Annotated in this window: 94 protein-coding genes and 1 pseudogene (2 of these 95 running past the window's edge); 74 read left to right on the top strand and 21 right to left on the bottom strand. The window is 49.1% G+C overall.

The genetic code is table 11. The annotated features are described in order from the left end of the window. From NSQ73_RS25050 to NSQ73_RS24995, 12 genes are all read left to right on the top strand, one after another. A protein-coding gene (locus NSQ73_RS25050; protein WP_340947485.1) for a LysR family transcriptional regulator crosses the window boundary here: on the top strand, positions 1-455 show its 3' portion. It extends 442 nt beyond the left edge of the window; only the last 455 of its 897 coding nucleotides appear in the window; its start codon lies beyond the left edge, outside the window; it ends in the stop codon at positions 453-455. A 111-nt stretch (positions 456-566) separates the two neighbouring features. Further along, a complete protein-coding gene (locus NSQ73_RS25045; protein ID WP_336102094.1) occupies positions 567-1091 on the top strand; it encodes a GNAT family N-acetyltransferase in 525 nt (174 codons plus the stop codon). After that, positions 1088-1969, top strand: coding sequence for a transporter substrate-binding domain-containing protein (locus NSQ73_RS25040; RefSeq protein WP_340988594.1), 882 nt, complete (start codon positions 1088-1090; stop codon positions 1967-1969). The genes NSQ73_RS25045 and NSQ73_RS25040 overlap by 4 nt, the downstream gene beginning before the upstream one ends. A 35-nt stretch (positions 1970-2004) precedes the next feature. After that, positions 2005-2787, top strand: coding sequence for an amino acid ABC transporter permease (locus tag NSQ73_RS25035; protein WP_340988593.1), 783 nt, complete (start codon positions 2005-2007; stop codon positions 2785-2787). Further along, on the top strand, positions 2787-3497 hold the full coding sequence (locus tag NSQ73_RS25030; RefSeq protein ID WP_171716848.1) for an amino acid ABC transporter permease: 711 nt from the start codon (positions 2787-2789) through the stop codon (positions 3495-3497). The genes NSQ73_RS25035 and NSQ73_RS25030 overlap by 1 nt, the downstream gene beginning before the upstream one ends. Next, positions 3494-4246, top strand: coding sequence for an amino acid ABC transporter ATP-binding protein (locus NSQ73_RS25025; protein ID WP_336102096.1), 753 nt, complete (start codon positions 3494-3496; stop codon positions 4244-4246). Before NSQ73_RS25030 ends, NSQ73_RS25025 begins: the two co-directional genes overlap by 4 nt. Positions 4247-4257: 11 nt before the next feature. After that, complete coding sequence (locus NSQ73_RS25020) at positions 4258-5280, top strand: LLM class flavin-dependent oxidoreductase (RefSeq protein ID WP_340988592.1); 1023 nt, start codon at positions 4258-4260, stop codon at positions 5278-5280. Then, entirely contained in the window at positions 5277-6476 is a 1200-nt protein-coding gene (locus NSQ73_RS25015; protein WP_340988591.1) for an amidohydrolase, read from the top strand. The genes NSQ73_RS25020 and NSQ73_RS25015 overlap by 4 nt, the downstream gene beginning before the upstream one ends. Continuing rightward, the gene (solA, locus tag NSQ73_RS25010) at positions 6469-7647 is read left to right on the top strand and encodes an N-methyl-L-tryptophan oxidase (RefSeq protein WP_340989402.1); all 1179 of its coding nucleotides are present in this window, start codon (positions 6469-6471) and stop codon (positions 7645-7647) included. The genes NSQ73_RS25015 and solA overlap by 8 nt, the downstream gene beginning before the upstream one ends. Beyond that, positions 7648-8139 (top strand): DinB family protein, encoded by a 492-nt coding sequence (locus NSQ73_RS25005; RefSeq protein ID WP_340988590.1) that lies wholly within the window; start codon positions 7648-7650, stop codon positions 8137-8139. Between the two features lie 29 nt (positions 8140-8168). After that, on the top strand, positions 8169-9506 hold the full coding sequence (locus NSQ73_RS25000) for an LLM class flavin-dependent oxidoreductase (protein WP_340988589.1): 1338 nt from the start codon (positions 8169-8171) through the stop codon (positions 9504-9506). A 5-nt stretch (positions 9507-9511) separates the two neighbouring features. Continuing rightward, complete coding sequence (locus tag NSQ73_RS24995; protein WP_340989399.1) at positions 9512-10750, top strand: M20 metallopeptidase family protein; 1239 nt, start codon at positions 9512-9514, stop codon at positions 10748-10750. Positions 10751-10847: 97 nt separating this feature from the next. Here the strand turns inward: NSQ73_RS24995 and NSQ73_RS24990 are convergent, their stop codons facing one another. Beyond that, positions 10848-11852, bottom strand: coding sequence for a LacI family DNA-binding transcriptional regulator (locus tag NSQ73_RS24990; RefSeq protein WP_340988588.1), 1005 nt, complete (start codon positions 11850-11852; stop codon positions 10848-10850). A gap of 379 nt (positions 11853-12231) precedes the next feature. Between NSQ73_RS24990 and NSQ73_RS24985 the strand changes: the two genes are divergently transcribed. The 7 genes from NSQ73_RS24985 to NSQ73_RS24955 all read left to right on the top strand — a co-directional run bounded on the left by NSQ73_RS24985 (position 12232) and on the right by NSQ73_RS24955 (position 22567). Continuing rightward, positions 12232-13983, top strand: coding sequence for a cache domain-containing sensor histidine kinase (locus tag NSQ73_RS24985; RefSeq protein WP_340988587.1), 1752 nt, complete (start codon positions 12232-12234; stop codon positions 13981-13983). Between the two features lie 3 nt (positions 13984-13986). Beyond that, positions 13987-15615 (top strand): response regulator, encoded by a 1629-nt coding sequence (locus NSQ73_RS24980; RefSeq protein ID WP_340988586.1) that lies wholly within the window; start codon positions 13987-13989, stop codon positions 15613-15615. A 75-nt stretch (positions 15616-15690) separates the two neighbouring features. After that, a complete protein-coding gene (locus NSQ73_RS24975; RefSeq protein WP_042134547.1) occupies positions 15691-16620 on the top strand; it encodes an ABC transporter permease in 930 nt (309 codons plus the stop codon). Positions 16621-16632: 12 nt separating this feature from the next. Further along, a complete protein-coding gene (locus NSQ73_RS24970) occupies positions 16633-17511 on the top strand; it encodes a carbohydrate ABC transporter permease (RefSeq protein ID WP_076242447.1) in 879 nt (292 codons plus the stop codon). Positions 17512-17594: 83 nt separating this feature from the next. After that, a complete protein-coding gene (locus tag NSQ73_RS24965) occupies positions 17595-19169 on the top strand; it encodes an ABC transporter substrate-binding protein (RefSeq protein WP_340988585.1) in 1575 nt (524 codons plus the stop codon). 42 nt (positions 19170-19211) lie between these two features. Next, positions 19212-20933: a glycoside hydrolase family 66 protein gene (locus NSQ73_RS24960; protein WP_340988584.1), complete on the top strand. Its 1722-nt coding sequence runs from the start codon at positions 19212-19214 to the stop codon at positions 20931-20933. Positions 20934-20938: 5 nt separating this feature from the next. Then, positions 20939-22567, top strand: coding sequence for a glycoside hydrolase family 13 protein (locus tag NSQ73_RS24955; protein WP_340988583.1), 1629 nt, complete (start codon positions 20939-20941; stop codon positions 22565-22567). A gap of 82 nt (positions 22568-22649) precedes the next feature. Here NSQ73_RS24955 and NSQ73_RS24950 read toward each other — a convergent pair whose 3' ends face one another. Together NSQ73_RS24950 and NSQ73_RS24945 are read right to left on the bottom strand one after the other, a co-directional pair. Continuing rightward, the gene (locus NSQ73_RS24950) at positions 22650-23324 is read right to left on the bottom strand and encodes a PspA/IM30 family protein (protein ID WP_340988582.1); all 675 of its coding nucleotides are present in this window, start codon (positions 23322-23324) and stop codon (positions 22650-22652) included. Between the two features lie 48 nt (positions 23325-23372). Then, a complete protein-coding gene (locus NSQ73_RS24945) occupies positions 23373-23588 on the bottom strand; it encodes a PspC domain-containing protein (protein WP_042211185.1) in 216 nt (71 codons plus the stop codon). 303 nt (positions 23589-23891) lie between these two features. Here NSQ73_RS24945 and NSQ73_RS24940 point away from each other — a divergent pair, with 303 nt between their 5' ends. The 9 genes from NSQ73_RS24940 (at position 23892) to NSQ73_RS24900 (ending at position 35903) form a co-directional block, all read left to right on the top strand. Continuing rightward, positions 23892-24521 (top strand): YfbR-like 5'-deoxynucleotidase, encoded by a 630-nt coding sequence (locus NSQ73_RS24940; protein WP_340988581.1) that lies wholly within the window; start codon positions 23892-23894, stop codon positions 24519-24521. A 147-nt stretch (positions 24522-24668) separates the two neighbouring features. Then, positions 24669-25079, top strand: coding sequence for a flagellar basal body rod protein FlgB (gene flgB, locus NSQ73_RS24935; protein ID WP_340988580.1), 411 nt, complete (start codon positions 24669-24671; stop codon positions 25077-25079). 195 nt (positions 25080-25274) lie between these two features. Next, the gene (locus tag NSQ73_RS24930) at positions 25275-26051 is read left to right on the top strand and encodes a hypothetical protein (protein WP_340988579.1); all 777 of its coding nucleotides are present in this window, start codon (positions 25275-25277) and stop codon (positions 26049-26051) included. A 242-nt stretch (positions 26052-26293) separates the two neighbouring features. Further along, positions 26294-29161 (top strand): excinuclease ABC subunit UvrA, encoded by a 2868-nt coding sequence (gene uvrA / locus NSQ73_RS24925; protein WP_340988578.1) that lies wholly within the window; start codon positions 26294-26296, stop codon positions 29159-29161. After that, entirely contained in the window at positions 29158-29502 is a 345-nt protein-coding gene (locus NSQ73_RS24920; RefSeq protein WP_340988577.1) for a hypothetical protein, read from the top strand. The genes uvrA and NSQ73_RS24920 overlap by 4 nt, the downstream gene beginning before the upstream one ends. 149 nt (positions 29503-29651) lie before the next feature. Beyond that, positions 29652-30257, top strand: a complete 606-nt coding sequence (locus NSQ73_RS24915; protein WP_042211190.1) for a pentapeptide repeat-containing protein — start codon at positions 29652-29654, stop codon at positions 30255-30257. 128 nt (positions 30258-30385) lie between these two features. Continuing rightward, positions 30386-31666, top strand: a complete 1281-nt coding sequence (locus NSQ73_RS24910) for a glycoside hydrolase family 27 protein (RefSeq protein WP_340988576.1) — start codon at positions 30386-30388, stop codon at positions 31664-31666. Between the two features lie 137 nt (positions 31667-31803). Further along, positions 31804-32613 (top strand): protein phosphatase 2C domain-containing protein, encoded by an 810-nt coding sequence (locus NSQ73_RS24905; protein WP_340988575.1) that lies wholly within the window; start codon positions 31804-31806, stop codon positions 32611-32613. A 44-nt stretch (positions 32614-32657) separates the two neighbouring features. Next, positions 32658-35903 carry a DEAD/DEAH box helicase gene (locus NSQ73_RS24900; protein ID WP_340988574.1) on the top strand — a complete coding sequence of 1082 codons (3246 nt, stop codon included), beginning with the start codon at positions 32658-32660 and terminating at the stop codon, positions 35901-35903. A 144-nt stretch (positions 35904-36047) separates the two neighbouring features. Here NSQ73_RS24900 and NSQ73_RS24895 read toward each other — a convergent pair whose 3' ends face one another. Beyond that, complete coding sequence (locus NSQ73_RS24895) at positions 36048-38387, bottom strand: helix-turn-helix domain-containing protein (protein ID WP_340988573.1); 2340 nt, start codon at positions 38385-38387, stop codon at positions 36048-36050. 246 nt (positions 38388-38633) lie between these two features. Here NSQ73_RS24895 and NSQ73_RS24890 point away from each other — a divergent pair, with 246 nt between their 5' ends. From NSQ73_RS24890 to NSQ73_RS24840, 11 genes are all read left to right on the top strand, one after another. Next, a complete protein-coding gene (locus NSQ73_RS24890) occupies positions 38634-39599 on the top strand; it encodes an ABC transporter permease (RefSeq protein ID WP_200905934.1) in 966 nt (321 codons plus the stop codon). Between the two features lie 21 nt (positions 39600-39620). Continuing rightward, positions 39621-40496, top strand: coding sequence for a carbohydrate ABC transporter permease (locus NSQ73_RS24885; RefSeq protein WP_340988572.1), 876 nt, complete (start codon positions 39621-39623; stop codon positions 40494-40496). A gap of 40 nt (positions 40497-40536) precedes the next feature. After that, positions 40537-42108 (top strand): extracellular solute-binding protein, encoded by a 1572-nt coding sequence (locus NSQ73_RS24880; protein WP_340988571.1) that lies wholly within the window; start codon positions 40537-40539, stop codon positions 42106-42108. A 20-nt stretch (positions 42109-42128) separates the two neighbouring features. Further along, entirely contained in the window at positions 42129-43301 is a 1173-nt protein-coding gene (locus tag NSQ73_RS24875) for a M24 family metallopeptidase (RefSeq protein WP_340988570.1), read from the top strand. Positions 43302-43327: 26 nt separating this feature from the next. Next, positions 43328-44413 (top strand): sugar phosphate isomerase/epimerase family protein, encoded by a 1086-nt coding sequence (locus NSQ73_RS24870; protein WP_340988569.1) that lies wholly within the window; start codon positions 43328-43330, stop codon positions 44411-44413. Continuing rightward, on the top strand, positions 44406-45371 hold the full coding sequence (locus tag NSQ73_RS24865) for a sugar phosphate isomerase/epimerase family protein (RefSeq protein WP_340988568.1): 966 nt from the start codon (positions 44406-44408) through the stop codon (positions 45369-45371). Before NSQ73_RS24870 ends, NSQ73_RS24865 begins: the two co-directional genes overlap by 8 nt. A gap of 329 nt (positions 45372-45700) precedes the next feature. Next, positions 45701-46402, top strand: coding sequence for an RNA polymerase sporulation sigma factor SigK (gene sigK, locus NSQ73_RS24860; RefSeq protein ID WP_038587424.1), 702 nt, complete (start codon positions 45701-45703; stop codon positions 46400-46402). Positions 46403-47281: 879 nt separating this feature from the next. Then, positions 47282-47917: a TetR/AcrR family transcriptional regulator gene (locus NSQ73_RS24855; RefSeq protein WP_340988567.1), complete on the top strand. Its 636-nt coding sequence runs from the start codon at positions 47282-47284 to the stop codon at positions 47915-47917. Positions 47918-48070: 153 nt separating this feature from the next. Continuing rightward, positions 48071-50260, top strand: a complete 2190-nt coding sequence (locus NSQ73_RS24850; RefSeq protein WP_340988566.1) for a YhgE/Pip domain-containing protein — start codon at positions 48071-48073, stop codon at positions 50258-50260. 58 nt (positions 50261-50318) lie between these two features. Continuing rightward, positions 50319-51101, top strand: a complete 783-nt coding sequence (locus NSQ73_RS24845; protein WP_340988565.1) for an SDR family NAD(P)-dependent oxidoreductase — start codon at positions 50319-50321, stop codon at positions 51099-51101. Between the two features lie 31 nt (positions 51102-51132). Beyond that, on the top strand, positions 51133-51957 hold the full coding sequence (locus NSQ73_RS24840; protein WP_340988564.1) for an N-acyl homoserine lactonase family protein: 825 nt from the start codon (positions 51133-51135) through the stop codon (positions 51955-51957). A 134-nt stretch (positions 51958-52091) separates the two neighbouring features. On the opposite strand, the gene NSQ73_RS24835 is transcribed toward NSQ73_RS24840, so the two are convergent. After that, complete coding sequence (locus tag NSQ73_RS24835) at positions 52092-52331, bottom strand: hypothetical protein (protein WP_340988563.1); 240 nt, start codon at positions 52329-52331, stop codon at positions 52092-52094. Here NSQ73_RS24835 and sigK (NSQ73_RS24830) point away from each other — a divergent pair. Continuing rightward, positions 52305-52850, top strand: a complete 546-nt coding sequence (gene sigK, locus NSQ73_RS24830; protein WP_340989398.1) for an RNA polymerase sporulation sigma factor SigK — start codon at positions 52305-52307, stop codon at positions 52848-52850. The two genes, NSQ73_RS24835 and sigK (NSQ73_RS24830), sit on opposite strands and share 27 nt — an antisense overlap. Positions 52851-53108: 258 nt before the next feature. On the opposite strand, the gene NSQ73_RS24825 is transcribed toward sigK (NSQ73_RS24830), so the two are convergent. After that, positions 53109-54230, bottom strand: a complete 1122-nt coding sequence (locus tag NSQ73_RS24825; protein ID WP_340988562.1) for an NADH-dependent flavin oxidoreductase — start codon at positions 54228-54230, stop codon at positions 53109-53111. Between the two features lie 180 nt (positions 54231-54410). Between NSQ73_RS24825 and NSQ73_RS24820 the strand changes: the two genes are divergently transcribed. Then, positions 54411-54833 carry a MerR family transcriptional regulator gene (locus NSQ73_RS24820; RefSeq protein WP_340988561.1) on the top strand — a complete coding sequence of 141 codons (423 nt, stop codon included), beginning with the start codon at positions 54411-54413 and terminating at the stop codon, positions 54831-54833. A 176-nt stretch (positions 54834-55009) separates the two neighbouring features. Here NSQ73_RS24820 and NSQ73_RS24815 read toward each other — a convergent pair whose 3' ends face one another. The 6 genes from NSQ73_RS24815 to NSQ73_RS24790 all read right to left on the bottom strand — a co-directional run bounded on the left by NSQ73_RS24815 (position 55010) and on the right by NSQ73_RS24790 (position 62024). Further along, entirely contained in the window at positions 55010-55975 is a 966-nt protein-coding gene (locus tag NSQ73_RS24815) for an NAD(P)H-dependent flavin oxidoreductase (RefSeq protein WP_340988560.1), read from the bottom strand. Positions 55976-56552: 577 nt separating this feature from the next. Next, positions 56553-57563: a glycoside hydrolase family 130 protein gene (locus NSQ73_RS24810; protein ID WP_340988559.1), complete on the bottom strand. Its 1011-nt coding sequence runs from the start codon at positions 57561-57563 to the stop codon at positions 56553-56555. Between the two features lie 34 nt (positions 57564-57597). Next, on the bottom strand, positions 57598-58551 hold the full coding sequence (locus NSQ73_RS24805; protein ID WP_340988558.1) for a DUF1861 family protein: 954 nt from the start codon (positions 58549-58551) through the stop codon (positions 57598-57600). 30 nt (positions 58552-58581) lie between these two features. Further along, positions 58582-60141: an extracellular solute-binding protein gene (locus tag NSQ73_RS24800; protein ID WP_340988557.1), complete on the bottom strand. Its 1560-nt coding sequence runs from the start codon at positions 60139-60141 to the stop codon at positions 58582-58584. A 58-nt stretch (positions 60142-60199) separates the two neighbouring features. Then, positions 60200-61072, bottom strand: coding sequence for a carbohydrate ABC transporter permease (locus NSQ73_RS24795; RefSeq protein WP_340988556.1), 873 nt, complete (start codon positions 61070-61072; stop codon positions 60200-60202). Between the two features lie 16 nt (positions 61073-61088). Then, the gene (locus NSQ73_RS24790) at positions 61089-62024 is read right to left on the bottom strand and encodes an ABC transporter permease (protein WP_340988555.1); all 936 of its coding nucleotides are present in this window, start codon (positions 62022-62024) and stop codon (positions 61089-61091) included. 223 nt (positions 62025-62247) lie between these two features. Between NSQ73_RS24790 and NSQ73_RS24785 the strand changes: the two genes are divergently transcribed. Further along, complete coding sequence (locus tag NSQ73_RS24785; RefSeq protein WP_340988554.1) at positions 62248-64572, top strand: helix-turn-helix domain-containing protein; 2325 nt, start codon at positions 62248-62250, stop codon at positions 64570-64572. Positions 64573-65128: 556 nt separating this feature from the next. Here NSQ73_RS24785 and NSQ73_RS24780 read toward each other — a convergent pair. Further along, the gene (locus NSQ73_RS24780) at positions 65129-68302 is read right to left on the bottom strand and encodes an amidase family protein (RefSeq protein WP_340988553.1); all 3174 of its coding nucleotides are present in this window, start codon (positions 68300-68302) and stop codon (positions 65129-65131) included. Between the two features lie 207 nt (positions 68303-68509). Between NSQ73_RS24780 and NSQ73_RS24775 the strand changes: the two are divergent. Continuing rightward, positions 68510-68776, top strand: a pseudogene (locus NSQ73_RS24775) (RNA polymerase subunit sigma-70); the annotation flags it as partial. A 135-nt stretch (positions 68777-68911) separates the two neighbouring features. Here NSQ73_RS24775 and NSQ73_RS24770 read toward each other — a convergent pair. Next, positions 68912-69460 carry a TetR family transcriptional regulator gene (locus tag NSQ73_RS24770; RefSeq protein ID WP_171716889.1) on the bottom strand — a complete coding sequence of 183 codons (549 nt, stop codon included), beginning with the start codon at positions 69458-69460 and terminating at the stop codon, positions 68912-68914. Positions 69461-69648: 188 nt separating this feature from the next. On the opposite strand from NSQ73_RS24770, the gene NSQ73_RS24765 reads away from it, so the two are divergent. The 20 genes from NSQ73_RS24765 (at position 69649) to NSQ73_RS24670 (ending at position 94367) form a co-directional block, all read left to right on the top strand. Continuing rightward, positions 69649-70650 carry an NADP-dependent oxidoreductase gene (locus tag NSQ73_RS24765; protein ID WP_336102367.1) on the top strand — a complete coding sequence of 334 codons (1002 nt, stop codon included), beginning with the start codon at positions 69649-69651 and terminating at the stop codon, positions 70648-70650. A gap of 13 nt (positions 70651-70663) precedes the next feature. Then, positions 70664-71674 (top strand): NADP-dependent oxidoreductase, encoded by a 1011-nt coding sequence (locus tag NSQ73_RS24760; RefSeq protein ID WP_340988552.1) that lies wholly within the window; start codon positions 70664-70666, stop codon positions 71672-71674. Continuing rightward, on the top strand, positions 71671-72447 hold the full coding sequence (locus tag NSQ73_RS24755; RefSeq protein WP_042134612.1) for an SDR family oxidoreductase: 777 nt from the start codon (positions 71671-71673) through the stop codon (positions 72445-72447). The genes NSQ73_RS24760 and NSQ73_RS24755 overlap by 4 nt, the downstream gene beginning before the upstream one ends. Before the next feature lie 108 nt (positions 72448-72555). Next, on the top strand, positions 72556-73134 hold the full coding sequence (locus NSQ73_RS24750) for a TetR/AcrR family transcriptional regulator (RefSeq protein ID WP_340988551.1): 579 nt from the start codon (positions 72556-72558) through the stop codon (positions 73132-73134). Between the two features lie 158 nt (positions 73135-73292). Next, a complete protein-coding gene (locus NSQ73_RS24745; protein ID WP_340988550.1) occupies positions 73293-73991 on the top strand; it encodes an SDR family oxidoreductase in 699 nt (232 codons plus the stop codon). 41 nt (positions 73992-74032) lie between these two features. Continuing rightward, positions 74033-75112 carry an alkene reductase gene (locus NSQ73_RS24740; RefSeq protein WP_340988549.1) on the top strand — a complete coding sequence of 360 codons (1080 nt, stop codon included), beginning with the start codon at positions 74033-74035 and terminating at the stop codon, positions 75110-75112. Positions 75113-75180: 68 nt separating this feature from the next. Next, positions 75181-75489, top strand: coding sequence for a TetR/AcrR family transcriptional regulator (locus NSQ73_RS24735; RefSeq protein WP_340988548.1), 309 nt, complete (start codon positions 75181-75183; stop codon positions 75487-75489). A gap of 192 nt (positions 75490-75681) precedes the next feature. After that, positions 75682-76425 (top strand): FCD domain-containing protein, encoded by a 744-nt coding sequence (locus NSQ73_RS24730; protein ID WP_340988547.1) that lies wholly within the window; start codon positions 75682-75684, stop codon positions 76423-76425. A gap of 26 nt (positions 76426-76451) precedes the next feature. Then, entirely contained in the window at positions 76452-78494 is a 2043-nt protein-coding gene (locus NSQ73_RS24725; protein ID WP_340988546.1) for a hydantoinase/oxoprolinase family protein, read from the top strand. Further along, positions 78494-80467, top strand: coding sequence for a hydantoinase B/oxoprolinase family protein (locus tag NSQ73_RS24720; protein WP_340988545.1), 1974 nt, complete (start codon positions 78494-78496; stop codon positions 80465-80467). The genes NSQ73_RS24725 and NSQ73_RS24720 overlap by 1 nt, the downstream gene beginning before the upstream one ends. A 73-nt stretch (positions 80468-80540) precedes the next feature. Beyond that, the gene (locus tag NSQ73_RS24715; protein WP_340988544.1) at positions 80541-81695 is read left to right on the top strand and encodes an ABC transporter substrate-binding protein; all 1155 of its coding nucleotides are present in this window, start codon (positions 80541-80543) and stop codon (positions 81693-81695) included. A 42-nt stretch (positions 81696-81737) separates the two neighbouring features. After that, entirely contained in the window at positions 81738-82865 is a 1128-nt protein-coding gene (locus NSQ73_RS24710; protein ID WP_340988543.1) for an ABC transporter ATP-binding protein, read from the top strand. Then, on the top strand, positions 82862-83779 hold the full coding sequence (locus NSQ73_RS24705) for an ABC transporter permease (RefSeq protein WP_340988542.1): 918 nt from the start codon (positions 82862-82864) through the stop codon (positions 83777-83779). The genes NSQ73_RS24710 and NSQ73_RS24705 overlap by 4 nt, the downstream gene beginning before the upstream one ends. Further along, a complete protein-coding gene (locus tag NSQ73_RS24700) occupies positions 83772-84605 on the top strand; it encodes an ABC transporter permease (RefSeq protein ID WP_076242472.1) in 834 nt (277 codons plus the stop codon). The genes NSQ73_RS24705 and NSQ73_RS24700 overlap by 8 nt, the downstream gene beginning before the upstream one ends. Positions 84606-84610: 5 nt before the next feature. Next, on the top strand, positions 84611-85825 hold the full coding sequence (locus NSQ73_RS24695; RefSeq protein ID WP_340988541.1) for a M24 family metallopeptidase: 1215 nt from the start codon (positions 84611-84613) through the stop codon (positions 85823-85825). A 71-nt stretch (positions 85826-85896) separates the two neighbouring features. After that, a complete protein-coding gene (locus NSQ73_RS24690; RefSeq protein ID WP_340988540.1) occupies positions 85897-87090 on the top strand; it encodes an MFS transporter in 1194 nt (397 codons plus the stop codon). A gap of 307 nt (positions 87091-87397) precedes the next feature. Further along, positions 87398-90481, top strand: a complete 3084-nt coding sequence (locus NSQ73_RS24685) for an ATP-binding protein (protein ID WP_340988539.1) — start codon at positions 87398-87400, stop codon at positions 90479-90481. A gap of 25 nt (positions 90482-90506) precedes the next feature. Then, positions 90507-90878, top strand: a complete 372-nt coding sequence (locus NSQ73_RS24680; protein WP_340988538.1) for a LytR/AlgR family response regulator transcription factor — start codon at positions 90507-90509, stop codon at positions 90876-90878. Between the two features lie 163 nt (positions 90879-91041). Beyond that, positions 91042-93696: a glycoside hydrolase family 28 protein gene (locus NSQ73_RS24675; protein WP_340988537.1), complete on the top strand. Its 2655-nt coding sequence runs from the start codon at positions 91042-91044 to the stop codon at positions 93694-93696. Between the two features lie 5 nt (positions 93697-93701). Continuing rightward, positions 93702-94367, top strand: a complete 666-nt coding sequence (locus tag NSQ73_RS24670; protein ID WP_340988536.1) for a YczE/YyaS/YitT family protein — start codon at positions 93702-93704, stop codon at positions 94365-94367. A 65-nt stretch (positions 94368-94432) separates the two neighbouring features. On the opposite strand, the gene NSQ73_RS24665 is transcribed toward NSQ73_RS24670, so the two are convergent. Together NSQ73_RS24665 and NSQ73_RS24660 are read right to left on the bottom strand one after the other, a co-directional pair. Then, complete coding sequence (locus NSQ73_RS24665; protein ID WP_340988535.1) at positions 94433-94636, bottom strand: hypothetical protein; 204 nt, start codon at positions 94634-94636, stop codon at positions 94433-94435. 129 nt (positions 94637-94765) lie between these two features. Continuing rightward, positions 94766-95173, bottom strand: coding sequence for a MerR family transcriptional regulator (locus NSQ73_RS24660; RefSeq protein WP_340988534.1), 408 nt, complete (start codon positions 95171-95173; stop codon positions 94766-94768). Positions 95174-95293: 120 nt separating this feature from the next. Here NSQ73_RS24660 and NSQ73_RS24655 point away from each other — a divergent pair, with 120 nt between their 5' ends. From NSQ73_RS24655 to NSQ73_RS24620, 8 genes are all read left to right on the top strand, one after another. Continuing rightward, positions 95294-96343: an NAD(P)-dependent alcohol dehydrogenase gene (locus NSQ73_RS24655; protein ID WP_340988533.1), complete on the top strand. Its 1050-nt coding sequence runs from the start codon at positions 95294-95296 to the stop codon at positions 96341-96343. A gap of 253 nt (positions 96344-96596) precedes the next feature. Then, positions 96597-100658, top strand: a complete 4062-nt coding sequence (locus tag NSQ73_RS24650; RefSeq protein WP_340988532.1) for an S-layer homology domain-containing protein — start codon at positions 96597-96599, stop codon at positions 100656-100658. 230 nt (positions 100659-100888) lie between these two features. Continuing rightward, entirely contained in the window at positions 100889-101434 is a 546-nt protein-coding gene (locus tag NSQ73_RS24645) for a PadR family transcriptional regulator (RefSeq protein ID WP_340988531.1), read from the top strand. Further along, on the top strand, positions 101418-101909 hold the full coding sequence (locus NSQ73_RS24640) for a hypothetical protein (protein WP_231575306.1): 492 nt from the start codon (positions 101418-101420) through the stop codon (positions 101907-101909). The genes NSQ73_RS24645 and NSQ73_RS24640 overlap by 17 nt, the downstream gene beginning before the upstream one ends. Before the next feature lie 211 nt (positions 101910-102120). Continuing rightward, positions 102121-104388: a helix-turn-helix domain-containing protein gene (locus NSQ73_RS24635; RefSeq protein WP_076242483.1), complete on the top strand. Its 2268-nt coding sequence runs from the start codon at positions 102121-102123 to the stop codon at positions 104386-104388. A 230-nt stretch (positions 104389-104618) separates the two neighbouring features. Then, on the top strand, positions 104619-105575 hold the full coding sequence (locus NSQ73_RS24630; protein WP_042134638.1) for an ABC transporter permease: 957 nt from the start codon (positions 104619-104621) through the stop codon (positions 105573-105575). A gap of 14 nt (positions 105576-105589) precedes the next feature. Continuing rightward, positions 105590-106489: a carbohydrate ABC transporter permease gene (locus tag NSQ73_RS24625; RefSeq protein ID WP_042134639.1), complete on the top strand. Its 900-nt coding sequence runs from the start codon at positions 105590-105592 to the stop codon at positions 106487-106489. Between the two features lie 59 nt (positions 106490-106548). Next, positions 106549-108180 (top strand): ABC transporter substrate-binding protein, encoded by a 1632-nt coding sequence (locus NSQ73_RS24620; protein WP_340947458.1) that lies wholly within the window; start codon positions 106549-106551, stop codon positions 108178-108180. 260 nt (positions 108181-108440) lie between these two features. Here NSQ73_RS24620 and NSQ73_RS24615 read toward each other — a convergent pair whose 3' ends face one another. Beyond that, on the bottom strand, positions 108441-108896 hold the full coding sequence (locus NSQ73_RS24615) for a GNAT family N-acetyltransferase (RefSeq protein ID WP_340988530.1): 456 nt from the start codon (positions 108894-108896) through the stop codon (positions 108441-108443). Position 108897: 1 nt separating this feature from the next. Then, the gene (locus tag NSQ73_RS24610) at positions 108898-109539 is read right to left on the bottom strand and encodes a YczE/YyaS/YitT family protein (protein WP_340988529.1); all 642 of its coding nucleotides are present in this window, start codon (positions 109537-109539) and stop codon (positions 108898-108900) included. 112 nt (positions 109540-109651) lie between these two features. Here NSQ73_RS24610 and NSQ73_RS24605 point away from each other — a divergent pair, with 112 nt between their 5' ends. Further along, the gene (locus tag NSQ73_RS24605) at positions 109652-110104 is read left to right on the top strand and encodes a MarR family winged helix-turn-helix transcriptional regulator (protein ID WP_042134644.1); all 453 of its coding nucleotides are present in this window, start codon (positions 109652-109654) and stop codon (positions 110102-110104) included. A gap of 68 nt (positions 110105-110172) precedes the next feature. Next, positions 110173-111579 (top strand): amino acid permease, encoded by a 1407-nt coding sequence (locus NSQ73_RS24600; RefSeq protein ID WP_340988528.1) that lies wholly within the window; start codon positions 110173-110175, stop codon positions 111577-111579. Here the strand turns inward: NSQ73_RS24600 and NSQ73_RS24595 are convergent. Continuing rightward, positions 111576-112208: a LysE family transporter gene (locus NSQ73_RS24595; protein WP_340989396.1), complete on the bottom strand. Its 633-nt coding sequence runs from the start codon at positions 112206-112208 to the stop codon at positions 111576-111578. The genes NSQ73_RS24600 and NSQ73_RS24595 overlap by 4 nt on opposite strands. 115 nt (positions 112209-112323) lie before the next feature. After that, a complete protein-coding gene (locus tag NSQ73_RS24590; RefSeq protein ID WP_340988527.1) occupies positions 112324-112845 on the bottom strand; it encodes a DUF3231 family protein in 522 nt (173 codons plus the stop codon). Between the two features lie 231 nt (positions 112846-113076). On the opposite strand from NSQ73_RS24590, the gene NSQ73_RS24585 reads away from it, so the two are divergent. Continuing rightward, the gene (locus NSQ73_RS24585) at positions 113077-114357 is read left to right on the top strand and encodes an MFS transporter (RefSeq protein WP_042134647.1); all 1281 of its coding nucleotides are present in this window, start codon (positions 113077-113079) and stop codon (positions 114355-114357) included. 11 nt (positions 114358-114368) lie between these two features. On the opposite strand, the gene NSQ73_RS24580 is transcribed toward NSQ73_RS24585, so the two are convergent. Further along, a protein-coding gene (locus NSQ73_RS24580) for an ATP-dependent DNA helicase (protein ID WP_340988526.1) crosses the window boundary here: on the bottom strand, positions 114369-115343 show its 3' portion. 894 nt of this gene lie beyond the right edge of the window; only the last 975 of its 1869 coding nucleotides appear in the window; its start codon lies beyond the right edge, outside the window; the stop codon is at positions 114369-114371.

The following is a 115343-nucleotide window of genomic DNA, read 5'->3' as shown; positions in this document are numbered from 1 at the left end:
TGGTCAATCCGGCCATTCAGTCGTTCCCCTTCTGTGAGGATCCAATCTCGCTGTATGTATATGCCGGTCATCCGCTGGCCCGCCAGGGCCGTGCCTCCATCCAGGAGATCCGGGAGGAGACTCTTGTATTCTTCGAGTGCGGCTCGCTGGACTGGATGCGCCTGCACCGGGTATTCGAGAGCATGGAGCAGCCGCCGGACATTGTGTATCAGGTGGATAATCTGGAGACAGCCAAGAAGCTCGTGCTGAGGCAAGCGGGGATTTGCTTCCTTCCGGCCCTCAGTGTACAGGAGGAAGTGGAGGCGGGAACACTGATCAGGGTGGATATCGCTGAGACGGAAGGGATTTCCCTGCGGACCAGCCTGATCTCGCTGAACGGGGAGAATGCGGAATTCATTGAGTCGCTGCTGGAACTGGCGGTGGGCCGCAGTAAGCCGGATCGACTTCTTGTATAACAGTATTAAAAAACTCTATTAGCGCATGGCTACATGCAGTGATAAAGTTAATTGCATATAATCACCACTAAACAGATAGGGATTATCTAAATTGAGGAACGGGGGCATGAAATGAGCGAGGTATACCGGCAGGCCGGAGAGAAGGACGCCCAACAGCTGCTGGATGTGACCTATCGTGCCTATCAGCTGATCCGCGAGCTTGGACTGCACTGGCCGGCGGCAAACGCCGATTTGGCTCTAATTCAGGATAACATCGCCACCAATGAGTGTTATGTGCTGGAGATCGACGGCAACGTGGAGGCGACGATCACCCTCTCGAAGAGCGGAGAGGTCAAGGCGGTAACCGATCTGCCTTTTGTGAAATGGTTCGCAGTGAATCCCGAGCGCAGCGGCAAAGGTTACGGCGGCAAGCTGCTCGACTGGGTGGAGGAGCATATTATTCACGGCAAGCTGGGTGCTTCCGCTGTGACCCTGGCTACGGCGCAGAAGCATCCCTGGCTGGTTCCCATGTATGAACGCCGGGGGTATGAACGGATTCTGGAGCTGGATGCGCAGAATGGCGACGGCATTATGTATTTGATGAGAAAGACACTTACCGCTCAACCATACTACAACCTAAAGGGGATAGAGAGATGAAGAAGACCATTTCGCTCACAACTGCATTGGCATTGACGCTGGTGATCGCCGGCTGCGGCAACAATAACAGTGCGAACAGCAGTAGCAGCGGGAATGTGGCGGAAGCAGCACCGCAGACCAGTGCGGAGGCAACGACTGCAGCCGCAGAACCGGCAGAGGTGACCAAGATCGTGGTGGGCACAGGCACCGCTTTTCCGAATGTCTGCTTCATTGACGAGAACGGCAAGCTGACCGGGTTCGATGTAGAGCTGCTGAAGGAAATTGACAGCCGTCTGCCGGAGTATGAGTTCGAATTCCAGACGATGGACTTCAGCAATCTGCTGCTTAGCCTTGAGACCAAGAAGATTGATCTGGTAGCCCATGTTATGGAGAAGAACCCGGAGCGGGAGCAGAAGTATTCTTTTAACAAAGAAGCTTATGCCCACTGGAGAAACCGCATTATTGTAGCCAAAGGCAATGATTCGATCCAGACGCTGGACGATCTGCAAGGTAAAAAGGTGCTGACAGGCGCAACCAGCGCACAAGCGCAAATCCTCGAGAATTACAACAAGGAGCACGGCGCGGATTCGATTAAAATTGTCTATCAGAACGGTGCAGCCAACGATACGGTGAGCCAGATCGACTCGGGCCGTGTGGATGCCACGCTCGCTGCGGATTTCGTACTGCCGATTATTGATCCGCAGAGCAAGCTGCAGGCGGTAGGTGCTGAGCTGTCCTCTGCTGACATTCTGTATGTATTCCGCAAGGATGATGCCCCGTCGCAGAAGCTGTCGGATGCCATTGACGGAGTGGTCGCAGAGCTGAAGGCAGACGGCACGCTGGGCAAAATAAGTACGCAGTGGCTGGGAGCTGACGTCACCACATCCACGGTTCAATGATGAGGCTGCCGTTATAGCGGAGAAGGAGGGGCAGGATGGGAGCACCGTTTGATCTTAGTTTTGTATTCTCTTTTCTGCCTAAGCTGCTGACTACGCTGAGCACAACACTGCTGATCGTAGCCTGCTCGCTGCTGGCAGGTGTGATTGTCGGATTTATCATTGCCCTTCCCCGCCTGTACAAGGTGCCGGTCCTGAAGACCTGCGCAGAGGTATACATCTCATTCTTCCGGGGGACGCCGATTCTGATCCAATTGTTCCTGTTCTATTACGGTCTGCCCGAGGTGCTGAAGCTGGTAAATCTCGATATGACGCGGACGCCGGTGCTGGTATTCGTAATTCTGACCTACGGCCTGCATACGGGAGCTTTCATGTCGGAGATGATCCGCGCTTCGGTAACGGCTGTCGATAAAGGCCAGGTGGAAGCGGCTTACGCCACGGGAATGACCTCTTATCAGGCTTTTACCCGGATCGTATTGCCCCAGGCGCTGGGGATTGCCATTCCGGTGTTCTCGAACCTGGTCATTGCGCTGCTGAAGGATACTTCGCTTGCGTTCACGCTGGGCGTGATGGAGATGACGGGTAAGGCGCAGACGCTGGGCAGCGTGACCCAACATTTTATTGAAACCTATATTGCACTTGCACTCATCTATCTCGTGATCAGCTTTACGATTGAGAAGCTGCTGCTGGTGGCGGAACACCGGTTACTCCGGCATGAAGACCAGGGCAGTCCGGTGAAGCGGAAATTCAGTCTGCAGAAAAAAGCGTCCTACCGTCATATCATTGCGGACATGGGACCGGGTAAAGGAGGCGGCGCGTAATGAAGCTGGACCCATCGTTTATCTGGACGGCGTTCCTGCAGATTCTGGGTGCCATTCCTACAACGCTGTATATCACGGTGGTCTCTGTATTGGCCGGTTTCGCGATTGGAATTGTGGTGGCACTGGTCCGGATTTATAAAGTACCTGTCCTGTATCCGCTGGCGGTGGGGTATGTCACCTTCATCCGCGGTACCCCGATGCTGACGCATCTGCTGCTGATCTATTTCGGGCTGCCGATGATTATCGACGGGCTTGGCGCATATTTCGGCTGGAGCTTCCGCTCGGTGTCGATTCCGATGATCGGATTCGCCTACATTTCTTTCTCCATTACAGCGGGAGCCTATATGTCCGAGGTAGTCCGTTCCGGTCTGCTGGCGGTGGACCGCGGTCAGATCGAAGCTGCCCATTCTATAGGGATGAGTACTCCCCAGGCGCTCCGGCGGATCGTATTCCCTCAGGCGCTGGCGGCGAGCCTGCCCAATCTGTCGAATTCCGTGATCGGAATGCTGCACGGGTCTACGCTTGCTTTTACCGTATCGGTCGTGGATATCAATGCCCAGGCCCAAATCGTAGCTTCGACAAACTGGAAATTCTTCGAGGCGTATCTGGCGGCGGCGCTGATCTTCTGGGGGCTGACCTTCCTCATTGAGCGGGCCACCGCCCTGATCGAGAAACGGATAAATCTGTATAACCGGGGTGGAGTCGCATGATTAAGCTGGAACGTATATCGAAGTCTTTCGGGCGCCATCAGGTGCTGAACAATATTGATCTGAAGGTGTCCAAAGGGGAAGTTGTCGTCATTCTCGGCCCCAGCGGTTCCGGCAAAACAACCCTGCTGCGCTGTGTGAATTATCTGGAGAAGCCAAGCGGCGGCGAAATCTCGATCGGTGAGTTCAAGCTGGACTGCCGGCATGCCCGCAAAAAGGATATTCACCAGCTGCGGCAAAAAACGGCTATGGTCTTCCAGCAGTACAATCTGTTCCGCCACAAAACGGCGCTGGAGAATGTGATGGAAGGACTGCTGATCGTCAAGAAGCTTCCGAAGGAGGAAGCACGGAAGAGAAGCGTCGCACTGCTGGAAAAGGTCGGCTTAGGAAGCAAGCTGGATGCCTATCCAAGCCAGCTGTCCGGCGGGCAGCAGCAGCGGGTCGGCATAGCCCGGGCGCTGGCGCTGGAGCCGGAAGTGATTCTGTTCGACGAGCCGACCTCGGCGCTGGACCCGGAGCTGGTAGGCGAAGTGCTTGCGGTGATCCGCAAGATTGCCAAGGAAGGGATAACTATGATTGTGGTGACGCATGAGATGGGTTTTGCCCGCGATGTGGCGAACCATGTGGTGTTCATGGACGGCGGCGTGATTGTCGAAGAAGGCACACCCACCGAGGTGTTCAACCATCCGCGTGAAGAAAGAACCAAGCAGTTCCTGAAGCGGATTACGCCGGAGCTGAACTATTCCATCTAGGAGGCATAACTATGGCGATTACAATCAGCGTATTGGACCAAAGCCCGATTTATCCGGGAGAGACGCCGGAGGAGGCCTTCCAGCATACAGTCCAGCTGGCGCAGCTGTCGGAGCGTCTCGGCTTCCGCCGGTTCTGGGTATCCGAGCATCATGATTCCGAGCAGGTGGCCGGATCTTCACCGGAGGTGCTGATCTCGCATCTGCTGGCCAAGACGGAGAGCATCCGCATCGGCTCCGGCGGAATTATGCTGCAGCACTACAGCCCTTATAAGGTGGCTGAGAACTTCAACGTGCTGGCTGCACTGGCACCGGGCCGTGTAGACCTGGGCGTCGGGCGCGCTCCCGGCGGGCTGCCGCGCAGTACGCAGGCGCTGCAGCAGGGGGGCGGTGAGACCCCTTCATTGACCGATAAAATCATAGAGCTGGAGAAATATGTACATAACCGGCTGGAGGAGGATCATCCGCTCACCGGGCTGAAGGCTGGCCCGCTGCCGGGAACTCCGCCGCAGCTGTATGTACTGGGTGCAAGTGTCGCCAGCGCCGAAATCGCTGCAGAATTGGGGCTGCCGTATGTGTTCTCTTTGTTCATCGGCGGCGATCAGGCCATTGCCCTGGAAGCGGTGCGGGCTTACCGTAGTGGCTTCAATACTAGCGGGGGGAAGGAGCCGCTGGTCATTATCGCGCTGGCTGTAATCGTGGCCGATACGGAAGAAGAGGCTAAGGAGCTGGCCGGATCAAACAAGCTGATCCGTATTCACCTAGCCAGCGGCAAGAAGCTGACGGTGGCCACCCGCGAGCAGGCGGAGGAGTTCACCCGCCAGAGCACGGAGCCCTACACCCTGGAAGAGCGGGAGCCTGAGGTTACCAAAGGAACGAAGGAATCGGTCCGCGGACAGCTGCTGGCGCTGGCTGAGGCGTCCGGGGTAGAGGAGTTCATCGTCACGACCAACGTGCAGCCCTTCGATAAGCGTCTGCGTTCTTTCGAGCTGCTGGCTGAAGCGCTCGCCGGGGTTCCGGCGGAGGCCTCATCATGACAAGCACGTCTGCAGAGTCTGCTGCCCAGACAGTACATGAACTAGCATGGAATGATAGATTGGCCCAGATCCGCCGTCATCTCCACCGGCATCCTGAACTCTCTAATGAAGAATATGAAACTACGAAATATATTACCTCCCTGCTCAAGCAGGCAGGCGTGAGAATAGTGGATTACGGGCTGAAGACCGGAGTGATTGCCGAGATCGGCGGCTTGCAGGGCGGTCCGGTGATTGCCCTGCGGGCCGACATTGATGCATTGCCGATTCAGGAAGAAACCGGGCTGCCTTATGCCTCACAGGTTCCGGGCAGAATGCATGCCTGCGGGCATGACTTTCATACGGCGGCGCTGCTGGGGGCGGTATATCAGTTGAAGGCGCAGGAAGAGAGCCTCAAGGGAACGGTCCGCTTCTTGTTCCAGCCTGCCGAGGAGAAAGCCAAAGGCGCGCAGCAGATTATCGCTGCCGGAGGGCTGGAGAATGTCCGCGCAGTGATCGGCATGCACAATAAGCCGGATCTGCCGGTAGGAACCTTCGGCATTAAGGAAGGTCCGCTGATGGCAGCCGCTGACGGTTTCATCGCGGAGGTCCGCGGGTTCGGAACCCATGCGGCAGTGCCGGAAGCCGGTATAGACCCCATAGTGGCGGCCTCACATATCGTCACGGCGCTGCAATCCATCGTCAGCCGGAATGTGAGCAGCCTGAACAGTGCCGTCATCAGCGTTACGCAGATTCATAGCGGAAACTCGTGGAATATCATTCCGGAAACAGCGGTGCTGGAAGGGACGATCCGCTCTTTCGATGAAGCGGTGCGCGGCAGGGTGCTGAAACGGTTCGAAGAGGTGGTAGCAGGCGTTGCAGCCGCACTGGGGGCGGAAGCCAGGGTGCGCTGGATCGGCGGACCGCCGCCGGTTATCAATGATGCGCTGCTGGCCCGGCTGGGAGAAGAAACGGCTGCGAACCTGGGCTACACCTCCGTGAAGCCGATGCCCTCACCGGCCGGGGAGGATTTCGCCTTCTACCAGCAGGCGGTTCCCGGTTTATTTGTCTTCACCGGCACGGCCGGAAGCCGGGAATGGCATCACCCGGCGTTCGATCTGGACGAAGCGGCTCTGCCTGTAGGTGCCGGATTCTTCAGCAGTCTGGCGGTACGGGTGCTGGAGCATTTCGCTGCTGAAGGGGGTGCGGATCATAGCTGAGCATCCCGTATATGATGTGATTATTGTCGGTGCAGGCTCGATGGGCATGAGCGCGGGTTATCATCTGGCCCGGCGCGGCGTGAGGACGCTGCTGATCGATGCCTTTGATCCGCCGCATACCGAAGGCAGCCATCACGGGGAGACCCGGCTGATCCGGCATGCCTATAGCGGAGATCCGGCCTATATTGACCTGGCACTCCGTGCCCAGGTGCTATGGGAAGAAGCCGAAGCGGAGAGCGGGACGGATCTGCTTGTCCCTTCAGGCGTGCTCAATCTGGCTGACAGAGGCGTGTATTCCTTCGCCGGCCGCCTGGAGGAAGCGCATAAGCGTAAGGTGCGGGCCGAGCAGCTGGATGCGGACGAAATCCGCCGCCGCTGGCCGGCGCTGAACGTTCCAGAATCCTTCGAGGCGATGTATGAGCCGGATGCGGGTTACCTCTATAGCGAGCGGTGCATAACAGCTTACCGGCAGCTGGCGCTGGCTCACGGTGCGGAGCTGTTGACGAATACAAACGTGCTGAATGTGACCGCCCGTGAAGGGAGTGTCACGGTTCACACGAAGAACGGTGAGTATCATGGAGGGGCTGTTATTCTCAGTGCCGGCGCCTGGTTTAGTTCATTGTCGCCCTTCGTCAGCCTGCCGATTAAGGCCGTCCGCAAGGTAGTAGGCTGGTTTGGGAGTACGCCGGATTTCGATGCCGGGAAGTTCCCCGGCTTCACGCTGGGTGCTGAGGAAGGCGGGTTCTACGGCTTCCCCAGCATCGGCGGGGCGGGACTGAAGATCGGCCGCCATGATACAGGCGAGGAATGGAGGCCTGGCGAACCGCTGGCACCGTTCGGCAGTCTGGAGAGCGATGAAGGCGACCTTCGCCGTGTGCTGGAGGCTTACATGCCCGGCGCAGCCGGGAAGCTGCTTAAAGGGTCCGTCTGTAAATATGAGCATACACCGGATGAGGATTTCATTATTGACCGCCATCCGGCCTACAGCAATGTGCTGCTGGCCGGAGGCTTCTCTGGACATGGCTTCAAATTCTCCAGCGTGGTCGGGGAGATCCTCACAGATTTGGCCGTGCAAGGACATACGAAGCTGAATATTGCGCCTTTTGCGCTGTCACGCTTCAATACCGGGCCTGACCAGCCGCCATCGAAACTTACATTGGAGGGAATCTAAATGAGCAGTGTGGAGCTAACAGAGTACTTGAATACGCACGGGCAATTGGTGCAGGCACTGGAAGGCTTATCCGATGAGCAGCTGAAGTGGAAGGCAGAACCGGCCAGCTGGAGCGTAACCGAGGTGCTGGCACATCTGGCTGATCACAGCATCGTGGTCTCCTTCCGCATTCGTGATATTCTGGCGGATACGAAGGTGCAGCTTCCGGCATTCAATCAGGATGCCTGGGTCAGCGGGCAGCACAGCAATCAGGGGAAGGCGACAGACAGCCTGGTGCTGTTCCGCAGCCTGCTGCATTACAATAGTCTCCTGCTGGGAAGACTGACTGACGGTGAATGGGAGAAAAGCGCAATTAATGTCAAGGGAGACACTGTCCGGATTGCCGATATCGTCCGCAGCTTCACCGCCCATGTGCAGACCCATCTGGCCCAGATCGAGCGGATCAAGCAGGGAGCGGAAGCCGGTCTCTCTGCACGGCAACCCATTTTGTAATAAATACACAACCTTGAGGAGGAATGAACATGACTACACCGAGACAATTGAAGCTGGGGGCACTGCTGCACGGGGTTGGAGGAAGCACCTCCATGTGGCGTCATCCCGATGCGAAGCCTGATGCCAGTGTGAACTTTGAGTTATACAAGGAATGGGTGCGCAAAGCAGAGGAAGGCAAGCTGGATCTGATCTTCATTGCAGATGGTCTGTTCATCAATGAGAAGTCTATCCCTCATTTCCTCAACCGTTTCGAGCCGCTGACAATTCTTAGTGCGCTGGCAGCGGTCAGCAGCCGCATTGGTCTAGTGGGTACTTTGTCCACCTCCTACAGCGAACCGTTTACTGTGGCCCGGCAATTTGGCTCGCTGGATGTCATCAGCGGCGGACGGGCCGGCTGGAATGTGGTAACCTCACCGCTTGAAGGCTCTGCCCTTAACTACAGCAAGAAGGAGCATCCCGATCATGGCAAGCGGTACCGCATTGCCGCCGAATATCTGGAGGTGGCGCGCGGGCTGTGGGATTCATGGGAGGATGATGCGTTTGTCCGCAATAAGGAGACGGGCGTCTTCTTCGATCCGGAGAAAGTGCATACGCTGGATCACCAGGGTGAATTCTTCTCTGTGAAGGGGCCGCTGAATATCGCCCGCTCGAAGCAGGGGCAGCCGGTTATTTTCCAGGCAGGGTCCTCAGAGGTCGGCAAGGATTATGCCTCGAGCGTAGCGGATGCCGTCTTCACGGGTCATGACACGCTGGAGTCTGCCCAGGAATTCTATAAGGATGTGAAAACCCGCGTAGCTTCGTTTGGGCGCAATCCCGAAGAAGTGCTGATCTTCCCTGGAATAGCACCGATTCTGGGAGCTACCCCTGAGGAGGCGGAACGCAAATACCAGGAGGTTGCCGGTCTGGTGACGATCGAGAATGCGCTGAACTATCTGGGCAGATTCTTCGAGCATCATGATTTCTCGCAGTATCCGCTGGATGAGCCCTTCCCGGATGTCGGTGATCTGGGCCGGAACAGCTTCCAGAGCGGTACGGACAAAATCAAAAAGGATGCTAAAGAACAGGGCTTAACTCTGCGGCAGGTAGCCTTGCAGTCTGCTACGCCTCGCAGCAGCTTCATTGGCACGCCGGAGCAGGTGGCTGATCAGATTCAGACCTGGTTCGAGGCCGGAGCAGCCGACGGCTTCATGCTGGCAGCCGCCGTGCCGAACGGACTGGAGGAATTTGTGGATCTGGTCGTTCCGATTCTGCAGGAACGCGGACTGTTCCGCACCGAATACGAAAGCGATACGCTGCGGGGTAATCTCGGACTGCCAGTTCCGGCGAACCGTTATTCTAAGGCTTCTGAACCGGCAGGGCAGGTGTGACGCAAATGCAGTCCGGTGCAGACCGTCTGAAACCGGATCTTGAAGCCATGATGAAGTATGCCGGCGGGCTGGAGGCGGAGCTGATCGCGATCCGCCGTGATCTGCACAGCCACCCGGAGCTGCTCTACGATGTGGCCCGCACTTCCGGCAAGGTTGCCGAACTCCTCGAATCATGGGGCATTGAGGTGCGGCGGAATGTGGGCCGGCATTTCGGGATGGGAGTCACCGGGACGCTGCGGGGAACGGCAGGGAGCGGGCCGGTAATTCTGCTGCGGGCGGATATGGACGCGCTGCCGATTAGTGAGCTGAATGAGCTGGACTATAAGTCCAGGAATCCCGGTGTAATGCATGCCTGCGGGCATGATGCCCATACGGCGATGCTGCTTGGTGCCGCACAGACACTGGCGGCATTCCGCCATCAGCTAAGCGGCACGGTGGTCTTTGTCTTTCAGCCGGCGGAGGAAGGCGCAAGCCGGAGTCCGCTGGACGGGCGCCTGCTCTCCGGCGGCAGGGATATGATCGAAGACGGCATTCTGGAAGGTGTGGACCAGTGTTATGCGCTGCATGTGATGCCGGAGCTTGCCGTTGGTACGCTGGGCATTCATCCCCGTTATGCCATGGCGGCCTCCAGCCATTTCACCGTGAAATTCCGGGGCACCGCCGGACATCACAGTGCGCCGCATGAAGCGGTCGATGCTATACAGATGGCGGCACGGTTTGTTACCGAGGTGAACGGGCTGATGGCGAATGGGATTAATCCGTCGGAAGCGGCGGTGCTGGCCTTCGGCACACTGCGTGCTGGAACAGCAATCAATGTCATTGCTGAGCACAGTGAGCTGACCGGCACCTTCAGAGCCTTCACGAAATCAACCGTCAGCCGGATTACGGAAGGACTGAAGCGCCACGCTGCAGCGATAGCCTCGGCTTATGGAGGCAGCAGCAGCCTGGAGCTGCGCGAAGGCATTGCCGTGGTGAACGACGGCTTGGCCGTTCAGCGGATGCTCGGCGCAGCGCGCAAGGTGCTGGGAGATGAGCAGGCGTATCTGCTGGAGCAGCCGAGCCTGGCCGGGGAAGATTTCGGCTGGTATCTCGATCAGGTGCCCGGGGCGTTTGCCTTTATCGGCTGCGGCAATGCGGAACGGGGGATAACCCATGCGCTACACCAGCCCCGGTTCAACATTGATGAGGCTGTGCTGGTACAGGGCGCCAGAGTATTGGTGAGGCTTGCTGCTGAGAGAGATTAAATCAGGCATAATACAGGAAAAAGGCTGCTCCTTTCGCCAATACGGCGTTAGGGGCAGCCTTTTTATTTTTCCGAAAGAACGGGTTACATGTCCTTGGTCAGGTAATTGCCCGAACGGATTGCCTTTCCACAATGGAGTGGGTACAGATTTGACTCTTCGCAGGCTCCCCCGTTTCAATCATACCGATCAGCTTCTCGGAAGCGATCATTCCAATGTCATATAGCGGCTGGCGCACGGTAGTCAATGGCGGATTGACCATCCGGGCTAACCGGAGATCGTCGTATCCCATGATGGAGATATCTTCAGGCACATTCATTCCATGCTTCGTAACGGTGGAAAGGGCACCAATCGCCATTTCGTCACTGGCCGCGAAGACAGCAGTAACCTCCGGTGTTCTCCGTAATATGGCTTCCATGGCTCTACAGCCGCTTTCGTATGAAAAGTCTCCATATACGAGGTAACGGCTATCAAAGGTGATACCTTGTGCTTCCAGCGCTTTGCGGTATCCTTCGACCCGTGGAGTTCCAGCGATGGGATCGCCCTTGGTTCCGCTGATCATGCCGATTCTGCGGTGGCCTTTGGTGATCAGATAATGGACAGCGTCATAGGCCGCCTGATAATCATCGACCTTCACATAAGGTACGTTGGCAAAATCCGTTTGGGAAGAGACCAGCACCACCGGAACTTTCATGCTCTCCAGCATGTCATAATAGTCTTTCTTGAGCACTTCACTGGAAAAAATAATCCCGTCAACCTGCTTCTCGCGCAGCAGCTGCAAATACTTCAGCGTACGTTTGCCGTCCTGATCGGTGTTACAGACCATCACACTGTAATTGCGGTCATGGACGAAGTCGTCGATTCCGTGGAGCAGATCGGAGGAGAAGGCGCTCGACACATCAGGAAATAACACGCCGATGGTTTGGGTACGCTTGTTAATCAGTCCGCGGGCGATAGCGTTCGGCTGATATTTAAGCTCTTTGATGGTCTGATCTACCTTTTGCTTCGTTTTATCTGAATATCCGCCTAAGTTATGCAGAACCCTTGAGACGGTGGCAATGGATACGTTCGCCTTTTGGGCAACATCTTTAATTGTGGGATTCATAGACTCTCCTACCTGTCGTTTAGCAGTAAACGCTTACTGAAAATATAAGTTCTTGCCTTTTCTTTGTCAACCGGAATTAAACATTATGTAAAATAAGCATTGACAAGGAAAAATAAACGAGATAACTTTTATAGTAAGCGTTTACGTAATGGGAAGTTAGGATTGTAGGTACAATAATACATAACTTACATTCAAGTGAACGTATAAATTCACACCAAAGATTTTTTTGGAGGAGGTGGGGAAGATCTTATAAAGGTATATTTTTTGCATATTTGAGTAAACGTTTACGTTAAAAAGAAAACAATTCTTGTGAAAAAATTCATAGGATAAGGATCACTGGGGTGAATCTTTCTTATATTAAGTTATAGAAAGGAGCATTATGAAAAACAGGAAAAACTCACTGGGTGTAAAACTGATTCAGCTGTCTGCTGCAATAACGATTCCGCTCCTTGCCGTTCTTTTTGCCGGGGGATATTATGCCAAGGGAGTTGTGCTCGACCAGGTATCCAGATCCTATCAGAATCTGGTCAACTCCAATCTTAAGATGATGGAGAGCAGTCTGGAGGACATAACAATTAATCTGGTCGATATTGTCGATCATGATGTGAATTTTCTTCAATTGAATCAGCCGGGGCTGACAGAATCCGAATATTATTTTGCCCGTATGGGGATTATGCAGAGAAATCAGGCCTACCAGGCCTATTACCATAGCGTGGACATGTTTTATCTGTACTCCGGCGTTAATGATACCTTGACACTATCCAATGTATTAGGAACGACAGAGGATGATATGGACCGGATAAGAGATTGGATTACGAGAAACGTTCAAAATGAACATCATCTGGAGCCGCTTCAGTACAAATGGACGATCGTTAAAATTGCCGGAGATTACTATTTAAACCGGACCGTCAGCAATAATCTGGGCAATACCGCCTGCATTGGCGCTCTGATCCGAATCGACTCTATGCGTTCACCGCTGGGCAATCTGAACCTGCAATCGGGCGGTGATGTGCTTATTGTGGATAATGCAGGGAATATCTTAACCCGTCCTTCGGCATCCATGGGCTACGACTTCAAGCTGCCGGGTGAGAAGATGAATCTGAATTCTTCCTTTTCTTTTACACATGATGGCCTGAAGTGGTTTGTGGTGTCCAGCCAGTCATCCGCCCTGGGAATCAATCTGTCTGTGGTCATCCCCGCTTCCGAGCTGCTCCAGGGACTCAATACCTTCCAGACGATTATTAATGTACTGCCCTTTATTATTTTGCTCATTTTACTGGTTTACTTATATTATTTCCGCCGTATGGTCATCCGCCCGATTCTGGATCTGCTGAGCGGCATCCACCGGATTCGAAATGGTGCCATGGAAACCAAGCTTCCCGATTCTAACCTCGTGGAGTTCCAGGCGCTGAATCAGGCATTTAATAACATGGTTGTGGAAATTCAAGATCTGAGAATTGATATCTATGAGGAACGGATTAATGCGCAAAAAGCTGAAATGAAGCATTTGCAAATGCAAATTAATCCGCACTTCTTCTTGAACACGCTCAATATTATTTTTCAGCTTGCCGATCTGAAACGTTTCGAATTGGTCAAAAAGACAGTACGGCATCTGGTGCAGTATTTCCGCTTTATGCTTCAGGTCAAGGATAACCGCATTACTTTGGAACAAGAGCTTGAACATCTCCGCAATTACCTTGAAATTCAAAAGTTGCGCTACCAGCAGTCGTTTGAGTTTCAGATCACCATAGCCGAAGAGCTTAGCTGTGCCTCCATACCCTCCTTGATGGTACAGCCCTTTGTAGAAAATGCCATGCTTCACGGCATAAGCCTGAAAGCCGGGATCTTTCATCTGGAGATTTCGGCTGGTCTCTCAGAAGAAGCAGCCGATACCATGATCATTGAAATCGCGGATAACGGAAAAGGCAGCAGTGCAGAGAAGCTGCGGGTGCTGAATTCGCCGGATTACAACCCGGCCACAGATGAAGGGCATATCGGGATCTGGAATGTGAAGCAAAGGCTGGCGATGATCTATCAGGGAAGAGCTGAAATTCACTTCAGCGACAATGAGCCATCCGGATTTCGTGTGCGGCTTAGCCTGCCTATTGAATATACAGAAGGAGAACGATGAGCCATGCGATTATTGATTGTAGATGATGAACAATTCGCTGTGGAGGGGCTGCTCTACTGCTGCGACTGGAAGGCGTATGGAATTGATGAGGTCTTGACGGCGAACAGGGCCGACAAGGCCAGGGAGCTGCTGAATGATCACAGAATAGAATTGCTGATTTGCGATATTGAAATGCCCGATGAAGACGGACTTTCCCTGGTTGGCTGGGTGAGGGAGCACTCTCCCTGGACGGAATCGATTTTTCTGACCTGCCATTCCGAATTCTCCTATGCCAAGAAAGCTGTTAACCTCGGGAGCTTTGATTACTTGCTGAAGCCTGTTGACACGGATGAGCTGTTGTCTGCCGTATCGGGAATGATGGCTGCTATCCGCGAGAAGGAAGAGTATGAGTCCTATAACCAAATGTATCATAAGTATCTGAATCTGTGGCAACAAGAAAAGCCGAAGCGTGTGGAACGTTTCTGGCAGGATTTGTTGTCCCGCAGCATCCTGTCGTTCGGGGATTTCTTTGATAGGGAGCTGGCGGGTGCGGGGGTAGGGTTGAATCCTGAGGATCAGGTGCTCCCGATTCTGATCAGTATTGAGGAGTGGTCCAAACCGCTCAGCCCGCGTGATCAGGAAATCATGGAATATGCTGTGAAGAAAGCGGCGGAGGAATGTTTCACAGAAGAGCATCCGGGGGAGGCCGTCACCGATAAAAGCGGAGTTTTGTTCATTCTGCTGTATGCCGGAGGTGTGGAGGGAGACCATGCAGCTAAGAAGGTTAGCATTCAGCAGCTCACGGCCATAGGTAAACGTTTTATCAAAGCTTGCCAGGAGTTGTTCTACAGCATCGTTACCTGCTATGTCGGTTCGTTCAAACCCCTGCAGGAGCTGCCGGGAATGTGTGAAAGTCTAAAGATCATGGAGCGTGACAATATCTCCCGGACCCAATCCGTGCTTTTATACTTACCGCAGGACCAGATATTATTATCACCTGATTCTAATTCGGAGGATATCCTGCTGGATGATCTGATCTCTTATATGCTGAACGGCAAACGTGAGTCCGCTGTGCAGTTCATTCATAATCTGACAGCGAAGCTGGAAGCCAATCCTTGCTTTCAGGGAAGACATCTGGACGCATTGCATCAGGATACCCTGCAGATTATATACCACTTCCTGCAGGTTAGAGGAATCAATGCGGGAAGCATAGTCCTGTTTACAGACTGGACAACCGCTAGGATACGGGGACTGCTTCAATACAGGCATTGGGCGGAAGGGATCGTATCGGCGGTCATGGAGGCGGAATTCGAGCGGCAGGAGAAGGGCGGTGTGATTGAGCGGTCCATCCGCTACATTCAGCAGCATGTGGAGGAAGAGATCTCCAGGGCCAGTGTCGCTGATTATGTGGGCTTGAACCCGGCTTACCTCTCCAGGCTGTTCAAGAAAGAGACCGGCCAGATCCTTATCGATTTCCTGATTTCAGTGAAGCTGGACCGCACCCGCGAGCTTCTGGACACCACGGATATGCCGGTCAGCGCAATCGCGCAGCAGGTAGGCTACAGCAATTTCTCTCATTTTACCAAAATGTTCCGCAAGCAGTTCAACGTCAATCCACAGGAATACCGCAAGGTCACAAAACGAATAGACTAAGGTTATAAAAACGGCAGAGCAGCTGCAGGCAACTCCTTATAATGAAGCCATAACCCAATAAGAAGGTGTGGAACTATGGCTTCGGAAAGCAACTCAAAATGGAAAAGCATATGGAAGTACAGGGCCTTGGTCGTGCTGGCTCTGCCTGGTGTGCTGCTGATGCTGATCAATAACTACCTGCCCATGTTCGGTATTTTCCTGGCCTTCAAGGACCTGAATTATACGGCAGGAATATGGGGCAGCAAATGGATCGGACTGGACAACTTTAAGTTTCTGTTTGCTTCGAACGACGCTTGGCTGATCATCAGGAATACCTTGCTGTACAACCTTAGCTTCCTGATCATCAATACGATACTCGCTGTGATGCTGGCACTTCTCCTTAACGAGGTCAAAAATAAGTTCGCCTCCAAGTTCTTTCAGAGCACAGTAATCCTGCCCAATTTCATTTCCATGGTCATTGTCGGCTATATCGTCTATGGATTTCTGAATCCGGAGCTGGGATTCATCAACAGATTCATTCTGGAGCCCTTCGGGATAGATCCTAGAAACTGGTATGCGGAAGCAGAGCATTGGCCTTATATCCTGACCCTTGTTAACACCTGGAAGGGTGTGGGTTACTCGGCCGTCGTCTATCTGGCAGCCATTGTCGGAATAGATTCTGAATATTATGAAGCAGCCGTCATTGACGGGGCCACACGCTTGAAGCAAATGACGAAAATTACAATTCCGCTGATTGCACCGATCATTATCATCATGACACTGCTGGCGATCGGCCGGATATTTAACGCTGACTTCGGTCTGTTCTATCAGGCAACCATGGCCTCCGGCATGATCAAAGAGACAACGGATGTTATCGATACCTATGTATACAGGGCGTTAATGGTTACCGGTGATACGGGACTCGCCTCCTCGGCAGGGCTGCTGCAATCGGTGGTTGGCTTTACACTTGTCATTACTGTCAACCTGGCCGTCCGTAAATTCAGCAAAGAAAATGCTTTGTTCTAAAAGGAGAACACCATGGAGAAAAAACGAACCAATCCCTTTATCCTTATCGTCCTGTCATTGTTCAGTCTTGCCTGCCTGATCCCGTTCTGGCTTGTATTTATGATCTCGGTTGCTGATGAAGACTGGGTGACTGCGAATGGATACAGCTTCTGGCCCGGCAAATTCAGTCTTGTCGCATATCAGTATCTGTTTGAAGATGCCGGGAAAATATTGCGGGCTTACGGTGTGTCTGCCTCGGTAACGCTCATTGGAGTTGTCATCAGTCTGTTTGTGACTTCGGCCATGGCTTATGCATTGTCACGGAAAGAGTTTCCGCTTAGAGGTGCCCTGAGCTTCTACATCCTGATCACGATGCTGTTCTCGGGCGGCTTGCTGCCCTGGTATCTTGTCTACACCCGGTTCCTGCATGTTCAGGATACGCTGATGGCGCTTATCATTCCGGGTCTGATCGGCGGCTTCAACGTTATCATCATGCGGACCTTCTTCACGAACAGCATACCGCCTTCCCTGATTGATTCCTCTCAGATCGACGGGGCAGGTGAATTCCGGACATACTTTAGCATTATTCTGCCGCTGTCCTTGCCTGTAATGGCCACAATCGGGTTATTCACCACCGTATCCTACTGGAACGACTGGTTTACAAGCCTGGTCTTCATCCAGAATGAGAAGCTGTTCTCGCTGCAATATCTTTTGACCAAAACCTTAATGAACGCTTCGTTCCTGCAGACGATTGCCAATAAGGCTTACAGCTCAACCGCACAGGTCACAACGCCGCTTGAATCCATCCGGATGGCGATGGCGATGATTGCAATCGGACCGCTGGTGCTGGTATTCCCTTTCCTGCAGAAGTATTTCGTCAAAGGACTTACCGTAGGCGCTGTGAAAGGCTGATCCCGGTATATGACCGGATTAGTATAAGCAAGTTCAGAATGATGAGGAAGAATACAGAAGGATTCCAGGGAGGTCTACTATTTATGAAGTGGTTGAAAAAGAGTTCTGTTGTATTGACATCGCTTGTGCTGACTTCAGTTGTAGTAACCGGCTGCGGCGGAAATAATGGTGCGAATTCACCGGCGGGCACAGCCCAGCCTGGAGGCGCGGCCAGCTCCGAATTGAAGCCTTACGAAGTGGTAATGGTATTCCCCGATGCGCCGCAGAATGATAGTCAGCGGGTACAGGATGCGATGAATGATTATCTGGCAAAGGCCTATCCGGAGATGAACATGACGGTCAAGCTGAATCCCATCGACTGGGGCGCCTGGAGTGATAAAACGAACCTGATGATGGCCTCCGGCGACAAAATGGACCTGCTGTTCACAGCGGATTGGCTCGGGTTCCAGCAACAGGTAACCAAGGGAGGCTTGCTGCCGCTGGATGAGCTGCTCGCTAAATACGGCCCGGACATCGAAGCTGTAGAGAAGGACTATCATGGGCCGGCTAAACGCGGCGGCAAGCTATACGGTATTCATACCCACCAGGAGCTGGGCGGTGCACAAGGGGTCTACTTGAACAAAGAGCTTGTGGACAAATATAACTTTGATCTGACTGCACTGAAGTCTGGTAAAGTCGAGGATCTGGAGCCTATGCTTCAAACCATCAAGGAGAACGAACCGGGGATTACGCCTTTAGTGGCACCGAGCTTTCCTCTCGAAGCTTACTATTCCTCCACGAATCTGGATTCTATTGTGAGTATTGCAGCGATTAACACCGTGGGAACAGCGGCAGATGATTATACAGTCATCAATTCCTACACGACTCCGCGGTATCTGGAGCTTGCCAAGCTTACCAACAAATGGTACAAGGCAGGATACATTAACAAGGATGCACTGACACCTGGTCTGGACGCCTGGAAGAAGATTCAAGCGGGGAAAGGCTTCGCCTTTGTCTCTGATATGGATATTATCGCGGATATGGAGATCGGCACAGCAGCCTTATCACCGAATGGTTCGATTAAAGCGGGCCGTGAGATGCTGCAGGTTCCGCTTAATATTGACCGTTTGCAGACAGGCAAGATGACAGCAACCATGTATGCGATTGCAAAAAGCTCCGGAGATCCGGAACGTGCCATGATGCTGCTTAACCTGTTCTATAAGGACAAGGAATTGCTGACCCTCTTCAACTTCGGGATTGAGGGAACACATTATGTGCTCAAAGACGGACAAATTGCGCTGCCGGAAGGCAAAACTACAGATAATGTCGGCTACTATCACGATATTATGTGGCAGCTCGGCAATCAAATGCTCAACTATACCCGTGTAGGCGAGGATCCGAATAAATACCAGAACTACGAGAAGTTCAACGAACAGGTTTCTTCTAATCCTTCGCGGATCTTTGGATTTGTCTTCGATCCGGAGCCGGTAAAAAATGAATTGATCTCGATCGACAACGCCAACAAAACCTTTGTTGACGGTCTGAAGTCCGGCCAGCTCGATCCGGAAGAGTCCCTTCCTAAAATGCTGGAAAAACAAAAAGCGGCGGGAGCAGACAAAGTACTCGCGGAAGTACAAAAGCAGCTGGATGCCTGGCTGGCTGAAAACGGCAAGAAATAAGCGGAATGGCTAAGCTCAATCTACATGGAATGGAGTATTCATATGGACAATGGCGTATTGACGCATATAGATATATATCCAGATCAAGCCCAGTACAAAACCGGTCAATCCGGCAGCATTATCATTGAAGTGGAGACCCGGGAGAAAGCGGCTCTGCAGCTGGTTGTCGGCTTCTACAAGCTGGAGCAGCAGGTTGCTGAAGAAAGACTTAGCATCCGTACGGAACCAGGCTTGAGACAAAAAGTGCCTGTTCCCTTGTTCACTGAAGCTACAGAGTGGGCGGGTTATGGGGTCAAGGCTGCAGTTCTCTGCAATGAAGCTGTAGTCTCAACCGCCTATACCTCATACGATATTGCCGATCATTGGGGCCGGGCGCCGCGGTATGGATTTCTGAGCGATTTCCGGAGTGAAGAATCCGGAGACACCCGTGACGTCGACAGCATGAACAAATTCCACTTGAATGTCATACAGTTCTATGACTGGATGTACCGGCATGATGATCTGGTTCCAAAAGAGGATGAATTTATTGATCCGATGGGCCGGACGATGTCCTATAAGGTGGTCCGTGAAAAGGTCACAGCCGTACACGATAAAGGGATGGCGGCCCTGGCCTATGGAGCGGTATATGCAAGTCTTAAGGACTTCTTGCAGGCGCGTCCGGAATGGGGACTGTATAACCGCCAGGGAGAACCGTTTCAATTAATAGATCTGTTCTATATTATGGATATTACACCGGATTCGCCTTGGACCGATCATATTGTTGAACAGTTCCGTCAGGCCGTACAGGCCGGATTCGACGGAATTCATATGGATCAATACGGTTTTCCGAAGAAAGCTGTGCGCCGGATCGGGGGGAAAGAAGAACAGGTCGATTTGGCGGAATGTTATCCGGCACTGATCAACCGGACCCATGCGGCCGTAAAGGAAATCAAGGCAGAGGCCGGGGTTATTTTCAATAATGTGGGCAATTACCCTATCCACAAGACGGCTTCGGCGGATCAGGAGGCGCTTTATATTGAAGTATGGCCGCCTGTAGTCCGGTTGCGTGAGCTTAAAGGACTGATCGATCATGCGCGCTCACTGGACCCGCACAAGCCGGTGATCCTCTCCGCCTATCTGCCCTCCTTCTACCCGGAAGCCGGGCATGACAAGGAGTGGGCTGAGAACGGGGCGCTGCTGACGATGGCCTCCATATTCGCCAGCGGGGGATATCACCTCTTGCTGGGTGAGGATCATGGAATGCTGACGATGCCCTACTATCCCGATTATGCAGTGATGCGGCCTGAATTTGCCATTGAGGTCAGACGTTACTATGATTTCATCGTGCGTTTTGGAGTGCTGATACATGATGCGCAATTAGAAGATGTGTCTTATACCTATACCGCCGGGGTTAACACCGAGATTACCTTCGAAGGCAATGTGCCTTTTGCACCGAACGGAGATATTGATTCTGTCTGGACGATCATTAAGCGCAAGCCGGGTTATCAGATCCTGCAGCTGATTAATCTTGCCGGGCTTGAAGATGATTATTGGGAGCATGGCAAGAAACAGCGGCCTGAAGCTCAAAGTGGTGTAGTGTGCACACTATTAATCGAACAGCCGATTGAATGCATTTACACGGCCAGCCCGGATGATCAGGCCCAGGAAGTGATTGTCCTGGATTACGAGGTGGTTCCGCACGGGCAAGGACTTGCGGCCAGATTCACTTTGCCGTCCCTGCGCATCTGGTCCATGGTTGTAGTTAAATTTAGCATACAGGAGTGAATGGGTTGAACAATACGAAATGGTGGCAGACAGCTGTAATTTATCAGATATATCCCCGAAGCTTTCAAGACAGCGACGGGGATGGAATCGGCGATCTCCGGGGGATTATGAACAGGCTGGACTATCTGGAGCAGCTTGGCATTACCGCAATCTGGCTTAGTCCCGTATACAAATCACCCAATGACGATAACGGCTATGATATCAGCGATTACCAGGATATTATGACCGAATTCGGAACCATGAATGACATGGATGAATTAATTGAGAAGGCCAGGCAGCGCAATATCCGGATTATTATGGACCTGGTCGTCAACCATACCTCGGATGAGCACCCATGGTTCAGTGAAGCCCGTAAAGGAAGGGATAACCCGTACCGTGACTATTATATCTGGCGTGACCCGGTCAACGGCGGCGTTCCCAATTCCCTGCGTTCAACCTTCAGCGGATCGGCCTGGGAGCTTGACGAAGTCAGCGGCCAGTACTTTCTGCACTTATTCAGCCGCAGGCAGCCGGATCTGAACTGGGAGAACAGCAAGGTCCGTCAAGAGGTATGGGACATGATGAATTTCTGGCTGGATAAGGGCGTCGGCGGATTCCGCATGGACGTGATTGATCTGGTCGGCAAAATTCCCGATCAGGAGATCACAGGAAATGGTCCGAAGCTTCATGAATATCTGCAGGAGATGAACCGGGAGACCTTCGGAGCGCATGATGTTCTGACGGTGGGAGAGACCTGGGGGGCGACTCCGGAAGTAGCCAAGCTCTATTCCAATCCGGACCGCAAGGAGCTGTCGATGGTGTTCCAGTTCGAGCACATCGGTCTGGATCAGCAGGACGGGGGAGAGAAGTGGGATCTGAAGCCTCTGGATGTAAGCGAATTGAAGCAGGTGCTGGCGAAATGGCAGACCGAGCTGGGGAACGAGGGCTGGAACAGTCTATTCTGGAACAATCATGATTTGCCGAGAATTGTATCGCGCTGGGGCAATGATAAACAGTACCGTGTGCAGAGCGCCAAAATGTTCGCCATTCTTCTGCATTTGATGAAGGGCACGCCTTACATTTATCAGGGCGAGGAGCTCGGAATGACTAATTATCCTATTCAGGATATCAGCGAAGCGCAGGATATTGAGGCTATCAATATGTATCATGAACGGATCGGTCAAGGCTATGCCAAGGAAGCTATCATTCATTCCATTAATGCGAAGGGAAGAGATAATGCCCGGACCCCGATGCAATGGGATGTTACCCGTAATGCAGGATTTACAGCCGGAGAGCCATGGCTGCCTGTACATCCGAATTATAAGGAAATTAATATGGAGGCGAATCTGAAGGACCCGGATTCTGTGTTCCATTGCTACCGTAAGCTGATTGAACTGCGGAAGAACAACCCGATTGTGGTATGGGGTGATTTCGAACTGGTGACCGGCGTGCCGGATCAAGTGTTCATGTACTTCCGCCGCTATGAAGGACAGACCTGGCTGGTGACGGCCAACTTCAGCGGGGAGCCAATCACGCTGGAATTGCCGGAGCTGGGTCAGGCCGGATTCATCATCGGCAACTATTCCAGAGATGATGTGGACTTTAAGCAATTGCAATTACAGCCTTACGAAGCCTTTGCTGTCATACTCGCATAGACACCAAACAAGGATGCCAGCCCTTATGAAAAGGGAGGCATCCTTGTTGTCGTTGTTGTCTTGCTGACCTCACACCGTCAGCTTATTTGCGGTTACGCAGGCGCTCAAGCTCAGCCTCAACCGCGCTATTCAGCGGAGATTCAGGAGCGGCGGCAGCTGCTGCTGCCAGTCCGGATTGCTCAGCAAGGGCTTCCTGCATAGCAATCTTATCCTCCATCCGTTCGAAGCCGCGGGATGCGCTGCCGGCGTTCAAGACCTGGCCGCGATATCCGGCCGGGGAACCAGAGGCGCTTGCTTGAGCCGCCTGCTTAATCTCTGCCGCTTTGCGGGCGCGTTCAGCCAGCTCGGCTCTTTTGGCCTTGAGACGTTTATGCTCTTCCTTCACATTCGCCAGTTGAACCTCAAGCGAGGCGAGTGTGGCCTGAGTCTCCTGCAGTCCGGCTGTGCATTCCTGTCCGCTCTCCGTATAGCGCAGTTTAGCCATTACCGCAGCGCGTGCTGCCGGCTCATTGCCTTCGCTCATCGCTTGAACGGCTTCCGCCTCACTGCGCTCCGCAAGCACCTGATATTCATAGATGCGGCGCTCCAGCACACTGGCAGCGGCTTTGAATTCACGCTGTTTGCTCTCGGCATCGGTGATTTTATCCTCCAGATCCCGCAGATATTGTCCGGTAAGCAGCATCGGATCTTCCAGTTTGTTCAATCCCTCGTGGATAGCTGCTTTGGTTAATGTTGTGATTCTTTGGAATATACTCATGGTTATGATCTCCTTTTTAGTTGGGGTTGGGTATTCTGGAACGAGTGATTAATAATCGAAACCGTCAGTGAAGCCGCCATAGGATTCTTTGGGCACGATGACACTGCCGATGACATAGAGGACCAGGACGGTACCGAAGCTAAATACGGCAGCGGCGGCTACGAGCAATCTGACAAGGGTAGTGTCAACGTTCAGCCAGCGTGCCAATCCTCCGCATAAGCCTGTAAGTTTGCTGTCAGTTACGGAACGGTATAATTTTTTCATATGAAAATCTTCCTCTCTTATATGGTGATCGCCGGTTCGCGGCGTGTTCACTGCGTTGTCTATGTATGTATTGTACGAATTAATCCTGCGCAGCAAAACAGCCTGCAGACTGTTCTTTGTTCCCGACCTTAGTCGGGGATGCTGACCGCAATAGGGCGGGGAGAGGCCGGGAAAATACAGATGAATCATGGAATACACGGACTTTTTACACAAAGAGGTCTTGTTGTTCATCCGGGGTTAATACTGGAGGATTAAACTGTACTCTAGCGGAGCCTATCATTAACATACGGGAGGACTGGCCTCATGGGAATTCACAAGTATTTTCGCTCACTGAATGAACTGGAACGCATTATCCGCTGTCCGGGCAAATTCAAATTCGAGGAGCACAGCGTAGCGGCCCATTCCTGGAAGGTCGTACAATACGCCAAAACACTGGCAGATATTGAAGAGAAACACGGTGCGGTGATCGACTGGAAGAAGCTGTACGAGATTACGAGCAGCCATGATTACGGAGAGATTTTTATCGGGGACATCAAAACTCCGGTGAAGCACTCCTCACTCCAGCTAAGGTCGCTGATTCAGCAGGTCGAGGAGGGCATGATAGACAACTTCATCAAGGAGCATATCCCGGAAGAGTTCAAAAGCATCTTCTACCATCAGCTGCGCGAGGGCAAGGACGAGTCGATTGAAGGCTTGATTCTGGAGGTTGCCGACAAGATGGATCAGGTGTATGAAGCTTTTGCCGAGCTGCAAAGAGGGAACACGGAGAAGGAATTTGTGGTGATGTACCGCAATGCGCTGATCAAGATCAAGAACATTGAGCTGAGATGTGTGGATTACTTCCTGGCAGAAATCCTGCCGGATATGGTGAATGAAGAAACACTGTCCTCCATTGATATTAAAAGAATTACGGAAGAGGCGCTGGCTCTGTAGATGAGCTGTGGCTCTTTTTTCTTATACATAAATGGTTATGTGCCCGGCTGGACGCTGCTTTATATTTGGGTCATGGTATTGTAAGATAAAAGGGTATTATTTAAAATTCAAACTATACAGCTTGATTGACGGAGAAGGAGGTTCACTTTGATTCAGAGCAGCTCTTCAAAAATTAACGAATCCTTATTAAATGTACTCAATGTAAGGCACAGAGCGATAGCCGAGAATATAGCCAATGCAGACACCCCCAACTACAAGAAGAAAACCGTTGAGTTCCAGGAGGAACTCAGACGCGCTATCCAGAATGACACTCAGGATGACCTGGAAATAAAGCAGACCCATCACAAACATCTGCAGACCAAGGATGCTGGTGCTCCCTTAATCCCTTACCGCATGATTACGAACAACCATACGGCGATGAATAATAACGGCAATAATGTGGACATGGATATGGAAATGGCGAAGCTTGCGGAAAATCAGCTAATGTACAATTACGTGGCCGATCGGGTAAGCGGTCATTATTCCAAGATAAGAACGCTCATACAAGACCTTAAATAATTGTTACTTCAAAAAAGAGTCAGCTGCGCGAGATGCGGTTGTACTCTTTTTTTGCATTTTATATGAAAAAGACAGCAATAACGCAATAACGCATGATTCCAGCAACAGCATAAGTGGTTACCCTCCGGTAGTAGTGAAAGTGTGTTCAGAACAATAATGAAGGAGACGAATGTTACGGCAGGGAGACCGGCCGGAATGCTATGGTTAAGGAAAAATAAGGATGGTGTTTCGTTCTTGCAGTATTTCAATCTGATACCATTTTCAATTACACTAACCTGGTTTAGCTTGCTGCTCCTGATCGTGTGGGCGGTGGACTTCCTGCAGGGCGGCTCCCCGGTTCAGCTTCCGGCGGGCAGCCTCAGAGAGCGTACCAAATCCATACTGGCGGATATTCTTATCTTTACCGGGATTAACGGCTTGCTTCTGTACGTTCTTCATCCGCTGAGGAATCCTCTGCTTATTTCACTGGCTGCCGCAGGACTGCTCGTTACGTATTGTCTGACATCCGGTATGCGCAAGCAGAGTTCGCCTTACCGGCCTTGGATTCTGCTGATACATGTGCTGCTTGGCTTAAGCTTCTATCTGCTGTTCGGCATGCAGCTGATGAGTAAGCTCATTGTTACCTACAACCTGAATATGACGGATCAGTTCGATATCCTCTATTTCGTCTACGGGCAGGACCGGGCAGTAGTGTATGCGCTGCTGCTGGTCATGGTTACACTCTATTTCGTAATCGGCAAACTGCTGATGCGGCCGCTGTACAGCTGGTATGCCGCGAATTATTACCAGGCCTCCAGAATGAACATTAAGCTGACCGGGGGAGAGGTTCTAACCGGAGTGTATATGCTGCGGGATACGGATAGAAGGTTCGTGGCAGCGAGTGACAGCCTCAATCCGGGCCCGGACGATAAGCTCTACAGAATCAACCGGGAGAAAATAGAGTACATGGAGAGAGACGGCAGTGAACGTTGACTCAATCTACTAACATAAAGTGGCCCCTGGACCGTAATGACGGCCGGGGGCCGCTTTGCTGTGATCCTATCTGCTCATAAGCGAGTGCTGGATTACAATGGAATTACAGAGCATGGAGAAAAAAGGGGGAAATAATTATTGATTTTATAACATTATATGGTAAAAATACTTGACAGGCATATGCTACAATTTATTTATAGGTGATTATTATCAAATGGCCTGGGAGCCGCAGATGAACTGAAATGGCCGGGTTTCCGGTCAATACTGGAGGACTACTATTGCATCAATATATAACGGTAAGCGGAGCAAGAGAAAATAACCTGAAGAATATCAGCCTTAACATTCCGCGTAATCAGTTAGTAGTGTTCACCGGAGTGAGCGGCTCGGGTAAATCAAGCCTGGCTTTTGATACGCTCTACGCCGAAGGACAGATGCGTTATGTGGAATCTTTATCATCCTACGCCCGGCAATTCCTGGGACTGATGGGCAAGCCGGATGTGGATGCCATTGACGGGCTGTCACCTGCCATCGCCATTGAACAGAAAACTACCTCGAGCAATCCGCGTTCCACCGTAGGAACGGTAACTGAGATTTATGACTATTTGCGGTTGTTATGGTCTAAGATCGGAACCCCGCATTGTCCGTCCTGCGGGCGGATCATACAGCGGCAATCCGTGGACCAGATTGTAGAACAGATTGCGGGGCTGCCGGAAGGAACCAAATATGAGGTGCTGGCGCCCATGGTCCGGCACAAAAAAGGCGGGCATCAGCATATATTCGAGCAGGCTAAGCTGGGCGGATATGTCCGTGTCCGGGTGAACGGTGCGGTCCATCATGTAACAGACCCCATTTCCCTGGACAAGAATAAAAAGCACTCCATCGAAATTGTTATCGACCGGCTGATCGTGAAAGACATTGATGTTCAGCGGCTGGCCGATTCTCTGGAGCATGCGTTTGCCCTGTCCGGGGATTTGGTGATCATTCACCAGAGTGCCAGCGGTGAAGAGGTGACGTATTCGCAGAGCTACGCCTGCCCGCATTGTGAAGTGTCTTTGCCGGAGCTATCCCCCCGCATGTTCTCTTTCAATAACCATGAAGGGGCTTGCCCGGCCTGTACAGGTCTGGGTTCACATCTGAAGGTGGATCCGGATAAAATCATGCCGGATACCAGCCGCTCCATCCAATCCGGCGGGATTATCGCGAACGGCTGGAGTAATGTGAAGACCCACTCTTTTTGCAAAATGTACTACGAGGCCTTGGGTGAAAAATATGGCTTCGACCTCGACACTCCGCTGCAGGAGCTGCCGCCAGAGGCTATGAACGCGCTGCTGTACGGGACTAACGGCGAGAAGCTTGAAGTGCACCATCCCGGTGATGCCCTCCGGAACTATGTCAAAGAAGCCTTCGAAGGAATCGTCAATAATCTGGAGCGGCGTTACCGGGAAACTCCATCCGAAGCGATGAAGAAGGAACTGGAGGAATACATGTCCGTTCTGCCTTGCCCCCATTGTCACGGTGACCGTCTCTCACCTGTTGTGCTTGGTGTGAAGATCGGCGGTAAAAGCATTGCAGAGTTCTGCCATTTGTCCGTGGAGGCTGCGGTAGACTTTATTGCCGGGCTTAGCCTGACTGCTGCGAATGCGGAGATTGCCGGTACCATCCTGCAGGAGATTGATGCCCGGTTCCAGTTCCTGAATAATGTCGGACTAAATTATCTGACGCTCTCGAGAGCTGCCGGAACGTTATCAGGCGGTGAAAGTCAGCGCATCCGTCTGGCCACACAGCTGGGTTCCGGTCTTATGGGTGTCCTCTATATTCTTGACGAGCCGTCGATCGGCCTGCATCAACGGGATAATGACCGCCTGCTGCTGGCTCTGAAGAAGATGCGCGACCTCGGCAATACGTTAATTGTAGTGGAGCATGATGAAGATACGATCCGCCAGGCGGACTGGATTGTCGATATAGGTCCAAATGCCGGAATACACGGCGGAGAGGTTGTGGCGCAGGGTTCCCTTGCAGATATACTGGCCGAATCCCGCTCGATCACCGGCCAGTACCTGTCCCGCAGTAAACAAATATCCGTCCCGGAAGAGCGGCGGAGCGGAAACGGCAAACATTTGACCATTACCCGAGCTGCCGCCAACAATCTGAAGGGGATTACGGTATCTATTCCCTTAGGCACGTTAACCTGTGTGACCGGGGTTTCCGGCTCAGGCAAATCCAGTCTGGTCAACGAAATCCTGTACAAGAAGCTGGCTTCTACACTTAATCGGGCTCATACGATTCCCGGGGAACATCAGAGTATCGACGGGATAGAGCATCTCGACAAAGTTATTAATATCGATCAGAAGCCGATCGGGCGTACTCCGCGTTCTAATCCTGCCACCTATACCGGGGTATTCGATAATATCCGCACACTGTTCTCACTGACGAATGAGGCCAAGGTTCGTGCCTACGGCCCGGGACGGTTCTCCTTCAATATCAAGGGCGGCCGGTGTGAAGCCTGTGCGGGGGACGGACTGATCAAGGTGGAGATGCATTTTCTGCCGGATGTGTATGTGCAGTGCAGCATCTGCAAGGGACGGAGATACAGCCGGGAGACGCTTGAGGTGCATTATAAAGGTAAAAGCATCGCGGATGTGCTGGACTTGAACGCTCAGGAAGCCGTCCAGTTCTTTGGCAATATTCCGAAGATCCGTAAAAAGCTTGAGGCTCTTTGCATCGTTGGCCTCGGTTATATCAAGCTGGGTCAATCCTCCACGACCTTGTCAGGCGGCGAGGCGCAGCGGGTGAAGCTGGCGGCAGAGCTGCTTAAGCCGGCTACCGGCTCCACGCTATATGTGATGGATGAGCCGACGACCGGACTGCATTTTGCCGATGTGCACCAGTTAATTGATGTCCTGCATTCCCTGACCGATGCCGGCAACACCGTAGTGGTCATTGAACATAATCTGGAGCTGATCAAGAATGCTGATTACATTATTGATCTCGGCCCGGAGGGCGGTGCGGATGGGGGAGAGATCGTCTGTACAGGAACTCCTGAAGAGGTTGCGGTGCATGAGAAGAGCTATACGGGCAAATATCTGAACAAAGAGATGGGGAGAAGATGAACTTAATCCAGATGCAGGTTGAGCATAGCAAATATGGAGCGGGAACTGTCGTAGGTCATGTGGAAGAGCGGATTATCATTGATTTCTCCGGAAATACGGGCGAGAAAAGCTTCTTGTACCCGGAGGCTTTTGAGCAGCATCTGCGCCTTCTTGATCCGGTGCTGCAGGCTCAGATCGGCAAGGAAGTGCAGCTGAAAGCAGTGCAGCGGGCAGCAGATCAGCTCCTGCGGGAACAGCAGCGGGAGGCAGAGCATGCAAGACTTGCTGAAGAGAAGCTTCAATTAAAGAATGACAAGAGCAAATCGCGGCGGAAGGCTGCTCAGGCGAAGAACAAGGGATAGGGCCAGACTAACCAGGAAGGCTAAAAGCGTACTATAATAGAGATGGAACATAAGCTTAATAAGTGTCGGCGGTCTTTTCCGGGGAGTTCTCTGGTGAGGGCCGCCAAGTTTTTTGTACACAATAAATACTATATACCGGAGGTTAACCCATGTATCAATATAAAGACCGCGAATTTACCCGTGTCCATTTTGACGGGCAGGATTTGCGTTATGGTGAGCTGATCAGCTGCACTTTTGAGAAATGCACCTTCATGAACACTTCTATGGAGGAGATCGATACCAGCTACTGCCGGTTCATTGAATGCGACTTCAAGGGTGTCAGCCTGAACTCCTCGATTCATAACGAGTCTGCGTTTGAGAATTGCAAGTTTAACGGCGCGAATCTCTTTGTCTCCAAATTTATCGCCTGCAAAATGACCGGCTCGGACTTCTCCGGCGCCCAGGTGGACGGCATTACCATTGACGGTGGAGACTGGTCGTACACGAATCTGCGGCATGCCAATCTGAGCAAGCAGGACCTGCGCGGAGTGCGCTTCTTCGAGGCCGACTTCACCGATACCGACCTGACGAAGGCTGATCTCAGAGACTGCAATCTGGAGCGGGTATCGCTGGGCCGGGCCAAGCTTGCAGGGGCCGACCTGCGGGGAGCGAATCTACAGGGTGTTGACCTGAAGGCACTGGATGTGAAAGGCGCGCGGATGGATCTGGAGCAGGCTGCTCTGTTTATGCGTTCCTACGGGGCGAAGGTGGATTGAACCTCGGACAGCAATTTTGTGCTATTTGTGAATCAATTTTACGGTGGAAACAGACAGGAATAGCCGATACAATGATTCTGTATCCACAATAAAATACAATTCATTCACAAATGGAGGTCACATAACTTATGAATCATTGGGAATTCGCCCCTACACCGCCAATGGGCTGGAACAGCTGGGATTGCTATGGTGCTTCGGTGACGGAGGCAGAGGTACGGGGGAATGCTGAATACATGGCCCGCAACCTGAAGGAGCATGGCTGGGAATATATAGTGGTTGATATTCAGTGGTATGAGCCCGGGGCCGTGTCGGACCAGTATCGTCCTTTTGTCCGGCTGGAGACAGACGCATATTCCCGGCTGATTCCTGCGGTGAACCGTTTCCCTTCGGCAGAAGGCGGTCTTGGGTTTAAACCGCTTGCTGATTATGTACATAGTCTTGGCCTGAAGTTCGGAATTCATATTATGCGCGGTATTCCCCGTCAGGCGGTTCACGACAATACACCCATCATGGGAACGGCGGTGACTGCACGCGATATCGCACATACCTGTTCCTTCTGCGGCTGGAATACGGATATGTATGGTGTGGATGCTTCCAAGGAAGGTGCCCAGGAATATTACAATTCTTTGTTCGAGCTGTACGCGTCATGGGATGTCGATTACATCAAGGTGGATGATATCGCAGATTCCTGGTTGCATGGCGGCCCCCATCTGGCCGAGATCGAGCTGATCCGCAAAGCCATTGACCATACTGGCCGCAGCATTGTGCTGAGCCTGTCGCCGGGACCTGCACCTGTGAAGCATGCTGACTTCTTGGAGAACCATGCGAATGTATGGAGAATGACGGATGATTTCTGGGACCGCTGGCCGCTCCTCCTGGATATGTTCGACCGCTGTTCCACTTGGGAAGGCCGGCCTAAACCCGGCTGCTGGCCGGATTGCGATATGCTGCCGCTTGGGCGTATCGGAATACGCGGTGTGCAGCATGACCGCTGGACGAACTTTACGAAGGACGAGCAAGTAACGATGATGACCTTATGGACCCTCTTCCGTTCCCCGCTCATGTTCGGGGGCGAGATGCGTGATAACGATGAATGGACACTGTCTCTTCTCACGAACAAGGATGTGCTGAACATGCACCGTCACAGTTATGGCGCCCGGCAGATCAGCCGTCGCGGCGATCAGGTTGTGTGGTTAGCCGAAGGTCCTGAAGGCGAGCGGTTCGTAGCTTTGTTCAACACAGGCGAGCTACTGGCGGACGTGTCTGTAGCTATTGCCGATCTGGGAGTGGGCAGCGGGGTTAAGGCCAAGGAGCTGTGGACCGGGAAGCAAACCGGCCTGCTCGAAGATACACTGACTGCAGCCATTCCGCCCCATGGAGCAGCGTTGTTCCGTGTTGCGGCAGATTAAGCGTATATAGCAAAAGGTTTCACATTACGAAGAGACGCAGCAGGGTGCTGGTCTCTTTTTTTGCGTGACCGGGTTAGATAGAGAAAGTGTATAATCATATAAACATAGAATCTGCTTGGAAGGGCGGGAAGGTCACGATGGAACAAGAGATATTTAAGTTCAGCTGGACGGGCAGTGACGAGATGCATCTCGACAATCCGGTAACAGTTACATATAAGAGTACGGTGATCGGCCGTTACGGCGGGAACACGGCAGCGGGCGCTGATAAGAATGAGGATGGTGCTTGCGTATTAAATGAACCAGGCGGCGGCTGGGAATTTGTCATGCTCCTGGATGCCCATAACACTGCAGAAAGCGCGGAACTACTGATCCGCACAATCGACAGTGGAGCTGGTGAAATCATAAGGCTGCTCTCGCTGCCGGTTCTTCAGGCGTTTCATGCGCTGGAGGAATTTCTATTGTCTATTTTTAAGTCGGAGGATTTCATAAGGAAGTGCAGGCAGGTTACAGGGGAGACCGCGTGTCTGATTAGCGTGCGTATGGAGAATTACATCTGGTGGTTCTCTGTAGGAGATAACTCGCTGTATCTGCTTCATCCGGATCTGGCCGCCCGCGGGCAATATGCTTTGAACCAGCGCAATTACTATGAATGGATCGGATTCGTGAACACCTTCGACCAGCCGGTTGCCTGCTATTCTTCCGGAATCCGTGAGCTGCGGCAGGGGCATAACGTAATCGTGATGACTACGGACGGTCTGTTGGAGGTAGGAGCAAGAGTACTTGAGGACCCGCGCAGGCTTTATGCTGCTTTTGCAGGTGAAGAGGAGCTGGAGAAGTGTGTACAAGATGTATTGACAGATGTGCATCAGCAGTTAGGCCGGGACAGCGCCACAGTTGTTGCCTGGAGTTATGATAATGGCAGGAATGGTGCGATGCCTAGTGATTAGCTATATATTATGAAGGTGAATTTTATATTGAGAAGGTGATTATTATGAAGATTACTATGAGAGCCATTAGAGACTTCTGCGGGACTGACTTTTATAACCGGGGGAAGTCTTATTATGAACAGGGGTGTGTCCGCAGCCTTACCTTTTACCCGGGCGATAGCAGCTATGAAGCACAGGTGAAGGGAAGGAAAGTATATGAGGTGAATATTGATATTTATGACCGTACCGATACCTTCAAAGCAGACTGTTCTTGTCCTGCCTATGAGAACTATAGCTGCTGTAAACATGTAGCGGCAACACTTATTGCTATACACATGCAGCAGATTAAGGAGCCTGCCGATGCACAAGCTGCTCCATCCAGACGCGTAAACAAGTCCAAATACAACCAGACGGAGCACCTTATTTCTTCTTTTCAGAAATCGGTTTTTAACCGTGAGAGTGAGCCTGTACTATTTGGTCTTGCAGAGCCGCTGCAGTTTGAGTTCACGCTTAACGTTAATGGTTACAGCAGCAGTCCGCGATTCTCCGTTGAAATGCGTGTGGGAATCAAACGCCTGTATGTAGTGTCCAAAATAAACGAGTTTCTAGAGCATTTCGAGCAGCGTAAGCCGTTATACTTCAAGAGTATATTTACCTTTGATGCTGAAAACCAGCACATTAATCCTGCGGATATGAAATTCCTTGAACTGCTGATTCTAATGAAAAACACTGAAAAAATTTATAGAAATGATCTCCCCAGCTATTATAATAACTCCTTAAAGGACGGGAAAACAATTGTCGTTACCCCGCTGGCCTGGGACAAGCTTAAACTGCTTTTTCCGGAGGTGAATGTCATTATGGGGGGACCGGTGAACCCGGGAATTCGGGCTGAGCTTGCAGAAGAGGCGCCTCCGCTTGAATTTACGATTGGACCAGGGAAGAGACAGGACTATGTTCTGTCAGCTTCAGCACTGGATCATCTGATGCTGTTTCCGGACTACTCCACTGTAATCATGAATGGGAAGATATATTCAATGAACAGTGATGTTATAAGCATGCTTTCACTATTAAAACAGCAATTTGCGGCATCGCAGAATATTGAGATCGCTCCCGGACAAATCGAATCGGTCGTTCAGCAGGTACTGCCAGCCTTAAGAAAGCTAGGGAAAGTAAGGGTGGAGCAGGCAGTAAGCGAGCGGATTGTGGAACCGGACATGCAGGCAAAGCTGTATCTGGATTATGTGGATGGCATATTGACGTTTCGGCTGGAATTCCATTATGAGGAGATTATTATCAACCCGCTGGAAGAGAAACCTGATGACGCAGTCCGCGAGCAGAAGATCCTGATCAGGAATGTTCAGCAGGAAAATAAGATCATCGCGGTTCTGGATAATTCTCCACTCAGGCGGGAGCGGGAGCACTGGGCTTCAGTAAATGAACCGGTTCTTTATGAGGCGCTATATGAGGTTATTCCAGTGCTGGAAGACTATGCAGAACTATTGGTTACCCCGGCTGTTCAGGGACTTGTGCTGGCGCGTAAATCTTATCCCAAAGTCAAAGCGAATTTAAATGAGGGCCTGGACTGGCTGGATATCTCGTTTGAGCTGGAGGGATTGGATGAACAGGAGACGGTTCGCGTCATGCAGGCTATCGTGGAGAAAAAGAAATATGTCCGACTTAGCAGCGGGGCCTTTCTGTCCCTTGCAGATGAAAGCTTCAGCGAATTCGGTAATGTGGCCGAGCGGCTGAATCTAAAGCGGAAAGAGCTGAAGCAATCCGTGATACGCTTGCCTTCCGTTCAGGCGCTGCAGCTTCCGGAGCGGGGGCAGGGGTTCAAGCATACGAAGTGGGGCAAGTCTCTCCGGGTATTCCTGGAGCAGCTGCGGGAACCGGACAGTCTGGAGTTCGAGCTGCCGGCTGAGCTTAAGCCTGTGCTCCGTGACTATCAGGCCAGAGGCTTCCAGTGGATGAAGACGTTGTCGAAGTTCAGATTCGGCGGAATTCTGGCGGATGATATGGGACTGGGTAAAACCATTCAGAGTATCGCTTATATCTGCTCCGAACTGGCTGAGCCGGAGACTGAGGTGCAGGTGAAAGCTCCGGTGCTGATTCTCTGTCCGGCATCCTTGACCTATAACTGGGGGAATGAATTTGCCAAGTTTGTTCCAGAGGTTAAAGTGCTGGTAGCGGCAGGGCAGAAGGAGGAGCGCAGCGGACTGCTGGAGAGTAAAGCCATGGAGGAAGCGGATGTAATTATTACTTCGTACCCGCTGCTCCGGAGAGATATTGACCTGTATTCCGGCACCAACTTTCATGCGCTAATCCTGGATGAAGCCCAGGCGATCAAGAATTCAGCTTCCCTAACAGCCCAGGCCGTTAAATCTATTATGGCTGGCCGGAAATTCGCCCTGACTGGAACACCGATTGAGAATTCGGTGGATGAGCTGGAAGCTATCTTCAGTACAGTATTCCCGTCGCTGTTTGCCGGACGCTCGACCTTTAAGGAGCTGCCTGCCGGACGTATCGCCAGTATCGTATCTCCCTTTATTTTGCGGCGGCTCAAAAAAGATGTGCTGGAGGAGCTGCCGGACCGCATCGATACCGTGCAGCGCACAGAACTGCTGGATGAGCAGAAGCAAGTGTATCTCGCATACTTATCCAGGCTCCGTGACGATACCGAACAGGATTTGCTAACTGAAGGCTACCAAAAGAGCCGGATGAAGATTCTGGCGGGAATCACCCGTCTGCGGCAGATCTGCTGCCACCCGTCATTGTTCATTGAAAATTATACGGGCGGCTCAGGCAAGCTTGCGCAATTGCTGGAAACCGTGCAGGAATGCCGCGATTCGGGCAAAAGAATGCTGGTGTTCTCGCAGTTCTCCAGCATGCTGGAGCTGATCCGGCAGAGCCTGGTGGATGCGGGTGTGGAGCCCTTTTATCTCGACGGCTCCACTCCGGCCAGGGAACGGGTAGAGCTGTGCAGGCGTTTCAATGAAGGCGAAGGCGAAGTATTCCTAATCTCGCTCAAAGCTGGCGGAACGGGCCTTAATTTGACCGGCGCGGACACCGTTATTTTATATGACCTGTGGTGGAATCCGGCAGTAGAAGAGCAGGCCATCGGAAGAGCGCACCGGATGGGGCAACGGAATGTGGTGCAGGTGATCAGGCTTATCACAGAAGGCTCCATCGAGGAGAAGATTCTAGAGCTGCAGCAGCGCAAAAAGGATCTCATCGAAGAAGTCATCGAAGCTGGAGAGAACAAGACCACCCGGCTGTCGGAAGAGGATATCCGTGAACTGCTTAGGATGTAGATGAGCCCGTATCTGATACAATGCCGCCTTGAATTAGCATGGTGTAGCCTTTGATGAATTTGCCTGTAGAATGGTTGAAAACTCGGTCAACAACTCTGCCTCCAGCGCAGAAGAAAACGCACGGTTCAATGTTGGAAAGAGCTGTTAATGGAGCTTGGCCTGCGTCGCCGCTTGCGTATACTGGCTGCGGTAATCGGTCGGGGAAATCCCTTCCAGCTTGCGGAACGCACGGATGAAAGAGTTCCGGTTGTTGAACCCGACCGAAGCCCAGATGTCCTGGATCGGCATGCTTGATTGGGCCAGCAGCTCCTTCGCCTTTCCAATCCGCAGCTCTTGCAAATACTGATGAAACGGACGCCCCAGTTCTTTTTTGAGCAACCGGGACATGTAATTGGAGGTCGTATGGAATTTGCCGGCCAGCAGCTCCAGATGAATATCCTCTTGATAATGCGTATCGATATATTCCTTGAAGACGAGGTACTCCTGCCGGTCGGCCTCCGGATTCAGGGTATCCATGATTGCAGTAAAGAAACGGGCGATGAACTCCGCTGCTCCATCCATTGACAGCGCCGCATCCGACAGGATCACCCGGATATAATCCCGGTAGACGACTTCGGACAAGGCGGCGTCCTTATGCTTCAGCACTTGGGAACCGATTACGAACAGCTGTAATAAATGCTCCTTCAGCCCGATATCGCTAATTCCTCCGTGTGCCTTATCATTAAGGACCGTTCCCAGCAGCACAAACAGCTCCTCTTTTTTGGCCGAGCACAGCAAATTGAATATTTTTCTGCTGTCTTCCGGGGTGAGCAGTGTTGCCGCCGTCTGTGCTGCCCCGCTCCCTGAATAATGAATTCGTTCCTTCTGGGATGGGGAGGTTCGCCACATGGCCTTCATCGCATCCAGATAGGACTGCTGCAGCCCCTCGAATCCTCTATGAATCTGCCCGACTCCGACAGATAAGGTACGAACCTCTTCAATGCTGCGGACACCGGCCTCCAGATATGCAAAATACGGCTCCAATTCCTTCTGGCGTTCGGCAAGCTGCGGAGCATTGGCCAACAAACCGAGTACATTGGTTTCTATTTCTACGATGATCCACTGTCTTGCCGCCGGCACATGGGATTTCATCATTTGAAGAATCCGGCTGCGCACCGCATTTTGTTCGGCTGCATTGTATTGCGAATGGAAGGACTCCGTGAACTTGATGCGGATCAAGGCCACGATAAAGGAAGGATGCTCAAAGGCAAAGCCGCATTTATCCAGAAAATCCTCGACCTCCTGCTGATCGGGAAGACGCTTGAAGCGAAGAATGTTCACAAGCCACCGCTCCAGGGCAAGGGGATAAATGAACGACAATTTGTCGTTCAGACTGCTGACATCATCGAGCATCCTGTGGAATTCCCTGTCCAGCAGCTTGTATTCGTTGGAGGGAGGTCCGCCGGAGGTTCGCGGAAGCTTGACGATCAGAGACTGAATGGGCGCATACAGCCTTCTGCTGAGCAGGAAGGATATTACAATGGAGAGAATCATCGCAAGCATGTTTATTAAATTCCCCCAGAACTTCATCACCTTCATGCTGTCCTGAATATCCGCTACGGGCACAAGGGAAATCATATTCAGATTCTTGAAAACAAAGCGGGTATTCTTCTGGATGGCCAGCACCTCTTCCCCGTTAATTACCGTTTTGAGATTAGATTCTTCCCCGGTCTGGAATTTCTTAATGAATTGGCGGGTCTCCGCTTCCGGGCTGTCCATCTCTGTGGAAAAAATCACCTGCCTGTTGTCGTCCAAAACAAACAGTTTGCTATTGGGGGTAAGCTTGAAGTCCAGAAGCAACTGGACAATGGAATCGACCTTTACATTGATGACAAATAAATCGTTGGATTTATATTCGGCGATGGCCGTCTGCACAATAGGGAGAATATAGGCCCCGTTCTGTGAAGGCGATCTGGAGGGAGGAAGAATCTGGAACGGCCGCTGCTGGGAGCCGTAAGCCTGCCAGAAATCCTCACTGTACAGCTCCAGCCGGTGGCTTCTGCCAAAAAAATCAGCAGCGGAGTAGGTTCCCTGGTCGCTTATGATTAGAGCATCCCGCTTCTTGTATATAAAAACATTGTCCACATATTCGTTCATCAGCCGAATCCGTCCGAGTGAGCGAATGCTGTGGGAGACATATGAGTATTTGGCGTGATTATCCACGGTGAAATTCGAGGAGAAGACCTGCATGGTGGCCTCGTCCAGCGCCAGAAGATAATTAAAGCTGTAAATTTCGGTGAATACTTTGTCCAGCCTGTCGGCAATATTGTTCAGAACCATGTTGTAATTCTCCTGCATCCGTGTCTCCAGATACCATAGATTGATCCGGTAGTTAATCAGATTAACCACTTGGGTCATGGATGCAAGAATTAGAAAGAAAAAGAAAAAGCGGTACAGGATGCTGCGGAATCTGCCTTTAATAAATGAAGCTACTCTCCCTCTCACTTGTGTCTCCCCCCTCCAGGACTCCGGATATCTTTGGATCAATAATAGTAGAAAAAAACAATGAAAGGCTATATCTGTGGTAGATATAATAACATAAAAGGCTAAAATTGAGACATTTATAAAAAAAGTATGTCGAATAAAATATAATTATGTCATTAAGTATTACATATATTCACTTTTGTCTCTTCCGGGATGAGGATGAATGTTCTTTAATATGACATATGAACCACAAGGGGAGGTGATTTGATGAATCGGGTGATCGCAATGGGCAAGGTGCGGACGGCCACGATAAGAAGGGAGGGACGGATGAACAGAGTCAGGAGAATCATCAGGAAAAATATCCACTATTATATCCTGCTGCTTATACCGCTTCTATATATTCTGGTGTTCAGCTACGGGCCGATTATCGGCAATGTCCTAGCCTTTCGCAAGTATGTTCCGGGAGGTTCCATCTACGGGGAGGAATGGGTAGGGCTTCGCTATTTCAAAATGTTTCTCGGAGAGGCGAGCTTCTGGAGAGCCTTCCACAACACCTGGCTGCTGAATATTTACCATTTAGTATTCACCGTTCCGGTATCGATCCTGTTCGCCTTGATTATGAATGAGATCCATTCCGTCAGGATGAGAAATATAGTGCAGACAATCTCCTATCTGCCGAATTTCTTCTCGATTGTCGTCGTTGTAGGCTTAATGACAGAGCTGCTGTCGCCAACTTACGGGTTGGTCAACGAGCTGCTCGGCCAGCTCGGCATTTCGCCTATTTTCTTTCTGAACAACGCAGATTGGTTCCGCACCTTGTATATCTCCTCGGAGATCTGGCAGTTCACAGGCTGGAATTCCATCATATTCTTTGCAGCCATCACCTCGATCGACAAGCAGCTGTATGAGGCGGCGGATATGGACGGCGCGGGAAGATTGCAGAAAATATGGCATGTGACCCTGCCGCAGATTATGCCGACCATTGTTGTCGTGTATATTATGTCCCTGGGGCATTTGATGAGCGTTGCCTTTGAGAAGGTCCTCCTCATGTATACGCCAAGCAATTCGGAACGAAGCGATGTCATTGAGACGCTCGTCTACCGCATCGGCATTCAGGGAACCAATTACAGCTACTCTACGGCCATCAGCTTATTCAGCGGTCTCCTGGGACTTCTGATCGTGGTTGCGGCCAATTATCTCTCCAAGAAATATACCCGGTATTCTTTATACTGATCCGGAAGGAAGGAGTCTGTTATGCGTCATGCTGCATCCCTTGAGGAACGGATATTCAAGCTGTTTATCGCTTTGTTCGCCATAGCGGTAACAGGTATGGTCTTGCTGCCGTTTGTCCATCTGCTGGCAGTCTCGTTCAGCAGCTCCGCAGCCAATGCCAGCGGGAAGGTAATGTTCCGTCCGATCGGGTTTCATACGGTGGCCTATCAATTTATCCTGACCCACCGGGATATTCTTACCGGATTCCGCAACTCTATCCTGCAGACCTCGGTCGGAACGGCGATCAGCCTCCTTTTGATGACAATGTGCGCCTATCCGCTATCCAAAAAGATTGAAGGACAGCCCTTTTTCGTCTGGCTGATTATGCTTACCATGCTTTTCCATGGCGGCATGATCCCTACGTATATGATGATTAAGGGATTGGGGCTGCTGGATACTATCTGGGCTGTCATTCTGCCCTTCTGTATTACCCCCTATTACTTAATGCTGATGATGAATTTCTTTCGGCAATTTCCTGAAGCTATTGAGGAGGCGGCCCTTATCGACGGATTGAATCCGATTCAAATTCTGTTTCGGATTGTGCTGCCCTTGTCGAAACCGATCCTGGTGACGATGGCCCTGTTCATGATGGTGTTCTACTGGAATAACTGGTTCAGCTCGCTGATTTATTTGAACCGGACGAGCATGTATCCCATTATGCTGATTGTCCGCAATATTCTGGAGGGGCAGCAGCTGATTAATGGCGGGGTAGGAGGGAAGGAAGCGACCAAATATCTCTCTTCCGCAGCGCTGAAGGCAGCCTCCATTATGGTGACATCGCTGCCGATTTTCTGCCTGCTGCCGTTTACCCAAAGATACTTTACAAAAGGAGCCTTAATCGGAGCGGTTAAGGGTTGAGTTCGGCAGGAGAAGGCCCATAGGAAAAGGAGAGAAGCATATGAAACGACTCATGGGAGTGCAGAGCTTCGGAAGATGGAAGAAAACAGGGACCGCGTTGCTGATTGTTCTGTCTGCATTGACGGCCTGCTCGAACGGAGGGGACTCCGCAAGCACACAGGATCAGAAGGCGGGGGCAGAGGGCGGCGGACCGGCAACATTATCCATGCTGCTGGCAGACGGCGGAGTTCCGTTCAGCAAGGATTGGCCGACCTTGGTTGAACTGGAGAATAGAACGAATGTGAAGCTGGATGTCCAGGCGGTCCCTTCCGATTATCAGAGCAAAGCCAAGATCGTGCTAAGCTCGGACAAAATCCCCGATATGGTAACGAGTGTGCAGCAGCCTACGGTTCTGGAGATGAGCGAAACCGGGGTGCTGCTCCCGGTCAGTGATTATCTGGACAGGCTTCCGCATCTCAAGAGCCGGATTGAAGAGTTCCGGATTGATAAGGAGCTGGACAACTGGAGAGGCACAGACGGCAAGCTGTATGTCTTTCCGTTCATGAAGGATTATGCCAACTATAACCGTTCGCCGCTGATCCGTTCGGATCTATTGGAGCAGAACGGGCTTCAGGCGCCGGCGAATACGGATGAGCTGTACACGCTTTTGAAAAAATTAAAAGAACTTTATCCGGACAGCTATCCTCTGACCGGAACCAGTGCAGAGGACCTGCGGACCATGTTCGGCACGGCCTGGGGAGTCGATGCGAACTACAAGGGCTTTATCTTTGACGAAGCTGCGGGGCAATATGAGTATTTATTTACCAGCGACAAGTACAAGGCTTATCTCACCTACCTGAACCGGCTGATCGATGAAGGGCTGGCTGATCCGGAAATGTTCACATCCACCAGTGATCAGCTGATGCAAAAAGTATCGACAGGCAAGAGCTTTGTCTATTTCTACTGGAATGGCGAGCACAAGAGCGCGATCAATCTGCTGGGCAAGGAAAACAGCGGACCGGAATTCGAAATTTCCATGCTTGAGCCTATCGCTGGTCCGGCGGGCAAAAAAATGCTGGTCGGTGACCGTATTTCGAACGGGATGGTGATTCCGGCCTCAGCAGCGGACAAGCCGTATTTCAATGAGCTGTTGAATTTCATTGATTATCTCTACTCTGACGAAGGTATCGATTTGCTGACCTGGGGAATCGAAGGGGAGACATATACGGTGGTGAATGGGGAGAATCAATTTACCGAAGAGATGCTGCATAAAGACAATCTGAACCGGGCCCTGTGGGAAATCGGCGCCGCCAATGGCTCCTACGTGATGCTCTGGCCGTACAAGTGGTTTGCGGCAGTGCTGGGCGATCCGGATTTTGAGACAATGACGGAAGTCGCCAACAGCGAGAACTGGTTCGCGGATGTGACCAAAGTGCCTTCGCTATCCTCGGCGCAGCGGGAGGAAGAGAATTTGATCTACGCTTCGGTCAATGACTATTTTGCCAAAATGACGGAGCAGTTCGTATATGGCACCCAATCCATAGAGAGTGATTGGAATGCTTATGTGAAGGAAATGAACTCCATGGGAGTCGACAAGCTGAAGAAGATGTACAACGATTCGCTGCACGAATAAGAATGCCCAAAGGAGAGCTGATGATGATAGCCAACGAAACGGAGCGAAGAATAGCCATTCTCCAGACAACACTGGTCAACCGGGGGATAGGCGCGCTGGTTGCTTTTGCCAATGGCACACGCGAGGGTGCCGGCACGGTGAGGTATCTGACCGGTTGGATGCCGTTTAATTCTGAGGTATTTCTGGTGGTTCCGGCCAAGGGTAGAGCGGTTGTTGTATCCGCCGACAAGAACAGGGCACGGGCGTTCCGGATGCGGTTCGGCGCAGAGGGTGAGGTTGTGAAAACAACGGATTTGTACGGTTCTCTGCAAGAGGTACTCTCGCGGCTGGTTCCTGCCGGCACAGTGGTGGCCTATACTGGGGACGCCGACTTTACGGTTAAGCAATCGGCAGAATTCTTTGCCTTGCTGAGTGAATACGACAGGCTGGACGGAAACGCTATTGTGAATGTCCAGCGGCTTGAACGCACGCCGTATGAAGCTGGCAAACACCGCAAAGCGACTGAAATCGCCGATAAGCTGGTGGCCCATGCCATGGGCATCGCTTCGGTGAAGGGAATCACCGGGGCGGAGATTATGGCAGAGGTCGAATATCTTGGGAGAAGGCTGGGGGCGGACTCGTCCTCCTGCTGGCTGGCCATCGGCGAACGTCCGCCGGAAACCTATTTTGAGCTGTTTGAGCTGGTCGAGCCGGTCGGTCCCCATTCCAGGGTGCAGATCGGAACGACGGTATGCCTGGACGGATACTACTCCCAGGTGCTGCGGATGGGAATGTTCAGTGAGCCTTCGCCCGAGCTGCAGAGCACTTCTGCCGCGATTATCCAAATGCAGGATGCCGCTCTGGCCAAAATGGTGCCGGGGACACCCGTTCATGAGCTTGTCGATGTGCTCGAAGAGATGATCGATGCCCATTGTCCATATACAAGGACAACCGATCCCTTCCGTTTCCAGTCGATACACGGTATGGGCAACAGCTACAGTGAGCCTGGCGTCGCTCCTTTTCTGAATGCGGGCCGGGATAAATCGCTGGATGCCGGTTCGCCGCTGGTGCGGGAACACATGGTCTTTGAGGTGCATCCCAATTTCACGATGCCCGAGCTGGGTCATGTCTGTCACGGGGATACAGCCGTCGTGGGGAAGAACGGGGGAGCCTGGCTGTCGAAGACGCCGCGGGGCATTTATCGCCTGTCATAAAATCATAACCGAGGGGGACATAAGATATGCGCATTGGTGCCGATGGGAAATATCTGCCGGGAGGGCAAAATCTGAATCCGGTAGAGAAGCTTGAATATGCCCATAGTCTGGGCCTAGAGGGATTATTCTTCCGTACCATTCTTGATATCAGCCCCAAGCTGGACCGCCTGCAAATCGGGGCCGTGCAGCAGAAAGCGCAGGAGCTCGGCCTGTATTTGGAGGCTGGGCTTGGCCGGGTGAACCCCTATACGAATCCTGAAACGCCGGAGCTGCGGGCGGCCGGCGACGGGGATGTCCTGCTGGGCTTCCGCCGGATGATGGAGGCTGCAGCGGCGGCGGATATCCGGGAGCTGTGGATTTCCACCGGGGGGGCCAAGCCCTATAAGGGGAGATTCGGGACCGATAGGTTCCGTACCGATGTGCTCTGGGAGGAGCAATTGGAAGCGACGCTGCGGCTGCTGCTGAAGCTGAAGCCCATTGCCCTTGACCTGGGGCTTCATCTGAATATGGAAACCCATGAAGAAATCACTTCCTATGAAATTGTGCGCCTGATTGAAGCCGTCGGGTCCGAAGTGATGGGTGTTGTTTTTGACACAGCCAATGTGATGATCCGCGGGGAGCATCCGGTACTCGCGGCTAAACGCCTCGCTCCCTATGTCCGCCAGTCGCATATCAAGGATGCTTACCTTGAATTGACCGACGGCGGTGTGTATCAGCGCGCAATGCCGGGCGAAGGGAACGGTGCGGTAGATTTCCGCGCAGTACTCACGGAGCTGAACCGCTATAACCCGGATGTGACGTTATCCTTCGAGGCCCAGGTCTCGCGGAATGGCCGGATACCCGGAGAACCGATGCTTATTGAAATCTATGATCCGGAGTGGATTCAGGGGCATCCGGATCTGACGCGGGAGGATTATGCGGCTTATTATGAGCTGGCAAGGAATTATACGGAGGGGATACGCAGCGGAGAGTTCAAGAGCTGGCAGACGCTGAATGCGGAACGATTTGAAGAGGAGGAGGCTGTTCAAGCGGTGGTTTCCTCCCGTATTTATATGGACAGGCTCTGCCGGGAGCTGGGGATCAAGCGTGAAGGGGGTTCTTCCCATGTCTAGGATTCCTTCCGGCCGCAAGGGGATATTCACCAAAGAGTTGCCAGGTCCGTCCACTCCGTTCAGAGAGGCGGTTATGGAAGCGGAAAGCCATGGAATCGGCGGCCTGTATCTGGGTTCTCCGCGCAGCATCAGCCCGGAGCTGAATCCTGCCGAGCTGGCGGAGGCCGGGCAGTTCGCCGGGAGCCGGGGGGTGACCCTGGGCATTTCTGCCGGGATGCTCAATCCTTATCAGCCCGGGCGTTCGGAGGAGGCGCTTGCGGCGGGCAGCGGAGATTGGGCCCTGGGGCTGCTCAGGCTGATCGAAGCTGCACGGTGCCTGGGCCAGCGGGAGGTGATGCTGGTCGTCGGCACGGAATACGACCGCTTCAACCGCTCGGTAGAGTGGGGGGAGCAGCTCAAGGCGGTCGCAGGCTTCCTGCGGCGGATCACCCCGGATGTCCGCTCCCTCGGCTCACGCATTCTGATCAAAACCCATCAGGAAATCACATCATGGGAGGTGATCCGGCTGCTGGACAGTCTCGATCCTGAACTGTTCGCAGCCGCATTCGATCCCGTGAATCTGATCGTGCGGATGGAGAATCCGCTGGCGGCGGCGGAACGGCTGGCCGGCCGCATAGGCCAGGTTCACCTCGATGACGCGCGGCTGCAATGGAGGGGAAGCGGGCTGGCCCGGGCCTTGTGTCCGATAGGAAGCGGCTGCATCCGCTGGCCGGAGCTCATTATGAAGGTCCGGACAAGCGATCCCGATGCCTGGTACTGGGGGGAGCTTCATCAAGCCGAACTGGTGATGCCCTTCCTGTCGCCGGGCTGGTTCACTGACCATCCCGATATCATGCTGGAGGAAGTATCGTCTTGGCTTGGCGGCGCACAGCCGCTGACCGCAGCTCCTGAATCTCTTGTCGGCTCAAGGGCCGGTCGGGTAGACGCCCTGTTGGCATTTCTTGATTATCACTGTTAAATGAACTGAGCGTAAGCCAGCTCCGGTCCGCTTTATTCGGTGACCGTGGCTGGCTTTGCTTTACTGCAGGCTGACTGCTGTATTCGTGGCCGGGTTCCCTTTGGAAATGAGTAAGGGTCTCCAACCTCCGCCGGCATATGCCATCTGGTCTGTCGTGCAGCCAGAAGCATCTGAGGCCCGCTTTTAAGGGGAAGCGCTCCTTAGCCCGTACCTATTTCTCGCGTACATGCACTTCTAGGCATCTACCCACATACAATAAAAGGACCATGAACCCGTAGTTCTCGCTTGCAGATCGGTTTCATTGTACATGTGCGGGAGGTGTCGCCAAGTTGCCTGGAATCATAAGCACGATTGCGCTGCTGATCAAAGAACTGACGCTGCTGGTATCTTACGTAAGGAACAATGCTTTTCCCCAGCCTCTATCGGAGCAGGATGAGAGCAAATACTTAGGGATGATGGCCGAGGGGGACGCTAAAGCACGAAATTTGCTAATTGAGCATAATCTGCGGCTTGTTGCCCATATAGTCAAAAAATTCGACAATACAGGTGAAGATATGGAGGATTTAATCTCCATCGGTACGATCGGGCTGATCAAGGCGATTGAGAGTTACCGCCCGAACAAGGGCACGAAGCTTGCGACTTTTGCAGCTCGTTGTATAGAGAATGAGATTTTGATGCACCTTCGTTCGCTGAAAAAAACCCGTAAAGATGTGTCCCTGCACGATCCGATTGGGACAGACAAGGAAGGGAACGAGATCACGCTGATTGATATCCTCGGATCTGAGGCCGACGATGTGATCAAGGAAGTTGACCTTAAAATCGAGAAAAGCAAGATTTACCGCAATCTTGATATTCTCGATGAACGCGAGAAGGAAGTCGTAGTTGGCCGCTTCGGGCTGGATACAGGCGGGGAAGAGCGGACGCAGCGGGAGATTGCGAAGGATCTGGGGATCTCGCGGAGTTATGTGTCGCGTATAGAGAAAAGGGCGCTGATGAAGCTGTATCATGAGTTTTATAAGGCGAAGCGGTAAACTCTAATCACAAGGTAATATCCGTTAACAATAGAGCATTTATAAAGCAACTTGTCCTCGGATGAGTTGCTTTTATTTTAAATACGCAGTGTGTGAGTTTAAATCAACTTCAGGATGCACAATAAAAAGAAGAGTCCACAATGAGCTGAAAAGAAGTAAATGATCTCCGTGTTCAATTGTTACATACTTATGAAAAGCATGAAAAGTATCAGGGGCAAAATCAGTGAGATGTAAATTATTTCAAAAGACAGTTTTTCCTGATAGAGGATATAGTTCAAAAGATTTTTGTATTAAACCAACTCATAAAAATACAGGAGAAGAGGAGAGAGCAAATTGTTAAGTGGTGCTCTGAAGAATACTTTAAATAAGCGATTCTACAAAAGTATTACCAGTTATTAAAGATACACTGTTTATTTAAGCGACTTGAGGAATGGCAGTTATAGAAGTGTCAAACAAACATAAACATAAAAATGAGCCGTCCTGTAATCTCAGGACGGCTCATTTTGCCATTATAGAAGTTCTAGCTGGCTATGCAATTGGCTTCTTGCTGTTAACTCTGGTGTACTTTTACGTCAGAGTAATCGCCGAACGGAAGAAATGGAACTGGTATCTGCTTTGATTTAGTCGAGATCAATTGACAAGTAACCTCCCGCAGAATACCAAAGTCGCCATCGAAATAACCCCCCCACTTTGTAGAGGGTTATTTTATCAATGTTCTGTAAGGAGCCTTGAGTATCGGTCATATAGGCAGCAGTATGTGGTTCACAAGGTAAGATAAATGAAATTTTACCTGCGCGTTTATTAAAATAGTTGACTTGAAAAGAATAAGTGATATATTTAACTGAACGAACGTTGAACCAAAGTGTTGAGGAGGCTGGAATGATTAATAAAAAAGGACAACCTGGTAAAACGCGTAGTGAACAAGCCGTTGAGACGCGGCAGTGCTTACTTGATACTGCAAAGAAATTATTTGCGACTAATGGCTATACTCTAACGTCGGTTCGAAGTATCAACAGAGAATTAAGCATGTCTGATGGAATACTATATCATTATTTCCCTGGTGGAAAAAAGGAAATTCTCTCTGTGATTTTACGCGAAGGACTTCAAAGAAGTTTTGCAGTGATGAGTGAACTAAATGATGAACTTGAAGATATGCCATTGCGCGAGGCACTAAATAGAATTTATTGGCAAGGTGATCGATTGTTTTCGGACGATCCAGATCTATTTCAGATTCTTTTGAAAGAAAGTGATAATTTAGAGCTCAATGAAACTCAATTGCTATCGGATGTGCTATTGGAAAGGACTAAATGGTTTACTGGCTTTTTAGCCCGTAGATATGAGAACGGAGAAATTAGAGAAATGGATTTCTCCATTGCATCCCAAAACTTTTGGGCTTCAAGTCTAACTAATTGGATCGGTAAATTGCTAAAGATTGAGTTTTTGCGTAAGTTAGAGTCAGATACAGACCGAGAGAAAATTATTGAACACACTTTAAATTTGTGGCGGATCCCTTAATCCTTGATTAAGGGAAAAATTTTTAATTTTCATTCACCAATCGTTCGATCAATTTAAATGTATTGTATTGGATTTTATCGGATTTTATTTTTTGGTAGGCAAGCTTAGGAAGGCTTAACGACTTAAGTAATAAGACATATAGAGGTGTTCAACATGAAAATGCTATTTAAAGAGTGGAGAAACATATTTTCAAATAAATTAGTCTTGATTTCTTTAATCGTTATAAGTCTTGTTCCCCTACTTTACAATTCATTCTTTCTTTCCTCATTCTGGGACCCATACGGAAAAATAAATGATTTGCCTGTAGCTGTTATTAATAATGATACCGGTGCAATTGTAGGAGGAAAGCAAGTAAATATCGGGTCCGCTTTCGTGAACGAACTGAAGAATAGTAATGTATTCAAATGGAGATTTTCAGAGGATACCGAAAAGGAATTAAATGAATTAGATAAAGGCAAAATATATATGGTTATTGAAGTGCCAGAGGATTTTTCGCAAAGTGCAGCAACGTTACTAGATCAGAATCCTGAAAAAATGAAATTAAACTATTTTACAAATCCGGGTCATAATTACGCTGCTTCACAAATGGTAAATTCAGCAATATCAAAAATGGAAATTCAAGTGGCAGATGAAGTAAGAAAACAGTATTCTAAAATGATTTTTGAAAGTATGGAATCACTTGCAACTGGCTTTCAGCAAGCGAGCGAGGGATCTCAAAAACTTGGTGAAGGAGCACTAGATCTAGTTGAAGGAACAAAGATCTTGAATGAGAATACAAAAAAACTTGCTGACAGAACTGAAGCCTTTAACGAAGGGCTGGGACTAACTCAAGATAGTACAGAAAAACTTGTTAATGGGATTACAAACGTTAGTGATAATGCCTTACTTTTGAGCAATGGGGCCGAGCAAGTTACTGGAGGAACCTTAGATTTTACGAACGGCGTCTCAAAACTTGAACAGGGGCTTAGTAAGCTAGACTCAACAGGAAATAAGCTAGTCGAAAATGGCGTTCAATTAGTATCCGGCTCTTCGAAGTTAACGAACGGTTTACTTCAGTCCTCGAAGGGAATAGAACAAATCCAGGAGAGTATGAACTCTTATATTTCCAGCGTTGACCATGTAAAAGAAGTAATTAACTCATTAAAACGTGATTCAGTAGAAGATGCTGAAAATCAGAAACAGATTGAACTACTTTCAGAACAAATGCAGCAACTTTCTACACTGGGGACCCAACTTACAGAATCTATTGGGGACATCTCAGAAGCTCAGGTTACTCTACATGAGAGTTCAGCAACTATAAATGCAAATGGCCAACGATTTATTGATGGAGTGAAACTATTTCACTCTAACGTGGAGCAGTCACACATCGCTACTAAACAATTGGTGGATGCCATCCCAGTTCTTCAAAACGGAATGCAGCAGATGGCTACAAATACAAAAAAACTAAGCTCAGGTTTAGTTCAATTAAAACAAGGTGGAGATGAGCTGGAAAGCGGGATCGAAAAGCTCAGAGATACAGGCCTCCAATTCCAAAGCGGAACGGGGATGTTGGCTGAAGGAACCAATAAGCTACAAGCAGGCATTATTAGTTTGGCATCAGGAGTTGAAGAACTAAGCAATGGACTTACACATGGGGCTAGTCAGACTAGCGGGATAGATAATGTTTCTGAATCCACGTACGACATGTTTGCTTCTCCAACTGAACTTGTTTCGCATATTGAGCATGAAGTTCCGAAATATGGAATGTCGATGGCTCCGTATGTTATCAGTATAGGGTTATTCGCGTGTGCGATGATGTTCTCGACAGCTTACAAATCAAGAGAAGCTTCTATGGAGCCGAAGTCTGCTATAGCGTGGTTTTTTAGCAAGTACACAGTGGTTCTAGCTGTTTCAATTCTTGGTGCAGTATTATCTATACTACTACTACTTGAAGGCTTCCATCTTGAAGTTCAGAGTGTCTGGAGATTTAGTCTGTTCACTATATTAGTAGCGGTCACATTTATGACGCTTGTCTTCTTGCTTAGTGTTGCTCTGGGACAGCCCGGACAATTTATTGGATTTATTATTCTTCTTATGCAAGTGTCAGGAAGCGAAGGCACTTTCCCGTTAGTTCTGACTCCAAAGCTCTTTCAAAACATAAGTAGCTTTTTACCAATGACTTATGCTATTCGAGGATTCAGACAAGTTATTTCAATTGGTACTGATTACGGATATCTATGGACCCAAGCCGGAATCCTTGGAGGATATATTTTACTTTTCGTTATTCTTCTAATTTTATCTTTCAAACAATTGACTAAAGGGTATACCAAGAAACAGCTGATTAATAATTCCGTGTCATATTAGAACTGAGATGTTTTTAATTATTTTTAATAAATATTTGATAAATGGGGGAACACCGGAAATGAAACAAACAGTACTGATAACAGGCGCTACAGGTGGCATTGGATATGAACTTGCTGAAGTTTTTGCGGAAAATAACAATAATTTAGTACTCATTGCAAGAAACCAAACCCGTCTGCTGGAGATAAAGCAGTTATTCGAAAAAAAGTACAAAATCAAAGTGTTTATCCTAGGCAAAGATCTTTCTGAAAAGGATGCTGCTGTAGAGATTTACCAAACAATTAAGCAGCAAAAAATTACAGTTAATGTGTTAGTGAATAATGCCGGATTTGGTGACTTTGGAGAATTTCATAAGACAGATTGGCAAAAACAATATGAAATGGTTCAGGTGAATATTATTGCCTTGATGCAGCTAACCAGATTATTTGTTCCCGAAATGATCTCATTAAATCATGGGAAAATTATGAATGTCGCTTCGACAGCTGCTTTTCCCCCGGGTCCCTGGATGTCTGTGTATTATGCATCTAAAGCTTTTGTTCTCTCATTTTCAGAAAGTATAGCTCAAGAACTAAAGCACACTGAAGTGGCAGTTACAGTTCTATGCCCAGGACCAACAGAAACTGGATTTGTAGAAAAGGCGGATCTTAATGATTCTAAGTTATTCAAAAGTAATAATATTGCAGATGCAAAGAGTGTAGCCGTATATGGCTATAAGAAGTTAAATAAAAAAGTTATTATTGCTATTCCTGGTTTGGGAAATAAAATAACCGCTTGGGGACAGCGCTTTGTCCCGCGTTCATTAGTAAGAAAAATAATGTATAAAAAGCAAGCGCCTATTCGTTAATCAAAGATAATCAATATAGGAGAGATTTCAAATGAGTAAAGAAATTAAAATTCATGTTATGCATACAGGTCAAGTTCAAACAGATATTGCTTTGCCATTTAACAATCAAAAAACGTTGAATCCCTTTGCTTTTACGGGAATTCTTCGCTCAAAAAAACATCAAAACAAACTTCCGGTTTCTGTATATTTAATTGAACATCCTAAGGGACTAATTTTAGTTGATACAGGATGGCATACTGATGTTCGTAAAGATCAAGAAAAGTATATGGGCAGAATACATTATCAAATCAACAAGGCGATTCTACCAGAAGGAACAGCTGTAAATGAACAATTAATAAAAAAGGGCTTCAAGACAAGTGATTTAGATTATGTTCTATTAAGTCACTTGGATATTGACCATGCGAGCGGAGTTAAGCTTGTAGGTGATGCTAAACACATTTTAACTAGTGATATTGAATGGGCGGCAGCCTCTAAAAGCCCAGTACGTTACCTTAGTCATATGTGGAAAGGAGTCAATATCGAAACTTTTCACATGAAACAATCCCAATACGGTCCTTTTCATCAATCGTTTGATTTGTTTGGTGATGAATCAGTAGTTCTTGTTTATACTCCAGGCCACAGTAAAGGTATGACAGCAGTTCTGGTGCAACGTGAAGGGAAATATGTTTTGTTAGCCAATGATTGCGGATATGCCGCAAAGTCTTGGGAAGAGATGATCCTACAAGGGGTATTAGTCAATAAAAAACAGGCGGTTGATTCACTTCAATGGGTTAAGAAGATGTCCGAACAATCAGGTTGTATCGAAGTCCTTGCTAATCATGACCAGAATGTCAAACCGCATGTTATTGTTGTGTAAAGAGAAGAAGGAGTAGGAATAGAGTAATGTGAATTTAGCTTGAAAATGTCAATCCAACTGGCCGTTATAAGGGGAATAACACACGATCGATAATCCAGGACGGCGGGTTATTAATTCGTATGCCCGTTAGTAGACTATTTTGATCCAGAATTAAAAGGTGTGATGGGATAAAGTTGTTTTGCCTGCTTGTTTTGCCAATTGACGGCAAAGCCGCCTACACCGCCAGCGTCACCGTGGATGAAAATTGACTGTGTAACGCTTTCGCCAATTTCTTTCACCACTCCTGCTGCGTCAAGAAAGTGAACAAACAGGAACTTAAGTAAATCAATTAGAATCGAAATCGATCGATATTGGTTTGTTTTTTTACATCGCATCGTGTCCACAACCTCAAAAAATTCGATAACACCGGCGAAGACATGGAGGATCTTATCTCCATCGGTACGATTGGATTGATTAAAGCAATTGAAAGCTACCGCCCTAATAAGGTGACAAAGCTGGCTACCTTTGCTGCCCGCTGTATTGAAAACGAAATCCTGATGCACCTTCGTTCGCTGAAAAAAACCCGCAAGGACGTGTCCCTGCACGACCCGATTGGGACAGACAAGGAAGGGAACGAGATCACGCTGATCGACATCCTCGGTTCCGAGGCTGACGATGTGATCAAGGAAGTTGACCTTAAAATCGAGAAAAGCAAGATCTACCGCAACCTCGATATTCTCGATGAACGCGAGAAGGAAGTCGTAGTTGGCCGCTTCGGGCTGGATACTGGTGGAGAAGAGCGGACGCAGCGGGAGATTGCGAAGGACCTAGGGATCTCGCGGAGTTATGTGTCGCGGATTGAGAAGAGGGCGCTGATGAAGCTGTATCATGAGTTTTATAAGGCGAAGCGGTAAAAAAAGATAAGTATAAAACAGTATCCGTTAACAATACAGCGGTAAAGCGACTTGTCTGTGGATGAGTTGCTTTTTATTTTTCTTGTGCATCTCAGGAGTTGGAAAGACATGAGAAGTAACAAGGGCTATATCAGATACAAATAAATCATTTTTAAAGACAGTTTTTCTTGACGGAGGTCCAAATGATTAGTAAAGAAACCCGAAGTCTCATAAAAGACTTGGGTTTCTCGTCAGCCTGACTAGCCTTTAGGCTACTTTTTATTTACTAATATTAAACCAACCTGGCATGGCTTGAATTACATTTGAAAGTTTTTCCGGAATATTAAGCTGGTCGAGTTTCGAAACGTTCAACTCAGAATCCACCTCGGCTTCACGTCCATTTGCGACCTTCTCAACCCAATTAGGATCTATAATTAACGCATGCCCAATGGCGACTAGCGGCAATCCTAATTCTACAGCTTTAAGAGCATTATCCGGTGTTACTATGGAACCAGCAGCCAACACAGGTACCTTACCGTTTGCTCTCTCAAGAATTAATTCAAGCCGTGTTTTCTCATCTTGACTATCTACAGGCTTTGAAGACACATTATCTAGTGAAGCATGAATATAATCTAAATCCTGTTCAACTAGGAAATCAATTAATTCATACGTATCTTTCATACGTAATCCGTCCATTTTGTGAGATTCTTCAGGGGAAAGTCGGTATCCAATAATGAATGGTTTTGTAGCTTGCTTTTCAATGACGCTTTTGACTTCTTTAATAATCGCCAACGGAAAACGTAAGCGATTTTCAAGTGATCCTCCCCATTGGTCCATTCGTTGATTTGTTGCTGGCGACCAAAAATTCTGTATTAAAAATCCATGAGCCCCATGAATTTCGACGCCATCAAATCCGGCTTCAATCGCTCGTCTTGTTGTGTCTCCAAAAGCACGTACAATCGACAAGATCTCCTCATGAGATAGTTCTCTTGTTTCTGGAGTTGAACCTAAATTAGTAACTTCGGGTTGCAATGCACTCGCACTAACTGCATCCAATCCAGGCAGGACTTTATTTCCAGCATGGAAAATCTGTAGTATCGCAGGAGAGCCTCCACTTTTTGCTGCCTCAGCTAATCTTCGTAAACTTGGAGTGAATTCATCATTGTACCCAGCGAATTCATTCGTAAAGCCCTGCCCATTAGGTGTAACATGAGTACACCCTGTAATGACGAGTCCTACTCCATTCACTCTTTGTTTGTAATACTTTACTTCGTCATCCGAAATGGTAAGGTCGTCATTACTTGACCATGTTGTCATGGGTGCCATAACAACTCTATTCTTCATTGTTATTCCGCTTCTGAAGGTAAAGGATTCAAATAACCGGCTATATTTCTGATTCATTTCATTAACCTCGCTATCATAGTTTATTTTCTGCTTCAGTATATTTGATTCCCGTTACGGTAAGTAAAGGTTTTTTTATTTGATTGCATATTTGTGTGATTATATATGAATGTTGTGTTCTTATTCTCTTTTATGGTATATCTTTAGTTACAGTAACTATAACTAAAGGTGGATAAGTAGATGACGTATTCAATGACATATGTGGTGGAGAATTATAATGTATCTGCAAAGACACTTCGATTTTATGAAGAGCAAGGGATATTACCAGATATTTCTCGTGACGAAAAAGGACGTAGAGTGTATAGCGAACAACAAATAGATTGGATTTCTTTTATTCGTTGCCTCAAAGAGACAGGAATGCCTCTTATGAAAATAAAAGAATACAAGGAACTCTATGAATTAGGCAATTCTACCTTTTTACAAAGAGAAGAAATGTTAATTCAGCATAAATTGGATGTGCAGAAGAAGATTGATGAAAGCTTCAGACACTTAGAGGAAATAAATTATAAAATAGCTATGTACAACCTTCAGAAAGAAGAAGTCATAAAAAATCCCAATCATATTTTTAAATGTCACGGTTTGGAGGTTAAGGTAGCGAATTAATGTACGTTAAAATAACCAATTCGAATCGGAAACGATCGTGGTAATCTTTAGTTAAATTCAAAACAAAAGCTAATTAAATATAACTAAATTTGAGTATCAAGCAAAAAAACCACTTATGCTCGGAAATCCCAAGCTTGCTTAAGTGGTTAATCGTGCTTTTGAATCTTAGAACAACCTTAAATTGTCGGGTTCAATGCCCCTTGATACTCATTCATTAAATTGTCGATAATCTGCTGTACGGACAAAATCTCTTTAATCTCATGAACTCTGGACCCGGCAAAAACCAATCCGTTCTTAACATCTCCTCTAAGGGAAGTAAGCAGGGATTCCATTGTACAGAAGCGATGTGAACAAACCTTTAGACAATCATAGCATTTGACTATCTTTAATTTGGCATCATTACTGATCCGGTCCGTAAATTCATTTCGAATCGCTCTTCCTTCCAGACCCACAGTAGACTTGATTAGGACAGTATCTCCTTGCTGAGCATCTACATACCTTTGCTTGAAGGCTAAGGGAGCATCACACTCATGGCTTGCCACAAAACGGGTACCCATTTGAACACCAGATGCGCCAATCCGAAGGGCTTTTGCGATATCATCCCCTGTCAGAATTCCACCCGCAGCAATAACCGGAATCGAAACGGCCTCTAAGACTTCAGGAAGGATATCAAACATGGGTCTGTCTGTACCTAAATGTCCCCCGGCTTCGAACCCTTCCACAACGACTGCGGAGGCACCAAGTCTTTCGGAAATTCGGGCTAATTTGGCGGATGAAACAATAGTTACGACAGGAGTACCATATTCTCTACCCCAAGCATAAATATCTCTAGAAATTCCGGCTCCGGAAATAATAAAGTCAACCTTTTCCTCCAAAGCAACCTTCATTTTCTCGGCAAAGTCCTTCACTGCGAATAGTACATTCACACCGATATAGCCAATTCCTTTAGAGAGTTCTCTTGTTTGGCGAATATGCATTCTCAGCTCTTCAGCAGTGATCCCTGTACCAGAGATGGTGCCGATCCCACCCGCATTGGCTACAGCAGCGGCTAGTCCACTTAAGGATATGCCTACACCCATTCCACCTTGAATAACAGGAACTCTCGATTTAATATGTCCGAATTGGATTGTTGGAAGTTTCAATTACACACCTCTTTCGCAAGTTGAAGGAATACGATATATCGTAACACAGTTAAGTCTTTCCTGGATGTGACTGTAAACATGCTCAAACTATGTTAAATATCATGTCTTTCCACTTGTGATACAATATTTTAAATTGAAGTATTGCTTGTTAATGATGATATTCAAAGGAGATTTAGAATGAAACGCTTTCGCTGGAGCATTGCAGTTTATTTCGTGCTGTTCGTGTTTTCAGGAAGCCGTTCCGCATATCCGCTATGCTGATTACCGGGCGTACTATGAAGCGGTTCTGCTGTTGGAGGAAGGGAAAGGTGCACAAGCGCGGGAACATCTTGAGTCAATCAGGAAGCAATGGATGAGATCAGCGCTGCTCACAGAAATTGAACTCCAAGCAGGTAATAGCGAAACTGCTATCACTCATGCCAGGGAAGCAGTAAGCGCTTCGAGAGGCGTCCAGCGTTATGTGTTACATAAGGAATACGAAAGAACGTTACCGCAAGCTGTTGAAGCATAGTTTGAAAAAACGGGTATCATCCTCATTCAAGGATGATACCCGCTTCTGTTAGTTAGGATGCCAGTCTCACTGTCCCAAACAAAGCCTAATCAAATCATCTACATGGGCGGTAGCCAGACATTCCACGGTATCGGCGGCTCCGTAATAAATTTTCACTTCGCCATCGTCCTCCAGGATCATGCCGCCGGGGAAGATGACATTATTGCGGAAGCCTCCGTCTATTTCGTAGGGGGCTTCAGGTGCAAGCAGCGGCGAGGCACTCATCCCGAGAATCTTCTTCGGATTGTCCAGGTCAAGCAGCATAATACCTGCGGTATACCGCTTCTTCCAGGACGGCTCCCAGCCGTGCTTCCCTCTGGCGGGATCGATATCCACCGCATGGAAGGTGGTGAGCCAGCCTCGATCCGTCTTCACTGGCGGCGCTGCCGGACCGATCTTGTCATTGGCGAACGGTACCTGCTCCACCGCCAGCAGCAGATCCGAACGTCCCCAATAGATCAGATCCGGCGACTCCGAGATCCAGGTGTCGAACCGGTCCTTGCCTCCGCGGCTGTATACGGTGAACGGCCGTTCCAACCGCACATAGTTGCCGTTGATCTTCTCCGGGAACAGTACCATATTCCGCAGGTCCGGCGTAGACAAGCTCAATATTTCAAAGGATTCGAAGTCATCCGTGACTGCGACCCCTCCCCGGATACCATGCCGTGTATCTACAGCGAAGCACATGTAGCAGCGGCCGTCAATCACCGTCAGACGCGGATCGTAAGCGCGCACGACCTCTTCGTCATGCAGCTTGAATACCGGCTTGGGCCCTGCCGTCCAGTGAATTCCGTCTTCACTGAAGGCGATACCCAGATCCGTTGTATTAGTCGGTTCAAGGGTCTGCTTGTCGAGTGAGCCATAGTCATTGCGGAATACCATCACATACCGGCCGCCGAACTTAACCACTCCTGCATTGAACACAAGTGCGGTGGGATAAGGGACCCGGGCCGCATCCAGCACAGGGTTGACCGGATGACGGTGAATGAGCGGACTGGATGCCAAAGCTCCTATGATGGGTGTATTTGTATTAGTCATCGTAGAATATCCTCCTTGGATTATGAACTGCGTGCTAGACAATGCTTCCATAGGGTGCGAACGGATAGTCGATCGTAATACGTCCGGCCTGGCAATCACCAACGCCGCTGTACAGATCAGCCTTGCCGTCCCCCCGCATCACGATCCCCGAAGAAAAGACGCAGTCCGTCAAATATGGGAACTTGGCGGGTCCCGGCGGGTAGCAGGAACGGCTTCCAATCAGATGCAGGTCATGGGATTCCCTGGTGATGGGATCGAAGATAAAGGCCATATTCAAATATACCTTTAGAAGCTTGCCATCCACATCCTTATCCTGATAACAAATATGGCCGATAATTCCGATCTTGCCGCTGTCCAGCAGATAAGCCTGATTGACGCCTCCCCATTCGCCTGCACCAAAAATACCATGAATGTAAGGTGCATTCTCAATGATGTCTGCAGTCAACTCTTCCAGCTTGTCAATAACGGTGAAGCCGATCATGGATTCGCTGCCGTATTGGCCTCTCATCTCGCTGCCCCGCGGGCGCGAGAAGACGCCAATCCTGCCGTCCGCCAGAGCAACAAGGCGAATATCTTTCATTTTGTTAGGACCGGTAGTGAAGTAGTACAAATCGTGGAGGTCAGTCCCCCGGTAAAAATACCCGAAAAACGTGCTGTATTTGCCGCTTTGATATTGCACATGCGTTCCGCCCAGGACAAGCTCATCACCGATTTCACTGATAAACGGGTCCTCCAGCGTATAAATCATGCTATTATCTACCACGGTCCACTCATCGTGACCGGTCTCCTCGAAGAGGCGGACCCAGGAGCGTGCCCATTCTTCGCGGCGTTCTACCCGGCCGAACAAGTAACGTTTGCCATCCCGTTCAAAAGGAATCGAAATATTATAGACATCAAACCCTTCCACGTTTTTAAATGATAAGGTTGCGCTTTCATAAATGGTTTTTGACGCTTCAAATTCTTTTTTTTGCTGATGCAGGCTCAACATTTCCCCACTCCTTTATTGTATCAGCTCTTTTTATTGAAGAGAAGATTGATACTCCTGAAACTGTTTTTGGTATTCCGCAACTACCTTGTCCAGACCCGCTTTCTTCATTTTGTCCAGTGCTTCGGTGAAGGCTGTGTCGTAGTCCAGAACCCCCATATAGATCGGAGTAATGCTGGCTGAAGCTTCCGAGAGAATATTAGTATATTCAGTTCTCACATTCGTTGGATCAAAAATAAAGTTGGCCGCAATACTATTGACCGCTTTGGGATTTGGCTCAAATAAGACTTTGTTATTGTCAGGAATACTGTTCTCCAGGTCAAAGCGCATAAAGTTCACATTCCCGTTCTGCGAGTCGGAGCCCCTGTACCTCGGATTGTTATTGTTATTCGGATCTTTGATCGGCTTTAGGCCCTTTTCGCCATCTTTGGTGTAGTGCTCACCCTCTATGCCATATTGAACCAGATCATAATTGTCCTGACTGGCCAGCATCCAATCCATGAATTTAACGGCTGCCTCCGGATGTTTGCTGTTCACCGGTACGGCATTTCCGTTCTTGAAGGAGAGGGGCCGCAGATATTCTTTCTCCGGGTTAAACCATGCCACTCCGATATCGTCTACTGTAGCTTCCGGATTGTATTTCTGGAGCCCGTTCAAGCTTCCGCCGGTTCCCAGACGAACGAACCACTCCCCGCTGTCGAGCTGAGCATCTACCTGCTCCTGCTTCATAACTAAGATATCAGGATTCGTAATTCCCTTGGTGTACAGCTCGCGCATGAAAGCAGCATCCTTCTTGAATTCTTCCGTCTCAATCCAGGATTTGACCTCTCCGTTCTGATTGACATAAAAGAACTTATCTTTAACGGTGAACGGGAAGCTGTCATAACTCCGGTGTAAGATGGAGGTATGCAGGGATATCGGGTCAAAATCGGCCCGGGTGCCCAGATAGGGTTTGTTTTTCCCCTTCCAGTTCTTCATCACAATCTCCCAGGTGCTAATCAATTCAGCCGGAGTTGTCGGCTCCTTCAGATTGTTCTCGCGGAGAATGTCGCGGCGGATATTGAATTGCCCCTCGCTCGCCATTTCAACCCAGTAGGAGGGAACGATATAATATTTCCCGCCGATGGTTGCTCCGTTGAAGATATCCTCCGGAATATGCTTTTTGAGGTTTGCTCCATATTTTTCAATTTCCTCTGAGATATCTGCCAGCGCCCCCCGGGTGTAGTAGTTGGAGAACGGAGTGCGGTCCTGCATGACATGGAACAAATCGAACTCTTCACCGGTGGACAGCATCAGGTTCAGCTTCTGGTCCCACGCATCCCAGGGGATGAAGATTTTCTCCACTTCAACGCCGACACCATCTGCAGCCAGCTTCTCATTGACTTTTTCGAACACCTTTTGGTAATCTTTGGGCTCGGTGCCGGGAACCACGTATTTGATCCGGACGACCTCAGAAGTATTATTATTGTCCGACTTCGGGGATGAAGCATTATTCTCCCCGTTTGCAGCCGGGCTGTCGGACGCCTTGCCGCACCCGATCAGTGTAGAAAGGGCAAGCACCACAGCACATAGAATGGCGTAATGTTTTTTCATGAATAATATAGACCTCCTCTGTTTATGCCTTATTTATGTTAACCCCTAAGGGATGACATCAGCCTTTAACTGAACCTATAACCAGACCTTTCACGAAGTACTTTTGCAGATACGGGTAGAGGAAGATGATCGGTCCGATCGTCACGATGGCTGTTGCCATCTTGACCGACTCCGAAGGAAGCGTAACGTCGCTTGTTCCGGCCAGCATGGCCATCTCGTTCAGCATACTGATCTCCGATTGCATCTGCAGCAGCATAAATTGCAGCGGATACAAATCTTTGGTGTCAATCAGCATGATCGCATTCCACCAGTTATTCCAATAATCCAGTCCATAGAAGAGAGCAATGGTCGCGAGTACCGGCTTACATAAAGGAAGGTAAATCTTAAAAGCAATGACAATATCACTCGCTCCGTCTATGGTAGCTGATTCCCGCAGCGAGTCGGGAATTCCGTTCATGAAATTGCGTACAAGGAAGAGGTTGAACGGGCTGAACAGGAGCGAAGGAATAATCAGAGCCAAGATATTATTGGTTAATCCGAGCGACCGGTTCATCAGATACCAGGGCACAATCCCGGCTGTGAAAATCATGGTGATAAAGAAGTAAAGAGCCAGCAGATTGCGGTTTTTCACATTTTTGTTCGCTAGTGTATAGCCTGCCATAGAAGTAATTAGAATAGCCAGCGTGGTACCGACGATCGTGACAAAGATAGAAATTCCATAGCTCTGAATGACTTGAGAGCCGCCCGTGAAGATCAGCTTATAGGCATATAGAGAGAATTTCTCCGGAAAGAGGCTGTAGCCGTTCTTAAGAATAGCATCCTCATCCGTGATGGAGATCATCAGCACGAGCAGCATCGGAAGCAGGCAAAGCGCCGAATACACCGCAGTCAGCGTGTACATGACCGTCTTACTGATTGACATTTTTTTCATAGTTACTCCTCCGGATTTAGTATAATGCGCCATCTTTAAAGAACCTGCGGGTAATGGCATTGGTACCAAAGACTAGGATAAATCCGATGACCGACTGGAAAAGTCCAACAGCCATGGCTTCGGAGGGGTCGCCGATCTGCCGCAAGGACCGGAATACATACGTATCAATGATATCCGTGGTCGAATATAGGGTGCCGTTGTCACCGATGAGCGCATAGATCATCCCGAAATCGCCGTACATAATTTTGCCGACAGAGAGCATCGTTAGGATAATAACCGTGGGCATCATCAGCGGAAGCGTAATCCGAAAACACATCTGCAGGCGGTTAGCCCCGTCAATCTCGGCTGCTTCATACAACGTCTCGTCGATACCGGTAATGGTCGCCAAGTAGATAATGGCACTCATTCCGGCCCCCTTCCACACATGCATGACGGTAAGAATCGCCGGCCAGGACTGTGCCTCGGTATACCAGTTCACTGAGGACATGCCGAGCTGGTTCAGCGTTTTGTTCACAATTCCCATATCCATCGAAAAAAGCGCATACAGCACATAGCTAATGACGATCCATGAGATGAAATTCGGGAATAACATCAGGGATTGACTGATCTTAACAAACAGCTTCTTGCGCAGTTCGTTTAGAACCAGTGAAATGGCCAGCGCCATCAGCGTACCGAAAATAATAAAGAGTAAATTGAGGTAAATGGTGTTAAAGGTGACCGTAAGCGCTTTGTTGGACCGGAAGAAAAACTCAAAGTTTTTGAATCCCACCCATTCGCTATGAAATATTCCCTTGGTATAATTAAAACGCTGGAAAGCAATGACCATATAAGGATACGTCATATAGCCGAAAATAAACGTGTATGCCATTGCCGGCAAAACCAACAAATAGGATGTACCATTCCTGCGGATGTCAGAAAGAATGCTTAATCCTGGACGCCGTTTTTTTCTCAATTCCTGTTCCCCCCATTTGTTATAAATGACGATTGCCTTGATTCCAGATTAGCCATACCCTCCCGAAGAGTCTATTTCAAAACCTGGAAAACGCTTTCAAATTCAAACTCAAGGCTTTCAAAAAAACGGAATGACTTTCATTTTGGCCTGATTCAGTACCTTTTCGGCCGAAAATGTACTATAGTTTAGAAATGATAACGAGCAGTGTTGGGAGGAATTCAACATGCGGACAACCATCCACCGGCTTGTTCGATACAAGGCATTTCAAAAGCTCACCATCTCATATTTCCTTCTCGTTCTTCTAACCGTAAGCCTGCTATCCGGCGTACTCTTCTCCCTATTCTCCAGAAGCGCCATTAAGGAGATAGAACGTAATTCCCGGGCGATGTTATCCCAGGTTACCTACGCCTCCGATGTAGTCTATAATCAGGTCATCACTATCGGGAATACACTGCTGATTCAACCGGAAATCCTGTCATTTCTGAATGAGACGGTGGAGGACAAGGTAAGCAATTATCATATTTTTCAGCAGATCGAACAAATTACAAATGTGAACCCTTATATACACAGTATCGGAATATATCGGCCTTCTACAGGAACTACCATTGATACAGCCGGGCTTCCGCTTGATTCTTCTCTTACCACCCTTAGCGCGAAGCAGTATATGGAGTTCAATCCGCGCAGTCTGAAGGCCCCGGGCCGCAACAACGGGAAGTCATTACAGTTCCTGACCTTCTTGCTGTACCCGAATTTCTCACCCCAGACCACAGGCAATCCGCTGATCTATATCAATGTGGAGGAGCAGTCGATTTTGACGACCATCCGCAAGATCAGCAACGCGGACGCCGCTAATAATGTTTTTGTAATCAATAATGAAGGTAAGGTGCTGTCTCATACCGATTCCAACCTGTTTCTGGAGGATTTATCCGAAGAAGAGTATGTGCGGAAGATATTAATCGAGAACAATAAGGAGAGCAGCTTCACCATAACGATTTCAGACCAAAGGAATCTGGTCACTTATGTAAAGTCAGAGGAACTGGACTGGTATTTTGTAAGCGTTTCACCGTATTCCGAGCTCATCTCTAACATTGACCAGCTCCGGGGGATTACGCTGCTGGTTACAGCCGGAATTGTACTCGCAGGTCTATTGCTCTCTGTCCTTTTGACCTCCAACATGAATAGACCCTTATCGGCACTGCTCGAAAAAGTCATGCCTAACCCGGCCAATCCGGCATCCGGTTTGGCGCCTATTGATGAATACAAGCTGATGACCGAGGTGTTCCAGTCCTATCATGAACGTGAGAAGTCGATGCAGTTTGTAATTACCCACTCTTCCCGGACCGTCCGTGAGCATTACCTGCATGCCTTGCTGCGCGGTCATTCACTGGAGCACTCGGTTTCGAACGAAATTATTAAGGATATCGGCGAGGAGGTAGCGGGGCCGTATTTTGGCGTGCTGGTGTTCAAAATCAATGAGCTTGAACCACTAGGGGAGGGGATAGAGGGGAAACAGCAGTCCTTGCTGCGGTTCGCACTTGGGAATATCGCAAAAGAGATGCTGGAGCATATCGGCCCATGTGATGTTCTCATTATGGGAGGAAGTGAAGCTGTTGCCATCCTTCAATACACGGACAATCAGCTCCCGGAAGAGCTGGGGCCTGCCTTGCGCAATATTCAAAGCTTCCTGAATCGCTACTTCAAGGTGACGGTATCTATAGGGATAGGAGATATATCCTGCGGAAAAGGTAATATTCCGTCCTCGTACACATCTGCGCAGCAGTATGTGAAATACCGGCTCATCTATGGGAAGGAAGCGATTCTGGATGCTATAGCGACACGCCGCCATGTGTTGACGGCCCTCAGTTACCCCAGCGCCTACGAGAAGAAGCTGATTGATGCTGTGCAGGACGGCAAGCCGGAAGCAATGGTTAGCGCAATCGAAGAATTTATAGATAAAATATCCGGCGGTTCCGTTCATCAGGTCATCACCTTTAGCACTCAACTCATGTTGTCTTTGCTTAAACATTTTGATTATTTACAGCATGTGCCGGATTCTAATTTCAATGATTACCTGCAAGCAATAACCGATATTGAACGGGCTGAAGATCTGACGGAGATCCGTAACCTATTCAACCGCTATTGCAGCACCATCTGCACATTAATTGAAGACAAGAATCACTGGCTGAATGCTCAAAAGCATAATATTCTCATCGAAAAAGCACAGAATTACATTCATGAACATTATGCCGAGCCTAACATATCCCTCGATCTGGTGTCGAGCATCGCCGGACTGTCGCCCAGCTATCTGGGGAAATTGTTCAAAGGAGCGACCCGGCAATCCTTCAGTGAATACTTGAACAACACCCGGCTGGAAAAAGCAAAGGATCTGCTTGCTTCTACCTCTGAGACAGCGGCCAGGATCAGTGAAGCGGTAGGGATATACAACATCACTTACTTCTCCACCTTGTTCAAGAAAAAGTACGGGCTGACCCCTTCGGCGTTCCGGGAACAGGAGGCGATGAAGAGCACTATGAGTGATGAGGAGTGATATAAAAAACATCTGCTCTTCAGCAGATGTTTCTTCACTTGTTTACGGCTGCTCCGCATATCTCCACCAGGCAAAGGTCCCGGCTATTCCGACTATCCCTGTATACGCAAGTATCAATATACTGCTGAGCTGTAAGGAACCGGTGCTTTGAAATACCGACGGGATGGTCCATGGGAAATAGGGTATAATCGCCAAACCTTTTGTGCACTCCGTCAATTAGTTCCCTTAGCGGTTAAAATCCGGAGACCAAGGCGACCGCTGCCGCTTTTCCGCGGGTCGTTCCGTCCTCTCCGCTGTTTAAGCGGGAAAAGGTTCTTCAAATCTTTCTAAAATCACAAAAAGAAACTGTCCTTTGGTAAAATGGAGGTACCACCCAATCACTTCAAAAGGAGCGATTTCTTTGAGCAATGGACAAAAACAGAAAGCAGCGATTCTCCAATAACGGGAGAATCGCTGCTTTTTTAACGTTTGAAGCTTTTGAGAAATTTGAGAATCTGACTTGTCAGTAGAATATCTGCTTTTGGGACAGTCTCTTGTCTTTTATTCCTTGAGCTTCTTAATTCGCAGTCTCCAGTATTCTGGAGACCATTGTTGCAAACTCTGCTCTGGTAATATCTTTTCCAGGCTTAAAGGTACTATCCTCGTAGCCAGTAATAATATTATTGGATGCGAGTGCATCAATGGAATCATAATACCATGCATTTCTATTAACATCTTTGAAGGATGTGTTTCCAGTACCTGTCAGCTTAAAGGCTCTAGTGATCAGTGCCGCTAATTCACTGCGGCTTATCTTGCCGTTCGGACGGAAGGTTCCATCGCTATATCCGTTCATCAGGCCTGCTCCGGCTGCTGCGCCGATATACGTATTAGCCCAATGCGTTGGAGATACATCTGTAAAGCTGCTAGCCTGTCCTTCAAGCCCCATGTACGTTGCAATGACCTTGATGGATTCGGCACGGGTCAACCCTGAATCCGGACGGAAGGTTCCATCGGAATAACCCGTTAGTAATCCCTTGGCTATAAGCACATCAATGCTTGCTTTTGCCCAGTGATTAATGGTATCTGCGAAACTGACAACTTCCGGCGTAGGTGTTGGTGCTGCTGGTTCTGCAGGTGCTGGTGTTGCTGTAGGAGCCGGTGTTGGTGTGGGCGTTGCTGTTACCGGGGGAGTTACGGTACCTCCTCCAGGACTTGGATTGCTTGGTTCATTATCTACTGGATCAGGATTAGTAGGATTAGAGACGTATTGAAGTGCTGGAGCATAGGCTGTAAGCAGTCTGGCTTGACTTTGTTGCTCAAGAGCATAGCCCATACCTAGAACTTTGGCATCGTCCCATGCTCTGCCAACAAGCTGCATGGAGATGGAATATCCGCTGTCGTTCGTACCTACAGGAACAACTACCGTAGGGAGGCCGACATTAGACGTTAATACGCCCGTGTTGCGGTCAGAGCTTAATTGAGAGGCTGCTGCGTCATTGTTATATACGTCACTGATAAAACCTGCATAAACCACAGCATCCACGCCATTCTCGTCCATCCAGCCTTTAATAACTTCCTTATAGTCCGTTCTATATTTGATGTAATCTTGTACAGCTTGTTCAGTCATGCGGGTAGGCTCTGTATATCCTCTTTGATTATAGATAAGCACCTTGTCTGAAGCCAGTACACTTGCTCCATCAATGTAAGGGAAGTTCTTATGAAGCTCAATATAGCGCGCCCAACCTTCAGTAGATCCATTAATGCCTGAAGGACGGCTAGGCGCTGACGGTATTTTTGACATTTCAACCATTGTCGCACCCGCTGCCTGAAGCTCGGAGAACTTATTCATTACGGCTTGTCCGGTATCATCATCGGCATAACTAGAGACAAAGGAAGCAGGGATATATCCGATTTTCTTTCCTTTCAATGCATTAGTATCCAGAGATTCCTTCCAGTCAGCCGGACGCTTATGGTCTGCATCGGCAGTCACTGTGAAGATATCCTGTGGATCTGTACCCGTTGTAGCATTCAACATGATGGCCAGGTCAGTTACTGTCTTAGCAATGGGACCTGCATAATCCTGTCCCCAAGTGAGCGGCAGTACACCTGTAGTACTTGCCATACCGTCTGTACCACGGAAGCTTTTTAAGCTGGCGCCTGTAGTAGGTGCATAGAGAGAGACCCCTGTCTGTGATCCCATGGCTGCTGCTGCAAAATCAGCTGCAACAGATACTGCCGAGCCGCCGCTTGAGCCAAAAGAGGTTTTCGATGGATACAGGGCATTCCATGTCTGCTGCCAGCCGCTCTCGCTAAAGCTTCCGCTGTTGGCGAACTCGGAAGTATTTACTTTACCAATAATGACAGCTCCGGCTTCCCGCAGCTTATTCACCTGGAATGCATCTGAATCAGGCCGCCAGCCTTCAAGCGCTTTGCTGCCGCCGGTAGTAGGCATATCCTTGGTATCATAGATATCTTTTATCGCAATGGGAATACCGAGCAAATCCCCCTTTGCACCTTGTGCGCGGGCATTGTCAGCAGCTTGTGCCTGGGCAAGCGCAGTTTCAGAGACATGCAGGAAGGCATGGAAGCCAAGCTGGCCTTCATCGTATACCTTGATTCTATCTAAATAAGCCTGAGTAATTTGTACGGAAGTAGTTTTACCGCTAATCATATCCTGCTGCATTTGTGCAATGGATTTATTCGTAACATCATAGGGGGATGAAGTGATGAATGCTTTAGCAGCAGGAGCCTCAGGAATCACCAGGGGATCTCCAGTATCCAGTCCCTCTATAGCAGAGATATCCCAGTTACTGATTGAACGGATTTGTGCGTTTGTTAATCCGGATACATCCAGCTGGCTATTCAGTCCGTTTAGCATGGTCACCAGATTCTTCAGGCCTTCTTCACCCGCTTCTCCAAGTTGTACATAATGCACCAGGGATTTCGACTGACCCGGCTCAATATTTAATGTATTAATGAACCCGTAGAAATTCGCATCATTTCCGGACTTAGCTAGGGGTGTGGTGAATGGATTCTGCTGCTGATTGCCTAGGCTAGTTAATCCATTCTCAAATGGATGTGGAGACCCGACTGCAACGCCCAGCGGCTTATTGTCTTTGGCACTGCTATCTACAACAATCCATGAATCATCCGTAGTCACCTCCAGATCATTGGAGTAGGTTGCCTTGACTACTGAAGCATTTGCTGCTGTACCATACCCCAGAGAGCCGCCGAAAGAGACATCAACCTTTACGTTCATATCATTTTTATTAGTAAAAGTATCAAAGAATCTCGTACGATTATTTATAGTATCGACATACACATCACGTGTAACCGTTACATTTCCCAGATTTACAGATTGAGTCGAAGTGAATCTATTCACACCATCGTATTTCAAGTCAAACCCGCGCATCATTTGACCATTCATCAGTGAAGCTGTAGGCGACGACACTTTAACGAAGATATTACCGAAGCCTTGTACTTGTGTAGTCCCAACGGTACGTAAACTTCCTGTGTCTAAGCTAGGCGCAAAGACATCATGAATCTCCCATACTGTGCCGCTTGCTGAAGTAACCCGAGTTAAAGCATCAGCGGTCTGAAACGGAATGACACTCGAAGCGATAACAGATAACGCAATGGACGTAGCTATAAATTGCTTTTTACTCCAATTATTTTTTGCTGGTGAATATTCGGAGCGGGGGGAACCAGAATGATTTCTTTTAGTTTTACTTAGACGTTTTAGCTTATTCATTTCAGTAATCTCCTCTTCCTGTATGTATATTTATTAATGCATGTTAGGAAATATAACATCGTTATTTCTATCAGTCAATAAATATTAAAAATTTAATATATTTTTAGAGTTTTGATATAGATTAAATACTATATTTATTAAAATTTATAATATATATGGTAACTATCAGATATATTAACTAACATAGTGTGATATGTATGGTTCTGGATACCGATGTACCTCCGTTCGCTGAAAAAAACCCGAAAGGACGTGTCACTGCATGAGCCAATTGGGACCGATAAAGAGGGCAACGAGATCACGCTGATCGATATCCTCGGCTTCGAGGCCGACGATGTAATTAAGGAAGTTGATCTGAAGATTGAGAAGAGCAAGATATATCGTAATCTCGATATTCTCGATGAACGGGAGAAGGAAGTCGTGGTAGGGAGGTTTGGTTTGGATACAGGCGGGGAAGAGCGGACGCAGCGGGAGATTACAGCCTAAAAGCGATTTGTCTGCAGAAGGTTTATTAGGTGAACCAGATGAAAGCGGATTAGTAGTTATTATAGCTGTGAAAAATTAAAGCCAGGCGTTCACGGTGAAAAGGGACTTTGAATCCAACTAGAGGATTCAAAGTCCCTTTTTGATTAAACTCCAGATGCGTTCGAACCTGTCTTGGTAGTCTGGAAGATTCCAGGATTCTTTGAAGGACGGGAGGCTAAACACCGCAAATGCGGAGAGAATTGCCTCTGCCCGTTCGAAGCGGGGATCGTGATAGTCCATGAAGCCGTCAATAATTTGATAGGAATCCCATAGAACATCGCGTAATACCAGGGGATTGCTATCCACGTATTGTGTATTCAAAGCGAACATTTTGGGATTTTCGTTATAGGCGCGTTTTTTGGCGTTAGCAAATGCCCAGAGCCAATCATGGAGCAGGTCCTGTGCATTCATCAAATTTGTCTTATCTAGTTTAATTTGTTCTGAAATCATCCGGTTGAACCAGTTTTTTGACACAGCTGCCCAGAGCTCTTGCTTATTCTTAAAATGTTTATAAAGCGCGGCGTGGGTGATACTTAATTCATCCGCAATTTGTGAAAGGGTCACTTCGGATTTTTCCGTGCGTTCAATTAATGCCTCCGCTGTTTCAATAATGAGCTCTTGTGTGATTTTAGCCACCGCGCTTCCAACCCTTCTTATTTCGATAAATTCCTTATCAATCGTTTTATGTACCTGTCTCAATTTTAGCATATAAAACAATAGGTAACAATTGTTGACTTTTGTAACCTTTGATATTATGCTTGGTGCATAAGTTACAAAAACAATAAAATGTTACTTATCATTCAGCACATAGGAGGCAATTAATTATGAAAGCGGCGCAGATTACCAAGTATTCAAAAAAGTTCACGGTAGAAGTCAATGATATTCCAGTCCCGGAAATAAGTGAAAACGAGGTTTTGGTCAAGGTGAAAGCAGCGGCGGTTAATCATTTGGAATTGCTCATCGGGACCGGAAGCGTCAAGCTGATCCAGGATTATGAGTTTCCATTAGTACTCGGTAATGAGCTGACGGGTGTTATTGAAAAGGTCGGTAAAAACGTCCGGGGATTTGAAGTTGGTGAGGCCATTTATTCACGCCTGCCACTACAAAAAATCGGTGCCTTTGCGGAATACGCGGCGATTCATGCGGATGCCATCGGGCACTTGCCCGCTAATCTGGATTTTGTGACCGGTGCTGCTGCTCCATTAACAGGATTGACTGCTTATCAAGGTTTGCATGAAGAATTGGCTGCCAAAGCTGGAGAAAGCGTGTTTATACCCGGGGGTTCTGGTTCTTTTGGCCAAATGGCCATTCCTATCGCCAAAAGCATGGGGCTGAAGGTCATCGTCAGTGGAAATCCGCAAGCACGTGAACGGACAATGGCGGCTGGAGCAGACCAATATATGGATTACACGATGGAGAACTATTGGGAACAACTTCGTGATGTTGATTATGTGATGGATACCTTGGGACCAAGCGAATTTGATCATGAACTTTCGATTATCAAAGCAGGCGGTCGCCTTCTGTCCCTGCGGACCGGCCCTAACAAACGTTTCGCCGAGCATATGGGCTTGCCAGGCTGGAAACAAAAGCTCTTCACCATTGCCGGGGCCAAGTATGATCACAAAGCGAAGAAAAAGAAGATTCAATATCATTTCATCTTTGTTCGCAGCGATGGCGATCAATTAAAGAAAATTACGAAGATTATTGAAGATAACGGGATTGTTCCAGCGGTGGACCCCACAGAATTCCACATTGATGATATCAATGAAGCACTAAAGCTTGTTGCTACAGGTCATCCTAAAGGAAAAGTCATTATCCGATTTTAAGGGGTGTTACCTTATGAAGGCTGCACAAATTTCGCGGTATTCCAAGATACTGGAAGCACAAATTAACACAGTCGCTGTTCCATCCATCACACCAACACAGGTTTTAATCAAGACTAAGGCAGCAGGTGTTGATCCACACCTTGTCTTGGCGATTACAGGCAAAGTTAAGTTGTTTGATCATTACGACTTTCCATTGACTCTGGGCAACGAGCTAGCCGGAGTAGTGATCGAAGTCGGAGCCGGTGTCATGGATTTTAAGGTAGGGGATCACGTGTACACCATGCCACCGCTCGATAAGATGGGGGCGTTTGCCGAATATGTCGCAGTAGATGCGGCGATTGTGGCTAAGATGCCAGCTAATCTTTCTTTTAAAGAAGCAGCGGCCGTGCCATTGTCTGCTTTGACGATCGTTCAGGCGCTAGCTATTTTAGATACTCGTCAAGGCGGCAAATTATTTATCCCCGGCGGTACGGGAGGCTTTGGTCAGATGGCCGTTCCTTACGCGAAGTCACAAGGGCTGTTTGTGACCGTTAGTGGTAGTGGATCAGCACGTGCCTTGGCGGAGCGACTCGGGGCAGATGAGTTTATCGACTATGCAACGCAGGACTATACTGACATACTGACAGGCTATGATTATGTTATTGATACGCGGGGCGCCGGCGAATTTAGTAAACAAATTAAGATACTGAAGCCTGGCGGCAAATTACTGTCGTTAAATGCTGGTCCCAATGCCCGATTCGCGAATCAAAGCACAGACTTGGCAACGGCGAAGAAGATTCTCTTCAGTTTACTGGGAGCACCTTTTGATGGAATTGCCAAATGGCAAAAGAAAAGGTATGACTTCTTATACGTGCAGTCGAATGGTCAGCAATTAGCAGCTTTCACACAGTATCTTGAAAAAACAAACATTAAGCCGGTGATTGATTCCGAGTACTCCTTTGAACAAGTGAATGCCGCGATTGCTAAGATTGCGACAGGGCATAGCCAAGGGAAAGTCATATTGAAAGTAGATGATGCAGAATGAAATTAAAAAATAGAACGATATTGGTGACAGGTGGGACCTCCGGGATTGGTTTTGCTTTTGCTAAAAGTTTTCTCGGCATGGGAAATACTGTGATTATCACGGGGCGTTCACAACAACGCATCGACCAGATAGTAAAGAACAATCCCGGACTTATCGGGATGACGGCAGATGTTAGTAATCCCAAAAGCGTTGAGCAGCTTGCTAAAGACCTGACGATTCACTATCCGAAACTGGATATTATTTTCAATAACGCTGGTATTATACACGAATTTGACTTGTTTGATGAAACTATTACCTACGAGCACATAACCGCAGAAATCGCCACAAACTTGAATGGGACAATCTATATCACCAAGGCTCTGTTGCCACTGTTAGCCAAACAACAGGAGGCAATGGTTGTTAACGTTAGTTCACTACTTGCTAATATTACAGTTGCCAACGCACCGACTTATTCTGCAACGAAGGCTGGCATCCACATGTTCAGTGATGCATTACGTGAGCAAATCCGGGCCAAAGGAAAAAACATTCATGTGATGGAACTTTGTCCACCTGTTATTTCTGAAACTAATCTCACGGACACTTTTGACGAAGGTTTCATGAATAAGGTGATCTCTTTGCCATTAGCGAAGCTTGTTAAAGTCGGTATTAAAGGGATGGAAAAAAACAAAATACGCGTAAATGCAGGTTTTACTAAGGTTATGCGCTTTTCCATGAAGTTCGCTCCGGATTTCATTACGCATACTTGGGGTCAAATGCTTCTTAAATCAAATTAAACGAGAATAGTGTGAATTTAGTAGGGATTCTTAATGGTTTTTACCATTCATAAAATTCTTTACCGATCGTTCTCAATATGTTATATTGATTAACAGGGAGGGAATAGAATGGCAAGAAGCAAAGAATTCGAAGAGAACGTGGTATTAGAAAAGGCGATGAAGCTTTTTTGGGAACAGGGTTACGAGAAGACATCTATGACGGATCTGGTCAAGCAGATGGGAATCCATCGGAGAAGTTTATATGACACTTTTGGCGACAAGCATACGCTGTTTTTGAAAGCAATGGACCGATTTCGCGATAAAGTAAGTGCTGAGCTTGTAGGAGAAGTTAAACGCTCTAAGACTGCAACTGAGGCACTTCAGCTTATTTTTAGTTTCGTGATATGTGGTGAAGAAGATTCACCTTCAGGTTGTTTGATGGTGAATTCAGCGGTGGAATTGGCAATGCGTGATGCTGAGGTGGATGTAAAGACCACAGAATTGTTTGCATTATCAGAACAGCTGTTCAAAGATATTATTCTGTGGGGACAGCAGGATGGAGAGTTTCGCTCAGATTATAATGCCGACGATCTAGCGGAACATCTGCATGCAGTTTATGTAGGGTTAAGGGTAATGACAAGGACCTCCATACGTAAAGAAAAATTACACCGTCTAGCCAATTTATCGATTAAACTTTTATCTAAGTAATTATTGTATATGCATACTTGAGCTATTATGAAGATTCAGCCTAGAAAGATATTAGTTTAATTGCCTGTGTTTATTCTAGTATGATCGTTCTTGAATGAGAACGCCGTTCTATCCCTTGAATGAAGAATTGTAATCAAAAACAAAAAGGAGCTAATACAATGAACATTTCTGAACAAGTAGCATTTGTCACTGGAGCAAACCGGGGTCTGGGCCGTCAGCTCACTCTTGAACTTCTGTCCAGAGGGGCTAAAGTATACGCTGGTGCAAGAAATCCTGAGACCATTGATATTCCTGGAGTTACACCTGTAAAGCTTGATGTTACAAAACCAGATGAGGTTGCAGCAGCAGCAATCCTTGCTAAAGATGTTACGCTTTTAATCAACAATGCAGGATCATCTACAGGCGCTTCTTTGCTGGAAGGAGACGTGGGAAAGATACAGTTGGAATTTGATACGCATTTCTTCGGTACGCTATCCATGGCTCGTGCTTTTGCACCAATCATTGAAAAAAACGGGGGAGGATCAATTTTGAATATTCTTTCCGTACTATCTTGGTTTAGTATGGGAGCTTCCGGTGCGTATACAGCTGCGAAGGCTGCAGAATGGGCATTGACGAACGATTTACGTTTAAACTTGTATCCTCGTAATATTAGAGTAGCAGGATTACATGTAGGCTTTATGGAGACAGACATGACAACCGGTATAGATGCTCCCAAATCGAACCCTTCAGATATCGCAAAAATAGCTATTGATGGCATCGAATCTGGCAGCTTTGAAATTCTTGCTGATGATAACAGCCGAATGATACAAGGTGGACTTGCAGGTGGCGTTGCTGCAATATACCCACATCTTACTTAATCATAATTTCTTGTTAAACAAATCTAAGAGGAGTGTTAATAATGGAAAAACTGTGGACTAAAACAAAAGTTGGCAATCTGGAATTACCGCATCGCTTGGCGATGGCACCAATGACACGCAGCAGAGCAGAGGAAGATGGTACACCGGGAGAATTAAGCTCCCTGTATTATGCTCAAAGAGCATCGCTGGGACTCCTTATTACGGAAGGTGCACAACCATCCGATGACGGTCAAGGTTACTTAAGAACACCTGGGATCTATACGGATAAGCATATTGAAGGGTGGAAAAAGGTTACGGATGCCGTGCATGAAGCAGGCGGGTATATTTATATTCAATTAATGCATGTCGGTCGTGTGTCGCACCCTGACAATACTCCTCATCATCGGCAGCCTGTGGCACCCTCTGCAATTGCACCAGGAGTAGAAACGTTTACGGCTACAGGCATGCAGGATATCCCCGTACCACGTGAGTTGAGTAAAGAAGAGATTCAAATAACCATTGCAGATTATCGTAAAGCTGCGGCCGCTGCTATTGAAGCAGGCGCTGACGGCGTTGAAATTCATGGAGCAAATGGTTATCTAATCAACCAATTTATCGGTGAAAATTCCAATAAACGTACGGATGAATATGGTGGATCTATAGAAAATCGAGCTCGCTTCGCGATTGAAGTAGCCAAAGCCATCATTGACGAGATCGGGGCAGAGAGAACTGGCTTCCGCATTTCGCCAGGAACCCCTCTTGGCGGGATTCAAGATGGTGAACAAGGTCCTGATCTTTATCGTTATCTCACGCAGGAATTAGCAAAATTGAATTTAGCTTACCTTCATGTGATGCACCTCGGCAATGAAGAATTGCTTCAGGATATACGTTCCTTGTGGAAGAATCCGTTGTTAGTCAATCGGGCTGGACGGGGACTGGAGAATATTGGTGTTGATATCGAGAGTGGTCTTGCTGATCTGGCACCTATTGGGGTATGGTCATTGGCTAATCCGGATTTTGTGGAACGACTTAAAGCAGGCGCTCCATTAAATGAAGCAGATCCTGCAACATTTTATGGTAGTGGAAGCAAGGGGTATACGGACTATCCTACGTTGAAAGAATTGGAATTGCAGAAGGGCTAATATTATATGGAAGAAAAATGGCGTACAACTTAAATTTGTGCGCCATTAATTACTTTTAAAGGGTGAATATGAAGCAAGGTTATGAGAAAACCTCCATGCAGGATCTAGTAGATTTTATGGGAATCCACAGAAGAAGTATCTATGATACTTTTGGCGATAAGCACGCTTTGTATATGAAGGCACTTATGCGGTATGAGTCTACTCAAAACAAGAAATTGAGATTATTAGTTGAAAGGCAAGAAGCCTCACTGGAGCCGGAGGCCATTTCACATTATCTGATGAATGCCTGGTTAGGACTGCGGACGATGGTAAAAACAGCAACAGAGCAAAGGAAATTAACAAGTATTATTCATACCATACTGAACACTTTGGATTGAATAGTTCTCAGTGAGGTCCAAAAAAGAGTTCAAAAAGCGACTTGTCTGCGGATGAGTTGCTTTTATTATATTAAAATTTATTCATACTAAAATGGTGTGAATAGTTGATAATTTACTTTCTTGCAGTTATAATCCTATTAATCATCAATGAGTAACAACGAAAATACAAGTATCACTGAAAGGATGAATAGAGTGGCATTGGAATCGCAGCTTCTACAGCTTGAGTATGAATTCTTAAAGGCTCTGGGGAATGCCGAAGCTCCACTTGGTGCCAGTACCCTGGTACATACGCTAGGAAAAAAATATAATCTCAGCCAAGCTACCATCGGACGCAAGCTGATGGAATTCGATATCGAGGGCTACACGGCCCTTGAAGGGCGAAAAGGGCGTATTCTGACGGACAAGGGAAACGGTCGCGTTGCCTATCTGGAAAAGCTGCTGCAGCAGAAAAATGTGAATTCTCAGCTCCTGCAGCTATTGAATAATTCGGGAGAATCCGCGCTGCTGGATGTGCTTGTGGCCAGAAGGGCGCTGGAGCGGGAAATTGCTTCACTGGCTGCACAGCGGGCGACAAAAGAAGAAATAAAGCTGCTTGAAGCTTCTATTGCCACCCAGCACGAACTGTTATCTCAGAATATCATTCCGTATGAAGAAGACCGTGAATTTCATACTTTACTTGCGCTTGCAGCACGCAATGAGGTACTGCTCCATGCGGCTCAGCTGGTGTGGCAGACGGGGAGGGATTTCCTGGAAACTGCATATATCCGCCGCAAGGTGGGCAGCGAGCTTGTCGTGGATCACCGTAAAATTCTGGATGCCGTTGCTGCAGGTTCTGCTGAACAGGCGGAGGCAGCTATGGTGATGCATATTAATCAAATGATTGAGGATGTCAAACGTTATTACGCTATACAAAGTCAGGAACAGCATAGCTTGTAAATGCCCTAAATGAAGGAGTGGAATTCGTGGAAATTAATTACCGCTTAGGCATCGATATCGGCGGAACCTTTACGGATGCCATCGTAACAGACGGACATGGACAGGTTGTCGCTGCGCTAAAAACACCCTCCGTAGCCGATGCTCCCGAACAGGCGATTTTTCATACATTAGAGCAACTGCAGTCCAAGGGAGTAGATACCCGCAGCATCAAACTTTTCGTGCACGGTACTACACTCGGGGTAAACACGCTGATCGAACGCAGTGGTGCTGTAACCGGGCTGCTGGTGACCAAAGGCTTCCGGGATGTGCTCGAAATACGCCGCTTGCGGCTTGAGAATACCACCAACCTTTATGGGGATAAAACGCAGCCGCTTGTCCCCCGCCAGCTTGTAAAAGAAATTAATGAACGGCAGCTTGCAGACGGCAGAGTGCTGACGGAGCTGGACCCGGAGGAACTGCTTCGGGCGGCGGACGAATTGGTGAAGGACGGCGTTACAGCTCTGGCAATCAGTTTCCTGCACTCTTATGCCAATTCTGGACATGAGCAACTGGCTGAACAGCTGATCCGTGAGCGTCATCCGCAGCTGTTCATCTGCAGAAGCAGCGCAATCTGGCCGCAGCAGCGTGAATACGAGCGTACACTCGCCACGGTGATGAATGCTTATGTAGGCGAACGGATGGGTTCTTATTTCAACCGTCTGCAAGCCGGAATTGGACAATACGGAGTATCGGCTACGCTGCTGTCCACGATGTCGAACGGAGGAATGATGACTGCCGCCCGTGCTGCAGCTGAACCGGTAAGGACACTCCTGTCTGGACCCGCCTCCGGTGTAATCGGTGCAACCTATATTGCGGAACAGGCAGGGATCAGTCAGGTCGTTACCTTCGATATGGGTGGGACAAGCGTAGATGTCGCCTTGATTGACGGAGAACCTGCCTACTCTACGGAGAATCAAGTGGGTGATTTCCCGGTCATTATTCCGGCAATAGACGTGACCGCTATCGGTGCGGGCGGAGGTTCCATAGCCTGGGTTGATTCGGTAGGGGTACTGAAGGTAGGGCCGCGCAGTGCAGGCGCCAAGCCGGGACCGGCCTGCTACAACCGGGGCGGTGAGCAGGCAACAACCACTGATGCCTATCTCCATCTGGGCATTTTGCAGGCAGACCGCTTTCTTGGCGGTCAGATGCGCCTCTTCCCGGAACTGGCTGAACGGGCGCTTACACATTTGGGCAACCAGCTTGGGCTGAATGCCACCCAGACTGCGCAAGCTATTCTGGATGTGGCTACCGCCAATATGTATGCCCAATTCTCACCGCTGATGGCGCGAAAGGGAGTCGATCCCCGCGACTTCACTTTGCTAGCTTATGGCGGAGCGGGCCCGATGCACGCTTTTCTGATGGCGCGTGAGGTTGGCATCCGCCGGGTGCTGATTCCACCATCTCCCGGAACACTTTGTGCAATGGGCTGTACGGTTGCGAACCTGCGTAATGACTTTGTTTTCACGCTCCACAAGAGCAGCCGTGGACTGGCTGAGGATGAACTCAAGACCCGTTTCTCCTCGCTGGAGCAGCAAGGCCGCCGCTGGATCGAAGAAGAGGCCCGGGGCGGAGTGAAGCTGGAAGGTACCTATGTCATTTACAGTGCCGATATGCGGTATGAAGGACAGGCATTTGATCTGGAGGTCATGCTTTCCGAATCTGAGATTTCCGAACCTGAAGAAGCCAAGAATAAGTTCCACGGACAGTATGAGTCTGTCTTTGGCATCAGCCAGCCAGAGGCGGAAGTCATGTTCGTCAATTTGCGGGCAAGCATCGTCGGGCTTCTGCCGGGCAAGACCATGGCGATTCTTCCACAGGCAGAAGCGAGTGGGAAACCTATTGAAGCCCGGAGAATCTCATTTGATGGACAGGAATATCAGGCGAAGGTGCTGAGCCGGGAGCATCTGACAGCAGATAGCCGGGTTTCCGGTCCGGCTATCCTTGAGGAATATGATACGACGGTCTTTATTCCTTCCGGTTACACGATACACGGTGATCTTTACGGAAATATTATCGGGGAGGCAGATTAATGATTACGGATAAAGTCTTCCTGGAGATCTTCAACAACCGGATTCAGGCTGCCGTAGAGGAAATGGCTAACGTCGTGCTGCGAACCGGCTTTACCGCCTTTGTCAAAGAAACAGGAGATTTCGGTACTTATCTGTTATCCCCGGAAGGTGAGACGTTCGGTTCCCCGCTGGATACGGGATACAACCTGTCGCTGGGAATTCCTGCGGCTACCACCATCCGGGCAATCGACCATTGGCAGGATGGTGATATGGTCATCTGCAACGATCCTTATACCACGGGGGGGATGGTTACCCATCTTCCGGATATCCACTTGATTAAACCCTATTTCCATGACGGCAGGATTATTGCCTTCGGCCTCTGCTTCGTGCATTCCTCGGATGTCGGCGGCAAGGTTCCGGGAAGTGTGTCGCCAAGCGCGTATGACATTCATATGGAAGGCATCCGGATAGCACCAGTCAAACTGTATGAAGTCGGCCAGCTTAATGAGCAGGTGCTCCGGCTGCTGCTGGACAACAGCCGGATTCCTGAGCAGAACCTTGGAGATCTCAAGGCGCTTATGGCTGCGCTGAATAGAGGGGAGCAGCGTTTGAAGGAGCTGATCGTCAGATATGGTGCACAGCAAGTGGAACAAGGCATCGAGAATCTGCTTGAATATGCCGAGCTTAAAGCTCGGACGATCATTCAGGACATACCCGACGGCTCCTATGACTTCTGGGACTACCTGGAAAAGGGTCCTGGCGGCTATCCGATCCGGCTGCGTTGCCGGATGACAATTACCGGAACGGATATCCATCTGGACTTTAGCGGAACCGACCCGCAGGTTAGAGCCTCATTTAATATTCCGACGGATAACCAGCAGGGTCACTATATGCTTGTGCCTGCGCTGATCCGCTACTTCCGGACCCTGGATCCGACGATTCCCTGGAATTCCGGGATGGTAAGGATGGTGCGCAACTACGCGCCCCCGGCATCGGTGCTTAATCCGGAACCGCTGGCGGCGGTAGGTGCGAGAGCAGCAACCTTTATCCGGGTGATGGATGTCATTACCGGTGCGCTGAGCCAGGCGCAGAGCAGTAAAGTGCCGGCTGCGGGAGCGGGCCAAGCCTGTATTGTCATGATGGCGATGACCGATGCTTCCGACGGCAAGCGCAAAGTCGGTGTGATCCAGCCGGTCTGTGGCGGATCGGGGGCCAGACCGATGAAGGACGGAATTGACGGGATGGATTTTGCCGTAGGCCATTTGCGGAACATCCCGGCTGAAACCGTTGAGGCGGAGATGCCGGTACTGATTGAACGTTACGGCCTGCGGGCGGATTCAGCCGGAGCCGGCAAATTCAGAGGCGGCAGCGGCATTGACTTGCGCGTTAGAATCCTCAGTCCGGATACCGTAATGACCGCAAGAAATATGGAACGGATGGAATTCCAGCCCTGGGGCCGTCTGGGAGGCGGTGTAGGAGAGCATGGAGAAGCGATTTTGAATGAAGGCCGGGCAGATGAACGTAACCTTGGCCGGATTGACGAGCTTTTGCTCCAGCCGGGGGATACCGTGACTTTCCTCTCCCAGGGCGGCGGCGGATATGGAAGTCCGTATGAACGGGACCCGGCACTCGTACTGAACGATGTGCAGAAAGGGCTTTTGTCGGTGGAGCAGGCTCGTGAATGCTACGGTGTAGTGATAAATGCCAATACCATAGATGAAGTGTTCACAAGATTGCTGCGTGGCGGGCTTCATAATAATGGGGAGGCCTTCAGCTTCGGGGAAGCCCGGAACGAATTTGAAATCCTGTGGACGGATGAGATGCAGCTCGCCGTGAACGCTGCCCTGAGCAGCTATCCACTGGCGCTTCGGGATTATTTGAAGCGACAGACAATGGCTGAAGCCGAGCGTAGGGTGGCCTCAGGCCATCCGGTCTCACCTTCAGCAGTTCCAGGAATAATGGAAGAATTGCGCGGGGGAATAGGACTGCGCTGATGACTACAACCGCTGATGATCGTAAGAAAACTAAATTACACCAAATAGTAAACAACCTGGAGGAGAGAAACCAATGAGTATTCAAAAACCTAAGCGTTCTTATATCTTACCTGCCGTGTCGCTTGCCCTGATGCTGGCACTCTCGGCTTGCGGAGGGGGGACCAATGTGAATAACGCTGCCGGAAACAATGCTGCAGGAAGCCCGGACAATTCCCCGGCAGCCGGTAGCGGAGAAAAAGTAAAGCTGACCATGTTTATCTGGGCCGGCTCCAATCAGGATGTGGTTCCTAAGGAAGTCGTAGCTGAATATGTAAAAAACCATCCGAATGTTGAGGTGACCTTCGAGGAATCCTCCAATTCTGTAATGTATCCGAAAATGCTGGCAGGCAAGCAGGCCGATGCTGACAATCCGATTGTAAACTTCGGGTATTTCAATGCGGATGCTTCGGCGAAGGGCCTCAATGACGATATGTGGGAGCCGCTGGATCCGGCCATTGTGACGAATATGAAGGATATTCCCGAATCCTTCCATACAACAGACAACAAGGGTATCGTCTGGGGAGTATCCAGCTTTGCGCTGGTCTACAACAAGGATCTGGTGAAGACACCGCCCACAAGCTGGAACGATCTGTGGGGAAGCGAAGAGTTCAAAGGCAAAACTGCATTGTGGGATTACATGTTCTATTCTTATCTCTCCCCGCTTCTGGCTGTAAAAGGGGAAGAACTCGGCGCATCCTATGACAATCCTGAACCAGCCTTCCAATTCTGGGCAGACAACAGCGATCAAATCGGAACGCTGGTTACCTCGAACGATCAGCTTAAGGGTCTGCTTGACTCAGGCGACGCGCTGATTGCTCCATTCAGTGCACAGGTAGCACAAACATGGATCGAAGGCGGCTCCCCACTGGCTGTAGCCTATCCTAAGGAAGGTGCGATTTCCTTCCCGTATTCCCTGCAGGTTGTCAAAGGCTCCACACCAGAGCAGGAAAAAGTGGCCAACGAGATCATTAATGAGCTTCTTAGCGCAGAAGCGCTGTCCCGGTATGCTGAGGTAACAGGAACTCCAGTTACAAGTACAGCTGCAGCGATTCCGGATAAATACAAGGATGATCCATCCTTCTCCGTTGAAGAACAGGGCAAGGGGATTAATCCGGACTGGGATACGTTGGCCAAGAACAGCTCTGCCTGGAAGGATCTATGGGACCGTCTGGTCAAAACAGAGCTATAATCCGGCAGCTGTCATCAACCGAATAGATAGGAGATGAGCACAATGAGCGGCGGAGTGGGGCCGATTGCAATCGAGACGCGGGACGTGGTCAAGCGTTATGCGGGAAGTACTGCCGTTAATCAGGTATCGCTACAGGTGAAACGGGGAGAGTTCGTCTCTCTCCTCGGGCCCAGCGGCTGCGGGAAAACCACGCTGCTCCGGCTTCTCGGCGGTTTGGAGCAGCCAGATGAGGGTGCAGTACTGCTGTCGGGACAGGATGTCTCAGGTATTCCGGCTTATGGCCGCAATACGAATATGATTTTTCAGCAGCTGGCATTGTTTCCCCATATGGATGTTTTCAACAATATCGCTTATGGCTTGAAGGTCAGAAAAACGCCGAAAAGCGAAATCAAACGGCGTGTTCAGGAGATGCTGGAACTGGTGCAGCTCGGTGATTACAGCCGGCGTGCCATTTCCCAGCTGTCCGGCGGTCAGGCGCAGCGTGTTGCCATTGCCCGCGCTTTGATTAACAAGCCGGAAGTTCTCCTGCTGGACGAGCCGTTATCAGCACTGGATATGCAGCTGCGTCTGGATATGCAGCGGGAACTGAAACGGATACAGCGCGAATTCGGAGGCACGTTCATTTTCGTTACTCATGATCAGAATGAGGCGATGAACATGTCGGACCGCATTGGTGTCATGCGTGGCGGCAAGCTGCTTCAATACGGGACGCCTGATGAAATTTACGAACGGCCGGTTGACAGCTTTGTAGCCAAATTCATCGGCGATACGAACCTGCAGCAGGTTAAGATAGTGGGTACTGAAGAAGGCCTGGTATGGGTTCAAGCAGGCGGTTTGAAGCTTGCCGTGCGGCCGCAGGAAGGACTTTCGGCGATTTCTGCAGGTGGCGGGGCTTCGCTGTCTATCCGGTACGAGTATCTAAGGATAGGTGCAGAGGCAAATAGCTGCGTCAACCGTCTGGAAGGAACCGTCACCGAGAGTGTGTATGGCGGTGCAAGCATCCGGTACACGCTGGATATGGGCGGTCATATCAAGCTGCAGGCCAGCAGTCTGTATCAGCGGGGAGATGCCCGGTATGCACCAGGAGATTCGCTGCAAATCGGATTCAATCCCGAAGATGGACTGCTTTTGCCTATAGAGGCACCTGCCTACGAGGAGAGTTCCTTATGATGCGTGCAACTGGCAAGCTTATAGGGCTGTTCTCCCATAGGAACCGTACCTGGGCTGCACAACTGCTGTTGCTTCTGCCTGCACTTGTCCTAATGGGTGTCGTCTATCTGGGTGGTCTGCTGATCTTCGGCCGGTACAGTTTTGATCTCTACGAGAACGGGCGGCTGATCAGGGATTGGAATTTGGCATCCTACCGTGCTTTCCTTGGAGATCCCTATTATTGGACCTTGATAGCCACCACCTTTAGAGTTGCCGCCAAGGTTACCTTATGGAGCCTGCTGCTTGCCTATCCGCTGGCCTACTGTATTGCCGGACTGAAGCGGGTGGTACTGAAGCAGACCCTCTTGCTGCTCACATTTCTTCCACTTCTGGTCAGTGCTGTTGTCAGATCATACGGATGGCAGCTGCTGTTGTCCAAACAGGGTTTCATAAACTGGCTGTTTGTAGAGCTCAGCCTAACGGATAACGGTTTTGAGATGATGTACAATGAGACCGGTGTGGTTGTTGCACTGGTACATATCTTTTTGCCGTTTATGGTATTCCCGCTCTTGAATGTGCTGACCCAGTCTGACGGTACGCTGAAGGCGGCGGCCCATGATCTGGGTGCAGGCAAATGGCGCACGTTTCTCACCATTACACTGCCCTTGTCCGCGCGGGGGATTGCCAGCGGAGTGCAAATTGTCTTCACACTTTGCCTGACCGCATTTACAACCCCGCAGCTGATCGGAGGCGGGCGCGTCATGACGCTTCCGGTATTGATTTATCAGCGTACATTGGATACGAACTGGCCGATGGCAGCCGTGGCGAGCCTCTTTTTATTTGTTTCGTCGATCGTCGTCTCAATGATTGTGAACAAGGGAGCCGACTGGCTGATGTTCCGGCGTACACGGGCAGGGGGACAAAGCCATGTCTAAAAAAACACGGAATTACAAGTGGGTTCTCTATGTAGGTGTCGGCGCGGTCGGGCTATATCTGCTGCTTCCGCTGTTGATGATCCTGCTGACTTCCTTAAGCAGCGGAACCTCCAGCAAGTTTCCGCCCGAAGGGCTGACGCTGGAATGGTATAGCCGTCTGGGAGATCAGAAGCAGTTCATGGAAGCCTTCCGGAACAGCATTCTCGCTTCAGCGGGTGCGGTTTTGTTGGCTCTCATTACAGGTACGCTGGCTGCACTGGCCATTGTTCATTATCCTTTTCCGGGCAGAGGGCTTTTGCGGGCCTTTTTTATGTCACCAATGGTAATGCCCAAAATTACACTGGGCGTGGCGTATCTGATTCTGTTCTCAAAGATGCATATCGCCGGAGGATTGTTTGCCCTGATTCTGGGGGAGGCGGTCATCGTACTGCCGTTTGTACTGTCTATTGTGGGCAGCGCTCTGGCCAACCTGAATCCGGCACACCGCGAGGCTGCTGCGGATTTGGGTGCGGGTCCATTTCGTATTTTTTTCACGGTTACGTTGCCGCAGCTGCGGCTTTCACTTCTTCTGGCAGGCTCCATTTCCTTTGTCTTCACCTTCGATCAGGTTGAGACAGCATTGCTTATTCTGCGTCAGGGAAATTACACCTTGCCTATTCAGCTCTTTCTGTATATGGAAAAATGGCAGGATCCTACGGTTGCCGTTGTTTCCGTCGTACTGATTGCCTTTGCGCTCGCTTTGTTCTTTGCAATCAAACTGGTCATCCGTTCCGCACCGGGCGTGGAAAACATGCTCGGCAGCAGAACGAATAAAAGGAGGTCTTGAACCTGATGGACAAGCCAATTTCGATACCTGTTTCCGGAGTGAACCGGACACGTGCTGCTGAAGTGATGGCTGCCAGCAGCTTGGCTGCTCTTGTAGCAACCACACCGGAGAATATTAACTATATTCTAGGCTCTCAGCTGCGGGCCAGCAACTGGACCATGCAAATCTATGCGGTACTGCCACAGGAACCGGAAGCCCGTCCCTGTGTCATTATTCCGACCAACCGGCTGGGTGTAATCGCACAGATGGGGATTACCGGCGCGGATTTATATGTGTATAGCGACTTTTTTGTGGAGGGATCTATCGAAGGCAAGCCATCCACGCCGGATATTGATCTCTTTTACTCCTTGCTGCAGAATACGACAACCCATGCGGGACCGATTGAAGCCTTGGAGGCGGCACTTGAGCATCTTGGCCTCAAAGGACAAGCGGTCGGCGTGGATGAGATGAGAATTGCTCCGGATCTGCTTGCCAAATTTGCCGGTGGACTTCCCGGCGGACAAGCTATGCCTGCGTATAAACTGTTCCGTCAAATCCGCCAGATCAAAACACCGTTTGAAATCGAACGTCTGAGGCAGTCTGCGGTTCTGAATGAGGCCATTGAGCAGCAATTAATCGATCTGATCGCCGCAGGTGTGCACGAGAAAGAGTTGGCCGACCATTACCGGCTTGCCGTGATGAGAGCAGGCGGCACCCCCGCAATGACGGCGGTCGGTGCAGGGCCGCGCAGTGCTCTTCCCCTGATTGAGAATTATTTCCGCGTCATCGAGCCAGGGGATCAGATCCGTTTTGATCTGTGTCTCCAATTGGAAGGTTACTGGGGAGATACCGGCAGAACGGTTGTGCTTGGTGAAGCCACCCCATGGATGGAACATCACTTTCAGGCGGTACGCAGCGGCTGGGAGCAGGCACTTGAAACGATCCGTCCCGGTGTGAAAGCATCCGATGTCTTCCAGGCAGCCGTAGCCAGAGTTCAGAAGGAAGGGATTCCTCATTACCGGCGCCAGCATGTGGGACATGCCATCGGCCTGGAATTGTACGATGATATCACCCTGTCGCCCGGGGATCACCGCGTTCTGGAGCCTGGAATGGTACTGTGTGTGGAAGTTCCTTATTATGAATTGGGTGCTGGAGGGTTTCAGATTGAAGACACCATTGTAGTGACAGCGGACGGTTATGAATTTCTGACACATATGGAACGCAAGCTGTTCCGCAAATAACAAGGGAAGGTTCCGGTCAACCGGTCCTGTTCCGACAACCGGAGCTTCTCCAGTGAAGAAGGTTGGAAGCAATGAAGATTCTGCAGGGTTCAAAATCGTTCCGCAACGTTAGCCTTGCACTGTTTGCCGGAGGGTTCGTCACCTTCGCGCTTCTGTACACCCTGCAGCCGTTGATGCCGGAAATCACCGGTGCGTTTGGAATCACACCGACAGAAGCCAGTTTAACACTGTCCGTCACCACCATATCCATGGCACTGACCATGCTGTTCATAGGTTCTCTATCCGATGCCGTTGGCCGCAGAGCTATTATGACAGTATCGCTTGTCGCCGCTTCCGTGATCGCCATTATCTCCGCTTTCAGCCCGTATTTCCCTGTGCTACTGCTGCTGCGCATCCTGCAGGGGATTGCACTGGCCGGATTGCCGGCTATTGCAATGACCTATCTGGTGGAAGAGATTGATCCTGCCAGTCTGGGTTATGCGATGGGATTATATATCAGCGGCAATTCCATCGGAGGGATGGCCGGCCGGATCATCAGCGGTTTACTCACCGACTGGTTCGGTTGGCGGGCGGCAGTCGGTGCGATTGGCTTGCTGGGCCTGGCCGCAGCGATGATATTCTGGCTGGTGATTCCGCCTTCGCGCCATTTCGTGAAGCAGACAGGCAAGCTTAGCAAGGTTATTCCACTGCTCTGGTCACAATGCCGCAATCCCCGGCTCTTATGCTTGTATGGGCTGGGTTTTCTGCTGATGGGCAGCTTTGTCACCTTATTCAATTATATTGGCTTCGAACTGACAGGTGAACCGTACAACCTTAGCCAGTCACTGGTCGGCAGCATTTTTGTCGTTTATCTGATGGGAACCTTCAGTTCCACTTGGATGGGACGGCTGGCTGACCGATATGGCCGCAGCGGTGTGGTCATGCTCGCGCTGGCCATTATCTTAACGGGGGCACTTTGCACCCTGCATCCCTTCCTGTGGGTCAAAATCATCGGTCTGGCGCTGTTTGCCTTTGGTTTCTTTGGTGGACACTCCATTGCCAGCAGCTGGGTAGGCCTGGTGGCCGATGAGCATAAGTCGCAGGCCAACGCACTTTATCTCTTTTTCTATTACGTGGGCTCCAGCTTCAGCGGTACGGGTGGCGGAGTGCTGTACGGAAATTTCGGCTGGGGAGGCATCATCAGTATGATAGCAGCTTATGTGGCTTTAAGCCTGTTGCTATGCAGTTTCCTGGTGCGTAAGAGCCGGCTTGGACACCGGCGGTGAGGAGCAGACACAGCGGGAGATTACGAAGGATCAGGGGAGTTATGTGTGAAGGATAAAGATAACCAGCAGGAATGAGAGATTGAAGTCTCAATCCTGCTGGTTTTTTGTGTGATCATTAATATTGGGCTTTATTTCAATTAATTAATCTGCGGAATCTTCACAATCTCTACGAATTGCTTCTAGGAGAATCGTAATAGAGCATGCACAAGAAAAGGACATGCCGCTAAATGGTACAGATGATATGATGGAACTAAAGCTGTATTGAAATGAATAAAGATAAGGCTGAGAAACGGAGTAGATCCTCAAGATGAGAAAAATGCTGATGGGCCTGATTATAGTGGGCCTCGGATGTTTTGCTATATTATTCAGCCTAGTGAAAGCCTCAGATCATAAAGCCCAGAACCCCTCTCCCGCCCGGCATGGTGTACTGGATTTGAGCGTATGGGATTTTCAGGGAGAGCAGGTCGTTTCGCTGGATGGGCAATGGGAATTTTATTGGGATCAGCTGCTCAGGCCGGGGGGAGCACCTTCTGTTTCTCCTGGATATATGCAGGTACCCGGTTTTTGGAAGCATGCGAATGAAGACGGGGGTCTAAACAGCCAAGGAGCCGTTACCTACCGTCTGAAGGTTAAGCTTGAGCCTTCGGCAACGATGTATGGGCTTAGAATATCCAACATCCGCATGGCCAGCGAGATCTACGTGAACGGGGACAGGGTTGCCGGCAGCGGTAAGCCCGCGGAATCCGAAAGCCTGTATAGGTATGAGAATAAACCGTACAATGCCTTTTTTACGGTACAGGGAGATACGGCGGAGATCATTATCCATGCAGCGAATTATGAGAATTCGCAGGGCGGGATTCCTTATAGCCTTTATTTCGGGAGCGCCGGGGGAATTCTTAAGCTGAATACCCATACCACCATTCTCAATTTAATTCTGATTGTATCTCTCCTTATGCTCGGGTGTTATCAGCTTAGTGTGTTTATTATACGGAGAGAGGAAAGAGGACTTCTTTATTTCGGACTCAGCTGCATTATTATCGCCTGGTCTTTTGCCAGCAACGGTGACCGGATTCTGGTTGAGTATGTGAATCTGCCGCATGAGATTTATTATAAGATTCAAGCCGTATCGCTGTATCTCTCCCTGATCACGATGGTCATGTTTATTAAGACTATGTGTAAAAGCATGATTCCTGAGTGGTTAATTAATAGTGTTGTCGGTGTGACGGCATTGTACATCGGCTTTGTGCTGCTCACTCCGTTTCAATGGTATTCGCGTTTCAATGCGGTATTCAGCTATCTGCAACTATTCATCTATGTCATCATTCTGGGATTGATGCTTCATTCATACCTGAAGGGCAGGTATGGAGAATTCAGCAAACGGACACTGCTCCTCTTTATATTGGCCTTAGGCGGATATGTAATAGGGTTGTTTGATTACGGGTTGTATCTGAGCAGCCTGACGCCCACTTACACCATAGGATACTGCTCCATACTGATTTTTTGTTTTCTGGCCTCCTTCCTCCTGTCTTACCGGTATTCGGAAGCGTATAAGACGATAGAAGGAATGGCTGTAATGCTGCAGCAGGCGGATAAGCAGAAAGACGAGTTCCTGCTGCATACTTCTCACGAATTCCAGACTCCGCTTCATGGAATTATTAATTTATCCCAATCCATGCTGGAGGCAGGAGCCGGAGCAGAAGCAGAAGCCGGAGAACTCAGCGCAAGTCATATCCAGAATCTGTCCCTGATCAGAGATACCTCCAGAAGGCTCTCGGGACTGGTTCATGACATTCTGGATCTGGAGAAAATCAAACGCAACGAGCTAAAGGTTCAACTAACCGGTGTGGATGTCCGTGTGTCTGTCTCCCTCGTGTTCGATTTATTCCAGGGTTTGATTACTGGTAAAAAAATCAGGTTTGTCAATGCCGTACCGGAGCATCTGCCCCTCGTCTATGCGGATGAGGACCGGCTCAGGCAAATTCTCCATAATCTGGTCGGCAATGCGGTGAAATTTACTCAAGAGGGTATGATTTCGATTCATGCTCAGGTGATAGAGGGTCAGGTCAAAGTTGTGGTGGAGGATACCGGAGTGGGGATGAGCTTATCTGACTGGGAGGATATATTCCAGCCCTTTGAGCAAGCACACTCTCCTGAGGAGTACGGGGGAACAGGACTGGGGTTGTTTATCTGCAGGAAGCTGCTGCATTTAATGGGCGGTACCATCAAGGTAGAATGGTCAGAACCGGAGCAGGGGACGGGCATCGCTTTTACACTTCCGGTTGCCGAAGCAGCCCGGAATTCACTCCCGGATTACGAAGCAGCCAAGGAATCTGTCTCCATAAGCGAAGAATGGGGCATAGCGGAATTACCAGGCCGGAGCAAGAGTACCTTCACGCTGCTGGCCGTTGACGATGAACCATCCAATCTCCAGGTCCTGTCCCGGGTTTTTGCCAATGAGCCTTATCAGGTTATCTGGGCGACCAACGGGCTGGAGGCCTTGGAAATGCTGAAGAAACGCTCTGATATCGACCTGGTTCTGCTCGATGTAATGATGCCCAAAATGTCGGGGGTTGAAGTCTGCAGAGAGATCCGCGAGCAATATTCCCTATTTGAGCTGCCTGTTGTATTGCTGACGGCGCGTTACGGCAATAGCGATATTGCTGCCGGCTTCAAGGCAGGGGCGAATGATTATATCATCAAGCCGTTTGATGCTGCAGAGGTCAGGGCCAGGACGGAAACGCTCCTGAAGCTTAAGAAGTCAGTGGAAGAAGCCTTGAAGGCAGAGGTGGATTTTCTCCAGTCGCAGATTAAACCGCATTTCTTGTTCAATTCCTTGAACTCGATTATTGCCTTATGCCGGACAGACGGCGCGCGTGCGGAGAAGCTGATTATGCATTTAAGCTATTACTTAAGAAGAAGCTTTGACCCGAAGCCTGACAGCTTTGTCCGGATCGAGGACGAATTACAGCTGGTCGATGCTTACGTGCAAATTGAGGAAGCCCGGTTTGAGGAGAGGCTTACGGTTGTATATGATGTGGACCCGCAGGTACTGAAGCGAAAGATTTTGCCGCTGACGATACAGCCTTTGGTAGAGAACGCTATCCGGCATGGGGTAACGAAGAAAATGGAGGGAGGAACGGTCAGAATCTCCATCTCCCTGGACAAGGATACGGTTTATGTGGAGGTGTGGGATAACGGGGGCGGTATCAGTGAGACGGGAATCCAAGCCTTATGGACAAGCGAAAGGGCTTCTTCCGAAAGAAGGGGAGTTGGACTCGTAAATATTCAGCGGAGACTGAAGCATTTCTATGGAGAAGCATTACAGGTATCCAGTGAAGAAGGGGAATGGACAAGCGTTCGGTTTCAGTTCAAAATTCAGCATTACGCGTAAGCCTTAGAAGAGGGAAGGGTCATTCATGAGAGTTGCAATTGTTGACGATGAACGGCTGGCGGTCCAGCGGCTTGTGCAAATCCTGGAGTGCCGTGACGATGTCGAAGTGGTTGGGGCATATACCAAATATACAGAGCTGCTGCATGAATTCACCCGGCTAAGACCTGATGCAGTCTTTCTGGATATTGATATGCCCGGAATGAACGGGCTGGAATTGGCCGCTTCCTTAATTGAGCTAGACGAGCACGTGGAAATTGTATTTATTACGGCTTATGATCAATATGCACTGGAGGCCTTCCGCGTAAATGCTGTCGATTACCTGCTCAAGCCGGTTGACGAGGATGCTTTGGCACGTACCCTCAAACGGCTCAACAATTATATTACAAAAGATTACTAAATAGGCAATAATTGATTCGCCATCAGTCGCAGCAGGAAAATCAATTGACTTGGACTCAGGTTTATAAATTATGAAACTGCAGATCAAACAGTAAAAAGATATAATAAGAGAAAACTGCCAGGATGATCCGGTTCGGATTGTTCCTAATCCATTGGAGGCTATTATGTTTCAAGTAACGGAAGCAACAGGGTGTCCTTTTGACAGAGGCTATTTAATGAAGGAAACGCATACATTCGATATCCGCAATTATGGGGCGGATCCGGAGAATGCTCCTGTGGAGAATACCAAGGCAATTAACCGCGCCATTCAGGCAGCATCTGTAGAAGGCGGCACAGTGGTTATTCCTGAAGGCAGCTTCAGAGTATATACGATTCGACTGCGGAGCGGCGTTAATCTGTACTTGTCGGCTGGGAGCGTGCTTTCCGCAGCAAGAACGGATATCCGTCATTCCTATGAGCAGCAGAACGGAGAAGGCGGCAATTATGAAGAGCCTGAGGTTAATTTATATGCTGGTCTGCAGGATCACGGTCATACGTACTTTGCCAACAGCCTGATTTATGGCGCGGATATCCAGAATGTGATGATTTATGGGCCCGGGCTGCTGGATGGAAGTTCTTTGAATGATGAGGGAGAACTGGAGCAGGTTCTGATGGGCGGGGACCCGCATGAGCCATTGCGCCGGGACGAGCCCGGTCACCGCGGTGAATGGTTCGGCAATAAGGCGATTGCGATGGTGCGGTGCGAGAATGTCGCATTCTGCGACTTTTCTATCCTGGCCGGCGGCCATTTTGCCATTATAGCAACCTGTGTGAAGAATCTGCATGTCGGGCATATTCTTGTGGATACGAACCGGGATGCGTTTGATGTGGACTGCTGCGAGAATGTGACCATTGTTCATTCCACCTTCAATTCATTAACCGACGATGCTATTGTGCTGAAGGCCTCCTATGGCGGTGGAATCTTTATGCCGCTCCGCAATGTATTGATTGAAGACTGCGTGGTTAGCGGCTACGACACAGGCTCCGTATATGCGGGAACGTATACACAGGACAAGCTGATTGCAACAGACCGCTGCGGTCCTACCGCCCGCGTCAAGCTGGGTACGGAATCTACCTGTGGTTATGATTGTGTCACGGTCCGCCGTGTAGCGTTTAACCGGTCGAGAGGTTTTGCCCTTGAGGCCGTCGACGGGGCGGACTTAAGCCATATTATTTTTGAAGACTCCACGATGGAGGATATCAGCAGCTCGCCTATTTTCATCAAAATAGGAGACCGGGGACGTTTCCCGGTCACGGGGAATAGCACCGGGGAAGAGTTGATAGCGGCACGGGATGCAGCACCAAATGTAAGATTGGACCAGCCTAACTGGGTGCTGCCGGCCAAGGAGCCGTATCAGGTGTATCCGGCAAGGCGCTATCTGCCAGCCTATAACAGAACACGCAAGGTTTCTGTGGACGGTGTGTCTGCTTTTAATGTTGTAGACCCTGAGCAGCCTTGCCGGTTGAACCCTGCTAACTATCAGGAAGAGGGCGGCAAATGGTTTGCTGTCCGCTACGATGAGCACTCGAAGAAGTATGTGCCTGACTACACTAAGGAATTACACGAAAGCGAGCTGCAGCTGTATGGCAATGCCAATGGTAGCGGCCGTATAGCCAATGTTCACGATATTATCATCCGCAATATTACCGCTAAGAATGTCGACCCCCGCTATCCCATTGAACTGATGGGGCTGGTAGGCAACCGGATTAAGAATGTCTCGATCACCAATATTCAAGTGGAGTACCGCGGTGGTCTAAGTCTGGAGCATGCGGTGGAACAGCGCCAGCTGAATACGAACTGGGAATATACCCGGTACGGCAGTCCGAAGCGCAGCATTCAGTTGCTGCCGTGGCTGGTGAACACCTTTTTCCTGAAAAATGAAGGGTTATTGCCCCGGGTCGAATGGGATACACAATCAGAAGGGTGGAAAGATGCGCCATTCAATGTACCAGAGCTGCCGGAGGTATATCCTGAGCCCAGCAACTGGGGGATCCTGCCGGCTTACGGTCTGTATGCCAGACATGTGGACAATCTGTATCTGAAGGAGATTCAGCTGGGCTATATGACGGAAGATACCCGGTATCCCATTGTGCTCGATGATGTTGTAAGTGGCACTCTTGAGCATATCCATGCCCGCCATGCGGAGGGGGTAGAAGAAGTCGTACTGGTAAGCAGCAGCTTCAAACGGCCCGCAGGCCTCGAATATGTGCAGGATTATCCGTATCAGCAGACTGCAGTTGAGAATGTGACAATGGACAGCAATCTGTCCGTCAAAAGGATAGCAGTCGAGGCACCTGCTCCGGGCACGCCGAAGGACCGCTTATATGCGCATGAAACGGTCGCGATTCCCGCTAACGGATACACATATCCGGTTGAGACAGGAAATTATCCATTGCCGCAGACGGTATTCAGGCCTTTCTTCACAGTTGTTCCGGCACAGAGCGTGAAGGCAGGTGAGACGCTATCCTTTGCTGTTGTAGCCAGACAGCCTGCTTGGGAGACTTCCAGCCGGGAGACGGATGGCAGGATTTATAACGAATCCAGCCCGGATAAGGACCCGGCAGTACAGGGGGTTGCTGAGCCGATGACTGTAACAACGGGCAATCTGCCTGAGGGGGCAACTTTTGACACCTCCTCTTTTGTAGCAGGCCAGGCTTGTATGTTTAGCTGGACTCCTGCTGCTGCTGCGGTTCGTGATGAACCTTACACTGCCACTTTTATTGCTGATGACGGGATAATCCCGGTCAAGATGAATGTCAGCATTAAGGTTGTAGGATGAACTATATGAAGAGATATATGAATTCAGTAGATCCCAAACGATTGATCATTATGCTTATCGGCAATGTGTTTCTGGGGATGGGCATCAGCATTTTTAAGCTGTCCGGAATGGGGAATGATCCCTTCAGCGGCATGGTGATGGCACTTGCAGACTCCAGCGGGCTCGCCTATGCGAATTTTCTGATCTTACTGAACCTGGTGTTGTTTGTAATCGAATTTCTCACCGGACGGAAGTATATTGGAGCCGGAACTTTCGTAAACGCCATTTTGCTGGGTTACATCGCTACCTTCTTTCATAGTACCTGGCTGGAGCTGCTCGGTGAACCCCAGTTATTGTGGCAGCGGGTGGTTACAGTGGCGATTGGCGTGGTGATCTGCAGCTTCGGGGTATCCATGTATCAGACGTCGGATGTGGGAATAGCACCCTATGACAGCCTGTCCCTGATTATGAGGAATAAGTTTCCGGCAATCTCTTATTTCTGGCACCGGATGTTTACAGACGCTTTTTGTGCTTTGATCTGCTTCCTGTTCGGAGGCATCATCGGTTTGGGGACGCTGGTGTCCGCACTGGGCCTTGGCCCGATCATTCATTTCTTTAATGTGAGTTTTACGAACAAGCTTCTGGCAAAAAAAGGTCCGCCAGCAAATGAAGATTCTATTTCGCTGAGTTAACATTAAACAAGGGTAGCCCGGACTCTGCAAAATATTGCAAGCCGGGCTACCCTTTTGTTGTATACTCAGTCCTTGGGTTCCCGTTTATCCTTGTGATCCGGTGCAATACCGGGAGCAGACACCTCCGGATCATCACCCATCAGAGCACCCACAATTTCGTCCAGCTTGCCAGCGGCCCCTTTTTCATCGTTCAGGCTTGAATCGGCTTCAGGTATAGGGTGAACGCCCGGGCTGCGCCCGTCAAGCGGAGCTTCCTTATTGTCCTTCATCTGTCCATCTCCTTTTTGTATGCAGCGTCTGTGATAGAATGCGTCAATAAAAGTCGTTCTATGTAACGATAACCGCCGCCCGGCCGGGTGAACCACCAAATTCTGCTTTTCACGATTCACATCCTCCTGTTAAAAGCTTGTCACCTTCTTGGTTTTATGAATATCTTCCGTACCGCTGTCTAAGGCAGTCTTATAATAAGAGCATTTATGTTCGATGACTTCCATCGTTTTCTTCAGCTCCTCCATCTGTGCTTCAACTGAGGCTTTCCGCTCCAGGAACATGTCATATCTCTGCCGCAGGGTGGAATCTCCCTCAGAGCACCACTCAATGAAATGTTTGATTTCCTTAATCGGCATCCCGGATGATTTCAGGCATTCAATTATTTTTAGAGCTTCCATATCCGCTTCCTTGAACACGCGTCTTCCGCTGGAGGTCCTTTCGATAAAGGGCATCAGACCTTCCTTGTCATAGTAACGCAGAGTATGCGGTGTCATATTAAAATGTTCTGCAGCCTCAGTTATAGAGTATGTCTTCATCACGAATCTCCAGTCTCAATTGTATTTTGTGCTTGACTTAGAGTTAACTTTAAGTAATATCATATGGTTTGTAAAGTCGTCCTTACGGATTCTACTATGAACAAGAAGAGAGGTTACACCATGATACAAGTTAATGCACGCGCTACATTCAGCCAGGAAGGCCCGTTCAAGCTAACGACCATTGAGCGCCGGGAGCTTCAGCCGCAGGATGTTCTGATTGAGATTAAATTCGCCGGGATTTGCCACTCGGACATTCATACCGCCCGCGGGGAGTGGGGGCCAGTCAAGTATCCGCTCGTTCCAGGCCATGAGATTGCCGGGATTGTCAGCCAGGTCGGTTCCGGAGTTACAAAGTATTCCGTTGGTGACCGGGTAGGGGTGGGCTGTATGGTCGACTCCTGTGGAGAGTGCAGTAATTGCCATAAAGGCGAGGAGCAGTATTGCCTGCATGGAAATACGGGTACCTATGGAGCTACCGACCGGTACGGTCACTATACACAGGGCGGGTATTCCACCCATATTGTGGTGACAGAGGACTTCGTGGTCCGGATTCCAGACGCTATTCCGCTTGACGCTGCTGCCCCGCTGTTATGTGCCGGAATCACAACCTATTCACCGCTTCGCCATTGGGGAGCCGCTCCAGGCAAAAATATAGCTGTAGTAGGTCTTGGCGGACTTGGACACATGGCTGTGAAGATCGCTCATGCTATGGGGGCTGAGGTTACGGTTCTGTCACAGTCACTGAAGAAGAAGGAAGACGGTTTGCAACTAGGTGCGGATCATTATTATGCGACTAGCGATGCGGAGACATTCAAGCAGCTTGCCGGTTCGTTCGACCTGATCATAAATACGGTAAGCGCGCAGATTAATATCGATGCTTATCTATCGCTCCTGGCGCTGGATGGTACCTTGGTCAATGTCGGTGCGCCTGCTGATCCGCTGGCCGTTAACGTATTCTCGCTGATCGGCCACCGCCGTTCATTTGCCGGATCGATGATTGGCGGAATCCGTGAGACGCAGGAGATGCTTGATTTCTGCGCCGAACATAACATTGCCTCTGAGATCGAGGTTATCTCTGCCGACCAGATTGATGAAGCGTGGGAACGTGTACTCGCCTCCGATGTCCGTTACCGGTTTGTTATTGATATCAGCACGATGGGTAAGGAATAAGGGGCGTATTGTTTAAATAATATGTATCTTTTCTGCTTCAGTTAATATAGCGGCTGCATCCTTGCTTAGCAAGGGGGCGGCCGCTTTTTTTGTACGTTTAAGCAGCCGTATTCGTTCATGCTAACTGTCATAATATTTACCTAGAGTTATGGGTTTATTGTATAGACTTGGATATTTGTTTATTATATGATTCTATTGGATCGATGGACCTAATTTAAGATTATCTAGTCTGTCGGAATCACAGGGGGGAATTATGAGGAAAAGAATTTTGAGTGTTGTGTTAGGGATGATCGTTCTAGTGAATTTAGTTTTTGGAAGTCATGGAATTGCACTTGCTGCTGCACCACAGTCAACTGACAACATGACTGATATTCATGGCAGTTGGGCAAGCAGCCAAATTTCTAGATGGCTAGATAAGGGTTTGATTTCGGGATACGTAGATCATACGTTCAAACCGAATGCAAGCATTTCAAGGGCTGAGTTTGCTTCGGTTGTCAATAAAGCGTTTGGTTTTAAGAACGAGTCGCAGGAAGCTTTTAAAGATGTAAGTTCAGATAAATGGTATTATTCCGAAATTGGAAAAGCGAAGTCAGCCGGGTATATTTCCGGATTTGAAGACAATACATTCCGGCCTGAGGCAGCAATTAGCAGGCAGGAAGCCGCAAAAATGCTGTACATGCTGCTGCAGCTTAAGGGTTCTAATGATGATTCAGCAATAAAGGCGTTTAATGATTACGGCGTAGTACCGGCATGGAGCAAAACCTATTTGAATGAAATTGTGAGTAAAGGATACATAAATGGTTACCCGGATGGCACATTAAGACCTCTCCAGACGATTACGAGGGCAGAGGCTGTTGCCATACTGGATAAAGTAATGGGTACTCTTGTTATGGACAAAGGGACCGTTGGCGGAACAGAATTAACAACAATATCGGGAAATTTAACTATTAACACGCCAGGGGTTACCTTGAAGAATACCAAAATTGAAGGGGATTTACTGTTAACAGCGGGTATTGGTGCTGGTGAAGTGAACCTCGATCAGGTGACTGTATCGGGAAGAACAGTTGTAGCAGGCGGCGGGGAGGATAGTATTCATCTGCTGGACTCCCAACTAAACCAAATGCTTGTGAATAGGCAGCCGGGGAGAGTCCGCATAGTAGCTCAAGGCAATACCCGGATTGGTACAACAATTGTAAAAACAGGAGCCAAGCTGGAGGGGAACAATAAAGAATCCGGCTTTGAATCCATTGAACTGGATCTTTCAAAGGCAGATGAATTTGTTGATTTAAGCGGCAGCTTCAAAACTATAGCAATAAAGAAACCTTCAATAGTTAATGTTCTTGAGAAGTCTGAGATTGGTGCGCTCGAGGTAGCCAAAGAGGCGGCGGCGAGTACGTTGAATTTAGCTGAAAGCAGTGTGCTGAAACAATTAACCTTGAATGCTTCTGCCCTAGTAAAGGGAAAAGGCACGATTGCAAAGACATTCATTAATGCCAGTGGTTCTAAATTCGAACAGGAAATTAAGGATTATGTTGTGGCCAAAGGCTTTTCGGTTGTTATTAACGGCAAAGAAGTAGGCGCGGAGCAAGCTGCCGCACAGCAGCTTGCCTCAAGCGTACAACTGCCAGCTGCCCCAGCAGTAGGCGGTGGCGGTGGTAGCGGCGGTGGCGGTGGCGGTGGCGGAACAAGCTCGAGCCCTACTCCTCAGCCGCAGCCCGTTGAACTTCCAGAAGTGCTGGGAGTGTTCTTGGTTGAAGATCAATTGTATGCCAGGTTTGAGGAAACTGGTAACTATAGTAAACTGCAATGGGAGTTGTTTGATGATACTGCTGAAACAGGTTATGAGACAACCTACAAGAATACGGCAGAACAAGTTGGGGTCTATACGGTAAAGGGAGGCACTCTCCCTCCGGCTGAATATATTGCTGCCATTTCCAATGATGAATACGTTGACTTTTTACCTACTCTATTGATTAGCAAATCACTTATGAATGGGTCCTATTATCCTGCTGTTTATTACACAGGGGTGCTCGATGTCCACTTCCAAGTAAATCAGAATGGTATTGTCCTGCATTCAGCTCAGGCTTCTGCGGACAACACTCCTTTGGTGGATGGTGATGTAATTAAAGTATTCTACGGGGATTATCTGGTTATAAAAGCAAAATGGGATGGTTTGGGCAAAAAATGGGTTTATCAGGGGATTGTGAATAGTTTACCGGCCCCGGCGCTTGTTTCCGCAACTGCTTCCTCCAAAACAGATATCAAAATTAAGTGGGATGCAGTGTCTGGAGCTGAGTACTACCATATTTTCACAAGCAGTTCAGTAGATGGAACTTATAGTCCTATTAGGGATAACTCACGAGCCAATGTTCAGGTAACCGGAACCTCTTATACAGATAGCGGGTATGCACCGAACACAACGGTTTACTATAAAGTAATGGCAATGGCAAATGATACTGCATCGGCACTCAGCAGTTCCGTTTCAGCTACAACGTTTATGAATGAGCATATGCAATTAGATTTCAATGTTACTGATAGCGTTCAAGACCCGAGCAAACCAATTATATATGCAACAGACAAACAAAATAAGAAACTAGTTGCCATTAACTATGAGACCCGGGAGACAACTGTTATTCCGTTTGAATTGCCTCCCGAAAGTATAGCGTATGCCAATGGCAAATTGTATGTGGGTCTGTTGAAAGCGGAGCATTCTCCGTACATTTTTGATGAACAGCAAAAAGGTGCTGTCGCTGTTGTGGATACGGCAACTCTCAGCTTAAGCCATATCTACGATATCAATGTGGACCCTTATAGCATTGCAGTGGACCGTGAAGGCTACGTGTATATTTCATCCGGCTCAGGCCAGTGGACGAAAATCCGGTCTTATTCTGGAGATTCTTTTACACCCATCGGATCTTCTACCATTAGTCATGCAACTCACATTCTTATGCACCCGACAATGAATAAGCTGTACACCGTTAATACAAATTCGTTTCCAAGAGATATTGGAACATTTACTGCCAAATATGGCGAATTCATAGGCAGTTATGATTCTCCTTATCACGGAGATTACCCGCTGACGACGAAGATTCATTTATCGCCGGACGGAAAGTATCTTTTCAATGGTGCAGGAACTATATTCTCAACCACGTATGACAGATTTGGTGATATGAACTTTGTGTATAAACTGGATGGGAATTATGAGGATATGGTGTTCGATTTGAAGCATGACAGGTTCTATACTGTTCAAGATCATCTAATCAACTCTTATGACTACAGTAATTTCAGCAAAGTTGAGACTATTCCAGTAGATGGAGCCGGCCAGCGGATTTTTGACGGAAACAATCAATTGCTCGCATTGACTACCTTAGAAGGTAAGACGATTCTTGAATTTGCTGATAAACCAACTACGGAGGAAGTACCGCCGGTAGGTACACCTGGGATTTATTTGGGCGGAACGGTTGTAGACGCTGTATACGACTCTGCTGACACTAAGGTTTATGCTATTGATCAAGCGTTCAGAAAATTAATTGTAGTAGATACTGCAAGCCAAACCGTTATTGAAAAAGTATCTCTACCTTATAAGCCGGCAGGGCTGACTGTATCAGAAGATGGAACAAAATTGTATATCGTGAATAAGGACGCTGATAATCTGGTTACTGAGGTGAGCTTAAGTGATTATTCAGTCACCCGGACTTTGGTGTATCCGAATCCTCCGGATTCCCGGGACTTCTCAGATCGCCATATTTATAACAAGTCAGGCCATCTGTATATCGTATTAGGTGACTGGTCTCCAACGCTGTTGGTTTTTGATGAAGCGACTTTCCAGCTAAGCAGAGATAATATAATAACTGATGATGGTATCGGAGATATGGTATTCACCAGTGATAACAGCAAATTCTATTATTGGAGTCAGTATGGATGGGATGCCGGATATGCCGGTTCAGATGTGTACGCCTACTCCATTAATGAAGATGGCAGTATCATCAAGGTTGATGAGTCCATTCTGGAATATCCGGGCCTAACCAGAGAACCGATGGATGCGCCGGCCTTATTAGTGGAAAGTCTGGGAATGATCATTGTGAAGAACAAGGCTTTTAATAAGGATAACTTGCAGGAAATTAAGGGGACATTCCCGGAACCAATTTATGCAGTGGATGAAGCGAGTAATACGGCACTGGGGAGAAACGGAATCTATGACCTTACAACCTTCCAAAAGGTCAAATCCATTAATTTAGCTGGTGCGACCAACATCTTCTATGATGATAAGGGAAACCTTTATTATTTATTTGATAACACTTTATTTATCAACTGAATCCAAATAACGGAATGATGAACCAACTGCAGTATTAAAAGCCCCTCTTATAGTGATATTGGAAAACTCTTTGAGTTATCTGATGGAACTTTAAGGGGCTTTTTTTGTATGCACAGCAAATGCTATTGACAAACCCGCCAACAAGTCATATATTCAATATATCGAAACGATATATATCAATATATTATATATAAACCCGCTATATGTCGTACTGAGGAAGGAGGGAATGAATGCTTATATATTTAATACTCGGGTTTCTGTGTGAAAAGGATATGACAGGCTATGAAATCAAGCAGAAGATGATGCGCAGCACCTCCAACTTTATTGATGCCAGCTTCGGCAGCATCTATCCTATGCTCAAGAAAATGGAGAAGGGGGAGCTGATCAAGGCTGAAGAAGGGGTAGAGGAGGGCAGATTCAAGAAAGCCTATGGGATCACGGAAAAGGGGAAGGGTGAGTTTATGGAATGGCTACAGACACCCTGTACTTTTTCCCCGTTCAATTATGAGTATTTGAATAAGCTGTTCTTCTATAAATATCTTGACGAGCATGAGGTTGTCCGGCTGATTGCCAGCTTCCGCACCACTGTCGCCAGTGAATACAACAAGCTTACTTTAATAGAAGAGAAGCACATTCAAGAGATGGGTGTATACGAACACGCGACGTTGAGGTTTGGCAAAGAATATTATCAGATGATTATGAATTGGCATGAGGATCTCATTAGTGAAATTACAGGAAAGAAGGAGAATAACAATGAGAATGACGAAGAAATTTAAATTGCAGATTGCAGCGGACAAGGTGGATTTGTACAAATGGGTGACGGAGATGACTCCAGGTGAATATGAATCATTCTCTAAGGGCCACAAGGCAATGGGCAGTTATTTTGAAGAAGGTGAGTTCTATATGGTTAATGTGGAGAATATGGGGAATGAGATGATTGTTCAGCACTATCAGTTAAAAGAGCATGCAGAGGATCATTTGCGGTTCTACTCTGACCGGACAGAAGCCTATATCATGCGGTGGATACCCGCCATTGTCGGAGTGCCATGGGAAATGAAGATTACGCCTATTGACCGTAACTCTTGTGAATTCAGCTGTACGATTGGTGCAGACTTCCCCTCACGGTTGCTGGCTATGGCAGCTTGGATAAACGGCCTTGGGGGGTTCTTTATGAGACAACATTTGGCCGGTGAGGGCGTGAAATTTGCTGAAAATATTGAAAAGAAGTTTAACAAAGCCAGTACACGCTGAGCTTGGGAGATAGTACATGTGTACACATACAATGTTCGACAATCTATGAGCAAATGACCAGACCGAGAACCCTATTTTATGGTATTATCATAGAACAGTATTTACGCAGGTAAGCTACTCTTCATCAATCTAAAGGTATAAGCAGAGAAGCCCAGTGTATGCGGGGCTTCTTTATTTTAGATAAATTTACCGTAGGAACAGGGGGCACACCATGAAAAAAACACCGATGATGCTACAGCTGGCATTGATTCTATTCTGTATCATGGCCATTCCGGCAGCGATCTTGACGTGGTATAGCGGGGCACAGATCATAGAAAACTCAGAGACAGCCATCGGTGAATCTGCACTTGCCGGTCTCAATGCCAACCGCAAGTTAAATGAGAATGCACTGGCCAATCTCGCCCAGGATACGGCGCGTCTGGCTGCAACCAATGTATTTGAACGCATCCGCAGCTTCGAGACGTATGACGAGGTGAACGCAAGCTACACTAACGTGACCAAGGCCTTGTCTGTGATGAATGAACTGCTGAACCTGAACCGCCGTGTAGACGGTGTTTATTCCTCATACTTTTATCTGAATAACTCCGATTATGTTATTTCTACAGACAATGCGGTTACGAAGCTGGAGCGGTATGAGCAGGTAGGCTGGACATCCGAAGCTCTGGCAGGCCAGAGAGGAATCAGCGGTGTGTGGGTACCCCGCGTGCTGGGCACGGGCGATCATGTGGTGTCCTATGTGTACCCTCTCAATCGTCTCTCCTCCACGACGGACGGATTGATTGTCGTCAATATGCGGGAGAGTCAGATCGGCAAATATCTGAATACGGCAGAGGCCGGGGACGGCCATTCCCTGCTCCTTGGATCTGACGGAAAAGTAATATCACACAGTGACAAGTCGCTGCTGCTCACCGACGGCTTTGAGCAGCCCTTCCTACAGGAAATCCTGGATGAGGGTTCAAGCGAGGGCTATACATTCCGCGAGCTGGACGGCAACCGGATGGTTTACGCATGGAGCCGCTCGGCATTGTCCGGATGGTGGAATGTAAGCTGGAGCTCGATGGATAAGCTGATGACCAAATCACGGGATATGCAGGGGAATATTATTTTGCTTACCGGAGCTATTATTGTGCTGGGAACGGTACTGGCGGTCTTTCTCGCTACCTGGATGTCCAGACCACTCCGGCAATTAGTCCGGATGATACGCTCGAAAAGTAATCTGGAGGTAGTCAATAAGAATGAGCTTGCCTTTCTGAATGTGGCGTTTAAGCGGATGCAGGAGGAGGAGGAAGGCTTGTTCCAGCTGCTGCAGGAGCGCGAACAGGACACCCGCAGCTTCGCCGTTCACCGCCTGTTGCGCGGAGAGATTCCGCCCCGGATTACGGAGATCTTCCCTGAGCTGTATTACAGAATAGCTGTGGTCTCCATCGACCAGTACAGAGTGTACGTTGGCAATACGAATCTCGAGACACGCAGCTACCACGGATACCTGCTGAACGCGAAGTACGAGAGCCTGTTCCCGGAGGGGGTTCTGGCCCGTTCTGTCTATCATAGTGACGGATGTATTGTGATTGTAATCAACTTTGCTCCGGGCGGGGATGAGCAGAGTTGTGACCGCATCCATCAGGCGCTGGACAGAATCCGGGAGGAGTCGCTAGAGCTGTTGGGGCATTCTGTCACCATAGGGGTAAGCGGCTTGGCAGATGCACCCGAAAGGGTAGCCCAGCGGTTGTTCGAGGCGATGGAATTGATTAAGCAGCGGATGATTAAGGGAGCCGGAAGCGTGATGTACTGGCAGGACGAAGAGGAGAACAGCCGTAAATATATGGATTCCGAGAGCAGTGAGCGGCGGATTCTCAACTTCCTGGATGCCGGCGATCTGAACGGGATACTTAAGGAGCTCCAGGTCATCCGCTGCCAGATCGGTTCAGCAGAGAATATTTCCTACGATAACATTATGTTCATTTATCACCAGCTGCTGGGTGCGACGATCAAGCATCTCCGTGAGAATCATATCAGTACCGGAAGAATGATTATGGGGAAAGGCAACATCTACACTCTTCTGGCATCGATGGATACGCTGGATGAGCTTGAGGAATATTTGCACGGGTTCTTCCAAGAAATCGTGCAGGACCTGGACCGGGGTACCCGTGAAGCCAATCATGGGGAACGGATCATTCAATATTTGCAGGATCATTACCGTGAAGAAATTGTATTGAAGGATATGAGCCATGATTTTGGCATCAGCTATTCCTATATGCGCAAGATTGTGTATGACTTAACCGGCAAGAGTATGATTGATTATCTGAACCAGCTGCGTATCGAGAAGGCCAAGGAATTGCTGCTGGATACCGACCTGACGATCAAACAGATTGCGGCAGAGGTGGGCTACTTTAATGTACAGAGCTTCAACCGGTTTTTCCGCAAATACGAGGGCATGCCGCCGAGCAGCTACAAAACAGCCAAGACCAAAAGCTCTTAAGGGCCTGCTTCTGGCCGTAATTATTCCATTCATGACTCTTAATGAAAACGTTTTAGCCTATCATATTTGATCATATTGCTGCTGCGGAGGCCTTATAAACCGCGTGGTTGTCAGTTTTAATGGCCAGCAGCATTACTCATCGTATTCAAAACCGGCTAATGGAGATAGCATAGAGCTCAGGCCGGTGGATGCAACTGGCACAGAGATAAAATGATGTAGGAGGTGAGACTTTGAAAGTTGCAAACGCTTCAAAGACAAATCAAAATGCTCTATTAAGAAAGAAACAGGGGCCCGGGTATTTTTTAAAGCGTGACTGGCAGCTCTATTTCCTGGTATTGATTCCACTGTCTTTTGTAATCGTATTCAAGTATCTGCCGATGACCGGACTTGTAATCGCTTTTAAAGACTACAAAATTGCAAAAGGCTTCTGGGGCAGTGAATGGGTGGGCCTCCAAATCTTCCAGGATATTTTCGCCAAGCCTGACTTTGCTCCTGCCGTCCGTAATACGCTGCTGCTGAATATTCTGGATCTGTGTTTCAGCTTCACGATGCCGATTCTGCTGGCGCTGCTGCTGAATGAGGTCAAAAGTATCCGGTTCAAACGCATCAATCAGACGCTGCTGTACCTGCCGCATTTCCTGTCCTGGGTCATTATCGGGGCCATCGCATATCAGCTTCTTAGTGAAGGCGGCGGTGTGATTAACAATCTGATTGAACTGATGGGCGGTACCCGCGTTCCGTTCCTGCAGGAAGACACGAACTGGCTGATCAGCTATCTGGCTATCGGTGTGTGGCAGAGCATGGGCTGGGGCACGATTATCTATCTGGCGGCGATGAGCGGGATCAACCCGGAGATGTATGAAGCGGCTACGGTCGATGGAGCAGGACGCTGGAGAAAGGTATGGAATATTACGGTACCTTCTATCCGTGCAACCATCGTAACCCTGCTGATCATGAATCTGGGGAAAGTAATGGAGGGCTCGTTCGAGCGCATCTTCGCTCTGCAGAACAAGGCTACCACAGAGTACACAACAACCATACCGGTCCTGGTATACCGCTGGGGGATTGAATCCGGTAATTTCAGCCGGGCGACCGCGCTTGGATTATTCCAATCTGTTATCGGAATTATTCTTGTAATAACGGCAGATCGCGTCGCTAAAAAGCTCGGTGAAGATGGAATATTATAGAAAGGAGGGAAACCATGAGAGCATCAACAGTCCGTTCGGCCTCACTAAGTAAAGGACGTTTGGACATCTGGGATGTGCTGATCCGCATCGTCTTAATTGTTGTTTCACTAATTTGTCTGCTGCCGTTCCTGCATGTCGTGTCGAAATCCCTGAGCTCTGACTCCTTCGTCATTGCCAATAAGGTCTTCTTGTGGCCGCAGGGCTTCACCATCGAAGCGTATAAGAAAATCTTCGCGGATGCCAGCATCCTCCGTTCCCTGTACATCTCGGTAATTGTAACCGTACTGTTCACGATTCTGGGAATGATTCTGACGATATGCGCTGCGTATCCGTTGTCGAGAGCCCAGTTCAAGGGCCGCCGGGTCATCACCTTCATTTTCCTGTTCACGATGTACTTTAGTGGAGGGATCATCCCGGATTACATGAACATTAATAATCTGGGACTGATGGATACGATCTGGTCACTGATTCTGCCCTTGTCATTCAGTGCCTTCAATTTGCTGATTATGAAGACATCGCTAACGCACGGGATTCCGGTGAGTCTGGAAGAATCGGCGCGCATCGACGGTGCCGGTCATTTCCGGATTCTGTTCAGCATTGTCCTGCCGCTGTCCAAGCCGATTATGGCGACACTTGCCCTCTTCTACGCAGTTGGACGCTGGAATGCTTACCAGGATGCACTGTTCTACATCAAGCATGAGACTTCGCTCCGGCCGCTACAGCTGAAGCTGTATTATCTGGTCATTCAGGCGAGTGAAAGCTTCCAGCTGGAAGCCACCACAGTATCACTCAGCAACCCGGAAGTGCTTAAAGCATCCGTCGTGGTGTTTGCTACCCTGCCGATTCTCTGCGTATATCCTTTCGTTCAGAAATACTTCGTGCAAGGGGTTATGCTAGGCGCCGTTAAGGAGTAGCCGTATGTTCCGCAAGCTGCAGTAAATAGCACCCGAAAATTAAAAATGGGGGAATTACGATGAACAAAAAAGGTTTTGCTTCATTAATGATGGCATCTGTCATGACAGCCGGCATGCTTGCCGGATGCTCCGGCGGAAATAATAAACAGAGTGCCGGAACGGACACGCCTGCAGCTTCCAGCAACCAGAGTGAGGGCTTTGCAGATTATTCACAAGGCTTTAAAGAGAAGGTTACGATTGATATTCCGGTCTATGAACGCGCTTTCGAGGGCTGGAATGTAAGTGATAACTATTACACCCGCTGGGTTCAGGCGGAGTTCGGTGACAAATACAATATCGATGTTAACTTTGTACCTATCTCCCGCAGCAGTGAAGTAACTGATTACGAGCAGCTGCTCGCATCGCATAAGGCGCCGGACATTATTTTCCACTACGATATGCCTCAAGCGCTTACTTATTACGGCGAAGATGTGATGCAGGAGCTTGACTATTCAGAAATAGAAAATTATGCTCCAACTTACTGGGCAAATCTGGGTGAAACGATTCAGCAATACGGTAAAGTGGACGATAAGAATACCTTCTTCTTCGCTGCACGTCCTGAAGCCGATAACTTCGTCAGTATCATCCGTAAAGACTGGGTGGAGCAGGTTGGCATGAAGGTGGAGGATTTGACTTCCCTGGAGAAGTATAATGAGATGCTGGCGAAATGGAAAGAAGCCGGACTTGGTGTGACTGCGGGGAATCTGATTAAGGACTTCTACAGCTATAACTATGCTTTCCGTGAATGGCCGGTGGATCAGGCATATCGTGCCCTGTATTCGGATGTAAGTGTTGCTGACTTCACCAGCGCTGATACCGAACGTTTCCTGCGCAATCTGAACTATCAGTACAATAACGGTCTCGTGGATAAAGAGTTCTATCTGCGCAGTGATGATAACAAGATCAAATCTGAATTCGTTGCCGGCAAAACGGGTAACTACGCATTCTATCTGACCAACAATGCAGACGTCTTCGCAGCTACGCTGGCCAACAACCCGGATGCCGAATTTGCGGTAATTCCTCCGAATGCAATGGTGCCGGAAGGTTACAAGCCTCAAGGACGCGCTTACTGGCCGTTCGGCTTCATCATGGGCATCAACTATGAGACTACGGATGAAGAGCGCGCTGCCGTCTGGATGTACCTCGAATGGCTGAGCCAGCCGGAGAACCTGTTCAAGTTCCAGAACGGTATTGAAGGCGAGAACTATACACTTGATGCTGAAGGCATTGCTGTGAAGAACCCGGATTACAAAGGCGAATCGGTCCTCTCCACGAACAACAATAAAGACTACTGGGGACTAGTGACTGAAATTGCGCAATATCCGGATGCAGAGAAGACCCTCCAATCGAATCTGCGTAACTGGTCACCGGCCGGCTATGAATATCTCGCCGAGGATATGGTGAAATACTACAACGAGGTTGCGGAATTCCGTACACCTGATGCCATGTTCAGTGTAGTGCTCGAAAAGGTTAATGAATACAAAGCGGATCTGAACTCGCTGTTCCAGGATCTGTATGTGAAGACCGTTCTGGCTCCGGAAGCTGAATTCGATGCAGCCTATGCAGATGCCAAGAAGAGCTTCCTTGATGCAGGATATCAGGAAATCCTTGATGAGAAGCAGGCAGCCATCGATGCGGGCCAGTTCCGTTAATTTGAAGTTATAACGACAAAAAGAGGCTGTCCCAAAAGCCATGAAATGGCTGCTTGGGACAGCTCTTTGTTTTGGAGTAGGATCAACGTGAGCACTTGGGTGGACGCTCCGCGAACGGACCGTTGTTCCAATCGCTGTGCTCTCCAGATTTTTTTCATTCCCCTTAGCGGTGAAAATCCGGAGACCAAGGCGACCGCATTCGCTTTTCCGCGGGTCAGTCCGTCCTCTCCGCTGTTTAAGCGGGAAGCGTGTCTGTAATTTCACAATGCCTTCGTCATAAACACACTGTAAGGATCTTCAATGTAATCCGCAAACGGGCTGCAGGTCTCAAACCCGAATCGTTCGTATAATTTGCGGGCCGCCTCGAAGCCTTCCGTTGATCCGGTTTCCAGACTCAGCCGCACATAGCCTTGCTGTATAGCTTCCTTAAGGATGTGGGCAAGCATTGCAGAGGCGACGCCTTTTCTGAGGTGCCTGCCAGAAGTCCGCATGGATTTGATTTCACCATGATGGTCCCCAAGGTCTTTAAGCGCCCCGCAACCTAACAATTCGCCGTGTTCCCAGGCACTCCAGAAGGTGATTTCCGGTGACCGTAATTTGTCCAAATCCAGTGCATGTACACTCTCCGGCGGGGATTGCTCAAACATGCTCTGTAAATGCTCGCTGATCAATGCTATGATTTCAGTTCCAGTCAAATTATCGATTCTAATCTCCATGTTATTCACTCCTGAGTGTAAGATGACGATCCAGGGCCTTCTGTGTAAGTGGCATAAAGTAATTAAGAATGAAGCCGCCCAGACCAATCGTAAGCAGAGTTCCGATACCAATCGGCCCCTTGAACATAAGTGCGGCAACTAAGAAAATCAGGTAAATGAGGGTTCGGGTAAAAAGTATATTAAGCCCGGTTACCGTTTGTAGTACTAATGTCAGCCGGTCTACCGGAATCGGGGCGTATTTTGAATACAAATAAATCGAAGTCCCTAATCCAATGGCGATTAAGCCCAGACTATAAAAAGCAATTTTACTGACCCACAGATGAGGTTCGATCAGATGGTGTAAAAGGAAAAGCCAGCCGTCGATGCCGATACCTGTGATAAATGCAGTGACCAGCCCTAATATTTCCGGCCTCTGCCGGGTTAACCACGAGTTGTAGCCAATCAAGAGGATGGCGATCAGCACTTCCCAGCTTCCTACGGTAAGGCCAACATTCCTGGACAGGCCGACTAAGAGTGCATCAAAAGGTGAAGCTCCAAGGCCGGATAGGATGGTAAGCGAGACGCCCAGGGTTAAGATGAGAATTCCGCAGCTGAAAATGAAAAACGCAGGTAAACGGGACTTCCTTATCCTTGCCCACTCCATTCTATATTTGTTTTTTGTGCCAAAAACGCCATAATGAAATAACGATATTCATTAGTATATATAGATTTATTATTGTTGTAAATACAACATTATTGGACGGGCAGGTGATCAAGTGAAAGAGATACTGCGTGAGGTTGGAATGATTGCGAGGGCACTGGATTCTATAAGTAATATAGAGTTCAAGGAATTAGATCTGACTAAGGGGCAATATTTATATCTCGTCCGCATCTATGAGAATCCGGGAATTATTCAGGAGAAGCTGTCCGAAATGATCAAGGTAGACCGGACAACTGCCGCACGTGCAGTGCAGAAGCTTGAAGTCCAAGGCTTCATTGAGAAGAAGGATGATGAAACAAACAAAAAAATCAACAGGCTGTTTACAACTGAAAAGGGTGATCAGGCTTATTCTTTTCTGAAAAGAGAAGGGGATCATACGGACAGGGTTGCCTTAGCCGGGTTCTCCGGACAAGAATCAGAACTATTATTTCAGCTTCTGCAGAGAGTCCGGAAAAATATCGAGGTTGAATGGGAGTATGTGAAGAAGGGAAATAAAAGAGAGTACTAATTAGTCCGCCCGAGGGGAATTGTAGAGATGAGAACTCTCAAATTCGAATCAGGATGAGGACGGAATTCATGAAGCAAACCTCCAGTAAAACCGAAGATGACAAGAAGCTTAAATGGTGGCAGCTCAGTTTATTGGGCATAGCAGGTACTATAGGAACCGGATACTTTTTGGGCTCGGGACTGGCCATCTCCATAGGCGGTCCTGCTGTGCTGCTGGTCTACATTTTGGCGGCTGGCGGAACCTATGTTGTATTTGATGCGCTGGCAAGGATGACGGCAGAACATCCGGAGCAGGGCTCCTTCCGGTCCTATGCCAAGAAAGCATTCGGAAGCTGGGCAGGGTTCGGAAGCGGCTGGGTATATTGGTTCTCGGAGCTGCTGATTATGGGAAGCCAACTTACAGCGTTATCCATCTTCTCGCGTTTTTGGTTTCCGGCCGTACCGATGTGGGTTTTTGCTGCCGGGTTTGCCGCAGTGAGCCTGTTGATTGTGTTTTTCGGGAATAAGGGATTTGACCGGGTTGAAAATATACTGGCTGTCATCAAAGTGGCGGCGATCCTGATGTTTCTTGTGATTGCTGCTGCGCTTCTGGCAGGCTGGATCGGCGGGGGGAAGTTCACACCAAAGGTTCCGCTCGGGGTTAAGGCATTGTTTCCGTCAGGAGGTATCGGACTATGGTCGGCCTTTATTTTTGCTTTTTATGCTTACGGCGGCATTGAGGTGCTGGGGATTATGTCCTACAGGCTCAAGAAACCTGAGGAGGCTCCAAAGGCGGGGAAGGTCATGCTGCTCGGACTGGCTGGGGTGTATGTCCTGTCGATCGGACTTGCGGTGATCATGGTGCCGTTAAGCGCCTTCAACCCGAAGGAAAGTCCTTTTGTTCTCGCACTGAGCAGCGATCATCTGGCCTTTGTGCCGCATTTGTTTAACGGGGTGCTGATCATTGCCGGATTCTCCACGATGACAGCCTCGCTGTATGCCATCACCTCAATGATGATCACTCTTGCGCAGGAAGGCGATGCGCCCAAGTTATTCTCGAAGAAATGGAAGGATAAATATCCGTTCTACGCACTATGTCTGATTGCTGCCGGTCTAATAGGTGCTATCATGATGTCCTTGTGGCTGCCGGGAAAAGTATATGAATACATTACCACGGCTGCGGGCCTCATGATCCTGTATAACTGGTCCTTTATCTTACTCTCAGCCGGCCGGCTGCTTAAGCCCAGTCTTCTCAGCGGAGTGAAACGCTGGACGGGCCTGGTGCTGATTGCGGCTGCTGTAGCAGGGACACTGTTTCATGCGCTCAGCCGTCCGGGCTTCTACATCAGTCTGCTGATTGTTTCACTGATTGCGCTGAGTGACTGGATTGTTCAACACTATCGCGGCAAAAAAGGCGGTACCCATGAATCCCATTCCCTGCAGGGCGGTCCTGAGTTCCGGATCACAGGGATAAGGCTGCGCAAAAACAAGGTTTAATGAAAAAAGAGCAGCCGTGCAGCCTGTACACCAAAATAAAAACCAAAGCCAATCAGCGACAGGCCGGACAGTACGGAGATCACCTGTAATACCCTGACCGTCAGAAACTTACGGAATAGACTGGAGGCGGCCGCCATGGTTACGTCCCAGAGCAGAATCCCGAGGACGATTGCCCCGCTGTAGATCAGCAGCTGCTGCATCGGATAATTACTGGCAGCCTCAGCCAATATCGAGCCGTATATCCCCAGCCAGAACAGGATGGACAGGGGATTGAATAAGGACATCAGAAATCCCGACACATAAGACCTGGACAGTGAGGCATCGCTTCCCCTTAGGCCGGCCACTGAAATGTCTCCTGTATTCTTGATGCTGTCCACCCCTGTATACACGAGGACAAAGAACCCGAACAGCCACAAGAACACTTTCACAAACGGATCGTCCAGCAGGTGAATTAGGCCGAAATAGACAAGCAGCATATAGATAATATCTGCGCTGACCGCCCCCAGGCCAACAGCCCAGGCATGCATGAATCCTCCGCGGAGTCCCTTGTCCAGCTGTGCAGCATTAATGGGCCCCAATGGTGCGGAAAGAGATAATCCCAGAAAGATATAACCTATAAATACGTTAATGTTGTCCTCCCCCTTTATACAGATAGCATATTCTGGCAAAGGTGGATATAGGACAACCAAAAGAGGGCCCGCGAAAGATCGCGGGCCCTCTTTTGGGATGTTGAGTGTAAACAGTTTACACTCTAACAGTTTCAGGTCTTTTAGTTAGAAGAGGCGGTGGAATCAGCCAGCCCTTCTTCTTATTCAAATGCAGAATTTTAACGCCTATGGCTGCTTTGGTAAGGTGGTATTTGGCAAATAAGGCCCCGATATCTTCGCGGATGGATTGTCCCATAGCCTGACTGCATGCTACAAGTCCTGTAGCGGTATCAGCAGCAAGTTTGGCAGCTATTTCAGGATCTGTGAACCGTGCCCCCACAGGGATATCCTCAAGCTTGGCTTCCGGCCGGTCTGGCATTACCGGTGCAGAGGCAAGACCCTGCTCGGTGAGCAGAGTATCGCACTCACTGATTTCCAGCTCTGCCTGATCAATTAATGTTCCTAATATTTTTTTGAGATCGTTATCGCCGGCGTGATACATATAAGCTCTGTAACACGACAATGCTCCCTTGGCTACCATCGAGGCTTGCCAGACCGTGAAGATTTCTCCATAGTGCATCGGTTCTTCTTTGGGGTTACCGCCTAAAATTCCTGTCATAAATAAACTCCTTTATTGTTGGATTTGAACAAGAACTAGCATGCCCGCAAAGAAGATGGATGTTGCAGCATTTTCACCGATACAATCTAAATTCATAATATTGCTACATAATCTCAGCCGGACCTCCCTTTTTTGTTCAATGAACAGCATCAATATCTCCCTGCAAGGTGTATAAATAATGCCGTATGAACCACAATAAGCAGGATGTGATTACAAAGAAGGTGGTTCGCCATGAAAGGTTCAAAAGGAGCATTAATTGCACTTGCTTCCATTCCGTTAATCATGACACTTGGCAATTCCATGCTGTTGCCTATTCTGCCGCAGATCTCCAAAAAGCTTGGTATCAATGCTTTTCAGGTCAGTATGATCATCACGGTGTATGGCCTGATCGCCATCTTGATGATTCCGGTTGCCGGTTATCTGTCAGACCGCTTTGGACGTAAAATCGTTATCCTGCCCAGTCTCATCCTTGCGGCCATAGGCGGAGCTATTTGTGTTGCTGCTGCCTGGTTCTTAACCGGAGTAACTGCCTACTGGGTCATCCTCGGAGGGCGTCTAGTCCAGGGGATTGGAGCCGCAGGAGCCTTTCCGATCGTCCTTCCCTTCGTAGGCGATCTGTTCAAGGATGAGAAAGAGGTTAGTAAAGGATTGGGAATCATTGAAACCTCCAACACCTTCGGCAAAGTATTAAGTCCGATCCTCGGCGCGTATCTCGGTACATTGCTATGGTATGCACCCTTCATCGCGATTCCGGCCTTGTGTCTGATTTCCTTTGCGCTTGTTGTGTTTCTCGTCAAGAAACCAAAGTCAGAGGAGAAGGCCGAAAAGAAAAGCATCGGGCAATTCTTAACCGGCATTAAAGAAATCCTGCATGAAAGGGGCCGCTGGCTGTATGCCATATTTGCGATAGGCGGAATCTGTATGTTCGCAACCTTTGGTGTGCTGTTCTATTTATCGGAGACGCTGGAGTCGGAGTATAATCTGCATGGGGCCTCCAAGGGATTTGTACTGGCCATTCCCCTTGCCCTTCTGTGTCTGGCCTCTTACGGAAGCGGCAAAATCATCGGCAAAAACAAGCTGTTAATGAAATGGCTCGGTTTCGGAGGTATGGCGGTGCTTACAGCAGCTATGCTGATAACAGGCTTTAGCCAGAATATATACTTCATGGTAGGCTTCTTAAGTTTAAGCGGTGTCGGGATTGGTGTGGTTCTGCCCTGCATGGATGCGCTGATCACGGAGGGGATTGAAAAAGAGAACCGTGGTACAATCACCTCCTTATACAGCAGCATGAGATTTATCGGGGTTGCACTGGGCCCGCCGGTCGTGTCACTTCTAATGAACCGGGGACATTGGGTTTTATTCGGTACTATGGCAGCCGTAGGGGCGGCTGGCGGGCTTCTGTCCTTTTTCGCCGTTACTCCAAGCAAAGGAGAGGCTGGAGGCGAGAACAATCTGAAGCAAACCAGCATGAAGCATAAAAAAGCAAATCCGATGCGCCAGCGTGTCCGTTAGAGCGGTTGATATCAAATCTTATCAAATTTCTCCTGTACAAACTTCTCCAGCACCCTGAAATCCTCGGTAACCCGCTTGAAGGGCAAAGCTCCCAGCACCTTATCCCGGTAGTCCTTACGGGCTCCGGCGGACAGGCGGGAATCGAGGATACTGAGCACACCCAGGTCCGTTTCACTGCGGATCAGACGTCCCGTGCCCTGCCTCAACCGGAGTAGCATGTCCGGGACGAATACGTCTTTCAAGGGGGTCTCAGCCAAAGAGGCCTTATATTCATAGACCGGATCGGCAGGGACCGGGAAAGGGAGCCGGACCACAATTAACTGCGATAAATCGGAGCCTGCGATATTTACGCCCTCCCAGAATACCCCCGTACTCAGCAGAACGCCTTTACTGGCCCGGAATTCAGCGATTACCCCATCCTGGGACGAGCCTTCCCTCTGCACATGCAGCGCCCAGTTAAGCTTCTCGGCGCTTAGCTTCTGATGAATGTACTTCATATCCTCTTTGGCCGAGAAAAGCACCAGTGTCCGCCCGTCCGTCAAATTGCAGAGTCTCAGCATCTCCTTGTACGCTGCTTCCAGATAGGCTTCCCGGTTGTTGTGGTTATAGTAGGGAACGTTCCTGGCAATGTACATCAGGGTGTGGTTATCGTAATCAAACGGTGAAGCCTGGCGCTCCATATAATCTCCCCGGTATCCGAGCGACTCTGTCAGATAAGCATATTGTTCCTCCAGCGTATCCCCGGTCTGGCACAGGGTTGCTGACGTTAAGATGACAGAGGTCTTCCCGTTAAACAGGCTGTGTTTCAGGAACTGGCTTATGCCTTTGGGACAGATGCTGACCGTGCTCTCCCCCCGCGTATGGCTTGCCCAGATCAGATAGTTGTCCTCCGCTCCGGCGAGTACAGCAAAGAGGCCGATAAGTCCGTTCATGGCTTCAAAAGCATTGTCAATCTCCCGCTCACGCCGGGAAGTGAGGACGGACAG

It is taken from the genome of Paenibacillus sp. FSL R10-2736 (assembly GCF_038000245.1).
GTDB classification, from domain to species: domain Bacteria; phylum Bacillota; class Bacilli; order Paenibacillales; family Paenibacillaceae; genus Paenibacillus_AQ; species Paenibacillus_AQ phytohabitans.
This window is presented reverse-complemented; position numbering and strand designations above follow the sequence as displayed.

Coding starts and splice junctions, on each gene's coding strand:
- NSQ73_RS24750 (WP_340988551.1), top strand. CDS start 72,556: ATGGCAAGAAGCAAAGAATTCGAAGAGAACGTGGTATTAGAAAAGGCG.
- NSQ73_RS25035 (WP_340988593.1), top strand. CDS start 2,005: ATGGGAGCACCGTTTGATCTTAGTTTTGTATTCTCTTTTCTGCCTAAG.
- NSQ73_RS24700 (WP_076242472.1), top strand. CDS start 83,772: ATGTCTAAAAAAACACGGAATTACAAGTGGGTTCTCTATGTAGGTGTC.
- NSQ73_RS24875 (WP_340988570.1), top strand. CDS start 42,129: ATGATGATAGCCAACGAAACGGAGCGAAGAATAGCCATTCTCCAGACA.
- NSQ73_RS24600 (WP_340988528.1), top strand. CDS start 110,173: ATGAAGCAAACCTCCAGTAAAACCGAAGATGACAAGAAGCTTAAATGG.
- NSQ73_RS24760 (WP_340988552.1), top strand. CDS start 70,664: ATGAAGGCTGCACAAATTTCGCGGTATTCCAAGATACTGGAAGCACAA.
- NSQ73_RS24810 (WP_340988559.1), bottom strand. CDS start 57,563: ATGACTAATACAAATACACCCATCATAGGAGCTTTGGCATCCAGTCCG.
- NSQ73_RS24745 (WP_340988550.1), top strand. CDS start 73,293: ATGAACATTTCTGAACAAGTAGCATTTGTCACTGGAGCAAACCGGGGT.
- NSQ73_RS24965 (WP_340988585.1), top strand. CDS start 17,595: ATGAAGTGGTTGAAAAAGAGTTCTGTTGTATTGACATCGCTTGTGCTG.
- NSQ73_RS25030 (WP_171716848.1), top strand. CDS start 2,787: ATGAAGCTGGACCCATCGTTTATCTGGACGGCGTTCCTGCAGATTCTG.
- NSQ73_RS24800 (WP_340988557.1), bottom strand. CDS start 60,141: ATGAAAAAACATTACGCCATTCTATGTGCTGTGGTGCTTGCCCTTTCT.
- NSQ73_RS24610 (WP_340988529.1), bottom strand. CDS start 109,539: ATGGAGTGGGCAAGGATAAGGAAGTCCCGTTTACCTGCGTTTTTCATT.
- NSQ73_RS24755 (WP_042134612.1), top strand. CDS start 71,671: ATGAAATTAAAAAATAGAACGATATTGGTGACAGGTGGGACCTCCGGG.
- NSQ73_RS24620 (WP_340947458.1), top strand. CDS start 106,549: ATGAACAAAAAAGGTTTTGCTTCATTAATGATGGCATCTGTCATGACA.
- NSQ73_RS25015 (WP_340988591.1), top strand. CDS start 5,277: ATGACAAGCACGTCTGCAGAGTCTGCTGCCCAGACAGTACATGAACTA.
- NSQ73_RS25000 (WP_340988589.1), top strand. CDS start 8,169: ATGACTACACCGAGACAATTGAAGCTGGGGGCACTGCTGCACGGGGTT.
- NSQ73_RS24640 (WP_231575306.1), top strand. CDS start 101,418: ATGACGAAGAAATTTAAATTGCAGATTGCAGCGGACAAGGTGGATTTG.
- NSQ73_RS24940 (WP_340988581.1), top strand. CDS start 23,892: ATGGGAATTCACAAGTATTTTCGCTCACTGAATGAACTGGAACGCATT.
- NSQ73_RS24980 (WP_340988586.1), top strand. CDS start 13,987: ATGCGATTATTGATTGTAGATGATGAACAATTCGCTGTGGAGGGGCTG.
- NSQ73_RS25020 (WP_340988592.1), top strand. CDS start 4,258: ATGGCGATTACAATCAGCGTATTGGACCAAAGCCCGATTTATCCGGGA.
- NSQ73_RS24885 (WP_340988572.1), top strand. CDS start 39,621: ATGCGTCATGCTGCATCCCTTGAGGAACGGATATTCAAGCTGTTTATC.
- NSQ73_RS24670 (WP_340988536.1), top strand. CDS start 93,702: ATGAAGAGATATATGAATTCAGTAGATCCCAAACGATTGATCATTATG.
- NSQ73_RS24695 (WP_340988541.1), top strand. CDS start 84,611: ATGGACAAGCCAATTTCGATACCTGTTTCCGGAGTGAACCGGACACGT.
- NSQ73_RS24625 (WP_042134639.1), top strand. CDS start 105,590: ATGAGAGCATCAACAGTCCGTTCGGCCTCACTAAGTAAAGGACGTTTG.
- NSQ73_RS24995 (WP_340989399.1), top strand. CDS start 9,512: ATGCAGTCCGGTGCAGACCGTCTGAAACCGGATCTTGAAGCCATGATG.
- NSQ73_RS25005 (WP_340988590.1), top strand. CDS start 7,648: ATGAGCAGTGTGGAGCTAACAGAGTACTTGAATACGCACGGGCAATTG.
- NSQ73_RS24735 (WP_340988548.1), top strand. CDS start 75,181: ATGAAGCAAGGTTATGAGAAAACCTCCATGCAGGATCTAGTAGATTTT.
- NSQ73_RS24740 (WP_340988549.1), top strand. CDS start 74,033: ATGGAAAAACTGTGGACTAAAACAAAAGTTGGCAATCTGGAATTACCG.
- NSQ73_RS24835 (WP_340988563.1), bottom strand. CDS start 52,331: ATGCGATGTAAAAAAACAAACCAATATCGATCGATTTCGATTCTAATT.
- NSQ73_RS24590 (WP_340988527.1), bottom strand. CDS start 112,845: ATGACAGGAATTTTAGGCGGTAACCCCAAAGAAGAACCGATGCACTAT.
- NSQ73_RS25045 (WP_336102094.1), top strand. CDS start 567: ATGAGCGAGGTATACCGGCAGGCCGGAGAGAAGGACGCCCAACAGCTG.
- NSQ73_RS24990 (WP_340988588.1), bottom strand. CDS start 11,852: ATGAATCCCACAATTAAAGATGTTGCCCAAAAGGCGAACGTATCCATT.
- NSQ73_RS24855 (WP_340988567.1), top strand. CDS start 47,282: ATGATTAATAAAAAAGGACAACCTGGTAAAACGCGTAGTGAACAAGCC.
- NSQ73_RS24825 (WP_340988562.1), bottom strand. CDS start 54,230: ATGAATCAGAAATATAGCCGGTTATTTGAATCCTTTACCTTCAGAAGC.
- NSQ73_RS24650 (WP_340988532.1), top strand. CDS start 96,597: ATGAGGAAAAGAATTTTGAGTGTTGTGTTAGGGATGATCGTTCTAGTG.
- NSQ73_RS24915 (WP_042211190.1), top strand. CDS start 29,652: ATGTATCAATATAAAGACCGCGAATTTACCCGTGTCCATTTTGACGGG.
- NSQ73_RS24870 (WP_340988569.1), top strand. CDS start 43,328: ATGCGCATTGGTGCCGATGGGAAATATCTGCCGGGAGGGCAAAATCTG.
- NSQ73_RS24795 (WP_340988556.1), bottom strand. CDS start 61,072: ATGAAAAAAATGTCAATCAGTAAGACGGTCATGTACACGCTGACTGCG.
- uvrA (WP_340988578.1), top strand. CDS start 26,294: ATGGCCGGGTTTCCGGTCAATACTGGAGGACTACTATTGCATCAATAT.
- NSQ73_RS24615 (WP_340988530.1), bottom strand. CDS start 108,896: ATGGAGATTAGAATCGATAATTTGACTGGAACTGAAATCATAGCATTG.
- NSQ73_RS24975 (WP_042134547.1), top strand. CDS start 15,691: ATGGCTTCGGAAAGCAACTCAAAATGGAAAAGCATATGGAAGTACAGG.
- NSQ73_RS24930 (WP_340988579.1), top strand. CDS start 25,275: ATGCTATGGTTAAGGAAAAATAAGGATGGTGTTTCGTTCTTGCAGTAT.
- NSQ73_RS24665 (WP_340988535.1), bottom strand. CDS start 94,636: ATGAAGGACAATAAGGAAGCTCCGCTTGACGGGCGCAGCCCGGGCGTT.
- NSQ73_RS24780 (WP_340988553.1), bottom strand. CDS start 68,302: ATGAATAAGCTAAAACGTCTAAGTAAAACTAAAAGAAATCATTCTGGT.
- NSQ73_RS24850 (WP_340988566.1), top strand. CDS start 48,071: ATGAAAATGCTATTTAAAGAGTGGAGAAACATATTTTCAAATAAATTA.
- NSQ73_RS24840 (WP_340988564.1), top strand. CDS start 51,133: ATGAGTAAAGAAATTAAAATTCATGTTATGCATACAGGTCAAGTTCAA.
- NSQ73_RS24685 (WP_340988539.1), top strand. CDS start 87,398: ATGAGAAAAATGCTGATGGGCCTGATTATAGTGGGCCTCGGATGTTTT.
- NSQ73_RS24720 (WP_340988545.1), top strand. CDS start 78,494: ATGATTACGGATAAAGTCTTCCTGGAGATCTTCAACAACCGGATTCAG.
- NSQ73_RS24805 (WP_340988558.1), bottom strand. CDS start 58,551: ATGTTGAGCCTGCATCAGCAAAAAAAAGAATTTGAAGCGTCAAAAACC.
- NSQ73_RS24690 (WP_340988540.1), top strand. CDS start 85,897: ATGAAGATTCTGCAGGGTTCAAAATCGTTCCGCAACGTTAGCCTTGCA.
- NSQ73_RS24880 (WP_340988571.1), top strand. CDS start 40,537: ATGAAACGACTCATGGGAGTGCAGAGCTTCGGAAGATGGAAGAAAACA.
- NSQ73_RS24905 (WP_340988575.1), top strand. CDS start 31,804: ATGGAACAAGAGATATTTAAGTTCAGCTGGACGGGCAGTGACGAGATG.
- NSQ73_RS24680 (WP_340988538.1), top strand. CDS start 90,507: ATGAGAGTTGCAATTGTTGACGATGAACGGCTGGCGGTCCAGCGGCTT.
- NSQ73_RS24655 (WP_340988533.1), top strand. CDS start 95,294: ATGATACAAGTTAATGCACGCGCTACATTCAGCCAGGAAGGCCCGTTC.
- NSQ73_RS24920 (WP_340988577.1), top strand. CDS start 29,158: ATGAACTTAATCCAGATGCAGGTTGAGCATAGCAAATATGGAGCGGGA.
- NSQ73_RS24845 (WP_340988565.1), top strand. CDS start 50,319: ATGAAACAAACAGTACTGATAACAGGCGCTACAGGTGGCATTGGATAT.
- NSQ73_RS24910 (WP_340988576.1), top strand. CDS start 30,386: ATGAATCATTGGGAATTCGCCCCTACACCGCCAATGGGCTGGAACAGC.
- NSQ73_RS25040 (WP_340988594.1), top strand. CDS start 1,088: ATGAAGAAGACCATTTCGCTCACAACTGCATTGGCATTGACGCTGGTG.
- NSQ73_RS24660 (WP_340988534.1), bottom strand. CDS start 95,173: ATGAAGACATACTCTATAACTGAGGCTGCAGAACATTTTAATATGACA.
- NSQ73_RS24635 (WP_076242483.1), top strand. CDS start 102,121: ATGAAAAAAACACCGATGATGCTACAGCTGGCATTGATTCTATTCTGT.
- NSQ73_RS24645 (WP_340988531.1), top strand. CDS start 100,889: ATGCTTATATATTTAATACTCGGGTTTCTGTGTGAAAAGGATATGACA.
- NSQ73_RS24715 (WP_340988544.1), top strand. CDS start 80,541: ATGAGTATTCAAAAACCTAAGCGTTCTTATATCTTACCTGCCGTGTCG.
- NSQ73_RS24985 (WP_340988587.1), top strand. CDS start 12,232: ATGAAAAACAGGAAAAACTCACTGGGTGTAAAACTGATTCAGCTGTCT.
- NSQ73_RS24950 (WP_340988582.1), bottom strand. CDS start 23,324: ATGAGTATATTCCAAAGAATCACAACATTAACCAAAGCAGCTATCCAC.
- NSQ73_RS24705 (WP_340988542.1), top strand. CDS start 82,862: ATGATGCGTGCAACTGGCAAGCTTATAGGGCTGTTCTCCCATAGGAAC.
- NSQ73_RS25025 (WP_336102096.1), top strand. CDS start 3,494: ATGATTAAGCTGGAACGTATATCGAAGTCTTTCGGGCGCCATCAGGTG.
- NSQ73_RS24710 (WP_340988543.1), top strand. CDS start 81,738: ATGAGCGGCGGAGTGGGGCCGATTGCAATCGAGACGCGGGACGTGGTC.
- NSQ73_RS24765 (WP_336102367.1), top strand. CDS start 69,649: ATGAAAGCGGCGCAGATTACCAAGTATTCAAAAAAGTTCACGGTAGAA.
- NSQ73_RS24900 (WP_340988574.1), top strand. CDS start 32,658: ATGAAGATTACTATGAGAGCCATTAGAGACTTCTGCGGGACTGACTTT.
- NSQ73_RS24675 (WP_340988537.1), top strand. CDS start 91,042: ATGTTTCAAGTAACGGAAGCAACAGGGTGTCCTTTTGACAGAGGCTAT.
- NSQ73_RS24585 (WP_042134647.1), top strand. CDS start 113,077: ATGAAAGGTTCAAAAGGAGCATTAATTGCACTTGCTTCCATTCCGTTA.
- NSQ73_RS24865 (WP_340988568.1), top strand. CDS start 44,406: ATGTCTAGGATTCCTTCCGGCCGCAAGGGGATATTCACCAAAGAGTTG.
- NSQ73_RS24890 (WP_200905934.1), top strand. CDS start 38,634: ATGAATCGGGTGATCGCAATGGGCAAGGTGCGGACGGCCACGATAAGA.
- NSQ73_RS24960 (WP_340988584.1), top strand. CDS start 19,212: ATGGACAATGGCGTATTGACGCATATAGATATATATCCAGATCAAGCC.
- NSQ73_RS24945 (WP_042211185.1), bottom strand. CDS start 23,588: ATGAAAAAATTATACCGTTCCGTAACTGACAGCAAACTTACAGGCTTA.
- NSQ73_RS24970 (WP_076242447.1), top strand. CDS start 16,633: ATGGAGAAAAAACGAACCAATCCCTTTATCCTTATCGTCCTGTCATTG.
- NSQ73_RS24820 (WP_340988561.1), top strand. CDS start 54,411: ATGACGTATTCAATGACATATGTGGTGGAGAATTATAATGTATCTGCA.
- NSQ73_RS24785 (WP_340988554.1), top strand. CDS start 62,248: ATGCGGACAACCATCCACCGGCTTGTTCGATACAAGGCATTTCAAAAG.